Annotated in this window: 103 protein-coding genes, 2 tRNA genes and 1 riboswitch (2 of these 106 cut by a window edge); of the genes, 43 read left to right on the plus strand and 62 right to left on the minus strand. The window is 66.6% G+C overall.

The window, feature by feature from the left end:
- The 3 genes in view from KBY97_RS02665 to KBY97_RS02675 are tightly spaced (at most 9 nt apart) and all read left to right on the plus strand, a layout consistent with a single transcriptional unit that may run on beyond the window.
- On the plus strand, positions 1-111 hold the 3' portion of the coding sequence (locus KBY97_RS02665; protein ID WP_255145139.1) for a glycosyltransferase. It extends 411 nt beyond the left edge of the window; only the last 111 of its 522 coding nucleotides appear in the window; the start codon falls outside the window, past its left edge; the stop codon is at positions 109-111.
- Positions 112-120: 9 nt separating this feature from the next.
- Positions 121-1,146: a sugar transferase gene (locus tag KBY97_RS02670; RefSeq protein ID WP_255145140.1), complete on the plus strand. Its 1,026-nt coding sequence runs from the start codon at positions 121-123 to the stop codon at positions 1,144-1,146.
- A gap of 7 nt (positions 1,147-1,153) precedes the next feature.
- Positions 1,154-1,645 (plus strand): ATP-binding protein, encoded by a 492-nt coding sequence (locus KBY97_RS02675; protein WP_255145141.1) that lies wholly within the window; start codon positions 1,154-1,156, stop codon positions 1,643-1,645.
- A 33-nt stretch (positions 1,646-1,678) separates the two neighbouring features.
- Here KBY97_RS02675 and KBY97_RS02680 read toward each other — a convergent pair whose 3' ends face one another.
- Together KBY97_RS02680 and KBY97_RS02685 are read right to left on the minus strand one after the other, a co-directional pair.
- Complete coding sequence (locus KBY97_RS02680) at positions 1,679-2,065, minus strand: hypothetical protein (protein WP_255145142.1); 387 nt, start codon at positions 2,063-2,065, stop codon at positions 1,679-1,681.
- A gap of 65 nt (positions 2,066-2,130) precedes the next feature.
- Complete coding sequence (locus KBY97_RS02685; protein ID WP_255145143.1) at positions 2,131-3,111, minus strand: GAF domain-containing protein; 981 nt, start codon at positions 3,109-3,111, stop codon at positions 2,131-2,133.
- 221 nt (positions 3,112-3,332) lie between these two features.
- Here KBY97_RS02685 and KBY97_RS02690 point away from each other — a divergent pair, with 221 nt between their 5' ends.
- From KBY97_RS02690 to murF, 4 genes are read left to right on the plus strand one after another with little or no spacing between them, the layout of a single operon-like run.
- Positions 3,333-3,857 (plus strand): L,D-transpeptidase, encoded by a 525-nt coding sequence (locus KBY97_RS02690; RefSeq protein ID WP_399217184.1) that lies wholly within the window; start codon positions 3,333-3,335, stop codon positions 3,855-3,857.
- 42 nt (positions 3,858-3,899) lie between these two features.
- Positions 3,900-5,444, plus strand: coding sequence for a glycogen synthase GlgA (gene glgA / locus KBY97_RS02695; RefSeq protein ID WP_255145144.1), 1,545 nt, complete (start codon positions 3,900-3,902; stop codon positions 5,442-5,444).
- A 47-nt stretch (positions 5,445-5,491) separates the two neighbouring features.
- Positions 5,492-6,301 carry a hypothetical protein gene (locus KBY97_RS02700; RefSeq protein ID WP_255145145.1) on the plus strand — a complete coding sequence of 270 codons (810 nt, stop codon included), beginning with the start codon at positions 5,492-5,494 and terminating at the stop codon, positions 6,299-6,301.
- Positions 6,302-6,305: 4 nt separating this feature from the next.
- Positions 6,306-7,817 carry a UDP-N-acetylmuramoyl-tripeptide--D-alanyl-D-alanine ligase gene (murF, locus tag KBY97_RS02705; RefSeq protein WP_255145146.1) on the plus strand — a complete coding sequence of 504 codons (1,512 nt, stop codon included), beginning with the start codon at positions 6,306-6,308 and terminating at the stop codon, positions 7,815-7,817.
- Here the strand turns inward: murF and glmU are convergent.
- From glmU to upp, 3 genes are all read right to left on the minus strand, one after another.
- Positions 7,781-9,160, minus strand: a complete 1,380-nt coding sequence (glmU, locus tag KBY97_RS02710; protein WP_255145147.1) for a bifunctional UDP-N-acetylglucosamine diphosphorylase/glucosamine-1-phosphate N-acetyltransferase GlmU — start codon at positions 9,158-9,160, stop codon at positions 7,781-7,783. The two genes, murF and glmU, sit on opposite strands and share 37 nt — an antisense overlap.
- 61 nt (positions 9,161-9,221) lie before the next feature.
- Positions 9,222-10,559, minus strand: coding sequence for a 3-phosphoshikimate 1-carboxyvinyltransferase (aroA, locus tag KBY97_RS02715; RefSeq protein ID WP_255145148.1), 1,338 nt, complete (start codon positions 10,557-10,559; stop codon positions 9,222-9,224).
- Positions 10,560-10,673: 114 nt separating this feature from the next.
- Positions 10,674-11,342 carry a uracil phosphoribosyltransferase gene (upp, locus tag KBY97_RS02720; RefSeq protein ID WP_255145149.1) on the minus strand — a complete coding sequence of 223 codons (669 nt, stop codon included), beginning with the start codon at positions 11,340-11,342 and terminating at the stop codon, positions 10,674-10,676.
- A 93-nt stretch (positions 11,343-11,435) separates the two neighbouring features.
- On the opposite strand from upp, the gene KBY97_RS02725 reads away from it, so the two are divergent.
- From KBY97_RS02725 to purQ, 5 genes are all read left to right on the plus strand, one after another.
- Positions 11,436-11,924, plus strand: coding sequence for a pentapeptide repeat-containing protein (locus KBY97_RS02725; RefSeq protein ID WP_399217185.1), 489 nt, complete (start codon positions 11,436-11,438; stop codon positions 11,922-11,924).
- A riboswitch (cobalamin riboswitch) is annotated at positions 11,918-12,074 on the plus strand. Its footprint overlaps the gene before it by 7 nt.
- A 126-nt stretch (positions 12,075-12,200) precedes the next feature.
- Complete coding sequence (locus tag KBY97_RS02730) at positions 12,201-12,770, plus strand: HupE/UreJ family protein (RefSeq protein ID WP_255145150.1); 570 nt, start codon at positions 12,201-12,203, stop codon at positions 12,768-12,770.
- 13 nt (positions 12,771-12,783) lie between these two features.
- On the plus strand, positions 12,784-13,968 hold the full coding sequence (locus tag KBY97_RS02735) for a GTP-binding protein (protein WP_255145151.1): 1,185 nt from the start codon (positions 12,784-12,786) through the stop codon (positions 13,966-13,968).
- A gap of 482 nt (positions 13,969-14,450) precedes the next feature.
- The gene (purS, locus tag KBY97_RS02740; RefSeq protein ID WP_255145261.1) at positions 14,451-14,723 is read left to right on the plus strand and encodes a phosphoribosylformylglycinamidine synthase subunit PurS; all 273 of its coding nucleotides are present in this window, start codon (positions 14,451-14,453) and stop codon (positions 14,721-14,723) included.
- Positions 14,720-15,373: a phosphoribosylformylglycinamidine synthase subunit PurQ gene (gene purQ / locus KBY97_RS02745; RefSeq protein WP_255145152.1), complete on the plus strand. Its 654-nt coding sequence runs from the start codon at positions 14,720-14,722 to the stop codon at positions 15,371-15,373. Before purS ends, purQ begins: the two co-directional genes overlap by 4 nt.
- A gap of 10 nt (positions 15,374-15,383) precedes the next feature.
- Here purQ and KBY97_RS02750 read toward each other — a convergent pair whose 3' ends face one another.
- The gene (locus KBY97_RS02750; protein WP_255145153.1) at positions 15,384-15,986 is read right to left on the minus strand and encodes a peroxiredoxin; all 603 of its coding nucleotides are present in this window, start codon (positions 15,984-15,986) and stop codon (positions 15,384-15,386) included.
- A gap of 529 nt (positions 15,987-16,515) precedes the next feature.
- On the opposite strand from KBY97_RS02750, the gene KBY97_RS02755 reads away from it, so the two are divergent.
- Positions 16,516-16,794 (plus strand): hypothetical protein, encoded by a 279-nt coding sequence (locus KBY97_RS02755; RefSeq protein ID WP_255145154.1) that lies wholly within the window; start codon positions 16,516-16,518, stop codon positions 16,792-16,794.
- A gap of 247 nt (positions 16,795-17,041) precedes the next feature.
- Here the strand turns inward: KBY97_RS02755 and KBY97_RS02760 are convergent.
- The 6 genes from KBY97_RS02760 to psb32 form a co-directional block, all read right to left on the minus strand.
- Positions 17,042-17,115, minus strand: a tRNA-Met gene (locus KBY97_RS02760).
- Between the two features lie 54 nt (positions 17,116-17,169).
- On the minus strand, positions 17,170-18,219 hold the full coding sequence (locus KBY97_RS02765; protein ID WP_255145155.1) for a M23 family metallopeptidase: 1,050 nt from the start codon (positions 18,217-18,219) through the stop codon (positions 17,170-17,172).
- Between the two features lie 142 nt (positions 18,220-18,361).
- Complete coding sequence (locus KBY97_RS02770; RefSeq protein ID WP_255145156.1) at positions 18,362-18,859, minus strand: tRNA (cytidine(34)-2'-O)-methyltransferase; 498 nt, start codon at positions 18,857-18,859, stop codon at positions 18,362-18,364.
- A gap of 3 nt (positions 18,860-18,862) precedes the next feature.
- Positions 18,863-19,417, minus strand: coding sequence for a bifunctional adenosylcobinamide kinase/adenosylcobinamide-phosphate guanylyltransferase (gene cobU / locus KBY97_RS02775; protein ID WP_255145157.1), 555 nt, complete (start codon positions 19,415-19,417; stop codon positions 18,863-18,865).
- Positions 19,404-20,546, minus strand: a complete 1,143-nt coding sequence (gene pxcA / locus KBY97_RS02780) for a proton extrusion protein PcxA (RefSeq protein ID WP_255145158.1) — start codon at positions 20,544-20,546, stop codon at positions 19,404-19,406. Before pxcA ends, cobU begins: the two co-directional genes overlap by 14 nt.
- A 6-nt stretch (positions 20,547-20,552) precedes the next feature.
- A complete protein-coding gene (gene psb32, locus KBY97_RS02785; RefSeq protein WP_255145159.1) occupies positions 20,553-21,215 on the minus strand; it encodes a photosystem II repair protein Psb32 in 663 nt (220 codons plus the stop codon).
- A 104-nt stretch (positions 21,216-21,319) separates the two neighbouring features.
- On the opposite strand from psb32, the gene KBY97_RS02790 reads away from it, so the two are divergent.
- Positions 21,320-21,982 carry a cofactor assembly of complex C subunit B gene (locus tag KBY97_RS02790; protein WP_255145160.1) on the plus strand — a complete coding sequence of 221 codons (663 nt, stop codon included), beginning with the start codon at positions 21,320-21,322 and terminating at the stop codon, positions 21,980-21,982.
- Here KBY97_RS02790 and lptC read toward each other — a convergent pair.
- Positions 21,924-23,069: an LPS export ABC transporter periplasmic protein LptC gene (gene lptC / locus KBY97_RS02795; protein ID WP_255145161.1), complete on the minus strand. Its 1,146-nt coding sequence runs from the start codon at positions 23,067-23,069 to the stop codon at positions 21,924-21,926. The genes KBY97_RS02790 and lptC overlap by 59 nt on opposite strands.
- Positions 23,066-24,652, minus strand: a complete 1,587-nt coding sequence (gene metG / locus KBY97_RS02800; protein ID WP_255145162.1) for a methionine--tRNA ligase — start codon at positions 24,650-24,652, stop codon at positions 23,066-23,068. Before metG ends, lptC begins: the two co-directional genes overlap by 4 nt.
- A gap of 204 nt (positions 24,653-24,856) precedes the next feature.
- Between metG and KBY97_RS02805 the strand changes: the two genes are divergently transcribed.
- Positions 24,857-26,665, plus strand: coding sequence for an FAD-dependent oxidoreductase (locus KBY97_RS02805; RefSeq protein WP_255145163.1), 1,809 nt, complete (start codon positions 24,857-24,859; stop codon positions 26,663-26,665).
- 63 nt (positions 26,666-26,728) lie between these two features.
- Here the strand turns inward: KBY97_RS02805 and KBY97_RS02810 are convergent, their stop codons facing one another.
- The 3 genes from KBY97_RS02810 to rpmG form a co-directional block, all read right to left on the minus strand.
- Entirely contained in the window at positions 26,729-28,798 is a 2,070-nt protein-coding gene (locus KBY97_RS02810; RefSeq protein WP_255145262.1) for a ribonuclease catalytic domain-containing protein, read from the minus strand.
- Positions 28,799-28,808: 10 nt separating this feature from the next.
- Positions 28,809-29,030, minus strand: coding sequence for a 30S ribosomal protein S18 (rpsR, locus tag KBY97_RS02815; protein ID WP_094512863.1), 222 nt, complete (start codon positions 29,028-29,030; stop codon positions 28,809-28,811).
- Between the two features lie 76 nt (positions 29,031-29,106).
- On the minus strand, positions 29,107-29,301 hold the full coding sequence (rpmG, locus tag KBY97_RS02820; protein ID WP_094512862.1) for a 50S ribosomal protein L33: 195 nt from the start codon (positions 29,299-29,301) through the stop codon (positions 29,107-29,109).
- A 109-nt stretch (positions 29,302-29,410) separates the two neighbouring features.
- On the opposite strand from rpmG, the gene pheT reads away from it, so the two are divergent.
- On the plus strand, positions 29,411-31,909 hold the full coding sequence (pheT, locus tag KBY97_RS02825) for a phenylalanine--tRNA ligase subunit beta (protein WP_255145164.1): 2,499 nt from the start codon (positions 29,411-29,413) through the stop codon (positions 31,907-31,909).
- A 21-nt stretch (positions 31,910-31,930) separates the two neighbouring features.
- On the opposite strand, the gene rlmD is transcribed toward pheT, so the two are convergent.
- Positions 31,931-33,319 (minus strand): 23S rRNA (uracil(1939)-C(5))-methyltransferase RlmD, encoded by a 1,389-nt coding sequence (gene rlmD, locus KBY97_RS02830; RefSeq protein WP_255145165.1) that lies wholly within the window; start codon positions 33,317-33,319, stop codon positions 31,931-31,933.
- Between the two features lie 135 nt (positions 33,320-33,454).
- Between rlmD and apcD the strand changes: the two genes are divergently transcribed.
- Positions 33,455-33,949, plus strand: coding sequence for an allophycocyanin subunit alpha-B (gene apcD / locus KBY97_RS02835; RefSeq protein WP_255145166.1), 495 nt, complete (start codon positions 33,455-33,457; stop codon positions 33,947-33,949).
- 1 nt (position 33,950) lies between these two features.
- On the opposite strand, the gene KBY97_RS02840 is transcribed toward apcD, so the two are convergent.
- From KBY97_RS02840 to KBY97_RS02850, 3 genes are all read right to left on the minus strand, one after another.
- Complete coding sequence (locus KBY97_RS02840) at positions 33,951-34,493, minus strand: DUF3122 domain-containing protein (RefSeq protein ID WP_255145167.1); 543 nt, start codon at positions 34,491-34,493, stop codon at positions 33,951-33,953.
- A gap of 1,747 nt (positions 34,494-36,240) precedes the next feature.
- Entirely contained in the window at positions 36,241-36,822 is a 582-nt protein-coding gene (locus tag KBY97_RS02845; RefSeq protein WP_255145168.1) for a J domain-containing protein, read from the minus strand.
- 590 nt (positions 36,823-37,412) lie between these two features.
- The gene (locus KBY97_RS02850; RefSeq protein WP_255145169.1) at positions 37,413-39,041 is read right to left on the minus strand and encodes a DUF3370 family protein; all 1,629 of its coding nucleotides are present in this window, start codon (positions 39,039-39,041) and stop codon (positions 37,413-37,415) included.
- Positions 39,042-39,266: 225 nt separating this feature from the next.
- Between KBY97_RS02850 and KBY97_RS02855 the strand changes: the two genes are divergently transcribed.
- On the plus strand, positions 39,267-39,461 hold the full coding sequence (locus tag KBY97_RS02855) for a sigma factor SigF (protein WP_255145170.1): 195 nt from the start codon (positions 39,267-39,269) through the stop codon (positions 39,459-39,461).
- Here the strand turns inward: KBY97_RS02855 and KBY97_RS02860 are convergent.
- From KBY97_RS02860 to KBY97_RS02875, 4 genes are all read right to left on the minus strand, one after another.
- Positions 39,409-40,329 carry a sigma-70 family RNA polymerase sigma factor gene (locus tag KBY97_RS02860; RefSeq protein ID WP_255145171.1) on the minus strand — a complete coding sequence of 307 codons (921 nt, stop codon included), beginning with the start codon at positions 40,327-40,329 and terminating at the stop codon, positions 39,409-39,411. The two genes, KBY97_RS02855 and KBY97_RS02860, sit on opposite strands and share 53 nt — an antisense overlap.
- A 151-nt stretch (positions 40,330-40,480) precedes the next feature.
- Positions 40,481-41,446, minus strand: coding sequence for an ATP adenylyltransferase (locus KBY97_RS02865; RefSeq protein WP_315857134.1), 966 nt, complete (start codon positions 41,444-41,446; stop codon positions 40,481-40,483).
- A gap of 19 nt (positions 41,447-41,465) precedes the next feature.
- A complete protein-coding gene (locus KBY97_RS02870; RefSeq protein WP_255145172.1) occupies positions 41,466-42,503 on the minus strand; it encodes a SpoIID/LytB domain-containing protein in 1,038 nt (345 codons plus the stop codon).
- Positions 42,504-42,704: 201 nt separating this feature from the next.
- A complete protein-coding gene (locus tag KBY97_RS02875; protein ID WP_255145173.1) occupies positions 42,705-43,622 on the minus strand; it encodes an NAD(P)H-dependent glycerol-3-phosphate dehydrogenase in 918 nt (305 codons plus the stop codon).
- 43 nt (positions 43,623-43,665) lie between these two features.
- On the opposite strand from KBY97_RS02875, the gene KBY97_RS02880 reads away from it, so the two are divergent.
- Positions 43,666-44,436 (plus strand): SDR family NAD(P)-dependent oxidoreductase, encoded by a 771-nt coding sequence (locus tag KBY97_RS02880; RefSeq protein ID WP_255145174.1) that lies wholly within the window; start codon positions 43,666-43,668, stop codon positions 44,434-44,436.
- Between the two features lie 89 nt (positions 44,437-44,525).
- Here the strand turns inward: KBY97_RS02880 and KBY97_RS02885 are convergent, their stop codons facing one another.
- Positions 44,526-44,918 (minus strand): DUF2237 family protein, encoded by a 393-nt coding sequence (locus tag KBY97_RS02885; protein WP_255145175.1) that lies wholly within the window; start codon positions 44,916-44,918, stop codon positions 44,526-44,528.
- A gap of 156 nt (positions 44,919-45,074) precedes the next feature.
- On the opposite strand from KBY97_RS02885, the gene KBY97_RS02890 reads away from it, so the two are divergent.
- Entirely contained in the window at positions 45,075-45,296 is a 222-nt protein-coding gene (locus tag KBY97_RS02890; protein WP_255145176.1) for a hypothetical protein, read from the plus strand.
- Between the two features lie 97 nt (positions 45,297-45,393).
- Here the strand turns inward: KBY97_RS02890 and KBY97_RS02895 are convergent, their stop codons facing one another.
- The 3 genes from KBY97_RS02895 to KBY97_RS02905 all read right to left on the minus strand — a co-directional run bounded on the left by KBY97_RS02895 (position 45,394) and on the right by KBY97_RS02905 (position 50,364).
- Positions 45,394-45,666 carry a DUF4090 family protein gene (locus KBY97_RS02895; RefSeq protein WP_094512849.1) on the minus strand — a complete coding sequence of 91 codons (273 nt, stop codon included), beginning with the start codon at positions 45,664-45,666 and terminating at the stop codon, positions 45,394-45,396.
- 88 nt (positions 45,667-45,754) lie between these two features.
- Positions 45,755-49,399, minus strand: coding sequence for a methionine synthase (gene metH, locus KBY97_RS02900; RefSeq protein WP_255145177.1), 3,645 nt, complete (start codon positions 49,397-49,399; stop codon positions 45,755-45,757).
- A 47-nt stretch (positions 49,400-49,446) separates the two neighbouring features.
- Positions 49,447-50,364, minus strand: coding sequence for a branched-chain amino acid transaminase (locus tag KBY97_RS02905; protein ID WP_255145178.1), 918 nt, complete (start codon positions 50,362-50,364; stop codon positions 49,447-49,449).
- Between the two features lie 77 nt (positions 50,365-50,441).
- Here KBY97_RS02905 and cobN point away from each other — a divergent pair, with 77 nt between their 5' ends.
- Positions 50,442-54,320, plus strand: a complete 3,879-nt coding sequence (cobN, locus tag KBY97_RS02910) for a cobaltochelatase subunit CobN (RefSeq protein WP_255145179.1) — start codon at positions 50,442-50,444, stop codon at positions 54,318-54,320.
- A gap of 110 nt (positions 54,321-54,430) precedes the next feature.
- Here cobN and KBY97_RS02915 read toward each other — a convergent pair whose 3' ends face one another.
- The 6 genes from KBY97_RS02915 to KBY97_RS02940 are packed head-to-tail and all read right to left on the minus strand — an operon-like array spanning position 54,431 to position 60,421.
- A complete protein-coding gene (locus tag KBY97_RS02915; RefSeq protein ID WP_255145180.1) occupies positions 54,431-54,973 on the minus strand; it encodes a hypothetical protein in 543 nt (180 codons plus the stop codon).
- A 29-nt stretch (positions 54,974-55,002) separates the two neighbouring features.
- Complete coding sequence (locus tag KBY97_RS02920; RefSeq protein ID WP_255145181.1) at positions 55,003-55,701, minus strand: PHP domain-containing protein; 699 nt, start codon at positions 55,699-55,701, stop codon at positions 55,003-55,005.
- The gene (gene hemJ / locus KBY97_RS02925; RefSeq protein WP_255145263.1) at positions 55,646-56,227 is read right to left on the minus strand and encodes a protoporphyrinogen oxidase HemJ; all 582 of its coding nucleotides are present in this window, start codon (positions 56,225-56,227) and stop codon (positions 55,646-55,648) included. The genes KBY97_RS02920 and hemJ overlap by 56 nt, the downstream gene beginning before the upstream one ends.
- 36 nt (positions 56,228-56,263) lie before the next feature.
- A complete protein-coding gene (locus KBY97_RS02930) occupies positions 56,264-57,847 on the minus strand; it encodes a cryptochrome/photolyase family protein (protein ID WP_255145182.1) in 1,584 nt (527 codons plus the stop codon).
- A gap of 14 nt (positions 57,848-57,861) precedes the next feature.
- Positions 57,862-59,877, minus strand: a complete 2,016-nt coding sequence (uvrC, locus tag KBY97_RS02935) for an excinuclease ABC subunit UvrC (RefSeq protein WP_255145183.1) — start codon at positions 59,875-59,877, stop codon at positions 57,862-57,864.
- A 25-nt stretch (positions 59,878-59,902) separates the two neighbouring features.
- Positions 59,903-60,421 carry a flavin reductase family protein gene (locus tag KBY97_RS02940; protein ID WP_255145184.1) on the minus strand — a complete coding sequence of 173 codons (519 nt, stop codon included), beginning with the start codon at positions 60,419-60,421 and terminating at the stop codon, positions 59,903-59,905.
- Between the two features lie 121 nt (positions 60,422-60,542).
- On the opposite strand from KBY97_RS02940, the gene coaD reads away from it, so the two are divergent.
- Together coaD and KBY97_RS02950 are read left to right on the plus strand one after the other, a co-directional pair.
- Entirely contained in the window at positions 60,543-61,034 is a 492-nt protein-coding gene (gene coaD / locus KBY97_RS02945) for a pantetheine-phosphate adenylyltransferase (protein ID WP_255145185.1), read from the plus strand.
- 1 nt (position 61,035) lies between these two features.
- Positions 61,036-61,983, plus strand: a complete 948-nt coding sequence (locus KBY97_RS02950) for a hypothetical protein (protein WP_255145186.1) — start codon at positions 61,036-61,038, stop codon at positions 61,981-61,983.
- Here the strand turns inward: KBY97_RS02950 and dacB are convergent.
- From dacB to dapF, 4 genes are all read right to left on the minus strand, one after another.
- On the minus strand, positions 61,958-63,229 hold the full coding sequence (dacB, locus tag KBY97_RS02955; protein WP_255145187.1) for a D-alanyl-D-alanine carboxypeptidase/D-alanyl-D-alanine-endopeptidase: 1,272 nt from the start codon (positions 63,227-63,229) through the stop codon (positions 61,958-61,960). The two genes, KBY97_RS02950 and dacB, sit on opposite strands and share 26 nt — an antisense overlap.
- A gap of 1 nt (position 63,230) precedes the next feature.
- Positions 63,231-63,758, minus strand: a complete 528-nt coding sequence (locus KBY97_RS02960) for a DUF4330 domain-containing protein (RefSeq protein WP_255145188.1) — start codon at positions 63,756-63,758, stop codon at positions 63,231-63,233.
- 145 nt (positions 63,759-63,903) lie between these two features.
- Positions 63,904-64,659: a DUF1995 family protein gene (locus KBY97_RS02965; protein ID WP_255145189.1), complete on the minus strand. Its 756-nt coding sequence runs from the start codon at positions 64,657-64,659 to the stop codon at positions 63,904-63,906.
- A gap of 40 nt (positions 64,660-64,699) precedes the next feature.
- Positions 64,700-65,884 (minus strand): diaminopimelate epimerase, encoded by a 1,185-nt coding sequence (gene dapF / locus KBY97_RS02970; RefSeq protein WP_255145190.1) that lies wholly within the window; start codon positions 65,882-65,884, stop codon positions 64,700-64,702.
- A gap of 32 nt (positions 65,885-65,916) precedes the next feature.
- On the opposite strand from dapF, the gene KBY97_RS02975 reads away from it, so the two are divergent.
- Together KBY97_RS02975 and leuS are read left to right on the plus strand one after the other, a co-directional pair.
- Entirely contained in the window at positions 65,917-66,138 is a 222-nt protein-coding gene (locus KBY97_RS02975) for an Hfq-related RNA-binding protein (protein WP_255145191.1), read from the plus strand.
- Between the two features lie 138 nt (positions 66,139-66,276).
- Complete coding sequence (gene leuS / locus KBY97_RS02980) at positions 66,277-68,949, plus strand: leucine--tRNA ligase (protein WP_255145264.1); 2,673 nt, start codon at positions 66,277-66,279, stop codon at positions 68,947-68,949.
- 34 nt (positions 68,950-68,983) lie between these two features.
- Here the strand turns inward: leuS and fghA are convergent, their stop codons facing one another.
- From fghA to KBY97_RS02995, 3 genes are all read right to left on the minus strand, one after another.
- Positions 68,984-69,838 carry an S-formylglutathione hydrolase gene (fghA, locus tag KBY97_RS02985; RefSeq protein WP_255145192.1) on the minus strand — a complete coding sequence of 285 codons (855 nt, stop codon included), beginning with the start codon at positions 69,836-69,838 and terminating at the stop codon, positions 68,984-68,986.
- A 158-nt stretch (positions 69,839-69,996) separates the two neighbouring features.
- The gene (locus tag KBY97_RS02990) at positions 69,997-71,115 is read right to left on the minus strand and encodes an S-(hydroxymethyl)glutathione dehydrogenase/class III alcohol dehydrogenase (RefSeq protein WP_261356247.1); all 1,119 of its coding nucleotides are present in this window, start codon (positions 71,113-71,115) and stop codon (positions 69,997-69,999) included.
- A gap of 45 nt (positions 71,116-71,160) precedes the next feature.
- Positions 71,161-72,762, minus strand: a complete 1,602-nt coding sequence (locus KBY97_RS02995) for a glucose-6-phosphate isomerase (protein WP_255145193.1) — start codon at positions 72,760-72,762, stop codon at positions 71,161-71,163.
- Positions 72,763-73,135: 373 nt separating this feature from the next.
- Here KBY97_RS02995 and KBY97_RS03000 point away from each other — a divergent pair, with 373 nt between their 5' ends.
- Positions 73,136-73,831: a helicase DnaB gene (locus KBY97_RS03000; protein WP_255145266.1), complete on the plus strand. Its 696-nt coding sequence runs from the start codon at positions 73,136-73,138 to the stop codon at positions 73,829-73,831.
- A gap of 112 nt (positions 73,832-73,943) precedes the next feature.
- Here the strand turns inward: KBY97_RS03000 and KBY97_RS03005 are convergent, their stop codons facing one another.
- From KBY97_RS03005 to KBY97_RS03015, 3 genes are read right to left on the minus strand one after another with little or no spacing between them, the layout of a single operon-like run.
- Positions 73,944-74,879, minus strand: coding sequence for an N-acetylmuramoyl-L-alanine amidase (locus KBY97_RS03005; protein WP_255145194.1), 936 nt, complete (start codon positions 74,877-74,879; stop codon positions 73,944-73,946).
- Positions 74,873-76,615, minus strand: coding sequence for a M61 family metallopeptidase (locus tag KBY97_RS03010; RefSeq protein WP_255145195.1), 1,743 nt, complete (start codon positions 76,613-76,615; stop codon positions 74,873-74,875). The genes KBY97_RS03005 and KBY97_RS03010 overlap by 7 nt, the downstream gene beginning before the upstream one ends.
- Positions 76,615-76,956: a DUF1257 domain-containing protein gene (locus tag KBY97_RS03015; RefSeq protein WP_255145196.1), complete on the minus strand. Its 342-nt coding sequence runs from the start codon at positions 76,954-76,956 to the stop codon at positions 76,615-76,617. The genes KBY97_RS03010 and KBY97_RS03015 overlap by 1 nt, the downstream gene beginning before the upstream one ends.
- A 7-nt stretch (positions 76,957-76,963) precedes the next feature.
- Between KBY97_RS03015 and purN the strand changes: the two genes are divergently transcribed.
- Complete coding sequence (gene purN / locus KBY97_RS03020; RefSeq protein ID WP_255145197.1) at positions 76,964-77,674, plus strand: phosphoribosylglycinamide formyltransferase; 711 nt, start codon at positions 76,964-76,966, stop codon at positions 77,672-77,674.
- 7 nt (positions 77,675-77,681) lie between these two features.
- Here the strand turns inward: purN and argC are convergent, their stop codons facing one another.
- A complete protein-coding gene (gene argC / locus KBY97_RS03025) occupies positions 77,682-78,758 on the minus strand; it encodes an N-acetyl-gamma-glutamyl-phosphate reductase (protein ID WP_255145198.1) in 1,077 nt (358 codons plus the stop codon).
- A gap of 247 nt (positions 78,759-79,005) precedes the next feature.
- Here argC and ribBA point away from each other — a divergent pair, with 247 nt between their 5' ends.
- Positions 79,006-80,598 carry a bifunctional 3,4-dihydroxy-2-butanone-4-phosphate synthase/GTP cyclohydrolase II gene (gene ribBA / locus KBY97_RS03030; protein ID WP_399217189.1) on the plus strand — a complete coding sequence of 531 codons (1,593 nt, stop codon included), beginning with the start codon at positions 79,006-79,008 and terminating at the stop codon, positions 80,596-80,598.
- Positions 80,599-80,686: 88 nt separating this feature from the next.
- On the opposite strand, the gene KBY97_RS03035 is transcribed toward ribBA, so the two are convergent.
- Positions 80,687-81,127, minus strand: a complete 441-nt coding sequence (locus KBY97_RS03035; RefSeq protein ID WP_255145199.1) for a peptidylprolyl isomerase — start codon at positions 81,125-81,127, stop codon at positions 80,687-80,689.
- A gap of 90 nt (positions 81,128-81,217) precedes the next feature.
- Between KBY97_RS03035 and KBY97_RS03040 the strand changes: the two genes are divergently transcribed.
- The gene (locus tag KBY97_RS03040; RefSeq protein ID WP_255145200.1) at positions 81,218-82,162 is read left to right on the plus strand and encodes an S-methyl-5'-thioadenosine phosphorylase; all 945 of its coding nucleotides are present in this window, start codon (positions 81,218-81,220) and stop codon (positions 82,160-82,162) included.
- A gap of 64 nt (positions 82,163-82,226) precedes the next feature.
- Here the strand turns inward: KBY97_RS03040 and murQ are convergent, their stop codons facing one another.
- The 4 genes from murQ to dnaK all read right to left on the minus strand — a co-directional run bounded on the left by murQ (position 82,227) and on the right by dnaK (position 86,865).
- The gene (murQ, locus tag KBY97_RS03045) at positions 82,227-83,150 is read right to left on the minus strand and encodes an N-acetylmuramic acid 6-phosphate etherase (protein WP_255145201.1); all 924 of its coding nucleotides are present in this window, start codon (positions 83,148-83,150) and stop codon (positions 82,227-82,229) included.
- Between the two features lie 20 nt (positions 83,151-83,170).
- Positions 83,171-83,623, minus strand: coding sequence for a DUF3110 domain-containing protein (locus KBY97_RS03050; RefSeq protein ID WP_255145268.1), 453 nt, complete (start codon positions 83,621-83,623; stop codon positions 83,171-83,173).
- Positions 83,624-83,686: 63 nt separating this feature from the next.
- Complete coding sequence (locus tag KBY97_RS03055; protein WP_255145202.1) at positions 83,687-84,709, minus strand: DnaJ domain-containing protein; 1,023 nt, start codon at positions 84,707-84,709, stop codon at positions 83,687-83,689.
- Positions 84,710-84,714: 5 nt separating this feature from the next.
- Positions 84,715-86,865 (minus strand): molecular chaperone DnaK, encoded by a 2,151-nt coding sequence (gene dnaK, locus KBY97_RS03060; protein ID WP_255145203.1) that lies wholly within the window; start codon positions 86,863-86,865, stop codon positions 84,715-84,717.
- A 212-nt stretch (positions 86,866-87,077) separates the two neighbouring features.
- Between dnaK and pstC the strand changes: the two genes are divergently transcribed.
- The 3 genes from pstC to pstB all read left to right on the plus strand — a co-directional run bounded on the left by pstC (position 87,078) and on the right by pstB (position 89,801).
- Positions 87,078-88,031: a phosphate ABC transporter permease subunit PstC gene (gene pstC, locus KBY97_RS03065; RefSeq protein WP_255145204.1), complete on the plus strand. Its 954-nt coding sequence runs from the start codon at positions 87,078-87,080 to the stop codon at positions 88,029-88,031.
- Positions 88,032-88,038: 7 nt separating this feature from the next.
- Positions 88,039-88,929 carry a phosphate ABC transporter permease PstA gene (gene pstA / locus KBY97_RS03070; RefSeq protein WP_255145205.1) on the plus strand — a complete coding sequence of 297 codons (891 nt, stop codon included), beginning with the start codon at positions 88,039-88,041 and terminating at the stop codon, positions 88,927-88,929.
- Between the two features lie 62 nt (positions 88,930-88,991).
- The gene (gene pstB / locus KBY97_RS03075) at positions 88,992-89,801 is read left to right on the plus strand and encodes a phosphate ABC transporter ATP-binding protein PstB (protein WP_255145206.1); all 810 of its coding nucleotides are present in this window, start codon (positions 88,992-88,994) and stop codon (positions 89,799-89,801) included.
- Positions 89,802-89,965: 164 nt separating this feature from the next.
- Here pstB and KBY97_RS03080 read toward each other — a convergent pair.
- Positions 89,966-90,052 (minus strand) — tRNA-Ser (locus KBY97_RS03080).
- 61 nt (positions 90,053-90,113) lie between these two features.
- Between KBY97_RS03080 and KBY97_RS03085 the strand changes: the two genes are divergently transcribed.
- The 6 genes from KBY97_RS03085 to KBY97_RS03110 are packed head-to-tail and all read left to right on the plus strand — an operon-like array spanning position 90,114 to position 94,256.
- Positions 90,114-90,482, plus strand: a complete 369-nt coding sequence (locus KBY97_RS03085) for a 2Fe-2S iron-sulfur cluster-binding protein (RefSeq protein ID WP_255145207.1) — start codon at positions 90,114-90,116, stop codon at positions 90,480-90,482.
- A 24-nt stretch (positions 90,483-90,506) separates the two neighbouring features.
- Positions 90,507-91,409 carry an inositol monophosphatase family protein gene (locus KBY97_RS03090; protein WP_255145208.1) on the plus strand — a complete coding sequence of 301 codons (903 nt, stop codon included), beginning with the start codon at positions 90,507-90,509 and terminating at the stop codon, positions 91,407-91,409.
- 58 nt (positions 91,410-91,467) lie between these two features.
- Positions 91,468-92,655, plus strand: coding sequence for an ATP phosphoribosyltransferase regulatory subunit (locus tag KBY97_RS03095; protein ID WP_255145209.1), 1,188 nt, complete (start codon positions 91,468-91,470; stop codon positions 92,653-92,655).
- Positions 92,656-92,712: 57 nt separating this feature from the next.
- Positions 92,713-92,937, plus strand: coding sequence for a ferredoxin family protein (locus KBY97_RS03100; RefSeq protein ID WP_255145210.1), 225 nt, complete (start codon positions 92,713-92,715; stop codon positions 92,935-92,937).
- Position 92,938: 1 nt separating this feature from the next.
- Complete coding sequence (locus KBY97_RS03105; protein WP_255145211.1) at positions 92,939-93,535, plus strand: cytochrome b/b6 domain-containing protein; 597 nt, start codon at positions 92,939-92,941, stop codon at positions 93,533-93,535.
- 7 nt (positions 93,536-93,542) lie between these two features.
- A complete protein-coding gene (locus KBY97_RS03110) occupies positions 93,543-94,256 on the plus strand; it encodes a molybdopterin-dependent oxidoreductase (protein ID WP_255145212.1) in 714 nt (237 codons plus the stop codon).
- Between the two features lie 14 nt (positions 94,257-94,270).
- Here the strand turns inward: KBY97_RS03110 and KBY97_RS03115 are convergent, their stop codons facing one another.
- The 3 genes from KBY97_RS03115 to KBY97_RS03125 all read right to left on the minus strand — a co-directional run bounded on the left by KBY97_RS03115 (position 94,271) and on the right by KBY97_RS03125 (position 98,906).
- Positions 94,271-95,971: a SulP family inorganic anion transporter gene (locus KBY97_RS03115; protein ID WP_255145213.1), complete on the minus strand. Its 1,701-nt coding sequence runs from the start codon at positions 95,969-95,971 to the stop codon at positions 94,271-94,273.
- A gap of 83 nt (positions 95,972-96,054) precedes the next feature.
- Positions 96,055-97,611 carry a SulP family inorganic anion transporter gene (locus KBY97_RS03120; protein ID WP_255145214.1) on the minus strand — a complete coding sequence of 519 codons (1,557 nt, stop codon included), beginning with the start codon at positions 97,609-97,611 and terminating at the stop codon, positions 96,055-96,057.
- A gap of 746 nt (positions 97,612-98,357) precedes the next feature.
- Positions 98,358-98,906, minus strand: coding sequence for a hypothetical protein (locus tag KBY97_RS03125; RefSeq protein WP_255145215.1), 549 nt, complete (start codon positions 98,904-98,906; stop codon positions 98,358-98,360).
- Positions 98,907-98,980: 74 nt separating this feature from the next.
- On the opposite strand from KBY97_RS03125, the gene KBY97_RS03130 reads away from it, so the two are divergent.
- A complete protein-coding gene (locus tag KBY97_RS03130; protein WP_255145216.1) occupies positions 98,981-99,142 on the plus strand; it encodes a hypothetical protein in 162 nt (53 codons plus the stop codon).
- A gap of 436 nt (positions 99,143-99,578) precedes the next feature.
- Here the strand turns inward: KBY97_RS03130 and KBY97_RS03135 are convergent, their stop codons facing one another.
- The 5 genes from KBY97_RS03135 to KBY97_RS03150 all read right to left on the minus strand — a co-directional run bounded on the left by KBY97_RS03135 (position 99,579) and on the right by KBY97_RS03150 (position 106,050).
- A complete protein-coding gene (locus KBY97_RS03135; protein WP_255145217.1) occupies positions 99,579-100,829 on the minus strand; it encodes a glycosyltransferase in 1,251 nt (416 codons plus the stop codon).
- Positions 100,830-101,009: 180 nt separating this feature from the next.
- Positions 101,010-101,432, minus strand: coding sequence for a DUF4440 domain-containing protein (locus tag KBY97_RS14790; RefSeq protein WP_399217170.1), 423 nt, complete (start codon positions 101,430-101,432; stop codon positions 101,010-101,012).
- Positions 101,433-101,470: 38 nt separating this feature from the next.
- The gene (locus tag KBY97_RS03140) at positions 101,471-102,574 is read right to left on the minus strand and encodes an ABC transporter substrate-binding protein (RefSeq protein WP_255145218.1); all 1,104 of its coding nucleotides are present in this window, start codon (positions 102,572-102,574) and stop codon (positions 101,471-101,473) included.
- Positions 102,575-102,782: 208 nt separating this feature from the next.
- Positions 102,783-104,900, minus strand: a complete 2,118-nt coding sequence (locus tag KBY97_RS03145; protein ID WP_255145219.1) for a glycogen debranching N-terminal domain-containing protein — start codon at positions 104,898-104,900, stop codon at positions 102,783-102,785.
- Entirely contained in the window at positions 104,893-106,050 is a 1,158-nt protein-coding gene (locus KBY97_RS03150; RefSeq protein WP_255145220.1) for a glycosyltransferase family 4 protein, read from the minus strand. Before KBY97_RS03150 ends, KBY97_RS03145 begins: the two co-directional genes overlap by 8 nt.
- A 271-nt stretch (positions 106,051-106,321) precedes the next feature.
- Here KBY97_RS03150 and KBY97_RS03155 point away from each other — a divergent pair, with 271 nt between their 5' ends.
- Positions 106,322-106,840: a GNAT family N-acetyltransferase gene (locus KBY97_RS03155; protein WP_255145221.1), complete on the plus strand. Its 519-nt coding sequence runs from the start codon at positions 106,322-106,324 to the stop codon at positions 106,838-106,840.
- Here KBY97_RS03155 and KBY97_RS03160 read toward each other — a convergent pair.
- Both KBY97_RS03160 and rppA read right to left on the minus strand, forming a co-directional pair.
- Positions 106,797-107,669, minus strand: a complete 873-nt coding sequence (locus tag KBY97_RS03160; RefSeq protein WP_255145222.1) for a cell wall metabolism sensor histidine kinase WalK — start codon at positions 107,667-107,669, stop codon at positions 106,797-106,799. The genes KBY97_RS03155 and KBY97_RS03160 overlap by 44 nt on opposite strands.
- Positions 107,670-108,270: 601 nt before the next feature.
- The gene (gene rppA / locus KBY97_RS03165; protein WP_255145269.1) at positions 108,271-108,963 is read right to left on the minus strand and encodes a two-component system response regulator RppA; all 693 of its coding nucleotides are present in this window, start codon (positions 108,961-108,963) and stop codon (positions 108,271-108,273) included.
- 125 nt (positions 108,964-109,088) lie between these two features.
- On the opposite strand from rppA, the gene KBY97_RS03170 reads away from it, so the two are divergent.
- The 3 genes from KBY97_RS03170 to KBY97_RS03180 all read left to right on the plus strand — a co-directional run.
- Positions 109,089-109,655 (plus strand): hypothetical protein, encoded by a 567-nt coding sequence (locus KBY97_RS03170; RefSeq protein ID WP_255145223.1) that lies wholly within the window; start codon positions 109,089-109,091, stop codon positions 109,653-109,655.
- A gap of 110 nt (positions 109,656-109,765) precedes the next feature.
- Positions 109,766-112,885, plus strand: a complete 3,120-nt coding sequence (locus KBY97_RS03175) for an efflux RND transporter permease subunit (protein ID WP_255145224.1) — start codon at positions 109,766-109,768, stop codon at positions 112,883-112,885.
- 4 nt (positions 112,886-112,889) lie between these two features.
- Positions 112,890-113,091, plus strand: the 5' end (the start) of a protein-coding gene (locus tag KBY97_RS03180; protein WP_255145225.1) for a DMT family transporter. It continues 917 nt past the right edge of the window; only the first 202 of its 1,119 coding nucleotides appear in the window; its start codon is at positions 112,890-112,892; its stop codon lies off the right edge, out of view.

Below are 113,091 nucleotides of genomic sequence, written 5' to 3' on the forward strand. Positions count from 1 at the left end.
TCCGACCTCTCCCAGGCTTCCGCTGCCCTGCTGTGCCGCCGGCTGGAGGAACGGTTCGGTGCGATGGCTGGCCAGTCCCGCTGCCTGCCCGCCTCCCCTCTCGCCAGTTAAGCCCCAGAGATGTCTTCCTCCTCCCCTGCAGCCGCCACACCACCACCGCCTGAGCCGGAGGAGTTCGTGCTCACCCGACACCAGGGCCGTCTGCTGATTCAGCTGCCGCCCCGGCTCACGGTGGCCGAAGCGGTACGGTTCCGGGAAGGCTTCAGCCACTGGCTGGACCACCCGTCGCCACCGGCTGCGGTGATCCTCGATTTCGGCCGCACCTCGCTGATCGACAGCAGTGGCATCGGCGCCCTGGTGAGCACCCTCAAAACCGCCCGCAGCCGCTCGATTCCGCTACGGGCCTGGAGCGTGAACCGGCAGGTGAGCCTGGCGCTCACCATGACCGGCCTGGACGGGGTGCTGGCGTTGATGCCCCACACAGAAGGGGTGTCACCCCATCCGGGGCACAAGGAGGATCAGCGCCCGCCGCTCACCCATCCCTCGGTGCGTTGCCCCTGGAAACGCCTGTTGGATGTGGTCGGCGCGCTGGTGGGCCTGGCGATCACGGCGGTGCTGCTGGTGCCTATCGCGGTGGCGATCCGGCTCGACAGCCCAGGCCCGATCCTGTTCAGCCAGGTGCGTTGCGGCTGGATGGGCCGTCACTTCCGCATCTGGAAGTTCCGCTCGATGGTGCCCAACGCCGAGCTGCTCAAGGGACAGGTGGCCAACCAGGCCGAGGGGGCCTTCTTCAAGAACGCCAACGATCCGCGCATCACCCGCGTCGGCCGAATCCTGCGCAAGACCAGCCTCGATGAACTGCCCCAGTTCTGGAATGTGCTTTGGGGCGACATGAGCCTGATCGGCACCCGCCCTGCCACCCCCGATGAAGTGAACCAGTACGCCGTGCCCAACTGGCAGCGTTTTGATGTCAAACCCGGCCTGAGCGGCGAGTGGCAGGTGAGCGGCCGCTCCTTGATCCGCCAGTTCGAGGATGTGATCCAGCTTGACCTGCGCTATCAGAGGAATTGGTCGTTCGTCTACGACCTCAAGCTGATCGTTCGCACAGTATTGGTGATCTTCAACCGCAACAGCGGCGCCTCCTGAACCACCGATGGCGCCGTCTTTTCCTTGTTACAGCGCACACCTGCCCCTGGCCAGCAGCCTGACGGCGGTGGAGCAGCTGCTGGGCTGGTTTGAGGGGTGCCGCAGCGCGGCCCCAGGGGCGGCCCAGCTGCCCGAGAGGATGTGGCTGGAAGCCCAGATGGCCCTTGTCGAAGGCTTCACCAATGCGGTGCGCCATGCCCATCAGGGGCTGGAGCCGGCACCCGCCGTGCAGCTTGAGCTGGAGCTGAGCCCCGCGGGTCTGGAGCTGCGCATCACCGATGCCGGCGCCCCCTTTGATCTGACGGCGGCCTGGGAGCGGCTGGCGGCGGAACTGGCCGCCCAGGCCGACGACCCGCTGGAACGTGAAGCCCACTGGGGCCTGATTCTGCTGCTCAAGCTTCAGCAGGAGCGCGGCTGGCAGATCGACTACTGCCCCTGCGAGCACGGCGGCAACGTGCTGCGCTTGCAGCACAGCTTCGAAGCGGTTGCGCTTTGCTGATTGCTGCAGCCGAGAGCCTGCAGCAGCCACGGCTCAGAAAAACATCTCGAAGCGCTCCGGATGGCACCAGGCTGGATGTAGCCACGACCAGCGGGTCCAGATCGAGAGGTAGTAGTTGGTGCCACCCGGTCCCTGCCCCCATCCGTTGCCGAGCAGTTTGCCCCAGCGAATCGGCGGCTGAGCAGCGCTGCATTCACCGCTGCCAGCCCCTGGCAAGGCGCCGGCCCTGCGGCCGTTGCCGTACAGGATCTCCCGACCGCGGTAGGCGAAGCGGGGTTCGATCGGGCCGCCAACCGCCTGCCCTTCCAGGCGGAACCACACCTTCTTGCTCCTGTTGAACAGCCAGAAGGACCAGGAACAGAGCGGCGCAGGCCTGTCGTTGCAGTAGGTGTAGGCCAAACCTTGGCGCGATTGGAGCATGCTCGCGGGGAGCCGGCGCAGCAAAGGCCCATCATCCCCGCCACTGGCCCCCCCTGATTGCCGGCTCAGCTCCTGGTGGGAGCCTGCCCGCTGCCACCGCTCCGTGCCAGGAACAGGCTGTTTTCTCCGCGGATCAACAGCTCCACGATGTTGGTGTCTTCTGGCAGCAGGCACGAAATCGCGCAGCGCAGCGGCCGCTGCGGGGCCGTGCAAACCGCCGAGCTCGCCAAGCGGGCTTGCAGGTCGCCGCAAACTTGGCGAGCCCGCTCCGCATTGGCGTCCACGAGCAGCAGCGAAAACTGATCGCTGCCCACCCGGCCCAGCAGGTCGGCGGCGGTGGTGGTGGCCCGCAGGTCCTCCCCCAGCCCGATCAACAACCGCTCGACCGCGTCCTGGCCGGCGCTCTTGGCGGCGGACTCCAGATGGGGAGCTGCCACCGACACCAGCGCCAGCGACGTGTCCGTGCGGCGGGCCCGCTCAAACTCCTTGCCGGCCAGAAACAGAAACGGGGCCCGGTGGAACAGCCCCGTGAGCAGGCAATGGGAAGACATCTCCCGCAAGGCCACTTCGCGGGTCACCTGGGCGGCGAGCAACTGAAGCAGATGCAGTTGCTGATCACTGAGGTTGCCAGGTTGGCGGTCGATCACGCAGAGCGTGCCGAGCGGTTGGCCATTGGGGGCCAACAGGGGCATGCCGGCATAGAAACGGATCGACGGGTCCCCAAGCACAAGCGGGTTGGTGCTGAAGCGCGGATCGAGCGAGGCATCAGGCACCACCAGCGGCTCCCGCCCGGCGACGGCGTGGGCGCAGAAGGCCAGCTCCCTTGGGGTTTCCAGCGCGTCAAGGCCCTGCCGCGACAGAAACCGTTGCCGGTGCTGATCCACCAGCGAAATCAGGGCGATCGGTTTGTCCAGAATGGCGGCAGCCAGTTCAGTGATGCGATCGAGATGCTCATCGGCGGGCTTGTCGAGCAGCAATACCCTCTCCAGCGTTCTCAGGCGCTCCTCTTCGTCGGCGGGGAGTGGATAATCGGGAAACGGTGCCATCCACGAATCGTACGAAGTGGCTCCGCCACCGCTGGAGTCGCGCCCGAGACGTCATGGTCGCCGCTTTGATCAACCACGACAGAAGGGCACGCGCCGTGGTTGGCGTTGTGACCTCCATGGGGCTTGACCAAGACAGACAAAAGGCACTCCCGCTGCCACTGGTGAGGGGTCGATGCCGCGTCTCCCAGGGTCAGTCCTGGTGGCGCACCAACGCCCGGTCGCTGACGGCCGCCGCATTGGTGCTGGCGGCCACGCCTCCGGCCCTGGCGGCCCCGCTGGCGGGGGTGCCCGCGGCCCTGGTGCAGCGGCCCGATCGCCATCTGGTGCTGCAACGCCGCCAGCGGCGCCTGCTGGTGCTGGAGGCAGGCGAGCTGATCCGCACCTACCCGGTGGCGGTGGGGATGCCCGGCTGGGACACGCCGGTGGGACGCTTCGAGGTGCTCAACATGCAGGTGAATCCGGTGTGGGAGCACCCGGCCAAAGGCACCCGCATCGGTCCGGGGCCCGCCAACCCGCTCGGCAGCCGCTGGATCGGTTTCCAGAAGGATTGCTCAGGTCGCCGCGGTGTCAGTGGCGATCAGGTGCTGGATCTGCAGGGCTGCTTGATGACCGGCTTTCACGGCACCCCGCACCGCTGGACCGTGGGCCGGGCCGTGTCCCACGGCTGCGTGCGTCTGCACGACGAAAGCGTGCAGGAGTTGTATGGGCTGGTGCAGGTGGGCACCTCGGTCACGGTCCTGCCCTGAGGGAGCCCCCGTAGAGTTCGGCCCTGCCGATCGGGTCTTCAGATGCGTGTGCTGTTCGCCGCCGCCGAATGTGCTCCGATGGTGAAGGTGGGTGGCATGGGGGATGTGGTGGGTTCGCTTCCCCCAGCCCTTGCTGCACTCGGCCACGACGTGCGTTTGATTCTTCCCGGTTACGGCCGGCTGTGGAGCCAGCTGTCGATTCCCAGTGAACCGATCTGGCGGGGCTGGGCGATGGGCACGGATTTCGCGGTCTACGCCACCTCTCACCCCACCAATGGCCTGCCTCTTTATTTGGTGGGGCATCCGGTGTTCGATCCGGAGCGCATCTATGGCGGCGACGACGAGGACTGGCGCTTCACCTTCTTCGCCAATGCGATATCTGAGTTCGCCTGGAACCACTGGAAGCCCGATGTTCTGCATTGCCATGACTGGCACACCGGCATGATCCCGGTGTGGATGCATCAGGACCCGGAGATCAGCACGGTCTTCACCATCCACAACCTGCGCTATCAGGGCCCCTGGCGCTGGAAACTCGACCGCATGACCTGGTGCCCCTGGTACATGCAGGGGGATCACACGATGGCGGCGGCCTTGCTTTACGCCGATCGGGTGAATGCGGTGTCCCCTACCTACGCGATGGAGATCTGCACGCCCGAATACGGAGAGCGCCTCGATGGCCTGCTCAATTACATCAGCGGCAAGCTGCGCGGCATTCTCAATGGCATTGACATCGCCGACTGGAATCCCGCCACCGACAAGACCCTGCCTGCCACCTTCAGCGCTGACGACCTGGCACCGCGGGCGACCAACAAGCGGATGCTGCAGGAACGCATGGGCCTGCGGGTCGACCCTGACACCTATGTGATGGGCATGGTGAGCCGGCTGGTGGATCAGAAGGGGGTGGACCTTCTCCTGCAGGTGGCTGATCGCGTGCTCGCCTACACCGACAGCCAGATCGTGGTGCTGGGCACCGGCGATCGCAACTACGAGGCGGGGTTGTGGCAGATGGCCCTGGCCCATCCCGGCCGGTTCGCGGTGTTCCTCACCTACGACGACGCCCTCTCCCGTCTGATCTATGCCGGCGCCGATGCCTTCCTGATGCCCAGCCGCTTCGAGCCCTGCGGCATCAGCCAGCTGTTGGCGATGCGCTACGGCTGTATTCCGGTGGTGCGCAAGGTGGGCGGCCTGGTCGACACCGTGCCGGCCCATGTGCCAGCCACTCATACCGGCACCGGCTTTTGCTTCGATCGCTATGAGGCGATCGATTTCTACACGGCGATCGTGCGCTCATGGGAGGCCTACCGGCACACCGCCAGCTGGCAGGACCTGCAGCAGCGGGCCATGCGCGTTGACCACAGCTGGACCCGCTCCGCCCTGGCCTACGACGCGATGTACCGGGAAGTGAAGGGCGTCAAGGAGCCCTCGCCGAACCGCGAGGCGGTGGAGCAGTTCTCGCTGGGCCAGAAGGCCGATCCGGCGTTGGCAGATGGTGCGGAGCCCCCGGAGCCCCCGGAAGACGCGCCCCGGCCCAGCCCGGTGGTGTCACGCAACCCGTTCTCGGTATTGCTGCGGCGTGGCAACAGCTGAGCAGGCTGTGTTGCCCTGATCCGCCTGCCCCCTCCTGAGCCTGGCCCATGACGGACCCGGAACCCGGCCGCTCCCCACTCCCGGCGCTCTACAGCAGCCCCTGGAGTGCCCTTGGCCGTGACCTGCGCGCCGTGCTCGCCAGCCTGCGGCTGAAGGCCCAGGAGTTGTGGCGGCGCAACCGGCAGGCTGATCTGATCGTGCCCGGCTTCTGGCCGCGGTCGCTGGCGCCGTTCTTCTGGCCGGCGTTGCTGCTGCTGGCGTTGCTGGGGTTGCTGGGTTTTACGGGCGGTGTGGGGCTGTTGCGTGGCCGTTCGGTGCCCCTGGTGTCCCCGGCGATGCCGCTCAAGCCCCTCGGCGAAATCCCCGGTGAGCCTTCCGGGCTTCAGCGCTCCCCGGCCCGGGATTCCCTGAGCTTCAGGAGTTCTGATTCCGCCGATCCTGAGCCGTCTGGAGAGCTTCGAGGGATGTCACCGGGATCGCCCGCACCGAGCGCATCTCCTTCACCCCCATCGCTTCCCGCTCCATCGCTTTCCACACCGCCGGAGCCAGCCCCGCCCGAACCCACGCCACCGGCGATCGAGCCCCTGCTGCAGCTGTTGGCTGACCAGGATCCGCAGCAGCTGATCCGGGCCGCCCGCCCCCATCCCGCCAGCGGCACCCTGGAGTTGGAACTGGCCGCCGCCGCCGATCGGCTCAGCGCCCAGGAGCGCCAGCTGCAGGCGAACCTCTGGCTGGAGCGGGCCCGCGCCCTCGGCTACGACAGCCTGGAACTCACCGATGGCGACGGCCTGCTGTTGGGCCGCCCTGCCTGGGTGGGAGGGGGCATGATCCTTCTCGATCACCAGGCTGGGAGCTGAGCGGATGCGGCTGGAGCAACTCGTGGCGCTCTGGGGCGACCCCATCGGTGGGGCTCTCGATCCCGCCCTGCCGCTGCCCCGGGTCTGCACCGACAGCCGGGCCCTGCAACCGGGCGATCTGTTTGTGCCGCTCACGGGCGAATTGCACGACGGCCATCGGTTTCTGGCCCAGGCGGCTGAAGCCGGCGCCCTGGCCGCCCTGATCGACCGCACCCGCGCAGCGGAGCGGCCCGCTGCCCTGCCCGCCTGGCCGGTGGACGACACCCAGCTGGCCTACCAGCAGCTGGCGCGGGCTTGGCGCGAGCAACTGGCGGCACCGGTGATCGCCGTGACCGGCTCCGCCGGCAAGACCACCACCCGCGAACTGGTGCGCGCCGTTCTGGCTCCCCTGGGGCCGGTGCTGGCCACCAGCGGCAATGAGAACAACGATGTGGGCGTGCCGCTCACCCTGCTCAAAGCCCGCTCCAGCGATGCGGCCGTGGTGGTGGAGATGGGCATGCGCGGTCTGGGAGAAATCGAGCGGCTCTCCCGCTGCGCGCGGCCCGATGTGGTGGTGATCACCAACATCGGCACGGCCCACATCGGCCGGCTCGGCAGCCGTGAGGCCATTGCCCAGGCCAAGTGCGAGATCACGGCTGCCCTCAGCCCCGCCGGCCTGGTGGTGATTCCCGCTGGCGATCCCCTGCTCGAGCAGGCCCTGGGCGCCGTGTGGAGCGGCCGGGTGCGGCGCGTGGCGCTCATCGGCGATGCCGCCGCTGATGTTGTCCATGGTTCTGGCGATGCCGCCGTCCTGCTCGGCCAGATCGAAGGAGATCCCGGCGCAGCCGACGGCGCCTGGCTGAAGCTGCTTGCCGGCCCTGGAATTGCTGAAGGCGCTGCCGCTCTTGCTCCTGTTGCTTCAGCTGAGGGGGCTTCCACTGGCGAGGCTGCCGCTTTGCCTGCGGCGTTTCGGGTGCCCCTGCCGCTTCCCGGGCGCCACAACGCCCGCAACCTGCTGCTTGCCCTGGCAGTGGCCCTTGAGCTCGGTGTGCGGACCGACCAGCTGCAGGCCCTGCAGGTGGAGGTGCCCGGTGGTCGCAGCCGCCGGCTGCAGATCGGCGCCGTGCAGGTACTCGACGAGACCTACAACGCCTCCCCCGAAGCGGTGCTGGCGGCCCTCGATCTGCTGGCGGCCCAGCCAGGGCGTCGCTTTGCTGCCCTGGGCACGATGCTGGAGCTGGGCGAGCAGAGCGAGGCGCTGCACCGCGCCGTGGCACGCCGTGCCGCCGACCTGCAGCTCGATGGGCTGGTGATCGTGGATGGCGGTGCCACTGGCGCGGCCATGCAGGAGGAGGCCTGCGCTTTGCCGCGGCTGGCCCGTGTACACAGCCCAGCCGAGGCAGCCGAGGCGTTGTTGCTCTGGCTGCAACCGGGCGATCAGCTGTTGCTCAAGGCCAGCCGCGGCGTGGCCCTGGAACGGGCGATCCCGTTGCTGGCCGCTCAGCTGGCCGGTGCCGCCGGCGTGGTGCCGGTCTGAGGCCCCGACCAGTTCTCGCGCACCAGCTGACGGGCCCGGCCCAGGGCCAGCGCGCCAGTAGGCACATCGCGGGTCAGGGTTGATCCCGCCCCCACGGTGACCCTCTCTCCCAGTCGGATCGGGGCCACCAGCACGGAATTGGCGCCGGTCTTGCTGCCGGCGCCGATCACGGTGCGGTGCTTGCGCACGCCGTCGTAGTTGGCGGTGATGGTGCCGGCTCCCACATTCACGTTCTCGCCCAGCTCCGCATCACCGATGTAGCTGAGGTGGTTCACCTTGCAGCCGGCGCCCAGTTTGCTCTGCTTGATCTCCACGAAATTGCCCACCCGGCAGCCCGCGGCCAGCTCGGCGCCCGGCCGCAGCTGGGCGTAGGGCCCGATGGCGCAGCCATCCGCCACGCTGGCCTCGCGCACCACCGAGAGCAGCACCTCCACCCCGTTGCCGAGCGTGGCGTTCTCCAGCAGGGAGCCCGGCCCGAGCCGGCAGCCATCGCCGATCCGGCAGGCGCCGCGCAGGTGCGTCTGCGGCTCCACCACCACGTCCCGGCCGAAGTGGGTGGCGTCGCTGAGGGTGCAGCTGGCTGGATCGATGAAGGTGACGCCCTCCGCCATCCAGTGCCTCCGCAGGCGCTCCTGCAGCACCTGCTCGCACTGGGCCAGCTGCAGGCGGTCGTTGATGCCGTTGGTCTCGGCGCTGTCCTCCACCTCCAGGTGCAGAGCGGAGCCGAGCAGGGCCACGGTGTCGGTGAGGTAGAGCTCGCCCTGGTCGTTGTCGCTGCGCAGCAGGGGCAGCACCGCCGCCAGGCGGCTCCAGTCGAAGCAGTAGATGCCAGCGTTAACCAGCGGGTTGTCACGCTGGGCGGCGTTGCAGTCGCGGTGCTCCACGATTGCGCTCACGCGGCCTTCTTCGTCTGCGAACACTCGGCCGTAGCCGCTCGGATCTTCCAGACGGGCGGTCAGCAGGGTCACGGCGGTGCCGCCGCGCCGGTGGGTGTCGAGCAGCTGGCGCAAGGTTTCCGGACGCAGCAGTGGCACATCTCCGTTGAGCACCAGCAACTCGCCCTTGAAGCCCTGCAGCGGCTCCAGCAGCTGCTGCACCGCATGGCCGGTGCCGTTCTGCGGCTGCTGCAGAACGAACTCCAGCCCGTGGTGGGCCGCCAGCGACGCCTCCACCCGTTCGGCCTGATGACCCACGATCAGCAGGCGCCGATCGGGCTGAAGGCTGTCGCAGCAGCGGAGCACCCGCTCCACCAGGGTGGCGCCGGCCAGCGGCTGCAGCACCTTGGGCAGGTCACTGCGCATGCGGGTTCCCTTTCCGGCGGCCAGAACGGCAACGGCAAGCATGCGTGGGGCGGCGATTGGCGGGAATCTACCGGCGCCCTTGCAGCCCACTCGGTGTCGGGCCTCAGGCCTGCAGGCGTGCCAGATCGTCCCAGAAGCCGGGGTACGACACCGCCGCCGCCTCGCTGCGGTGCAGCTGCGTGGGGCCGCTGGCCACCTGGGCCGCCACCGCCAGGCTCATCGCCACCCGGTGGTCGGTTTCGCTGTCCACCTCGGCGCCATGCAGGTCCACCCCGCCGGTGATGTCCAACCCGTCGGGGTGTTCCGCCAGCTGCGCCCCCATTGCGCCCAGCTGACGACACATCACGGCGAGCCGATCGGTTTCCTTCACGCGCAGCTCCGCCGCCTCGCGGATCCGGCTGGTGCCTTCGGCCCGGCAGGCGGCCACCACCAGCACGGGGATTTCATCCACCAGGCGAGGAATGAGCTCGCCGCTGATGTCGAAGGCCTGCAACGGCCCGTAGCGCACCCGCAGATCTCCCACCGGTTCGCCCGCCACCAGGCGCTGCTCCAGCCGCTCGATGCGGGCGCCCATGGCTTCGAGCACCTCCAGCACCCCGGTGCGGGTGGGGTTGAGGCCCACGTTGCGCACGGTCAGGTCGGCGCCTGGGGTGATCGCCCCGGCCACCAGCCAGAAGGCCGCTGAGCTGATGTCGCCCGGCACCTCCACCGCCTGACCCACCAGCTCATGGCCGGGGGTCAGGCGCACGTGCCGGCCGGCATCGCCGCTGATCTCGATGTCGGCGCCGAAGCCCCGCAGCATCCGCTCGCTGTGGTCGCGGGAACGGGCCGGCTCGATCACGGTGGTGGGGCCGGCGGCCGTGAGGCCCGCCAGCAGGATCGCGGACTTCACCTGGGCCGAGGCGATCGGCGTGCCGATCACCGCCCCATGCAACGCGGTTCCCTGAATCGAGAGTGGTGCCAGCTTGCCGCCGGCGCGGCCGCGGATCTGGGCGCCCATAGCGGCCAAGGGTTCCGCCACCCGGCCCATCGGCCGCTGGCGCAGCGACGCATCGCCATTGACCACGAAGTGGCAGCCGCTGCGGCCCGCCAGCAGCCCCATGATCAGCCGCATCGTGGTGCCGGAATTGCCGCAATCCAATACATCGTTGGGTTCCCGCAGGCCCTCAAGGCCCACCCCCTGCACGATCACCGGCTGTCCAGCCGCGATCGGGCTGATCGTCACCCCCATGGCGCGCAGGCAGGCGGCGGTGCTGAGCGGATCCTCCGCCGGCAGCAGGCCGTCGATGCGGGTTTCGCCGGTGGCGATCGCCCCGAACAGCAGCGCGCGGTGGGAGATCGATTTGTCGCCCGGTACCTGGACCGATCCGCTCAAGCTGCGCAAGCCCTCCTGCCCGAGGAGGCGTGCCGGGGGCGGTGAAACGGCGACAGCCAGGCCCATGCCAGGGGAACAATGGCCCGTGAGCCTAGGTCTGGGCCAGGGCCGCAAAGGCTGGGCCCGGGAGCAACGGCTGGGCGTGTCAGAGCAGGGTTGGAGTCGCCGGCGCTGCCGCGATCAGGGAATGGCCGCCGAGGGGGTGCCGAACAGGCGGTCACCGGCATCGCCGAGGCCCGGCACGATGCGGCAGGCCCCGTCGAGTTCAGCGTCGATGCAGGCGGTGTAGAGGGTCAGGTTTGGAAACCGCTCCCCCAGGGTCTTGAGGCCGGGGCTCGCCGCCAGGGCTGTGATCACCCGCAGGCGATCCCCCTCCACCCCCTTGGCCTGCAGCCGCTCCAGCACCTGAATCAGGCTGCCGGCGGTGGCCACCATCGGATCGAACACCAGCACCCCCACCTGGGGGCCGATCGTGTCGGGCAGGGCGTCGTAGTACCACTCGGCTGTGGCATCGGTTTCATTGCGGCGCAGGCCCACGTGGGCCACCCGGGCCGTGGGCAGCACGGCCTGGGCCCCTTGCCAGAGCCCCAGGCCCGCCCGCAGGATCGGCACGGCCAGCAGGGGCACGCTGCTGTCCACCACGGTGCCTTCGGTGCTGGCCAGCGGCGTCTGCACCGTCACCCGCTGATGGGGCAGCCAGTCGCGCACGGCTTCGTAGGTGAGCCAGCGGCCCAGCTCGGCCATGGCGCTGGTGAACAGCGGTGGGGGGGTGTCCTGATCACGCAGCAGGGTCAACCAGTGACCGATCAGGGGATGGGGCGGCACCACCACCCGCAGGGACATGCTCATCTCGATCGCGACGCGGCCGTGGCTGCCATAACTTGAGGGCCCACGGTACGTGTGTTCTTGCCCCCCTTCACTCGCCCCGGGTGGCTCACTCCCCTGCTGGCCCTGCTGGTGGTCACGGTTGCCTGTCTGGGCCTGGTGGGCCCCGTGGCGCCGGCCCTGGCGATCACAGCACCCGAACTGCGCGGCCAGCGGGCGCTGAAGGATCTGCAGCCCGACATGCACGGCCGCAACCTGCAGCAGCAGGAGTTTCTGAAGGCGGCGATGCAGGGCTTCGATCTCAGCGACACCAACCTGCGCGGCGCTGTGTTCAATTCCAGTGATCTGCAGGGCAGCGATCTCAGCGGTGCCGACCTTGAAGATGCCGTGGCCTTTGCCACCCGCTTCGATAACGCCGACCTCAGCGGGGCGGTGCTGCGCAACGCCATGCTCATGCAGAGCCGTTTCAGTGGGGCCACGATCGAGGGAGCTGATTTCAGCGATGCGGTGCTTGATATGACCCAGCAGAAAGCCCTCTGCGCCCGAGCCTCCGGCATCAATCCCCGCACCGGCGTCAGCACGGTGGAAAGCCTGGGCTGCCGGTAGATTGACGCACCGGTTCCAGGGGACCCATCCCATGGAGGCAAGGGGGAAAGTTCGGTGCAATTCCGGCGCTGTCCCGCAACTGTGAAGACCTTCCCGCGAGTTTTCGCGGCATGGCCAGTCAGAACACCCGCCGGCGTTTCACCCCATCCAGTTCCGGCGAGGACCGGTCGAATCATGTTTCTTCAATCCCGGGCTGCTGGCCCAGGCCGTCGTGCGGCCCAGCCAGCCAGCCCTCTGCTGTTTTCTGGCGCCCTTCATCTCGCGCCACTCCTGTTCGTGCCCCCGCTGCTCGTGCCCCTGCTGGCCACCCCTGCAGCTGCCCACCACCTGATGGAAACCTTCGCCCTGAAGGAGGGCCCGTTGGCGGGCCTGTTCAGCGGCATCGGCCATCCGTTGCTGGGTCCGGATCACCTGCTGTTCCTGCTCGCGCTCGGCCTGGTGGGCCTGGTGCAGCGCCTGCGCTGGGTGATCTCTCTGCTGGCCGTGGGGCTTATCGCCACCGGCCTTGGCCTGCTGCTGCCCAACCTGCCCGGCGCCGAAGCGCTGGTGGCGTTATCGCTGGTGGTGGTGGGGCTGGTGGTGATCCAACGGCTGCCTGTCTGGACCCTGCTGCCCGCTTTCGCCCTGCACGGCTATGTGCTCAGTGATGCCGTGAGCGGCTGGCAGGCCGCGTCCGTGGCCTGGTATTTGCTGGGCCTGCTGATCAGCCAGGGGGCGCTGCTGTGCCTGGCGCTCACGTTGGTACAGCGCTGGCGCGCGGGCCTTGCTCCGGCGCGGCTGATGCTGGCGGCCGGTGTGCTGATCGGCGTGGGCTCCACGTTCGCATGGTCTGCGTTGGTGCCCTGAGATGACACCCTCCATGCAACGTCGTCTGCCCGTCACCGTGGTGACGGGCTTCCTCGGCGCGGGCAAAACCACCTTGCTGCGCCATCTGCTCACCACCAGCGGCCTGCGCCTGGCGGTGCTGGTCAATGAATTCGGCGAAGTGGGCATCGACGGTGACCTGTTGCGCAGCTGCGGCTTCTGCCCTGAGGAAGAGCTGGAGGGCCGGCTGGTGGAACTCGCCAACGGCTGCCTCTGCTGCACCGTTCAGGACGATTTCCTGCCGACGATGCAGAAGCTGCTGGCGTCCGCCGATCGCCTCGACGGCATCGTGGTGGAAACCAGTGGCCTGGCCCTGCCCGAGCCCCTGGTGCAGGCCTTCCAGTGGCCCGACATCCGCACCCGTACCCGCGTCAACGGTGTGGTGACGGTGGTGGATGGCGAAGCGCTGGCCGGCGGCAGTGTGGTGGCCGACCCCAGTGCGCTGGAGCGGCAGCGGGCCGCCGACCCCAGCCTCGATCACCTCTCCGACCTGGAGGAGTTGTTCGACGACCAGCTGCGGGCGGCCGATCTGGTGCTGGTGAGCCGCGCCGACCGCCTCACGCCCGCAGACCTGGACCGGGTGCGCGAACGCCTTCAGGCTGTCTGCCGGCCCGGTGCCCAGGTGCTGCCGATGCAGCGTGGCCAGGTGCCGCCGGAGCTGCTGCTCGGCCTGGATCGCCCGGCTGGCGCGAACAGCCATCACCCCCAAAGAGAAACCTCCCACGACCATCAAGACGACCACGACCACGATCACGACCATCAAGACGACCACGATCACGATCATCACGATCACCACGACCACGGCCATCACGACCACACCCACGTGCCCATGCAGTCGGTGGCGATCCAGCTCGATGGGTCCTTCGACCGCGAAGCCCTCGAAGCCACCCTCCTGGAGCAGATCCAAGTCCAGGCCCTGTTGCGGCTCAAGGGTTGGCTGCTTCAGCCCGGCAAACGGCGTCCCCTGCAGATCCAGGCAGTGGGCCCACGGCTCGACTGCTGGTACGAAGATCACAGCGATCGGCTGGCCGCCCCCACAGCCACGGACAAAGGCTCCCCCCGGAGCCCCAGCGTCGGGCGGCTTGAACTGGTGGCGCTGGGGCTGCGCGTCGACCGCAGCTTGTTATTGCAGGCGCTGGAAAGCAGTCGCCTGAGGGAGGCCAGCGCCAGCCGCGTCTGAGCGGGCCCGCCGCCGGTTTCAGTCCAGGGGGGTCCCCCTGGGCGCAGATGCCATCCCAGCAGAGGGCCTGATCCTCGTTCCAGCGCGCATTCACCACCTTCCAGATCCCAGCCGGGCGCTGCATTTCCACCACCCCCTTGCCGTCGTGGCGGAAGCTCAGCTGCGTGTTGTCGAAGCGCAGCTTCCACCGCTCGCCCACTGATTCCACTGTCATCACGCAGGGACGCCAGGGACCATCGGCAAGCCGGCAGCGCAGGGGCACCCGCTGCACCTGGGCCAGGGCAGGAGCCAGCAGCGTGGTGCCCGCCCACGCGATCCACAGCGCCACCAGCCCGGCCCGGGCCAGCCGGGCGCCCAGGCAGGGTTGGCAGGCGCCTGTCGCTTGCATCGCTCCGACCGTTGACCACTGTCTTGAAGATGCTTCGGCGTCGGCCGTGGGGGGGAAGCTGCCTGCCAAGATTTAACAAATGACGTTCCCGCCGGTGCCCCGCTTTCAAGCCCGTGTGCTGGTCTCCCTGAGACCATCGGTTCTCGATCCGGCAGGAGAAGCCACCAGAGCTGCCGCGCAGCGGCTCGGCGTTGATGGCATCACGCGCCTGCGCATCGGCAAGGCGATGGAGGTGGAACTCGAAGCGCCGGATCTCGACGCCGCCCGTAGCCAGATCGAGCGGCTCAGTGATCGCCTGCTGGCCAATCCGGTGATCGAGAACTGGTGCCTCGAACAGCTCAAGCCCGCGGAGGATGCCGGGTCATGACGATCGGCGTGGTGGTGTTTCCCGGCTCGAACTGCGACCGGGATGTGCGTTGGGCTGCGGAAGGATGCCTCGGCATCCCCACCCGATTCCTCTGGCATGAGGAGCGCAGCCTGGAGGGCATCGATGCGGTGGTGTTGCCCGGCGGGTTCAGCTACGGCGACTATCTCCGTTGTGGCGCCATTGCCCATGTCTCGCCGATGCTGAGCGAGGTGGCCGCCTTCGCGGCGCGTGGCGGCCCGGTGCTGGGCATCTGCAACGGCTTCCAGATACTCACTGAAATGGGCCTGCTGCCCGGTGCGCTGACCCGCAACCGCCAGCTGCATTTCCTCTGTGAAGCCGCTCCGCTCACGGTGCATCCAGGCGCCTGCCAGTGGCTGCGCCACTACGGCGAAGGCGAGCCGATCAGCCTGCCGATCGCCCACGGCGAGGGTTGCTTCCAGGCCGATGCCGACACCCTGGCGGCTCTCGAGGGGGAAGGCCGGGTGGTGCTGCGCTACGCCGCCAACCCCAACGGTTCGGTGGGCGATGTGGCCGGGCTCTGCAACGCTCAGGGCAACGTGTTGGGCCTGATGCCCCACCCGGAGCGGGCCTGCGACCCGATCACCGGCGGCACCGACGGCAGCCGCTTGCTGGCCTCGCTGCTGAGCTGACCGCTGAGGCTTAGCCGTGGGCGGCGAAGTACTCCTTGCTGCCCACGGGGTCGGGCTTCATGGTCGGCGCGCCTGGCGTCCAGTTGGCGGGGCAGACCTCCCCAGGGTGCCCTTGCACGTGTTGGAAGGCCTTGAGCACCCGCAGGGTTTCCTCCACGCTGCGGCCCACCGAGAGGTTGTTGATGGTGGCGTGCTGCACGATCCCGTCTGGATCAATCAGAAACAGGCCCCGCAACGCCACACCGGTTTCCTCGTCGAGCACGCCGTAGGCGCTGGCGATCTCTTTCTTGAGGTCGGCCACCAGTGGATAGGCGATTTCGCCGACCCCACCGTCCTGGCGGGAGGTCTGGATCCAGGCCAGATGGCTGAACTGGCTGTCCACCGATACGCCCAGCACCTCAGCGCCGAGCGCAGCGAAGTCTGCATGGCGATCACTGAAGGCCGTCACTTCCGTAGGGCAGACGAAGGTGAAATCGAGCGGATAGAAGAACAGCACCACGTAACGGCCGCGGTACTGGGAGAGCCGGATCTTGGTGAAGTCCTGATCCGCCACTGCGGTGGCGGTGAACTCCGGCGCCCGTTGCCCCACGCGCAGGGAGGCGTTGACGGTCATGGCGGGAAGGAGTTGCGGGGTGGGGAGTCGGGGCAGGCTCGGGATGCCGGGACTGCCCCGTGATGCCGGCAGCAGAGTGGGGCAGATGCGCGGAGGGGAAGAGCCCTGTCGTCCAAGCGTGCCCTAACACTGTATTCAGCCCTGCCAGTGTGCAGCGGCGCAGGCGAGAAGCGGTTCAAATGCGAAGCGGGCCAGTGGCACTGGCGCGGCACTGGGTGCGGGCCAGTCAACGACCAGCCCCCTCCGCGAATCGAGCCTGAACAGCCCGCCGGTCTGGGCGGTAAGAACCACGGCGCCACGCGGTTGAGAACAGCCTCACAGGCCACGACGACAGCAAGTGAAGACGTTTTGTCTTGTTTCCCGGCTTGTCTGCTGAAACGGGATCGTTGGCGCGGTAAGCCAGTGAAGTGGCAGGCTGGTTGTCATCTCCTTTCACCAGCCCCGAACTCCCACCTGGCGTGCACCGCTCGCCGGTTGTCTGCTCCATCCCTTTTTCCCTTTTCCGTCCCCTTTCTCTTTCCCTGTCCTGATGTCCTGGGATCCTGTCCTGCTCCGCAAATACAACGCCACCGGCCATTTCCGCCTGCTCAGCCAGTTGCGCAGCGAAATCGTCTCCCATCCCATTCAGCGTCCCCAAGCCGATGCCACCCCGGCCCGCCGTGGCCGTGGGTCGTCGTCCTCATCAAGGCGCTCTGGCGGGCGCGGCGGCGCCACCGAGGGTGGGGGCAGCGCGTCGGATTACGGCCATGCTGCTGCTAATTCATCACCCAGTTTTCGTGAGCGCCTCAACGCCATCGAAATGCGCTGAGGTCTGAAGCGGCCACAGGGCTCAGTTCAAGCTCGCGCCCTCTCACCGAAGTGGCCACGGACGGGGAAGCGAGCGGCGCCAAAGGCTGAAAGGTCCCCCCCCCCCAAGCCCTAGGGCTGAAAAGGCTCAGAATCAATATCAGATCCACAGATCAGATCCACACACAGATCAAATCCGCAGATGAAATCTGCAGATTTGAGTTACCTACTCAGATCAAGAGTGGGATGTGATCCGATTTCAGGGGAAATGGCTCGGGGGAGACTTGAACTCCCGACCTTGGGGTTATGAATCCCACGCTCTAACCAGCTGAGCTACCGAGCCCTATGGCAAGAGCTTAAACGACGGCCCTGCGCCCTCCTTGAGTCCTGCCCCGCCTCAGGCGCGGCCGGGGAGGAACTGCAGGGGATTGACAGCACCCCGGCCGGGGGGATGAATCTCGAAGTGGAGGTGTGGTCCGGTGCTGCGTCCGGTGCTGCCCATCGAGCTGATCACGGTGCCCTGGCCCACCACCTGCCCCACTCTCACCATCAGCCTGCTGTTGTGGGCGTAAAGCGATTTGCTGCCGTCGTTGTGTTGGATCTCCACCAGGTAGCCGTAGCCGCCGTCGTGCCAGCCGGCAAACACCACCTGGCCGGAACGGGCTGCCACGATCGGCGTGCCGACGTTGTTGGCGATGTCGACACCTTTGTGCATGCGTCCCCAGCGCCAGCCGAAGCCGGAGGTGAATACTCCCTTGCTGGGCCAGATCCAGGTGGTGTCGCCACGGCTTGGAGTTGGCTCCACTTCGGGGCGCTCACCAAAAGAGGGGAGATCCGGCCAGCTGAGTCCGCCACTACCCACGGGATTGAGCCCGAGCACCATCCGGCTGCGGCCGGGGGCGGAACGGGCCAGACGCACCTGGGTGCCGGCCACTAGCCGGGCGGCCTCAAGACCGGGATTGAGCCGCAGCAACTCCCCAATGGTGAGGTTGTAGCGCTTGGCCAGCTTGATCATGTTGTCGCCGAAGCGCACCACCCCAGTGGATTCCAGCGGTGGCAGCTCGGAGAGCGGCGCGGCGCGGCGAATCTGTTCGGGATCGAGGGCGGCCACGCTGCGGGCCCGCTTGGCGTCCCGCCCGGGGATCACCAGCCAGTCGCCCTGGCTGAACTTGTGGTCTTCGTTGACATCGTTCATGCGGGCCAGGGGCGTTTCCTGGATGCGCAACTGCTGGGCGAGCTCGTCAAGGCTCACGTCCGCGCGCACCTGGATCCACACCCTGTCGCTCGTCTTGGGAAGTGAAGCGAGCTGGAGCGCTGTGGGCTCGGCCGTCAGGCCCAGAGCATCCCCGAAGCCGCCAGACAGCTCCTCAAGCCCATTAGAGCGGGAGTCGGCGATGCCAGGGATGGCCGCAGCAGCCACCAGAGAGAGAACCGGTAAGGCTCCCATCAGAGGCAGGATCAGTTGCGAAGGCTTCATGCAGATTCACCCATTGGACAAAACCCGGTGGAGAAGCCGCCATCCCCCGGGTCGCGCCGAGAGTAGCGGCCTGAACTCCTTTAGACAACCTGAAGACCGCAGCGATGCTGATTTAAGCCTCCTTGGCAGGGCTGGAGATCCCTCTCCCCAACTGGCGAATGGCCTCAAACAACACCACGGCGGCGGCCACCGAAAGGTTCAGGCTGCGCACCCCGCCGCCGCTGCGCACCGAGCCCGGCATCGGCACGGTGAGGCGGGCATCGGCGGCGGCCAGCAGCTCCGGTGGCAGACCGCTCGATTCGCGCCCATGCAGCAGCCAGTCGTCGTCCTGGAAGGCGAAGGAGGTGTAGGGCTGGTCCACCTGGCTGCTGAAGGCCACCAGGCGGCCGCCACGGCTGCGGCGGTGCTGCTCGAAGCTGATCAGGTCGGCGTGGCAGCGCAGCTGCACCCAGGGCCAGTAATCCAGGCCCGCCCGCTTCAGCTGTCGGTCGTCGATCTGGAAGCCCAGCGGTTCGATCAGATGCAACTCGCAGCCGGTGGCCGCGCAGGTGCGCGCCACATTGCCGGTGTTCGGCGGGATCTCCGGCTCAAACAGCACCACGCGCGGCATGGCTCAGAGCTCCGGCACCGGCCTGCTCAGTCGCAGCAGGTCGATCGCCCGCCCGTGCACCACCAGCCAGGCCTCACTGCAGCGGGGCAGCAGCCGTTGCTGAAGCGCCCCGAGCCGATCGCGGAAGCGCCCGCCGATCGCCGTGGGGGGCACCACACCCCAGCCGGTCTCCTCTGCCACGATCAGCGCGGGAGAGGAGCAATGCTGCAAGGCCGACAGCAGCTGTTCCTGTTCCTGCTCCCAGGCGCTGGTGTCCAGCTCAAGGTGGTGCGCCAGCCAGGTGCCGAGCGAGTCGATCAGTAGCAGCCGCTCAGCGGGGGCCTGCTCCAGTGCGGCACTGAGCTCCCCTTCCACCTCCCAGGTGGTCCAGTCGGCCGGTCGTCGACGGCGGTGCAGGGCCAGCCGCTCGCTCCAGCTGGCATCGTCCTCGAGGCGGGGGCCGGTGGCCACATAGGTGACAGGCCGACCCGAGCGCAGGGCCAGGTGCTCGGCCCAGCGGCTCTTGCCGCTCCGGCTGGGGCCGGTCACCAGAGTGAGCATGGCGTCAGCCTCCGCCATTCATGTTGCGCAGTGTGGCCACCGAAGATGGAGACACGCGGTTCAGATAGCGGAAGATCCAATACTTGAAGATGGTGGCGAGAATCACCGGGAAGGTGGCGATAAAGAGCATCACAAAGTTCTCCCGCACTGGTAGTCCCAGATGGTTGGCAACACCACCGAGCAGCACAGTCCAGCCTTCAGGGCTGTGGAAGCCCACGAAGATGTCGGTGAAAAGAATAATCGCGAAGGCCTTGGCACTGTCGCTCAGTCCATACACCTGTTCGTCGAGAAAACCGCGCAGCATGCGGATGTCTTCGCGGGCCAGCAGGCACACCAAACCGAAGCTGATCAGCCCGAAGGCATCCGACAGCACGTTCTTGATGGCCAGGGTGCTCTGGTCATCGGCTTCCTCCTTGAGCTCGACCGCGCGACTGGCCAGGGCCTTGTGCATCGTCGCCGGATCGGGCAGGTCCTGGCCCTTGAGCAGGGCATCGAACTCCAGCTCCGCCTTGTACACGCGCAACTTCTCCACAGCCGCTTCTTCAAGCTGGGGCTTGGGGTAGGTGAGGAAGGGCACGTCGGGCGCGAAGCGATCGACCAGCGGCGAAATCACGAAGGTGCGGCTGGCCTGCTGCATCAGCAGCGGCACCAGCACCAGCAGCAGCAGGATGCGCAGCGACACCAGCGTGGAATCTCGGCGGCGGCGAAAGCCGGCCACCACGGTGGCCTCCGCCTGAGGATCCAGCTGTCGCTTCACCCTCTCCATCAGCCCCATCAGGCTGCGGGGCAACAACTCCGGCGAGCGGGTGAGAGTGGAGACGGGCTTGCGGTTGGAGTAGCGCCCCTCCACCGTTTCGATCAGCTGGAACTGGCGCAGCTCCTGGTGATCGAGCTCATGACGGCGAGGTTGGAGTTCCTCCACCACCTGCCGGCACAGCTCCAGGGAACTGCGAAACCGCCGCATCATCTGCGCCTGAACCGACGCCGGCATGCTCAGCTCGAGTTCCGGCCGGACTGGCCGGTCGTTGAAGTATTCGAGCTCGATGTTCTGGATCAGCAGAGCCGCTTCATAGGCGCGCTCCAGGTTGCTGCGCAGGTCCTTGGTGCGGGCCTTCCCGAAGGTTCCCATCCAGTCGGTCAGGCCCATGGGTGCTCAGCGGGAGAAAACCCACCAGGTGAGCATCGGCACCACGGTGCCCACTGCAAGCAACACGATGATCCAGGTGAAACCGTTGCTCGAGGCGGTTTCCTCCTTGGTGGGGATGTTCGATTCCACCGGCACGATCACCTGCTCCAGCGGGGGGCCCGGGTCTTCGCCGCCGGCCAGCACCGCAGTGAGGCGATCAAGGGCGTCGAGCGAAGCCTGGCGGTAGCGGGATCCCAGCCGCATCGGAATCGCCATGGTGCGATCGGCTGTATTGCGCAGCAGGGATTCCGGCAGCTGATCGAGCAGGGTGTCGCTGGCCACCACGGCGGCCATATTCGTCTGCGAATCGATCAACAGGATCAGCTGGGCGGAGTCGTCGCTGGAAGCGGTGGCCCAGCGATCCAGCAGCTGTTGACCGAGGGCCTCAAGATCAAGGCCGTAGTCGAGGCGCTGCACTGTGACCAGGCGCGCCTCGATGTGATCGGCCTGCAGCTCCTTGAGCCGGCGCTCCAGCTCCACCGCGCTGGCTCTGCTGAACAGCTCGGCGGGATCGATCAGGTGCTGCTGGGGCACAGCCGGGTAGGCGCTGGCTCCGACGGCCCAGGCCTCCGCCACAGGCAGGAACTGGAGCAGCAGCACGGCGACGGCAGCCAGTAGACGCAGCGGCAAGCGCAAAGACCGGACCTCACAAATGTCCTGGTCAGTCTGCCGCCCGCGGGCCCTGCTGTCGCGCCCTTGTGTGTCAGCGTTCGTATTCCCACCGCCGGAATCCCATGGCCGGTCTTCCGCCACCGGCGCGCCTCTGTCTGGCTGCCGGGGTGCTCGGCTTGCTCCTCTGTCTGCTCAATCAGCTCACCGCGCCCGACCTCTCTCCCGCTCTGGAGCGGGCGGCCGTGCTGGCCAGCCTGATGGCCGTGGGGCTGATGCTGGTGGCCGTGCTGTGGACGCGGGCCCTGCCGGCGGCACCGGAGCGGGTGGAGCTACCGGGGGAGCAGGGGCTGGAGCTCGATGGGGCCCTCGCTCCAATGGCCCGGCGGGAACTCGCCTGGGGCAGCCACATGCTGCTCACCGCCACCCCGGCCGCCAGCGTGGTTTTGCTCTGGAACGGTCGGGTGGTGCTGCGCCGCGGTGTGCTGGCGGCTGAACCCTTCCTGCCGGGCCCCATCTGCGAGCGGGCCCGGCGTACGGAGCGCTGCGTGTCGCTGGTGGACCTGCGCCTCTATCCCGGCCGCGAGGAGTTCACTGGGCTGCCAGCGGGCACGCCTGCCGTGATCGTGCAACCCATTGATCAGCACGGCTGGCTGCTGGTGGGGGGCTGGTCGCCGCGGTGCTTCAGCCGCGCCGATGAGCTGTGGGTGGAGGGCTGGGCCCGCAAACTCAGAACGACACTGGAGGACGCTTCCGCGGCGTGCCCTGCGCCGGGGGCGGCACCGTGAGCTCGGTGAACACCCGCCCGCCCGGAGTGACGAACTCCACCGTGCCGTCCTTGCCGACCTGGCCGCTCAAGGCGGCACTACGGGTGATCTGCCGGTTTGCCTGGCGCTCCAGCCGCACCTCCCCTTCTGCCTGCACCACCTTCGAGGTCCAGTTCCACTGACAGGTGTTGGCCTGCAACCATTCGCCGGGCTGGCGCAGGTCGCAGCCAGCGGGGATGAAGGCTGTGGTGTTCGCCAGATTCGTCTCCAGGGCCTGGCCGCGCACATGGAGCTGATCGAAGCGGCCCGTGAACGGTTCGGCGCTGGAGATCCTTTCCCCTTCCAGGTCCCAGCGGGTGCGCCCTGCCGCGATCTCCGTCTTGGCAGCGGGGTCGACGAACTGCACCGGCGCAATGCCATAAAACACCTGCTCGCGGGTGTTGCCTTCCAGTGCCGATGCGGTGAGGCGTTGGTCGGGCTTGCCGGCTTGCTGGCGCAGGGCCAGCACCGGTCCGGCCGCCTTCAGCACGCCGGTCGGTGGATACCAGTCGGCTTCGCGGGTGAGCAGGTTCAGCCCTGGCTGCAGCAGGCGGGGAGATCCGCGCAGCTCCAGCTTGTCTTCGGCGATCAGGAAGCGGGCGCGGTCCGCCGTGAGGCGGCTGGAGCGGTCGGTGGCCACCGGCCGGCCGGTGATCTCGATCAGGGAGCGGCCAGGCGTCCAGCGAACGCGATCGCCGGTGATTGTGGCTCCCTGGGGGCCGATCACCACGATGCTCACCTTTCCCTCCAGTTGGATCACCTCGCCGTCGTTGATCACGGTGCCGCTGGTGGCTTCGATCCGGTAACGCGGTTTGCCGGCTGCAAAAATCACACCGCGCGGTTGCTTGGCGGTGGCCACGCGACGTTGCAGGTCGTAGCGGGCTTCAGGGCTCAACAGCTCCCAGCTGGGGCGGCCTTTGGAATCCTGCTGGCGCAGGTTGAGCGCCCGGAACACGAACGGCTGAGGCTTGGCTGGTGTCTTGGTGGTGCGCGTACAACCGATCAACGGCGCTGCCATCAACACCAGCAGCAACACGCCGCCGCGGCGCAGGGGGGACGGCGAGATCAAAGGGTTTCCTCCAGTTCAAGGCGGGCCATCACCGGAGCCGGTTCGGGCAGGGGCGTGCCCGCCACCAGGCCTCCCCAACACAACCGTTCGCTCCAGGGCGCGCTTGCAAGGGTGCCGCTGGCAGCCTGCTCGGGCACGCCGCTGGCCAAGGGAGCCTGCGCCAGCTGCGCCAGCATGCGCTCGGCCAGATCGGGCAGCAGCGGGGCGATCAGCAGCGCCACGATCCGGGCGGCCTCCAGCACGGCGTAGAGATCATCCGCCACCTGCTCCACTCCCTCCTGACGCTTCATGCGGCTCCAGGGGGCTTGCTCGTTGAGATAGCCGTTGGCGGCCACGGCCAGCTGCAGGGCCGCCTCCGCACCCGCACGAAAATCGAGCCGTTCCAGTGCCGCCAGCACCCTCTGAGTGGCGTCCGCGCTCGCCAGGGCCAACGGATGCTGATCGGTGACGGCGCTGCTCACCGGCGGCACGGCCTCGGCGAACCAGCGCCGTGCCATCGAGGACGTGCGGTTGAGCAGGTTGCCGATCGTGTTGGCCAGGTCGTTGTTGACCAGGTCGGTGAAGCGCTGCTGCTGAAAGTCGCCGTCGTCGCCGAAGCCGATGTCCCGCAGCAGATACCAGCGCACCGCATCGGGCCCGCAGCGCTCCAGCAGGGTGGCGGGGTCGAGCACGTTGCCCAGCGACTTGCCCATCTTCTGCCCTTCGCGGGTGAGAAAGCCGTGGCCGAACACCCGCTCCGGCAGCGGCAGGCCGGCCGACAGCAACATCGCCGGCCAGTAGACGGCATGAAAACGCAGGATGTCCTTGCCGATCACATGCACTGACGCCGGCCAGCCCCGCTCGCTCAGCAGCTCGAGATCGGGCGCATCGCCTGGTTCCAGCAGGGCGGTGAGGTAGCCGAGCAGTGCGTCGAACCACACATAGAAGGTCTGCGGTTCGTGGCCCGGCACCGGCAGGCCCCAGGGCACATTCAGGCGGGAGATCGAGAAATCGCGCAGGCCCTGCTGCACGAAGTTCTCCACTTCCTTCTGGCGGCCGGGTGGCGAGATGAAGCCTGGGCGGCGGATCAGCTCCTCGATCGGCTGCTGATAGCGCGAGAGCCGGAAGAAGAGGTTGATCTCGTCGCGCCACTCCAGCGGGCGGTGGTGAATGCCGCAGTTGGGGGCATCGGCGCCGGCGGCCTCCTCCTTGAATTCCTCGCAGGCCACGCAATACCAGCCCTGCTGGCGTCCCTCCACCACGTCGCCCGCGGCCTCGACCCGCCTGAAGAACTGGTGTACCAGCTGGCGGTGGCGTGGATCGGTGGTGCGGATGAAGCGGTCGTTGCTGATCTCCCAGGCCTGCCACAGCTCCCGGTACTGGGCGCTGACGCGGTCGCAATGGGCCTGGGGGGTGAGCCCGGCCTGCTCGGCGGTGCGCTGGATCTTCAGGCCATGCTCGTCGCAGCCGGTGATGAAGACCACCCGTTCCCCCTTCAAGCGCTGGAAGCGGGCCAGGGCGTCACAGGCCAGGGTGGTGTAAGCGCTGCCGAGGTGCGGCTTGTCGTTGACGTAGTAGAGGGGGGTGGTGAGCGTGTAGGTCATTCGGCGGGGATCAAGGGCTCGCTGGCCCGCCAAAGCGGCCCTGCGCCGGCGACGGATCCTACCGAGCGCCTCCTGGCACGGCGTTTCGGCACGTGGCCCCTCCACAACACCTTGAACGCACTCTGACAACCTTTCCCCACCACCTGCTGCGCCGCCGATGGCCCTGCTTCTGCGTGACTGCCTCTCGCTGAACGGTTGCTCCTGATGGGCGCCACTGAGGAACGGGCCCAGGTGGTGATCTGGGGGGGTGGCAGCGGCGGTGTGGCGGCGGCGCTACAGGCAGCCCGTGCCGGCGCCGACACCCTGCTGCTCACCCCCGGCGGCTGGCTGGGGGGAATGGTGAGCGCCGCCGGGGTTTGCGCGCCCGATGGCAATGAGCTCTCCCCCTGGCAGACGGGCCTCTGGGGGGCGCTGCTGCGGGCGTTGCAACAGGCGGAAACCGAAGGGCTCGATCACAACTGGGTGAGTTGCTTCGGCTGGCGGCCGGCCACGGCCGAGGGGATCCTGCGGGGCTGGGTGGCGGTAGAACCGCGGCTCCGCTGGTGGCCGTGCTGCCTGCTGCGCGGGGTGCGGCGCCAGGGCCGGCGGGTCACCGCCGTGGAAGTCGAGCGGCAGCAGCAATCCCTGCAGATCGCTCTGGACGTGCTGATCGATGGCAGCGACCGGGGAGATCTGCTGCCCCTGGCGGCGGTGCCGTTCCGCTGCGGCTGGGAGCCCCGCGAGCAGTGGGGGGAACCCAGCGCACCCCTGCAGCAACAGCTGGACCAAGACCCCTTTTTCCAGCGACAGCCGGTGCAGTCACCCACCTGGGTGGTGCTGGGCCAGCTCGGCGATGGCGCCTGCCCCACCGGCCGGCCGCCGGCCCCTCCCTTTGAGCGCTCCACGGAAGCCCACGGGCTGTGGCGCACGCTCACCTATGGCCGGCTGCCGGGCGGGCTGGTGATGCTGAACTGGCCCTTGCACGGCAACGACTGGCACGACGGCCTGGGGCGTGCCTTCAGCGATGAGCCCCAGCAGCAGCTGGCGCTGCAGGCGGAGATGCGCGCGCACAGCACGGCGTTTGCGGCAGCCCTGGGCGAAGCCAGTGACGGCTGGTTGCAGGCGGCGGCGGTCTTCCCGGAGGCGCCGGCTGCGGCGTTGCTCGAGGGCTCCTCGGCCCTGGCCCTGATGCCTTACTGGCGCGAGGGCCGCCGCCTGCACGGTCTGGCCACCGTCACCGAGGGGGATCTGCTGCCCCAGGTCTGCGCCGCTGGGGCCCCCGAGGCCCGCCTGGCCCCACTGGCCGCCGGCCGAGACGGGACGATCAACGCCATCGCCGTGGGCAATTACCCCAACGATCACCACTACCCCGGCCCCGATTGGCCGCTGGCCCCGAAGAGCTGTCGCTGGGGCGGGCGCTGGAGCGGCACCCCCTTCACGATTCCCTACGGCGCGCTGGTGTGCGCCGACCTCGACAACCTGCTGGCTGCCGACAAATCCTTCAGCACCAGTCACATGGCCAACGGCGCCACCCGGCTGCAGCCGCTGATTCTCAACATCGGCCAGGCGGCGGGGGCAGCCGCCGCTCTCTGCGTGGCCCACGCTCTGCTGCCGGCCGAGCTGCCGGTGCGAGCTCTGCAGGAGGCCCTGATCAACGACCCGCTCGCTCCCGCCGGGCCGCTGCCCCTGTGGGACACCCCCTGGCACCACCCCGAATGGCGCCAGCGCCAGCACGCGGCGCTGGCTGCGCCCGAACGCCTGTCGCTGGGCGGCGAGCTGCTCGGCGTCGCGCCGCCGGATCCCGGTGTTGCCCCGGCGGAGCCCCATGAACGCCTGTTCCAGGGGCTGCTGCAGAGCGATGGCAGTGGCGGCTTTCTGCTGGACACCGCCGAGCGCCGCTGGCCCGTGATCACGCTGGAGCCCGGTCTGCACCACTGGCTGGCTGCTATCGAGCGGCCGCGTCCGGTGCAACTGATCGGCTGCGCCAATCCCTGGGGGCCCTGGCTGCGGCTGTCGCGCCTGGCCGCAGGCTGAAACGGGAGCTGTCATTGAGGCCAAAGCGAACGCTGAGGCCAGAGCCAACGTTGCCAGAGCGTTTCAGCGCGCTTCCAGGCGCAGCAGATCAGACAGCGAATCCACCATCTGCACCTGCACGGCCAGGAGGGTGCCGGGTTCTGCCGCGGCGGGGCAGCGGGCGGCCACGTCCAGCGCCAGCGCTTCGAGATGCACCAGGCCCAGCCGGTCCTGCTCCCGCAGCCAGCGCAGGAACACCCCCTCCAAGCGCTCGTCGGGGTGCTGCTCAAACCACACCTGCTGCCAGTGGCGCTGGTCTTCGCGGCTGATCTGCACCCCTTCCCGCAGGGCCGGATCGAGTTGATCGAGCAGGGCGCCCAGCTCAGCTCCGTCCAGGGGCGGCAGCTGTTGCTGATGGGCCGCCAACTGGCGTTGCACCAGCAGATCTGCGTAGCGCCGGATCGGAGAGGTGGCCTGCACGTAGGCGCTGAGCCCGAGGCTGAAGTGGTGGCTGGGCTGCACGCCGGTGACGCCCCGCGTCAGGCAGCGGCGCAGGGCCATGTGCCGCACCGGACCTGGGGGCAGGGCCTCCAGCTGGGCGGCGGGTGGCAGTTCGGCGCTGGGCTGGCCCCGGTAGGGCAAGGCCAGACCCTCGCCCACGCCATAGGCGGCGATCACGGCGCCATTGAGAATCATCGCTTCGGCCACCAGCGCCCGGGCCGGGGTCGGGTCGGTGATTTCCACGGTTGTCTGGCCGCCCACCGCGCGGATGCGTCCCTCCGGTTGCTCCATCTGCAGCGCGCCCTGGGCCACGCGCCAACGGCGACGCCGCTCCAACAGGGCGTCGATGCTGGCCAGATCCGGCTCCTCCTTCGGGGCCAGCTCGATCAGGGCATCGCCGTCGGCGTAGGAGAGGCGATAGGTGGGCAGCACCCAGCTGCGCACGATCTCGACGGCAGCCACCGCCCCATCGGCGTCCAGCTCGATCGCCGTGCTCCAGGCGGGGCAGCGCTGGCCCTGCCGCAGGCTGAAGGGGCCGGTGGCCAGCGGAAACGGAAACATCGGCACCACCCGGTCGGCCAGGTACAGGCTGGAAGCTCGGCGCCGTGCCTCCAGATCCAGGGGCGATTCCGCCGGCACCAGCCGCCCGGGATCGGCGATGTGCACCCAAAGACGCTGACGGCCTTCGGCCAGCTGCTCAAGGGAGAGGGCGTCGTCGATCTCCTGGGTGTCGGGATCATCGAGGGTGTAGGTGCGCAGGCCGGTGAGGTCGCGGCGCTCGTCGTCGCCCGGTTGGGGAGCAGCGGCGGCGGCGATCAACCGCTCGGCTTCGGCCAGCAGCTCGGGCGCGAAACCCTGGTCCCACACCGTGCGCTGCAGCGAGGGCAGCCCGTGGGGCTCCCACTGGCCCAGATCCACCAGCAGGCGACGCACCGCCCCCGGCTCCGCACTGCAGTGGGCGCTGTGCAGCGCCTGGCGCAGGGCCACTGGCAAGGGCGTGGTGGTATCCCCTGCAGCCAGAGTCAGCAGGTGGTCGAGTTGAGCCCGGGCCTGGGCGTCAAGGCTGCTCGGATCGAGCGGCTGGCGTTGCTGCAGCAAGGACTGCCAGTGTTGCTCACGCAACCGAGCCAGGCGTTCGAGGTGCCGCTCGCGGCGCAGCTGGCGCAGATCCCGCAGCGTGCGGGGCTGAACCGCGCCGTGGCGCCAGCGAAAAAAGTGCTGCTCCGGCTGCTGGAGGGCCAGCCAACAGGCCGCTCGGGCCGCTGGCGCGTCGGCAGGCGCCACCAGAGCCACGAGCTCCTCCAGTGGCATCACCCCAGGAACCCCGGCAGCAGCCCCTCCCGAAGGGGACGCTGCTGCTGGCGCCGACGGCTCAGTGAGCAGCAACCAGGCGGCTGCCAGATCGCGGCAGGAGGGTTGGTGATGCTGTAGCACCGCTGCCGTGAGCCCCCAGGGGGGAGCCAGCAGAGAAGCAGGCGGGTCAAAGGCGCCAGGCAAGGATGCCAGGGCGTCAAGCTCCCGCAGCGGCACCAGTTGGCGCCTGGCCTCAAACCCGACCCGCAGGGCGGCTTTGCTGCCCGACAGGGTGTCGATCACGGCAAGCTCAGGCCCCCGGGAGCCGTTCAGACCGACCAGGTCGCCGGGCTGAAACACCAAGGGAAACTCAGCCTTCGGGGTTCACGAAGGGAAGCAGCGCCAGGATGCGGGCACGCTTCACGGAGTTGGTGAGGTCGCGCTGCTGCTGGGCGGTGAGCCCAGTGAGCCGGCGCGGCAGGATCTTGCCGCGTTCGGTGATGAACTTCTTGAGCAGATCGACGTCTTTGTAGTCGATCGGATCGCCGGGCTTGATCGGTGAAAGACGCTTCTTGAAGAAGGAGCTGGACATGGGGAAGGGCAGAAAGGAAGAAGACGTGGGGAGAGCAAAAGCGGGAGGGCTGGCGGTAATGACCGCGAGCCCTCACTCACTTGATCTCCTTGTGGTTCGTGCTCTTGTTGCAGTGAGGGCAGAACTTCTTCAATTCGAGCCGTTCGGTGGTGTTGCGGCGGTTCTTCTGGGTGGTGTAACGAGACACACCAGGAGACCGCTTGGCGGGGTTGGACCGGCATTCGGTGCACTCAAGAGTGATCACGAGCCGGACGCCCTTGTTCTTTGCCATGGAAGGACGTGCGCCGCTGAAGCGAGGCGAGCTGACAGCTAAACAACATACTCTCCGGCCTGCACCGGGCCGGTCATTAGGATCTCGGCGACTGGACGCCGTGGATTCGATGCAGGTCTCGCTCCAATGGCTGCGGGAGCTGGTGGCCAGCTCCATCACCGCCGCCGAATTGGCCGAGCGTCTATCGATGGCCGGCTTTGAAGTCGAGGCGATCGAGGATCTCGCCGCCCGCGCCGCTGGCGTGGTGGTGGGCTATGTGGAGGAACGCACGCCCCATCCCAACGCCGACAAACTGAGCATCTGCCGGGTCCGTGTCGCGGCAGGTGCTGGCGACGACCTGCTGCAGATTGTCTGCGGCGCCCCCAATGTGCGAGCCGGAATCCATGTGCCCGTGGCTCTGGTGGGCGCGCACCTGCCGGCGGTGGATCTCACCATCAAGCCGGCCGAGCTGCGCGGTGTGGCCAGCAGCGGCATGATCTGCTCGCTGCGGGAACTGGGCCTGCCAGAGAGCAGCGATGGCATCGCCATGCTCGACGATCTGCTGAGCGACGTGCCGCCGCTTGGCACTCCGGTGGGACCCAGCCTCGGTCTGGACGACCAGGTGCTGGAGCTGGCGATCACGGCCAACCGACCCGATGGCCTCTCGATGCAGGGCATCGCCCGCGAGGTGGCGGCCCTCACCGGCGCACCACTCACGCTCACTGCGGCGGCTCCGGAGGTGCCCGCCGTGCCGTTGCCGGTGGCAGCCGCTGACGGCGCCGCGATCGAGGCCGGTGGGCTCTACAGCCTCACCGCCATCACCGGCGTGCAGGTCGCGCCCTCACCGGAGTGGCTGCAGCAACGGCTGGAGCGGGCCGGCTTGCGGGCGATCAACAACGTGGTCGATGTCACCAATTTGGTGATGCTGGAATTCGGGCAGCCGCTGCATGCCTTCGACAGCGAGCGGCTGGTCCTGCTGGGCCCGCCTGGCACCGCCACCGCCGATCCCGGCGCCATCGGTGTGCGTCAGGCAGGGGATGGCGAGGCCTTTGAGGCGCTCGATGGCGGCAGCTACCTCCTGAGCCCGGAAGCCCTGCTGATCACCTACGCCAACCGGCCAGTGGCCCTGGCGGGGGTGATCGGTGGAAGCAACGCGTCGGTGCACCCCGGCACCGGCGCCATCTGGCTGGAAGCGGCCGTGTTTGCGCCCCAGGCGGTGCGCCGTAGCGCCCGCAGCGTGGGCCTGCGCACCGACGCCAGCCTTCGCTTCGAGAAGGGCCTGCCCCGCGAGGTCACCCTGGCGGCGGCCGATCGTGCCGCTGCTTTGTTGGTGGAACTGGCCGGCGGGGAGATCCAGGGACGCTGGCTGCACCAGGTGCCCGTGGATCCCCGCCCACCGCTGGCCTTGCGCCGCGATGCCTTGCACCAACTGCTGGGTCCGGTGCTCGTTGATGGTGTGGCGGACGACCTGGCCGATGCACGGATCACGGCCACCCTGGAGGCCCTGGGCTGCCGGCTGGAGGAGTGCGAGGCGGGCTGGTGGGTCACTGTGCCGCCGTCGCGGGCGATGGATCTGCAGCGGGAAGTGGACCTGATCGAGGAGGTGGCCCGCCTGGTGGGCTACGACCACTTCGCCAGCCACCTGCCGGATCCGATCTGCCCTGGTGGCCTGGAGCCCGCCCAGAAGGCCGAGCGCCTGTTGCGCCGCGGCCTCAGTGCTACCGGATTGCAAGAATGCTGCTCGTTGTCGCTTGGGCCGGCCCACGCACCGGTGAGCGGTGACAGCGGGCAGGCGGGCGCCGAGCGGGTGGCACTGGCCAATCCGCTGCTTGCGGAATACGGCCACCTGCGCGATTCCCTGATCGATGACCTGCTGCTGGCGGCACGCCGCAACCTGCAGGCCTCCCAGCCGGGCTTCTGGGCCTTTGAGATCGGCCATGTGTTCCGTACCGCTGGCGATGCCGCGGTCACCGACGTGATCAGCGAGGCGAAGCTGGCGGGGGTGATCTGCGGCGAACGGCGCTCCGAGCTGTGGAGCAGCGCTGGCAAGACCCGGCCGCTCGGGTACTACGAGGCGCGCGGCGTGTTGCAGCAGGCCCTCGGCCAGCTGTCCGTGGGCTGCGACGACCGCCCCTTGCAGGGCCATCCGCTGCTGCACCCCGGCCGTGCGGCGGAGCTGGTGCTTGAAGGCCGGGCGCTGGGCTGGTTTGGCCAGCTGCACCCGGCCCAGGCCGAAGCCCTCGACCTGCCGGAAGCGACCCATGTGTTCGAGCTGATGTTGCAGCCGTTGCTGGGCGCGGCCACCCGCAGCAACCGCTGGCAACCCAGCTTCAGCCCCTATCCCACCGTGCCCGCCTCCGAACGCGACCTGGCCGTGGTGATCCCTGCCAGTGTCACGGCCGCCCAGCTGCTCACGGTGATGCGCAAGGCAGGCCGGCCCCTGCTGGAGTCGGCGGAGCTGATCGACCGCTACGCCGGCAGCCAGGTGGCGGAGGGCGCCGCCAGCCAGGCTTTCCGCCTGCGCTATCGCGATGCGCGCCGAACACTCACCGAAGCGGAGGTGGAGCAGGCCCATGCGGCCGTCCGACAGGCCGTCGAGAAGCAGTTCGGCGCCCAGCTGCGTGCCTGACGCTGAGCGCTGGGCCTGTCTTCAGCTGACGGCCAGCACCGCCAGAGCTTCCACGTGGCTGGTCTGGGGGAAGAAGTCGATCGGTTGCACGCTCAGCAGCTTCAGCCCGCTCTCCTGGGTGAGCCGGGCCAGGTCACGGGCGAGTGTGGCCGGATTGCAGCTGAGATAGGCCACACGCTGGGGCGGGCAGGCGCTGATCACGGCCGCGACGTGCCCGGGAAGGCCCTTACGCGGTGGATCGAGCAGCAATCCATCCGCCTCCGGCAGCAGTTCCACCAGCGCTTCAGCCACATCGGCGCTCTCCACGGTGAAACCGTTGAGGCCGTTGAGTGCCGCGTTCAGCCGGGCCTGCTCCACGCTGGGCAGGTGCAGCTCCAACCCCCGCACACTCGCTCCGGCGCCCGCCAGGGGGAGGCCGAAGGTGCCGATGCCGCAGTAGGCCTCCACCACTGAGCGTCCGGCGCGTGCATCCAGCGCGTCCACCAGCAGTGGCACGACCCGTTCGGCCTGAGGAGTGTGCACCTGGAAGAAGGTGTCTGGGGCGATGCGCAGCTCGTGCCCGCAGAATCGTTCGCTCAGCCAGCCCCGGCCGGCGATCACTTCGGTGCGCGGCCCCATCAAGGTGTTCGTGGGCAGGGGCTGGAGGTTCAGGCACACGCCCACCAGCTCAGGCCAGCGCTCCATCCATGCGTCCGCCCGCTCACTCAGCCCGGGCAACTGGCTGTGGCTGCTGATCAGGGTCACCAGTACTTCGCCGCTGTGATGCCCGACGCGCAGGCCCAGGTGGCGAAGACCACCGCCTTCGCTCAGGTCCGCGTCGACGGGCCAGCCACTGGCTTCCAGCTCCTGCTTCAGCGGCGCAATCAGGCGGTCGATGCGCCCATCGAGCACCGGGCAGCGGTTCATGTTGACGATCTTGTGGCTGCCACTGCGGTAGAAGCCCGCCCGCAGGGTGCCGTCGGGCCTGCGCTCGAGCGGAATCACGGCCCGGTTGCGATACGCGAGCGGCTCCGCCGCCGCCAGGATCGGCTCCACCGCCAGGGAAAAGCCGCCGATCCGCTGCAGGGCCTGCTGGACCAGATCCTGTTTCCAGCGCGCCTGGGCATCGTCGGCCAGATGTTGAACGCTGCAGCCACCGCAGCGCTCGGCCAGGATGCAGGGCGGGCGTCGGCGTTCCGCCGCTGTGTTGTGCCGCTCGATCAGCTCGGCCACCACGTGACCTTTCGCCTGGTAGGTCACGCGGGCCGTCACGGCCTCACCGGGCAGCGCCTGAGGCACGAACACCACCACACCCCGGTCGCCGGCCGCTGCTGTGGCCGCGCCCCAGCGCCCAACGCCCTCGCCGAGGTGGTTCAAGCCGGTGATGCTCAGCTTCAGTTCTGTGCCGGAGGGGGGCAAGAGTTGGGCCATCCAAAGACCTGCGACACAACGGGCAGCCCCTGACCCTAAAGGCCACCCCGGATGCAAAGGGCCGTTACACAAAGGCACCTACGGCCGTCGCCAGGGTCTGTTCTCGGTAAGATCGGACCCAGCGTGGTGCATTCGATGAGCGTCGTCCGGGACCTGATCCTGCAAGCCGATGATCAGTTGCGCTACCCCAGCGGCGGTGAATTGCGCTCCATGGCCGATTTCCTCTCCGGGGGAAACCAGCGCATTCGTGTCGCCCGCGTGCTCACGGAAAACGAGAAGAAAATCGTCAACGAGGCGGCTCGGCAGCTGTTTCTGCGCAAACCGGAATACGTGGCCCAAGGGGGCAACGCTTACGGCCAGCGCCAGCGGGCCCAGTGCCTGCGTGATTTCAGCTGGTATCTCCGCTTAGTCACCTACGGCGTGCTGGCCGGCAGCACCGAAAAGATCCAGGACATCGGCCTGATCGGTGCCCGCGAGATGTACAACAGCCTGGGCGTGCCCATGGCCGGCATGGTCGAAGGCATGCGCACCCTCAAAGATGCCTCCCTGTCCCTGCTTGCCACCGAAGATGCCGCCATGGCCGGTCCCTACTTCGACTTCCTGATCCAGGGCATGCAAACTCCCGGGTGAATCAGGTGTCTGTGCAGGCGTCTGCCAGTGAGTGGAGCGACTGAACCTGGCCGGGGGCGAGATCAAAGCTGAGATCTCCTTCGGATTTGGGCACCACGATCACCAGACTGAGGCCATCTGCAGGGATCGGATCCAGGCAACCGGCATCAAACTGGGACGACCCCACGGGAATCACACCCCTTGGCGACGTGAGAAGTTCCTCGCTGCGGTTGGATAGCTGCCAGGCTTGGCTTTTACCATCACTGAGCACCAAAGGGCGCAGGTGGTTCAGCTGCAGGCCCCCTGATTCCGCATTCAGGCGCAACCGCAGGCCAGCAGGGCTGTTGATGTCGGAGCGCTCAAACAGCATGGCGCCCAGGCGGTGGCCTCTGCCGTCATCAAGATTCCAGTTGCCGGGTTGCTCAGCCGCCATGGCAGGTGATGGAGAGACGATGGGTGCAATGAACAAAAGTGCCAATGCAACCATCCAGGCTCCTCGCTTTGCTATTGCTGCAGACCACGGGAGGATCTCTGCAATACGTGATAAAACAGCGGAAACTTTCATGGGCCGATGCATCGCTGATGGACTTCTTCAACCTATTCAATTGCACAAAGGTGGCCACGGCGGATATCCTCCGTGACTGCAGGCACCGAAACTTGCTAGACCAACTGCGCCGTCCACAAGGCGCAGATGATTCCAAAAGCGCCTGTTTCCTGGATTGCCAAACCGCTCTCAGCGGGAGGGAATGCACCTGCTGTGACGCTGCTGAGAATCTGGCAGCACGGTCTTGAGGGACTTGACCAAGCCTCTCGCCATGCTCGGATTAGACCCAGTTCGAGTCTAGGTGTGAGCCCCATGCTGGACGGCTTTGCAACCTTGCTGTCGCCGTCGTTGGCGCCCTTGGGCGCAGAGCCGCTGGCGAGTAAGCCACTGCGAAGACCATCAGGCGCGGTGAAACATGCCCGCCATACCCTTTGCCCCGCAGCGGTTCAAGTTCTGTATCACCCACCCCTGATGCGCGCATGAAGGATCCAGTCGCAGGAACAGCTCTCAGGCCTGACCTGTCGCTGCACGCTTCAGTGCCCACCTCAGTGATCTGCCTCAGTGATCTGCCTCAGTGATCCACCTCAGTGATCCACCTCAGTGATCTGCCTCAAGTGCCCGACTTGACTGCGGCAACGTGAACGCCACCTCGCGTTTGCCTCGTCTGATGCGATCTGCCACTTCTGGGGCGAGCCACTGGCTGCAGACCATGTTGCGCAGCGGGCAGGGACTCACGTGCGTTCACTCCTGGACGCATGGCTGGACTCGTTAATCCAGCCTGGGACAACAATCGGCCCACATCTACCGTGGAAGACACATAGTAGGTCTTGCGCGTCCTATCCGAGACTGAAGACTGGTCTAACTACGCGACCCAGTGGCAAGTTCTGAGACCTTGATTTTCTCGTGATTTTGTCTGTCGCGCTGGAGTCATGCTTTGGTTGCGTTGGTTGCTTTGCTTGCGTTGGTTGCTCGTCGGGTCTGTCGATATGGAGGGTGGAGTGATCAGTGATCAGGCATGGGGAGTGTGCTGTTTCGGTGTAGTCGGGGACGCTCCGATGGCCTGGCTCACCTGTGAAGAGTTTGGCGGTGAGACTGTGGGGAGACGTGCAGCGAGGACAAAGTGCACTGAAGGGAGATGAGGCCAAGCCGCGTGATGCCAAGCCCAATCGGGTGAATCCAAGCCAAGGGGATGAACCAATACAGGTCAACTTTCGGCAGGAACCGCTTCTGCTTCCCCCATCCAGCGGCCACCCCGGATGCCCCACCTGGCCGGCGCCCCTCTACCGCTTGCTATGTCTGCGTACCTGTGTCCAAAGCAGGTACGCGTATCAGTTCTGGCATTCACTGGCCCTTTCCTGACTGGCTACTGGGCTGATCCTGTGCCCCTGTCCAGCAGTTGGACAACGCAGTTGCTGGCCAATGGACAAGGTGCTTGGTGTCCATTGATGGATTTGGTCCTTGGCAGATGAACAGGGCTGGCGGCGGCCAGGAGACATGGCAATCAATGGGCGCAGGCGAGCAGGGCCAGCCCAGCGACGACGTCGCGCGTACCCCTATTGAGACTTGGACCTAGACACTGTCTGCGTCTCATCTGGGATGTGTGAGTGGCTGGGTCGGGTTGAGCCGCGTGTGATGGAATCAAGCAACTCCTCCTCCCCTTCTCCTCTTTCACATCCGGCTTCTCCTTCTTCTCTTTCCTCTCCTGTTCCACTTCATCACCCTTCCCCACCCGGAACTTCAGCATTCCAAGTCGAGACAGCGTGGGTGTTCAAGCGGATTTGCGGTAAAGCTCCTTGAGCAATTGGTAGGCCTCGTTGAGTCGGCGCATCGTGTCGGCGCTGCCGCCGGAATCGGGGTGGTGCAATTGCGCCTGTTCCCGGTAGGCCTCGCGGATCCTTTTCAGCGTGAGCCGCTCCCCGGCGACGAAGGGAATCTCCAGCACCTTCAGGGCTCCCTGCAGCGTCATGGTGTGCTCCAGGGTCTGGAAAGAGGTGCCCTGACGGCGGCGGCGGAAGCGGTGCACGAACCGCCGGATCAAGGTGGGCAGACGTATGCACAGCGTTGCGGTGCTGAACGGATCTTCCAGCAGCCCAGCTGCCACCATTACGCGCTCAAAGCTGGGCGGGCCGGCCGGCCAGCTCGGCGCGCATTCCAAAATCCAGTGTTCAAGCGCCGACCAGGTGAAGGGGCGTCCCTCCGCCTGGTCGGACTGGGGCCAGATGTCCTGCCCGAGCCACACCATTGCCGCTTCCAACACCGCCTCATTGGCGGTCGTGCCGTAAAGGTTGACCCAGTGGTCGGTGGCGGCATTCAAGGCAGTACTGAGCTCCCGCTCAGAGATTCCTGGCACGGGATCGCTGGGCCGCTCTGTCGTCTTGGAGCGTGGATGGAGGCTCTGCCGCAGCCGTGCAGATTTCTGTTGCACGAATCCTGGTAGATCAATCCCTGCTCCCATGCCACCGGCATTCACAGCGCCTGTGCTGCTGCCCCCCCGCCCTGATCGAGGAGGCAGGGGAGGGATGGAGCCAGCCGCACTGAAAAGAGCTCGGGCCTGCCGCTGCCCGGCTGGGGTGATCTCGTCTGCGTCAGATGAAACTTGAATTGGGTCTAGCAGCGGGTCTGAGTCAACTCCAGTGAGACAGTCTTCTCCTGTTAGCACGAGTTGGGTACTTTCCCCGCGCGATACCAGAACCAGTGCACCACGCTCGTGCAGCTCCTCACTCTCTTGATCGTCAGAGCCCGCGTCATCGGGGTCCTGCTCGGAGGCGTCCGGCAGCAACAACTCGAGCAGGCGTTCCATCGCCTGCCCATGGGTCGAAAAGCCCCATTCCCGCTGGAGTTGTTTGAACTGCGCGATCCGCTCGACCGGCAGTGTCATCGACAGAGTCTTGCGCTCCTTCTTTACCGGCTCAGCCACGTCGGAACCGATGGGAAGTGGACCTAGCGACCCATCATCTCCCTGAGGAACCGTTGCTGGGCGTCGGCTGCTTCCCGATAGCGTCCCAACAGCACGGTCTGAGTGCCCTCATTGGAGGATTCACCAGGGGCTTGGTTGAGCAACGGCAAGGGAATGGCGGGCAAGGGGCGGATCCAGGCCGGCACCAGGGTGGGTAGGAATCTCGGGGCAGCGACCGGTCTCGGAGGCAACGGTGCGGGACGCCCAGCAGGGGCGGGTGGTGGCGTGGTGGCGGTCCGCCCTGCAGGAGGACGAGCCGGGGCTGGAGCAGCCACGGTGGGGGGAGCTTTTGGTGCAGCCTGTTGGCGGGCTGCTTCTGCGGCGGCGGCGCGGGCGAGGGCGATGCGTTCTTCCCGTTCCCTGAGCTGGGCCAGCTGGTAGCTGGGCACCACGCTCAGCAGATGGCCAGGCGTGGCATCTGCCGGATACACCATGCTCACCCGCACAGGGTTGTTGGCGCCAGGGACGAGGTTCAACGTGGCCAATGAGAGGCTTTCGCCCGAGCGCAGGCCCACGTGCACGTCGTTGTATCCCTCCTTGGTTCGAATTCCGATCGAGCCGCGGAAGGCCGTGAACTGGCGGCCATTCGCAGTGGGATGGCTCATCACCAGCTCGTAGGGCCCGTTGCCTTTGAGATTCAGGTCTACATCGAAGCGCACACCATAGGTGCCAACGTTGTCGAGGGAGGAATCGACCATGCGGCTGGCCAGCGGATTCACCTGAACTTCGCGTGTGCCGAATGTGTGCCGGTTCGTACTGGTGAATGGCACATGCAAGGAGCCCGTGTTCAGATCATGCACAAGGCTCGCCTGATACTCATCGCCGATCGCCACACCACCGACCCGTGAGAACACCTGGCCGTAGTGGATCTTGGAGAGCATCTTCAGATAAATCCTGCCAGGAGCGAGCATGCCGTGATCCAGCACGGCAAACAGATCCGCATCCGTTTGAGGATCCTCCGCGGCCACCACGGCCATCTGGAAGGGGCCGTCACTGCGGCCCCTCAGCAGGCCGTTGGCGATGCCACGTGCTGGCAAGCGGGTATGAAACAGCACCCGGCGGCTGTAGGGCGGGATCACCAGGTTGTTTGGCATCTTGGGATCCAGCTCCCCCCGCAACATGATCACGGAGGTGGCATCGCCGGGCCCTGTGTTCCAAGGACGGCGGCCGAGCGGCTTCACCCCCATCAGGTGATTGCCCTGATAAGGCGCTTCAAAGCTGTTGCGAATGGCGCCGCGCTCCATCTCCAAGGTGACCGGCCGCGAGCCCGGATTGATCACGATCGTGGCAATCGTCAGCTTGCCGCGCACGTAGCGCCCGCCGAGCCGGCTGGCGTTTTCTGGAAAATACTTGTGGTGGACGTGGAGCCCAAAATCACCGTTGAAGGTGTAAGCGGCGTTATTGAGGGATTGGCGCGTTTCGGTGGCGATCGCCCGGCCCGGCGCTGTGTTCACCAGGATCCCCGGGCCGAACACCTCCTCCGGCTGGTTGGAGTGCAGCACCGGCACGGTGTTGAAGGTGCCGTTGAGCGGACGGGCCGACTGGCCGGCCATCAACGCCACATAGGCGTGGGCGGCAGGCGCCTGCAGCACAAGCGTGCCGGCGATCACCATCAGGCAGGGGCGAAGAAACCTTGTGGGAATCATGGGTCCCATGTGATTGATCGGGCGAGGGGACAACGGCAAAACGGGGGCGGTCTGGGGTGGACGTGTTGGGCGAGTGTTCCGTGCCTGCCTTCGGTTTGGGCGATTGGACACCCAATTCACCAAGGGCTGGGTCAGGGGACGCATGGGCACCAGAGCACTGGCTAGAACCTTCAGGCACTGTGAAATTTTCCCATGTTCCCCCCCTTTGGCTGTTACGGATCCAGCAGTGGTGATGCAGAGGCGATGCGCCGCCGGCATCAGGAGCACAAGATGCGCATGCTGACCTATTGGCGCGACGGGGTGGAGCGTCAGCTCGCGGCCGTGAATGCGGCGATCAGCACCCTCGAGAAGCAGATGCAGCGCGATGGGGCCCAGCTGGCGGAATGACCTGCTGCACGCCGCGGTCGAGTTCTTGCCGCAGGCGCTCCAACCCCTTGTGCAGGGCCCTGTGAACCGTCATTGGGCTGAGCTGAAGCCGGCGGGCTGCCTCCCGCAGGCTCTGGCCTTCCAGCACCACCTGCTCCACCACCTGGCGTTGCCGGCTCTCCAGCCGCGGCAGCAGGGCCATCGCCTCAGCGGCTCCGCCATCACCGCCGCCATCACCGCCGCTGACGTCGTCGGCCGCCATTCCCTCCATTGAGGCTTCGAGCGGGGCCAGGCGGCGCAGCTGCTCCAGACGTTCGAAGGTGCACCACTGGGCCACCGAGAGCTGCAGGCCACAGCGCAGCTCCGCATCGCTCGGGCTTTGCCCGAAGCGGGTTTGCCAGCTACGGCTGAACTGCCGCACCCGGTCTTGGAGTTCCTGTTGCCGCCGCGGCAGCCGGATGACCGGGGCCTGATCCCGCAGATAATGGAGGATCGCCCCCCGGACGTGCTGGCGAGCAAACGCCGAGAAGGGCGTTCCGGTGGAGGCGTCGAAGCGCTCGGCGGCGCGGATCAGGCCCATCAGACCCACCTGGATCAGATCATCCGCTCCTTCCCGGCAAAGGGCGGCGTAGTGAAGCGCGATCGGCCGCACCAGCGCCCTGTAGGTCTCCACTCGCTGGTTGCGCTGCCGCACAGTGGCGCTGGCCTTTCCGTTGCTTCTGGGCGTTGTCGTCTGGGCGTGGGCCCCCCCGGTGGTCTGGGAGCTGCCCCTGCTGGCCGCCAGTTTTGAAGGTTGGCGGGTTGCCGGAGCGTCGCTGGGAGGGGTCTTGCTGGGGTGGGCGGTAGGTGCGGTGGTGGCGTGCCGGGCGGCCAGAGGGGAGCAGGTCATGGACAGGAAAGACGAATGAAAAGGAAGCTGTAAGGAGAACCACCGGAATGTCCCGCCGGCTCCTTTTCCAGAAAGATCCCTGGTCGCCACCTTCTGCAACCGAGCTTTCACTGAACTTTTTCGAAGGGGCGCCAGCACGGCAGCGTGTTCGTCAGCCGCCAAGGCCGCCGCTCGAGGGCGTCGCAGGGCCCTGATCTCCTTGCCCCAGAGCTTTGCTCATGTGTCCTTCGGGGGGATCTGCTGCGGACTCCACTCCTGGCTCCACTCCTGGCTCCACGGCCGGGTCCACGGCGGGGTACGCGGCGGGGTACGCGGCCGGCGTCACAGCCGGTGCCACGGCGCTGAGCAGCTCCCACGGTCCATGACGGTTCAGCCACGCCAGATCCGACCGCTCGGTGAGCAGCAGGTAGCCGGCGAAGCCGAGGGCATTGAGGCTGAAGCCGGCGGCATGTTCCCGGCTTCGCAGGATCGTGAGAAACCAGGACGCCGTGAACAGCAGGTTGTAGGGCTGGCTGGGCTCGCCTCCTGCTGCCGGATCACCGAGCCCGAGCTCCAGTGCATGGCGCCTGTAGAGCGCCGCCAGGTCGGCGGACTCGACCCCAGCGGGACGGCGGCTGAGCCGGTAGCGCCACGGCCAGGACGGCTCCTCTGCCTGAAGCTGGGCGCGTAGGGCTGGCTCCAGCGGGCAGTTGGGTTCGCCGCGATGGCGCGGCAATAGCTGCAGATGCCGGTGGGGCTGGCTGGCGCCGGCACGCCCGCTGCTGTTGAAGAACCACAGGCCTGTGGTGTCCGCATCGACATGGGCCACCGCTTGCCAGTCGGACGCTCCCAGCCAGCCGCTCTGGGGCGCCCAGTCCTGGGTGATCAGCAGCAGGTGGCCGGCTTGCACCGGGTATTTGTTGAGAATCACCGCATGGCTGCTCGCCAGCCGTTCCACCTCCAGTTGCTGCTCCCAGGGGAGGAAGGGGTTGGGCCGGGGGCCGCCGCTGCGCAGGTGGCGGGGCACCGGAGTTTGCAGCTGGCGGAGCTGGAATGGTGCCCAGTTCCCCGGCGGCAGCACCTTGGTGACGAGCGGCACCAGGGCACCGCGTTCGCGGGCGGCCTGGCTTTGCTGCAAGGCCGTTCGCCAAAGGCGCTCAGTTCGCTCCACCGATCTGCAGGCGTGCCAGCGAGGCCCCACGGTAGTAGTGGCCGAGGATCTCGTTGTACTTCCGGCCCGCCAGCGCCAGCTGCTGGGCGCCTTCCTGGCTCATGCTGGCCCCCAGATGCCCATGGGCTTCCAGCGTGATCTGGCTGTTGGCCGCGTACAGGCTTTCCACAATTCCGCCCTGGTAGCTGAGGATCAGGCCACTGGTGCGGGCGGCCGCTTCGGTGGTGCGGCCGTTCACCGTGGTGAGGCCCCGGTAGGCCTGCCAACGGGTGGTATCGCCCAGGTGCCAGAACTTGTGGGCGGGCCGGGCCATGTGGGCCAGGGCATAGGAGCGTGCCGCCACGGCCTGCGCCTTGAGAGCCTCCATCGACCAGGACGTGGGCATTTCTGCCCCGACCACTGAGGCGATGTAGGCCTCCAGCGGCAGGTGGTTGATCGGTGTGATGCCACCGCGCTCTGCCAGCAGCCGCAGGCGGCCGCTGTAGGGCTGGCCGTTCACCAGCAACGCCTCCCCGGGGGTTGTATCAAGCCAGAGATCGTTGGAGCCGGCACCGGCGCTGAAGTCGACGGGGCTGCGGGCTTGGCCCTGGGCCAGCACCTGCCCGGAGCCATTGCGCAGCCACCAGGGACCGGTGGCCGAAAAGCTGGGCTGGCCCGCCTGCCGCAGCAGGGCCACCCTCACCTCCAGGGGAACGGGTCTGCCGACGGCCGGCTCCACCAGGGAGGCGGGAGCATCCGGCAGCACGGCCGGGGTGGGGGGCTGTTGGGCACGGCGCGCTTCGATCGCCCGCAGGCGGCTGTCCTGGCTGGCCGGCTCGGTGGCTTCGCCTGTGGTGCTCGCCGGCAGTAGAGCCTCCATCACTTGAGCATCGAGCGCGGGCGTGGATGGGCTGAACGACTGGGCGTAGAAGCCAATGCCCAGGGCCACGACGCTCAAGGGGGTGGTGAGCAGCAAGGTGGTGCGGCGTTGGGGGGTAAGGGCCTGCTTCACACGCCGGCCGAGCCTCCCGATGCCGTGTTTCAACGGGCGCAGGCCACGTGTGCTCTGCGCCACCGGCCGCTTCCCTGCGGGCCAGTTCACAGCCGTTTCCCTCTGCTCACAACCGTTGCTCTCCATTCGGTGGAGCGATCATGGCCGACAACAGCCGTAACCTTCGGTTGTTGCGCCGACCTGGCCTGTGGCTGGTGTGGCCCGAAGCCGTGTCCTGGCGTGCTGCCCCCCGGCTCACGCCCATTCCTGGCGCAGGTCGCGCTCCATCAGCGCCCGGACGGCTTCCTGGGGGGTGATGCGCTGCTGCTGCAGACCCACCACCTGCTCACAGATCGGCAGGTGCAGGGCATGGCGGCGGGCCAGCACCAAGGCCGCTTCGGCCGTGGCGGGCCCCTCCACCGTGGCGCCGATGCGGCCGAAGGCCGCTGCTGCGGAGGAGCCTTCGGCCAGATACAACCCGAATCGGTAGTTGCGGCTCAGGGGGCTGTTGGCAGTGGCCAGCAGGTCTCCCAGGCCGGCCAGACCGTAAAGAGTGGCGGGATCGCCTCCCAGCAGCTGGCTGAGCCGCCCCATTTCGGCCAGTCCGCGGGTGAGCAGAGACGCCTTGGCGTTGGCCCCCAGGCCGAGACCATCACAGATGCCGGCCGCCACTGCCATCACGTTCTTGAGAGCGCCGGCCAGTTCGGTGCCGATCGGATCGGCGTTGGTGTAGAGCCGCAACCGCTGGCTGCTCAGTTGGCGTTGCAGCTCGCTGGCCAGCTCTTTGCGGCTGGAGGCCAGCACGCTCGCCGCCGGCAGTCCCTGATCCAGCTCGGCCGCCAGGTTGGGGCCGCTCAGCACCAGGCAGGCCAACGACGGAATGGCCTGCTGCCATAGCTGACTGGCTGTGCAGTGCTGCTGGAGGTCGATGCCCTTGCTGCAGCTCACCAGGGGCACCGCCGCGGGCCAGCAGTTGCTCAGGCGCTGGGCCAATGCCGGCACGCCGGCCATGGCCACGGCTGAGAGCACCAGGTCTTGTTCCTGGAGCATGACGGCGGGATCGCTGCCGTGGGAGCGCGACCAGACCGCCAGCCCGTGGCCCTGCTGACGCAGCACGCTGGCCAGGGTGCGCCCCCAGGCCCCTTGCCCCAGAACGCCGATCCTCAGTGCCATCGCGCCATCATGCGACATCCCCTCCTCTGCTTCGGCCCAGGTGTTGTCCCCGCTCGCGACCAGGCCGCCCCTCAGCAGCTGGAGCGGCCACGCCTTGGTGGTGGGTGCCGGCGGCATCGGCCGGGCGCTGCTGCAGGCCCTCGCTGAGCGGGCCCCCGGCCTGAGCCTGTGGGGCGCCAGCCGCCGCGGCTGGCCTGCCCGGCCAGGGGAGCTGGAACTGGGCGCGCGCGCCCTGCAACTCGACCTCTGCGATGACGGCAGCCTGAACGCTGCTGCCGCCAGCCTGCAGGCGCAGGCCGGCACGCTGCGCCTGGTGATCAACACCGCCGGCCTGTTGCACGACGGGGCCGCCCTTCAGCCGGAAAAGCGGCTCAGCCAGCTGAACCGCGCCGCGCTCGAGCGGCTGTTTGCGGTGAATGCTTACGGCCCGATCCTGCTGGCCCAGGCCCTGGAGCCGCTGTTGCCGGCCACGGCGCCGGCGCTGTTCGCAAGCCTGTCGGCACGGGTGGGCAGCATCGGCGACAATGGCCTCGGGGGCTGGTACGGCTACCGCAGTGCCAAGGCCGCCCAGAACCAGCTGCTGCGTTGCCTGGCGCTGGAGTGGCGCCGCCGCCGTCCGCTCGTCACCGTGACCCTGCTGCATCCCGGCACCACGGCCACCGAACTCTCGGCCCCCTTCAGCAGCGGCGTGCCGCCGCAGCGCCTGTTCAGCCCCGAGCGGGCCGCCCAGCACCTGCTGGACGTGCTTGAGCTGCAGGGGCCGGAGCAGAGCGGCAGCTTTCTGGCCTGGGACGGCAGCCCGATTCCGTGGTGAAAGCGGAGTGTGACCAGGAGGCCCGAAGGTGGTATGGAGGGCGGTGGCGCGGGTTGTGGTGCGGCCGGTGCTGTCCACCCGCCTCACCTTCAGCCCACATGGGCCAGTTCCCGCAGCAGCTCGATGGGGATCACCTCAAGGGCGGAGGCTTCTGTGGCCTCCAAGCGCACCGGTGGTGCCACGCCGTCCTGGTAGGCCTCCAGCCAGCGGGCGGCGCAGATGCACCAGTGGTTGCCGGGCACCAGTCCGGGAAATCCGTAGGCCGGCACTGGTGTGGAGAGGTCGTTGCCGCGGGAGCGGCTGTAGCGCAGGAAGACATCGTTCACCACGCAGCAGACGCTGTGGCGTCCCGTGTCGCTGCTGTCGGTGCGGCAGAAGCCATCGCGGTACCAACCGGTGAGCGGTGTGCATCCGCAGATCTCAAGCGTCTCACCGAGCACATTGCGGGCCACCACTGGGGCTGTAGAAGAACTCGGTTCCACGTTTCAAGCTGAAATCGCCCCCGAAGTCTGCAGGACCAATGGCGGGAATGGCCCCGGGTGGTTGACGGAATTGGGGGGGCAGGCGTTAAAGGTCATTGTGCAGTGGTGCTGGAAGGCTCCCTTCTGCCGCCCTTACGCCTTGCGATACCCCCCTTCATGAGCTGGGATTTCACCGAAGATGCTGCCTTCATGGCGCTGCTTGACGCCTTCAAGGAAAGCGGTGAAAGCTCCGCGATGGAGTTTCTTGCCCACGGCGAAGGCGCCTTCCATTTCCAGGAGCTCACCCAGAACGCCGCCGGTGAGGGAATCGACCTGAGCGATTCGACCGATCTTCAGGCCTTCCAACAAGAGGTGATCGACACCCTCGAAGACCTCTGATCCGGGCACCGCACTGAAATGTTGGGCCTGCGTCCAGGTTTCTGTGTTCAGGTCTCAGGGGCAGGTGCCCCCTCTCCCCGAGGCAAATCCAGTTTCTTCAGCCGTAGAAGAAGGCGATTTCCTTGTCCTTGAGGCCGTCCCAGCCGGCGGCCTTGAGCCGGGCATCGAGGCTGGCCTGGTCGAAATGTTTCGCCCCGGTTTTCACCACCCGGTTACGCATCGATTTCTTCACACCGCTGCGGGCCCGCTGGGCCTCCAGCGCCATCACCTCGCGGTAAAGGCTCAGCATCTCCGCCGGAATCGGCGAGCCGTCGAGGTCGAGTCCAGCGGCGATGGCCGCATCCACTCCGTCAGGTCCGGCAATGGCCATGGCATCAGTGCAAGAGAGCGACCCCAGCCTGCCACCGCCTCCAGCCTGCCAATCCACCGGCTTGCCAACGCCCTGGGACTGACTGTCCTCAGGCGCTGAAGTAGCGGGCCTGGCTATGCAGGGCCACCAGGGCGGTGGTGCTCTGCTCGGGCTCCAGCTGGTCGCTGGCATCCATGCTCAGGCCGATGCGCTCCGCTCCCAGCCACTGCAACTGGGGACGGGAATCGCCCACGTTCGGGCAGGCGGGGTAGCCGAAGGAGTAGCGGCTGCCGCGATAGCGCTGGGCGAGCACATCGCGCAGGGCGCTGGGCTCTTCGGCGCTAAAGCCCAGTTCGCGGCGGATGCGCGCATGGGTCCACTCGGCCAGCGCTTCGGCCATCTGCACCCCAAGGCCATGGAAATAGAGGTAGTCGGTGTAGCGATCGGCGCTGAAGAGCTCGCGCGCAAAGCCTGTGGCCCTCTCCCCCATCGTGACGGCCTGCATCGGCAGGACGTCGGTTGGGCGCCCGTCGTGGAGGTCGCGGTAGAAATCAGCGACGCAGTAGCGGTTGCCGCCGCGCTGGCGCGGCAGCTCAAAGCGGCCCAGTTCCCGCTCGGGGGCGCCTGGATCAAACACCACCAGCGCGTTGCCGTGCCGGCCGCACGGGAAGTAGCCGTAGGCCACCCGCGGGGTGAGCAAGTGCTCCTCAAGGCAGCGCTGCATCCAGTGCTGCAGCACCGGTTCCGCCTTGGCCGCCAGCATCTGCTCGTAGTCGTCACGGCTCTGTTGCTGCGTCTTGCGCAACTGCCACTGGCCGGCGAACAGGGCATTGCGATCCAGATAGCCGAACACCTCAGCCAGCGGAATCGCCTGCCCATCGAGCACGCAACTGCCGAGGAACGGTGGCTGAATGGCGGGCTCCTCTGGTACCGCCTCGGAGCGATGGTCGTTGGGCGGCGCCGCTGCTGCGGATCCGGGAGCTGTTGCTGCCCCATCTGGGCTGATGGGGGCTGCGGTCGTGTCTTCATCGGCGCTGTCTTCGGCGCGTTCCAGGCCAAGTCCGGGTGGAATCTCGCCGCTGAAGCCTTCTGTATCGCTCCAGTTGTTGTGCTTTTTCGCCTCCACCAGCGCATCCATGAAACGCAGATCAGCGAAGGCATCGCGGCCGTAGATCACCTGGCCCCGGTAGACCGCTCGGCAATCCTTGTTCACGAATCGGGGCGTCAACGCCGCTCCACCAAGAATCACCGGCACTTGAATCCCCGCCTCATTGAAGGCCTGCAGATTGTCTTTCATGAAGGCGGTGGACTTCACCAGCAGGCCACTCATGGCGATGCAATCGGCCTGGTGCAGCTGCTGGGCTTCGATGATCGCTTCCACCGACTGTTTGATGCCCAGATTCACCACCTCATAGCCATTATTGGTGAGGATGATGTCCACCAGATTCTTGCCGATATCATGGACATCACCTTTCACGGTGGCGATCAGAAACTTGGCTTTAGCAGAACTCTCGCCCTCCATTCGTTCCATGTAGGGCTCAAGAAACGCCACGGCGAACTTCATCGTTTCAGCGCTCTGCAACACGAAGGGCAGCTGCATCTGGCCGGAGCCGAACAGTTCACCCACCACCTTCATGCCATCCAGCAGAAACGTGTTGATGATCTGCAGCGGCGGGTACTGGGCGAGGGCTTCGTTCAGTGACGCCTCCAGGCCGATGCGCTCCCCATCGATGATGTGCTGGGTGAGGCGCTTCTCCACTTCCAGATCCGCCAGCTGCGGCCCCGCATCCCGTGCTTCGCGGGCACTCACTCCCTCAAACAGGGTGCTGAGCGTTGTGAGCGGGTCGTAGGTGCAGACATCGCCATCGAAACGGCGCGCATCGGCAATCAGATCACGGCACACCTGTTGGTGGTCTTCGCTGATTTTGATCAGGGGCAGAATCTTGGCTGGGCTGATGATTGCCGCATCCATGCCTGCCACGCAGCATTCATGCAAGAACACGGAGTTGAGTGTGATCCGCGCTGCTGGTGACAGCCCAAAACTGATGTTGCTCACCCCCAGCACCACGTGCACACCCGGTAGGTCGGTGCGGATGCGGCGGATCGCCTCCACTGTGGCGGCCCCATTGAGGCGATCTTCCTCAATGCCAGTGGAGATCGGCAGTGCCAGGGGGTCGTAGAAGATTTCGTGGGCAGGGATGCCGAATTCCAGGGCATCGCGATAGGCACGTTGAGCGATGGCGAACTTGCGATCGGCGGTGCGCGCCATCCCCTCTTCATCAATGGTGCCGATCACCACGGCAGCGCCGTACCGGCGGGCCAGTTCGAGCACCTTGAAGAAGCGCTCATCGCCATCTTCGTAGTTGGTGGAGTTGAGCAGACATTTCCCGCCTGCCACCTTCAGGCCGGCTTCCATCTTCTGCCACTCGGTGGAATCGAGCATCAGCGGCAGGTTCACGTTTGTGACCAGCCGGCTGACCAGCTCATGCATGTCGCGTTCACCGTCGCGGCCCACATAATCGACGTTGACATCAAGCACATGGGCGTTTTCCTTCACCTGCCCCCGTGCCACGGCCACCAGTCCGTCCCAGTCTTCGGCGTTGAGCAGGTCACGCACCTTGCGGGAGCCGCTGGCATTGAGCCGCTCGCCGATGATCAGGAAGGAGTTGTCCTGGTGGTAAGGGGTGACGCCATAAATCGAGGCGGCGGCAGGTTCGTACTGGAAGGCTGGCCGCTCCAGCCGTTGCTCCGGCCGGCGCACGGCGCGCTGGCGTGGCTGCAGATCGGCACTGAGTTCCGAGAGGGCGGCGATGTGGGCGGGGGTGGTGCCGCAGCAGCCACCGATCACCTGCACACCAAGATCATTGACGAAGTGCATCAGCTGCAGCTTCAGTTCCAGCGGCGTCAACCGGTAGTGGGCCACACCGCCCACGTTTTCGGGCAGTCCGGCGTTGGGAATACAACTCACCACGAACGGGCTGTGTTCGCTCAGGTAGCGAATGTGCTCCTTCATCTGCTCAGGCCCGGTGGCGCAGTTGAGGCCGAGCACATCGATCGGGAACGGCTCCAGGATTGACACCACCGCGGCGATGTCGGAGCCCACAAGCATGGTTCCGGTGGTTTCCATCGTGACCGACACCATCAGCGGCCGGCGCTGCCCGGTGGCGTTGAAGGCCGCTTCGATGCCCTGGAGGGCGGCCTTGATCTGCAGCACGTCCTGGCAGGTTTCCACGATCAGCAGGTCCACGTCGCCGGCGATCAGGCCTTCCGCCTGCTCCCGGAAGGCGTCGCGCATCGTGTCGAAGCCGATGTGCCCGAGCGTGGGCAACTTGGTGGTGGGCCCCATCGAGCCGGCCACGAAACGGGGCTTGGCGGGGCTGCTGTATTCAGCGGCGCAGGCGCGGGCCAGTTCTGCTGCCCGCTTGTTGATCGCGAAGGCCTGGTCTTCCAGGCCGTATTCGGCCAGCACGATCGAGGCGGCACCGAAGGTATCGGTTTCGATCACATCGCAGCCGGCTTCCAGGAACTGGCGGTGCACGGCCTGCACCGCATCCGGTCGGGTGAACACCAACTGCTCGTTGCAACCCTCCAGGGCCGCGCCACCGAAGTCGGCGGCGCTGAGATCCATCTGCTGGAGCGAGGTGCCGGTGGCGCCGTCAAACACCAGCACCGGCCGCTCAGGTGCGTGGAGACGCTCCAGAAACCCCATGCGCTGGGTCGCTGGCGCCCCTGCCTGCTGCACCACTGCCGTCATCGATTACGCGCTCAAGGCCAGTTCCCACTGTAGGAAGTGCCGCTGGCTCACCCCTTGAGCGGCACCCGGGTCACCCAGTGCTCGTAGGCGGGATCGCGGCCCTCGGTGATCGCGGTGAGGGCGCTGCGCAGCTTCTCCATGATCGGCCGCGGTCCGCTCAGATCGGTGGTTTCCACGCGGCGCACCGGTGTGACCCGGGCGGCGGTGCCACTGAGGAACACCTCGTCGGCGACGAACAGCTCCGTTTTGTCGACCGCGCGCTCCAGGGTGGGGATGCCCATGTCCCGCGCCAGCTCAAGAATGCTGGCGCGGGTGATCCCCTCGAGGATGTCCTGGTCGACCCCGGGGGTGATCAGCACGCCATCGCGCACCATGAACAGGTTCATGCCGCTGGCCTCGCTCACCTTGCCGCGGCTGTTGAGCAGCAGGGCTTCGTCGAAGCCGCTCTTCACCGCTTCTGTCTTGGCCAGGGAGCTGGTGATGTAGGCGCCGCTGATCTTGCCGCGCAGGGGGAGGGAGCGGTCTTCCTGGCGGCACCAGCTGCTGATGCGGCAGCTCACCCCATCGGGGGAGAGGTAATCCCCGAGTTCGATGCCGTAGATGAGGAAATCGGTTTCGATGTCGTGGAGGCGGGGCGCGATGCCAAGGTCGCTGGTGTAGACGAACGGCCGCAGATAGATCGGTGTGGTGGGCCGGTTCGCCTGCAGGAACTGGTGAATCGCATCGAGGACCGTGGCCTCCGGGAGCTCGGCCAACAACAGCCGCGCGCTCTGGGAGAGGCGGCGCGTGTGCCGGTCGGCGCGGAACAACAGGATCTCGTTGGGGTCGGCCGGGTTGGGCAGGGCCCGCATGCCGCCGAAGGCGCCGGTGCCGTAATGCAGGGCATGGGTGGCCACCGAAATCGTGGCTTCACCGAAGGGAACACAGCGGCCGCCGAACCAGGCGTAAGGAAGTAACTTCTGCATGCGGAAGCGCGTGGTGAGGCGGCGCCGGCGGCGTTCGCTGGTGCGATCTTCTCACCGCCGGGGCCGAAGATGGCGTGATGCACCGTCTTGCCGCCGTCCCTGGCCTGCCCTCTGGCCTTGAGGACTCCCCCTTCGTGGAGCAGGATTCCACGCCGTTGCTGGTGCTCAGCAGTTCAGACACCGATCTGCAGACCCTGGCGGCCGCCCTCGCGCAGCAGCCCGAGGCGGCGCCGGTGCGAGGCCTGAATCTGGCGGCGCTGGCCGCCCCGGCGGTGCTGGATCATTACATCGCCACCAGCCTGTCCACCACGCGCGTGGTGCTTGTGCGTCTGCTCGGTGGACGCGGCCACTGGAGTTATGGGCTTGAGCAGTTACGCGCCTGGGCGGACCGCCAACCGGGGCGCCAGCTGATCGTGGCGGCCGGCACAGCCGATGAGGAGCTCGAACTGGCCAGCACCGGCAACACGCCGGTGGAACTGGCCGTGGCGATCAGCCGCTGCCTGCGAGAGGGGGGTGCTGACAACCTGCGCCGCGTGCTCGACAGCCTGGAGGCGCTTGCCGCCGGCCAGCCCGCGCCAGCGCCGGTGCCCCTGCCCCTGGCCGATCCCCTTCCCCACGACTGGCGCGCCGAACCGGGGGAGCGGGTGGGGGTGATCCTCTATCGCGCCCTGCTGCAGGCCGGCGACGATCAGTTGGCCACCGCCCTCCTTCAGGCCCTGCGCGGCCAGGGGCTCTGCCCGCGGGCGCTGTGGGTGAGTGGCCTGCGTGATCCCGCTGTGCAGCAGGGGGTGGCCGACCTGCTGGCCAGGGAGGCGGTGCAGGGGGTGCTGTGCACCACCTCCTTCGCCTCGGTGCAGTTCGAAGAGGCGGGTATGGGGGCCCCGCTCTGGGACCGCCTCAACGTGCCGGTGATTCAGCTGCTCTGCAGCACCCGCAGCCGTGAGCAATGGGCCGCCAGCAGCATCGGGCTCGGCCCCCTTGACCTCAGCCTGCAGGTGGCTCTGCCTGAGCTCGATGGGCGGATCACCAGCCGGGTCGGTGCGTTCAAGGAGCTGGAGCGGGCCGATGCCTCGCTCTCGGCGGCGCTGATGCACTACCAGCCGGATCCGGAACGGCTCGATTGGATCGCCCGCCTGCTGGCGGCCTGGGTGGAGCTGCGCCGCACCCCGGTGGGCCAGCGCCGTGTGGCCCTGGTGCTGGCCAATTACCCCACCCGCAACAGCCGCCTGGCCAATGGTGTGGGGCTTGACACCCCCGCCAGCGCCGCGGCCATGCTGCGCTGGCTGGCGGAAGCCGGCTACGACCTGGGCGCCGCGTCCGCGGGTTTTCCTACCGAGCTGCCCGCGGTGCTGAGCGCCGGCTTGCCCGCCGACGGGGATGCCCTGATCCAGCAGTTGCTGGCCGGACGCACCAACGACCCGGAGAGTCAGCACCGGCCGCCGCTCGATCACCTGCCCCTGGCGACTTACCTCGCCTGGTATCAGGAGTTGCCGGCGGCGGGCAGGGCGGTGCTGGAGGCCCGTTGGGGGCCGCCCGCTGCCGATGAGGGCCTGGAGCAGGGGCCGGCGGGTGCCGGCTTCCCGATCCGTGGCCTGCGTTTCGGCGCCGTGGCCGTGCTGGTGCAGCCGGAGCGGGGCTACGGCCGCGACCCCAGCCTCAGCTACCACTCCCCCGATCTGCCCCCCACCCACGCCTACCTGGCCCAGTACCTATGGCTGCGGCAGGTGGCCGCCAGCCAGGTGGTGGTTCACGTGGGCAAGCACGGCAACCTGGAATGGCTGCCTGGCAAGGGGCTCGGCCTCTCCGACCAGTGCTTCCCCGAATGGGCCCTGGGGCCCATGCCCCACCTCTATCCGTTCATCGTCAACGATCCAGGCGAAGGCTCCCAGGCCAAACGCCGTGCCCAGGCGGTGATCCTCGATCACCTCACCCCACCGCTCGATCGGGCCGGGTTGTACGGCCCCTTGCAGGAGCTTGAAACCCTGCTGGATGAGTACTGGGAGGCCCGTCAACTGGGCAGCGAGCGCGTCGCTCCGTTGCGGGAGCGGCTGGCTGAGCTGCTCGCCTCCCTGGAGCTGCCTGCGTTCAGCACCGCTGGTGACGCCGCCTCTGCCGAGGCCGCCGATGCGCTCGAGGCGCGCCTCGATGGCGCCGATGGCTATCTGTGTGAACTGAAGGAGGCCCAGATCCGCACGGGCCTGCATGTGTTCGGCCACCTGCCCGAACCCCAGCCCCTGCTGGAGCTGCTGCTGTGTCTGGCGCGGCCGCCCCTGGCCGAGGGCCCTGGTCTCACCCAGGCGCTGGCCGCCGATCTGCAGCTGGAGCTCGATCCGTGGGCTGATGCGGAGGAGGCCCCGCTCAGCGCAGCGGATCGCCAACGCCTGCTGGCGGCCCTGGCCAGCGCACCGGCCAACGGCCCCGCCCCCGCCTCCGCCCCCGCCTCCGTCGAGACCGCGCTGCGCTGCTGCGGCGATGCCGTGGCCCTGCTGGAAGCCCTTGCGCTCGAACTGCTGAGGCCGCTCCTGCTGCCCACCGGCGCACCAGCCGCTGCTCCTGTACTTGCGCCGATCCCTGCGGCAGGAGATGGAAAAGTGGCTGTGGAGCTGACTGCCGCGGTGGGGCAAACCACCCAGGCCGTGCTGGAGCGTGTGCGGCGCCAGCTGCTGCCGCGCCTGCTGGCCTGCGCCAGCGCGGAGCGCCAGGCCTTGTTGCGGGGCCTGGCCGGGGAACGCATCGCCGCCGGGCCCTCCGGCGCCCCCACCCGCGGCCGCCCTGATGTGCTGCCCACCGGCCGAAACTTCTACAGCGTGGATCTGCGCGGCCTGCCCAGCGAAGCCGCCTGGGACCTGGGGCGCCGCAGCGCCGCCCTGCTGCTGGAGGCCCACCTGCAGCAGGAGGGGGACGACCTGCGCCACCTGGCCCTGTCGGTGTGGGGCACCGCCACGATGCGCAACGGCGGCGAGGACATCGCCCAGGCCCTGGCGCTGATGGGGGTGCGGCCGGTGTGGGACGGGCCGACCCGCCGCATGGTGGATCTGGAGGTGATCCCGCTCAGCCTGCTGCAACGGCCACGGGTGGATGTGACGTTGCGCATCTCCGGGCTGTTTCGCGATGCCTTCCCGCAGCTGGTCGACTGGATGAACCAGGCCAGCCGGCGGGTCGCGGCCCTGGAGGAAGACGCCTGGCACAACCCACTGGCGGCCCATTCTCGGCAGGACGGGCACAGCGGCCGGGTGTATGGCTCAGCGCCGGGGGCTTACGGGGCCGGCCTCCAGGGCTTGATCGACAGCGGCCAATGGGAGCAGCGCGCCGATCTTGGTGAGGCCTTTCTCAACTGGAGCGGCTGGCGCTACGACGCCAGCGGTGACGGACGCTGTGAGGCCAGCCCTGACCGCGCTGGGCTGGAGCAGCGGTTGCGGCAGGTGGAGGTGGTGCTCCACAACAAGGACAACCGCGAGCACGACCTGCTGGATTCCGACGATTACTACCAGTTCCAGGGCGGCCTCAGCGCCGCCAGCGAACGGCTGCGCGGCAGCGCTCCGGCCCTCTGGTTCGCCGATCATTCGCGCCACCAGCGGCCGCGCGTGCACCGGCTGGAGCAGGAGCTCGACAAGGTGCTCCGCTCACGGGTGCTGAACCCACGCTGGATTCAGGGCATGCTCGCCCATGGCTACAAAGGTGGATTCGAGCTTGCCGCCAGCCTCGATTATCTGTTCGCCTACGACGCCAGCACGGGCCGGGTGCCGGATTGGAGCTATGGCGCCATCTGCCGCCAGTGGCTGCAAGACGAGAACGTGCTGCAGGCCCTGCGTCAGTCGAATCCGTGGGCGCTGCGCGATATGGCCGAGCGGTTGCTGGAGGCGGCCAACAGGGGGCTCTGGGAGGGCGCAGACCCTGCCCAGCTGGAGCATCTGAAGGGACTGGTGATCGGCAGTGAGGGCTTGATCGAAACCTGAACAATCGATCTGCGGCCACTCAAATCGAACCAAGCCCCGTGCGGCCGTTCAAGTGTGAACAGGCGCTCAGGGGCCACGCATCTGGCCCCGTGCGGCCGTTCAGCCCCGGATCAGGTGTTGAGATCGCGGGCCATCGCCTTGAACGGGTCGATATCGCCAGGCTTGGCCTGCTGCTGGGTGATCTGGGGCTGGGAGGCGCCGGTGGCATCGGCCTTGCGGCCTGCAGGGCTGCCGCCGGGAGAATTGACGGCCACTGCCGCGCCCTTGAGCCGCTGACCCAGTTCGGCGGCGGTGAGGCGAGCCGCGAAGGTTTTCTTCACCGGCTTGGGCACGCCACCGGTGAGGCTGGTGTTGGTTTCAGGGGCTGAGTTCACCGGCAGGCCGCTGGTGGCTTTCTCCAGCCGCGCTGACATCGAATCGACGTCCTGCACCATTTCTTTCTCACCCGGGTTGTCGGCATTGCCGGGGAAGGTGCGGCGGATCTTGTTGGAGCGCCGCATGTACTCCACGTTGCCCATGGAGCTGGAGGTGTCGGGGTCGAGGAAGAACGTCTGTTCGCCTTGCTTGGCGGCGGGCTTCTGAGGTTTGGCCGGCTTGGAGGAGAAGCCGCTGTCCTTGGCACCGATGTTCAACAGACGACCAAAGAGACCCATGGTGAGGGAACGGAAACCTGTGGCAAACCCTAGCGGCCTGACAAGGCCAGTCCATGGGTATCGGTACCACAACTTCTCAGTAGCCCCAGGCCCTGCAGCTGGCTGGCGATCGTGTCGCACACCAGGGGGGTGGGCTGCCAGCGGTTCGACATGTCGTAGTCGTAGAAGGCTTCGGCTCCATCGAAGCCGAGCTGCGCCGCGGCGGCGATCAGCTGCTGGTGGGGGCGCCGGTAGCGGGCCGGATGGGCCAGCAAGGCCAGGCCGCCGGCGGCATGGATCGCCTGCCGCACCTTGCTGGCCCGCAGCCCTGGCCCCACCACCGCATGGCCCCGCACGTAAGGCGCCAGAGCCGGGTGGTGCAGCTCAAAGCCCAGGGCCAGCACATGAACAAGGCAGCCTTCCAGCAGGCAGCTGATCTCCACCCCGCTCCACAGCTGCGGCACCCGCTGCCCTCGCCGCTGGCGCTCCTCCAGGTGCGCCCGGGCCGGTTGGTAGGCCGCGATGCTGTGGTGATCGGTGACGGCGAAGTGCTCGAGCCCCATCGCTATCGCCTGGTCAGCCAAAGCGTGCGGTTCAAGGCTGCCGTCACTGCACTGGGTGTGGCAGTGGAAGTTGAGCCGGGTGGGGCAGCTCTGCGCGTCCACCGCCGCCAGCACCTGCACGAGGGGGTGGTCAGCCGGCACCTGCGATCGCCTCCTGTTCGGAACGCAGCCGCCGCCAGCGGGCATAAAACTGGATCGAGGCCGCCATCGCCACCACCAGGGCCACCAGGAACCAGGTGGCCGCTCCGGTGGGGAACTGGGCCTTGAACACCACCAGCATCACCACCAGCACCAGCATCAAGGTGGGTAGCTCATTGAGTGCCCGCAGCTGGCGGCCGCTCCAGCGGCAGGTGCCCGCCTTGAGTTGGCCCATGAGGCGGTAGCAGAACCAGTGGTACACAAGCAGAGCCAGCACCACGGCCAGCTTGGCGTGCATCCAGCTCTGTTTCAGCCAGATCGGCTGCACCAGAAGAAGCCCCACCGCCATCGTCACCGCCACCACCATGCCGGGCGTGGTGATGATGTTGGCCAGTCGGCGCTCCATCAGCTCGTACTGGCTGTGGAAAGCAGCGCGCAGGGGCTCCTCCAGCGCCTCGGCTTCCACGTGATAGATGAACAGGCGCACCAGATAGAAGAGCCCGGCGAACCACACCACCACACCCACGATGTGGAGGGTCTTGAACCAGAGGTAGGCCTCGGGGGGCAGGGCCAGGGCCGGCATCGGCAGGAAAGGGATCGCCCGTTCAAGTTAGGCGGCACCGGCGGGGCCCGATCCGGCGGCCAGCTCCAGGTGGGCGGCGGCGGCGGCGGCAATCGCCTGCCGCTCCTCGGTGGGGAGGCGATCGAGCTGGGCGATCACCAGGGCCATGCGGGGATTGCCGCGCAGCAAGGCCTCGTGGCGATCCAGGAAGTTCCAGTACAGGGTGGTGAAGGGGCAGGCCGCCGGCCCCGTGCGCTGGGCCGGATCGAAGCGGCAGCCTTTGCAGTAGTTGCTCATGCGGGCGATGTAGCGGCCGCTGGCGGCGTAGGGCTTGCTGGCCAGCAGGCCGCCATCGGCGAACACGCCCATGCCCAGCACGTTGGTCTGCATCACCCAGTCGTGGCCGTCGATGAACAGGCGGTGGAACCAGGCGGTGAGGGCCTGGGGATCAAGCCCCGCCAGCAGCCCGTAGTTGGCCAGCACCATCAGCCGCTGGATGTGATGGGCGTAACCAGTGAGCGCCAGTTCGCCCAGCACCTGATCGAGGCAGGCCATGCCGCTGCCGCCCAGCTGCTCGAACCAGAGGGGAAGGGGCTGGGTGTGGCCGAAGTGGTTGCGCTCGCCGTAGCCCTCGCCGAACCAGTGGTAGAGGCCGTGCATGTATTCGCGCCAGCCGAGCAGCTGCCGGATCACCCCCTCCAGGCTGGCGAGCGGCACCGCTTGCTCCGCGCTGCTCGCCGAGGCCGTTCCTGCCGCCTCCAGCTGGCGGATCACCTCCAGTGGCTCCAGCAGGCCCAGGTTCAGATAGGGGCTGAGCAGGGCATGCCAGAGGGTGGGCTGGCCGCTCACCATCGCGTCTTGATAGGGGCCAAAGCCGGCCAGGCGGGTGGCCACGAAGTGATCGACCACCTGCAGCGCCTGCTCACGGCTCACCGCCCAGTGGAACGGCTCCAGCGCTCCGGGCAACGGCGCCTCACCGGCGGCGGCACGCTCGGCATCGAGCCGTCGCACTTTCTCGATCACCGCCAAGGTGATCGCATCGGGTGTGAACTGGAGCGGAGCCGGTCCCTTCAGTCCCTGGCGTGGCGGTTTCCGGTTGTCCTTGTCGAAATTCCACTGCTGGCCGCGCGGTTCCCCCTCCTCCATCAGCACGCCGAAGCGGCGGCGCCCCTCCCGGTAAAAGAGCTCCATGCGCAGCTGCTTGTAGCGGCCCGCCCAGGCGGCGAACGCCTGCCGGCTCCAGAGGAAGTGGTTGGAGGGCAGCCATTCGAGCCGCACGCCGGTGCGCCCGCCCAGATCGAGCTGTTCGATCGCCCGCCGGAAAGGGCGATCCGCCGGCTCCATCAGCCGCAGGGTGGTGATGCCGTGGGTCCGGATCCAGTCGATCAAAGTGTCACCGAATTCCTCCGCCTCCAGCAGGTCCACCTGCCAGCCGAGCGCCTGCAGCTCGGCGCTGAAGTGCCGCATGGCGCTCCACACCAGCACCAGCTTCTGGCGGTGGTAGCGGCGGCGGACCACTACACCGCTGCTTTCGATCAGCACCACCCGCGCCTGGCCGGGGGCGCTGCTGGCCAGGGCAGCCTGCTGCGCGTGCAGCTGGTCGCCCAGCACCCAGATTCCAATCCCAGCCACCGCTTGCCTCCTGCTTAGGGCACCAGGGCGATGCCGGGCTCACGATCGGCGGCGGTCACCTGGTTGCCCGGATCGGGGACGTCCTGGTCGGACCCGGGGCCATCGTGCTCAGCTTCGGGGTGGAAGTAGCTCCAGATCTGCTGGGCCAGGGCGGGGCCCACACCGGGTGCGGCGGCGATCTGGGGCGGGCTGGCCAGCTGGATCGCATCGATGGAGCGGAAGTGCCCCAGCAGCTCCTTCACCCGCTTGGGTCCCAGCCCCGGGATGTCGCTCAGGCGTGAGCGCTTCATCCGCTCCCCCCGCTGCTGGCGGTGGAAACTCACGGCGAAACGGTGCGCTTCATCACGCAGACGCCGCAGCAACACCACGCCGAGCTGGTCGGGTTCGCTCTCCAGCGGCTGGCTGGTGCCGGGCAGGAACACCTCCTCCCGCTGCTTCGCCAGGGAGCACACCACCAGGTCTTCGTGCAGGTTGAGCTCCCGCAGCGCTTCCATCACCGCCGAGAGCTGCCCCTTGCCGCCATCGATCATCACCACATCGGGCCAGTCGTTGAGGCCGCCGGTATGGAGGGCGGTGCCGGCGGCCTTGCGCAGTGCCACCAGATCGGCCCCTTCCGCCTTTGCCTGGGCCCAGCGGCGGAAACGGCGGCGCATGATCTCGGCCATGGCCATGAAGTCGTCGGAGTGGCCGGAGCGGATGCTGCTGCTCTGTATGCGGTATTTGCGGTAGTGCTGCTTGGCGGGCAGCCCATCCACGAACACCACCTGGGAGGCCACGGCATCGCTGCCCTGGATGTGGCTGATGTCGTAGCCCTCCACCCGACGCGGCGGCTGGGGCAGATCCAGCAGTTGAGCGAGGTCTTCGGTGGCGAGCTGGTGTTGTTCGGCGCTGCGCTGGGCCCGGCCCAGCTCGAACGCCGCATTGCGTTCCACCAGATCGATCAGATCGGCCTTCTGCTGGCGCTGTGGGTGCTGCAGCCGCACCTTGCGGCCCCGCCGTTCGCTCAGCCAGTCTTCCACCAGGCCCTGCTGCGGCAAGCGGTGTTGCACCAGCACCTCCGGGGGAATCTCCACCGGCTCCACCTGGCTGTAGTGCTCTTCCAGCACCCGTTGCAGGATCGCGCCGGGGCTGGCCACCGTGGCATCAGCGGTGTAGCCGAGCCGCCCCACCAGCTTGCCGGCCCGCATCTGAAACAGCTGCACGGCGGCCACGCGCGCATCGGCCGCGAGCGCCAGTACATCCCTCGACACCGACGCATCGGGCAGGGCCATTTTCTGGTCAGCGGTGAGTTGCTCGAGCCCCTGCATCTGATCGCGCACCCGGGCCGCCGCCTCGAAATCCTCCCGTTCGGCATACCGCTCCATCTGGGCACGCAGCAGCACGAGCAGTTCGTCGCTGCGGCCCTGAAACACCATCGCCACCTTGCGCAGGGTGTGCTGATAGGCCTCGGGGCTGATCTTTTCCTGGCACACGCCGGGGCAGCGGCCGATCGCGAAGTTCAAGCAGGTGCGATCCCTGTAGAGGGGCTGCGGGCGCTGGCGCAGTGGAAACACCCGCTTCACCAGAAACAGGGTGCGGCGCAGCAGACCCACATCCACATAGGGCCCGTAGAAGCGATCGAGCGGACTGCGCAGCCGGCGGCGGCGGGTGATGAAGATGCGCGGGTAGGCCTCGCTCCAGGTGATGCAGAGATAGGGGTATTTCTTGTCGTCCTTGAGCAGCACGTTGAAGTGCGGCTGGTGGTTCTTGATCAGGTTGGATTCCAGCGCCAGCGCCTCGGCTTCGCTGTCGGTGACGATGAATTCGATCTCCGCCACCTGTCGCACCATCAGGCTGATGCGAGGGCTGAGGTCGTGGGAATCACGGAAGTAGCTGCGCACACGGCTGCGCAGGCTCTTCGATTTGCCGATGTAGAGGATGCGGTCGTCGAGGTCGCGCAGCAGATAGCAACCCGGCTCAGGCGGCAGCTCCTTCAGCCGCTGCTCCAGGCGGGCCTGATCCTTCAGCAGCGGCTGCAGCGTGGCCCCCATGCCCTGTGCTCCCGCGACAGGCGGCTCAGCCGCCGTATTGCCAGCCGGTGGCGGACAGCTCCAATGCGGCGCCATCGCGGTGCAGCTGGGCCGATTTCACCTCCCCCACGAACACGGTGTGATCGCCATGGGCCACCTGGCCCACCACGGCGCATTCCACGGCGCCGAGGGCATCGTCGAGCACTGGCAGTCCCAGGGGGCCGAGGGTGAAGGGGGCCGCATCGAAGCGGCCGCCGATGCCCTTCTGGGGCTTGAAGAACACCGCCGCCAGGTCTTTCTGCTCGGATGAGAGCACGTTGAGCGAGAAGCGGCCCGTGCGGCTGATGATGCCGTTGCTGGTGGAGTCGGCGCGCACGGCCATCACCACCAGCGGCGGATCGAAGGATCCCTGGGTGACCCAGCTGGCGGTGAAGCCGTTGACGTCGTCCCCTTCGGCCACGCCGCAGATGAACACGCCATGGGGGATCTTGCGCAGCAGGGTTTTCTTGGCGGCGCTGTCGAGCACGGGGGCCGCGGCGCCGTCGACGTTGAGATCCACAGCCATGGCCTGGTTCTTGGAAGTGATGCCAACTCTAGGCAGGCCGGAGGGGGGGGACCGTCTGCGGCCTCAGCCTCCATAGGATCCCCCCGCCGCCCTCGCTGCCGGGCCCCTGCCCCCCGCTCCCATGAAGGCCCTCTACCCCGGCAGCTTCGACCCGATCACCCTCGGCCACCTCGACCTGATCGAGCGCAGCAGCCGCCTGTTCGAGGAGGTGCTGGTGGCGGTGCTACAGAACCCTGGTAAGCAGCCCAGCTTTTCGCTCGAGCAGCGGCTGGCGCAGATTCGCCGCGCCACGTCCCATCTCAGCAACGTGGAGGTGAGCAGCTTCGATGGCCTCACGGTGGAGTTCGCGCGCCGCACCGGCACCGGCGTGATCCTGCGCGGGCTGCGGGCGATGAGCGATTTTGAATTTGAGCTGCAGATCGCCCACACGAATCTCAGCCTGGCTCCGGAGGTGGAAACGCTGTTTCTGGCCACTGCCGTTCCCCACAGCTTCCTCAGCAGCAGCGTGGTGAAGGAGGTGGCGCGCTTCGGTGGGGAGGTGCGTCACCTCGTGCCCAGCGGAGTGGCAGAGGAACTCGCCAGGCTCTTTAATCAGACATACCCGCCCCGATGAGATGACCGAGAATCGGATCAGCGTGCTGGAACAACTCGAGCAGCTTGAGGAGATCGTGCTCGACGGCACGCGCATTCCCTTCAGCGGCGGCCGGCTGGTGAATGAGCAGGACGCCATCGAGGTGATGGAGGCTGTGCGTGAGGCGCTGCCGCCGGAGTTGGAGCAGGCCCAGGAGCTCCTGGCGCAGCGCGACACCTTCATTGCCAAGGCCCGCCAGCAGGCGGAAGAAATCATGGTGCAGGCCCGCCGCGAGCGGGAGCAGCTGATCAACGCGGCCTCGGTCCGGCAGGAAGCGGAGCAGCAGGGCGCGCAGATCCGGGAGCACACCCGCCAGCAGTGCGAGCAGATGCAGCTGGCCACCCGTCAGCAAGTGGCTCAGGCGGAACAGGAGCACCAGAGCCGCCTGGCCCAGATGGAGCAGCAGTTCGGCGCCCGCCGCCAGCAGCTGGAGCAGGAAGCGATCCAACGCCGCCAGCAGCTCGACGCCGAATTCACTGAGCTCAAGCGGCAGCTGGGCGACCAGCACGAACGCAGCCGTCAGCAGAGCCTGCAGGAGATTGAGCAGATCCGTCAGGAGGGGTTGCGCATCCAGCGCGAAAGCCAGGCGGAAGCCGAACGGCTGCACACCGATGCGCTGCAGTTCCGTCAGCAGACCCAGCAGCAGTGTGAACAGCTGATCACCCGCACCCGGCAGGAAGCAGGGGCGGTGCAGGAAGGGGCCAACCGTTATGCCGAGCAGGTGCTGAGCGAGCTGGAAACACGGCTCGGCGAACTCAACAAGGTGGTGCATGCCGGCCGCCGCGAACTGGGCCGGCTGCAAACCGGCGAGACCTTGACGGCCAGCGGCGGCGCCCCAGTCACCGACGAGCCCGAAGCCAAGGAGGCTGCCCTCAGCAGCCGCGCCCGCCGCGCCGCCTCTCGCCTCAGGCAGGTGGCTGGCAGAGGCTGACGATCTGCACATCGCGCAGCACCCGGCCGATCGTGGTGTTCGGTGCGCCGGCACCATTGGAGATCAGGCTCACGTACCTGGGTCCATCGCTGGTCTCAAGGACGCCGCTGATCGAGCGCACACCCGTCAAGGTGCCGGTTTTGGCGTGCAGTTTGCCGTCAAGGCTCGTGCCCTTGTAAAGGTTCCGAAGCGTGCCCCGCCGCCCTGCCACCGCCATCGAGGCGATGTAGTTGGCGCCGTAAGGGTGCTGGGCCATGCGCAACAGCAGGCTGGCGATCAGGCGGGAGGTGAGCCGGTCGCCGCGGTCGAGGCCACTGCCGCCCATCACCACCACACCTGCGGTGGGCAGCCCCTGGGCCCGCAGCCACTGCAGGGCCGCCTGCCGGCTCTGTGGCAACGACCAGGTGCCGCTGGCCTGCCTCAGCAACACTTCGGCGGTGAAGTTGTGGCTTTCGGAGTTCGCCAGGCTGAGCAGGTTGTGCATCGGCGCCGAGAGTTCCTCATGCAGCAGCACCGAGTCTTCCGGCAACGGCGCCAGGGAGGACACCATCGCCAGCTGCACGTTGCGGCCCCCCTGGGTGGTCAGGGTGCGGGTGAGCAGGCGCTGCAGGCGGCCAGGCGGATTGGCCACGGCCATGTCAATCGCGTTGCTGGTGACGGCCAGCCGGGTGATCGGCGCCCCGTAGGCATAAGCGCGATCCTCCGGATGCCAGCCCTGGGGCCACCAGGCCTGGGGCGGCTCCTCGGCCAGCTCCAGCCGCACCGTGGTGCCCGGCAGGCCGGGGCCACCCCCTGACCCCATGGCCAGGTGGGCGAAGCGCTGCAGCTGGGGCAGATCGAGATCGGGATCGCCCTCACCGGTCAAGCGCAGGGTGCCGTCGGGCAGGCGCCAGAGACGGGTGGTGAGGCGGTAGTCGGGGCCCAGCCGGTCGAGGGCGAAGGCGGAGCTGACCAGCTTCTGGTTGGAGGCCGGCACGCGCGGCCGCAGGCCGTTCACATCGGCCAGCAGGCGGCCGTTGCCATCGGCCACGGTGACGCTCCACACACCGATCTCGGGGCCGAGCTGGGCACGCACCCGTTGCTGCAGGGCCGGGCAGCTCACCTGGTTCTGCAGCTGGGGCAGCCCGACGGCCGGCGGGGCCTGCGGCAGGCTCGCCATCGGCAGGGCGATGGCCGGCGTGCAGGTGGCCAGAGCCAGCCCGAGGCTGAATCCGATGCGGCTGAGTGTCTGAGGGGAACGGGTCATGTCAGCTGGCTCCGAGTTTCAGGCCCGACACCGTGCCGCCGATGCGGAAGTCACGGCCTTCCAGTTCCACCGGGGCGCCGATCTTGAGGTTCTGGTTGCCGAACACCACGCCGCCGCTGGTCTTGCGGCCTTTGCCCTCCAGCACGAAGCGTGCATCGAGCGAACTGAACACGGCCTGGTTCGGGTCAAGGGCAGTCACCACCCGTCCGTCGGGCTGGACCGCCACCAGGCGGCGCTGCAACGGCACCAGCTCCTGCAGCTTCACCGTGCCGTGGGGCTGGTTGCGGATCACGATGCTCACCTCGCCGTCGTCGCGGATCGAGCGGATCAGGGCCTGGGGATCCGCCACTGAGGCCCCTCGCACATCCACCATCACCGTGACCGGCTGCATGGCCCCGGTGGCTTCGGCCACCGCACCGCTCAGTTTCGGGCTCCAGACCACACCGGCCAGGGCCATCAGCACGGCAGCCGCCGCTCCGACGTCCACCAGGCTCCAGGAGCGGCGGGTGGCTTGGGGCTCGGCGGCCATGGCGCAATGTTCAGACACGCAAGCTTAAGGAGCCTGGCCAGGGGCCACCAGGGGGGGGCAGCCTCTGATTTGCACACCCGCACCGGCGAGGAACGTCCATTGCCACAGCGGTCCGGAACGTCCATGGCCGCGCGGGCGTGGAACGTCAGTTGCGCAGGCTGCCGAGAAAGCGATCGAGGGCCTGCAGACCGCCTGTCACCGTGGCCGCCTGGCCGGGGCTGAGTGATTCCGCCACCTGCTCCGCATCGGGCTTCTGCTCGAACGTCTCCTCCAGGCGGTGGCCATCGGGGTCGTTGCGGTAGAGCTCCCACGGGCCCGGGAAACAGCGGCGCAGGGCTCCTTCCGGCAGGGGCAGCAAGGCGTAGGCACTGCGCCAGGTAGAAAGAAAGCCGCGCCGCCGCTCCCGCGCCACGCTGCCGATGCCTACGGCCGCATCTTCAAGGCTGCCGTTGAGCAGCACCACGCCGCCGCGATGGTTCAGGCAGAGGCGCTCGACGGCGTCGTAATCGGAGGGGCCGGGCGCCACCAGGACCAGCAGCGGCGGGTCGGATGCGCCTTCACCCTGCGGTTCACTGGCAGGGCTCTGCGCGTCATTGGAAGCATCGGCCGGCGTGCTGGCTGCAGCGTTCAGCCGTTCCTGGTCCTTCAGGCTGCCGGTGCGGGCGGCCAGGTCGGGGGCATCGCGCTGGGCCAGGGCTGTGGCACCCGCATCGGGAAACACCAGCCGGAACTGCCGCTCCTGCCCCTGCAGGGCCTGGCCGAGCCGCAGCACCAACGGCAGCAGGCGCAGCCCTTCAAAGCGGAATTCCAGCGTCCAGCGCCCTGAGGCGCTGTCCGCCAGGGCGGCGAGCAAGCCCTCCATGGCCTGGGCTTCGGCGCTGAGCAGATCGGAGGGAAGCACGCTGGATCGGTGGCGGGCGCGCCGACCCTACTCAGGCCACTCAGCCCTCCCGTTCGAGCCGCTGCCGTGTGCGCGCCTCCAGGGAGTTGCTGGCCAGGGTCACCAGATCATCCAGTGAGCGGCTGTTGAGCAAGGCGTCCACCCTGGCCCGCAGCGCCGCATTGGGACAATCATCGGGCTGCTGGCAGCCGTTGGTGCATTCCACGGCGCAGTTGACGGTCGGATCAGCAACGGCCGCCGGCAGATCGTCTGCGGCGCCCACAGAAGTGGCGTTGTCGCTGGGGGCAATGCTGGCGTTGGGCTCAATGCTGCCGCTGCGTTCTTCGGGTGCATCGGCTGGTTGGCTGGCGCCCGGCGGGAGGTCACCGAACAGCTCCGGTGCCAGCACGCCATCGAACACCGGCTCCGCCGGACCGCTCATGAACAGGTGGTCCGAGCTGGTGTCCCAGTCGATCCAGAGCGTGCCGCCGGGCAGATCAACGCGGGCCGAGCGTTCGCACAGGCCCAGGCGGTGGCTGGCCACCAGCGTGGCGCAGGCGCCGGTGCCGCAGGCGAGGGTGGGCCCGGCGCCCCGCTCCCAGACCCGCATCACCAGGTGGCTGGGGCTGAGCGCCTCCACGAAGTGCACGTTGGTGCGGGCGGGGAAGGCCGGGTGGCGCTCCAGCAGCGGGCCGAGCCGTTCGAGATCGACCTCCTGCACCGCCGCCACCGGCAGCACCACATGGGGATTGCCCATGCCGGCGGCGGCCACCGCGAAGCTTTCGCCCGCCACGCTCAGTTCCCCCTGGGGCAGGCCGGACGGACCGATCTCCAGGGTGGTGGGCACCTGCTCCGGCACCAGGAACGGCGTGCCCATGTCGACGCGCACGGAACCATCGGCCAGCAGCTCCGGCACGATCAGGCCGGCGAGGGTTTCCACCATCCAGCGGCGGCCCGGCGCATCCCCGTCGCTGTCGGCCAGGAAACGGGCCAGGCAACGGATGCCGTTGCCGCACATCTCGGGCTCGGTGCCATCGGCGTTGAAGATGCGCATGCGCAGTTCGCCGTCCTGTTCGGGCGGGAGCGCCAGGATCACCCCGTCTCCGCCCACGCCGAAGCGGCGGTCGCAAAGCAAGCTCACCCGTTCGGGGGTGAGATCGAAGCAGAAATCAGCGGTGGTCGCGTTGCGCCCGTCGAGCAACAGAAAATCGTTGCCCAATCCCTGATACTTGCTGAACGCCAGCATTTCCTTGTCCCGGCAGGCCTGCTTCCGATCTTATGGAGATCACCACCCTCGACCCCAGCCTCCCGGGCGTACGGCAGTTGCAGCAATGGATCCGCGGACGCAACCCGTTGGAGCTGCTGCTGGTGGATTCCGTGCAGGTCACCGGCACGCTGCTCTGGCAAGACCCGGAGTTCCTGGCGCTGCGCGGTGAGAACGACGCTGACCCGGTTCTGATCAACCGCCGCATGGTGGTGTCGATCCGCACCACCTCCTGAGCCGGAAACGGCTGTGGCACGATCGGGCGTGAGAGTGAACGGCTGAACCCAGCGGCCGCCGCCAAGTCCGTCGTGCCCGAGAAGCTCGTGTCCGAGAAGGTCATCGCCGAGACCGGCTCCACCGTTGAGCCCCCTGCAGTGGAGCCCCCTGGAGCCGCGTCCGGCCGCGCTGATGCTCCAGAGGCGAGCCGTTACCAGCCCGCCGCGATCGAGAGCCGCTGGCAGGCGCGCTGGCAGGCCGAGGGGCTGGATGCCACGCCGGAACCCAGTCCGCAGGCTGCCGGCGACACCACGGCAACGGACCAGACCTTCTACGCCCTCTCGATGTTCCCCTATCCCTCGGGGAACCTGCACATGGGCCATGTGCGCAACTACGTGATCACCGATGTGATCGCCCGCGTGCAGCGCCAGCGGGGCCGCAAGGTGCTGCATCCGATGGGCTGGGATGCCTTCGGCCTGCCGGCCGAGAACGCCGCGATCGAACGGGGCATCGACCCCGGCGACTGGACCGATCGCAACATCGCCCAGATGCGTCAGCAGTTGCAACGCCTCGGCCTGTCGATCGACTGGAGCCGCGAGCTGGCCACCTGCCACACCGATTACTACCGCTGGACCCAGTGGTTGTTTCTGCAGTTCCTCGATGCTGGCCTGGCCTACCGCAAGGAGGCCACCGTCAACTGGGATCCGGTCGATCAGACCGTGCTCGCCAATGAGCAGGTGGACGGGGACGGCCGTTCCTGGCGTTCCGGCGCGCGGGTGGAGAAGCGGCAGCTGCGGCAGTGGTTTCTGCGCATCACCGCCTACGCCGATGCCCTGCTCGACGACCTGCCGAAGCTGCAGGGCTGGCCGGAGCGGGTGCGCACGATGCAGGCCAACTGGATCGGCCGCTCGGTGGGGGCCGAGCTGGAGTTTCCGGTGCTGGCGCCGGACGGCACCGGCCAGGACACCACCATCACCGTGTTCACCACCCGTCCGGACACGGTCTACGGGGTGAGTTACCTGGTGCTGGCGCCAGAGCATCCCCTGGTGGCCACACTCACGGCGCCCGAGCAGCAGGACGCGGTGCGTGCCTTCTGTGAGCGGGTGGGGCTGCAGAGCGAGCAGGAGCGGCTGGCCGACGACCGGCCCAAGCGGGGGGTGCTACTCGGCCGCTCGGTGCGCCACCCGTTCACCGGAGAGGCGATTCCACTCTGGATCGCCGATTACGTGCTCGCCGATTACGGCACCGGAGCGGTGATGGGTGTACCGGCCCATGACCCGCGCGATTTCGTCTTCGCCCGCCAGTACGAACTGCCGGTGCGGCGGGTGATCGTGCCGGAGGGCGCCGATGAACACGACTGGGACGGCACCGCCTGGACCGAGCCCGGTGTGCTGATCCATTCCGGGCCGTTTGACGGACAGCCGTCGGGGCAGGCGAAAGCGGCGATCGTGGCCCACGCGGAAGCGCAGGGCTGGGGCCGCGCCCGCGTGCAATTCCGGCTGCGGGATTGGCTGATCTCTCGGCAGCGCTACTGGGGCTGCCCGATTCCGGTGGTGCACTGCGACCATTGCGGCGTGGTGCCGGTGCCGGCCGAGCAGTTGCCGGTGGAGCTGCCCCGTGGCGTGGCCTTCAGCGGCAAGGGGGCGTCGCCGCTGGCCCAGCTGCACGACTGGGTCAACGTGGACTGCCCCAGCTGCGGCCGCCCCGCCCGGCGGGAGACCGACACGATGGACACCTTCATGTGTTCCTCGTGGTATTTCCTGCGCTTCAGTGATCCCCACAACGAGGCACTGCCGTTCGCCAAGGCGACCGCCGATCAGTGGCTGCCGGTGAACCAGTACGTGGGTGGGATCGAGCACGCGATTCTGCACCTGCTCTATTCCCGCTTCTTCACCAAGGTGCTGCGTGACCGGGGCCTGCTCAGCTTTGATGAGCCGTTCCAGCGCCTGCTCACCCAGGGCATGGTGCAGAGCCTCACCTACAAAAATCCCCACACCGGCAAATACATCGCTCCAGCCGACGTGGCGGATGCCAATGATCCCCGCGATCCGATCAATGGCGAGCGGCTGGACGTGTTCTTCGAGAAAATGTCGAAGTCGAAGCACAACGGCGTGGATCCTGCCGCCGTGATCGATCGCTACGGCGCCGACACCGCCCGCATGTTCATCCTGTTCAAAGCGCCGCCGGAAAAGGATCTGGAATGGGACGCCGCCGATGTGGAAGGTCAGTTCCGCTTTCTGCAGCGGGTGTGGCGGCAGGTGCAGGGCGCCCGCAGCCGGGGCGTGTCGATGGCGGCCCCAGCCCAGCGCGAGCTGCTGGTCGCCGTGGCGAAGGCGTCTGGGAGCGACCGGGAACTGCGCCGCTGCGTGCATGCGGCGATCGCCGCGATCAGCGATGACCTCGCCGATGGCCGCTACCAGTTCAACACCGCCGTTTCGGAGCTGATGAAGCTCAGCAATGCCATCGGCAGCCACCTGGAGGCCGCTTCTGCGGCGGTGGCCGAAGAGGCGGTGCGCACCCTGCTGGTGCTGCTGGCTCCCTTCGCCCCTCACCTGGCCGAAGAATTGTGGGAGCAGCTTGGCGGCGCCGGCAGTGTGCACCGTCAGCGCTGGCCCGAACTGGATCCGGCCGCCCTGGCGCAGGACACCATCGCCCTGGTGATTCAGGTGAAAGGGAAGGTGCGGGGCAGCCTTGATGTGCCCGCTGACGCTGATGCCGCGACCCTGGAGCGCCTGGCCCTCGACAGTGACATCGCCCGCAAGTGGCTCGACGGCCAAGCGCCCCGGCGCGTGATCGTGGTGCCCGGCAAGCTCGTGAACCTGGTGCCCTGAACCTTGCTTCCCTGCGCCCTTGCCCAATGGCTGTTCAGGCCAGCAGGGCGGCGGCGTGGTGGCGCAGGTGGTCGTCGATGAAGCTGGCGATGAAGAAGTAGCTGTGGTCGTAGCCGGGCTGCAGGCGCAGCTCCAGGGGGTGGACGGCGGCGGCAGCGGCGGTGCGCAGCTGATCGGGTTGGAGCTGTTCGTCGAGGAACGGGTCGGCGCTGCCCTGATCCACCAGCAGTGGCAAACGTTCGGACGCCTGGGCGATCAGGCTGCAGGCATCCCAGGCGGCCCAGCTGCGGCGATCAGGCCCCAGGTACCCACTGAAGGCCTTCTCCCCCCAGGGACAGGCGCTGGGGTGGGCGATGGGCGCGAACGCCGACACCGAGCGGTAGCGGCCCGGGTTGCGCAGGGCGCACACCAGGGCTCCGTGGCCCCCCATCGAGTGGCCGCTCACCCCGCGCCGCCCGTTGAGCGGCAGGGCGCTCTCCAGCAAGGCGGGGAGTTCTGCCACCACGTAGTCGTGCATGCGGTAGTGGGTGGCCCAGGGGGCTTCGCTGGCATTCAGGTAGAACCCCGCTCCCAGGCCGAAATCCCAGGCGCCGTCGGGGTCGCCCGGCACGTCTTCGCCCCGGGGGCTGGTGTCGGGGGCCACCAGGGCCAGGCCCAGGGCGGCTGCCAGTCGCTGGGCGCCCGCCTTCTGCGCCATGGTCTCGTCGGTGCAGGTGAGCCCCGAGAGCCAGTAAAGAGCAGGCACCCGGGCGCCGGCGAGCGCCTGCGGGGGCAGAAAGACCGACACATGCATGCTGCACCCCAGCACGCTGGAACGATGGCGGTAGCGGCGTTGGGCGCCACCGAAGCACCGGCTTTCACTGATGGCTTCGAGAAGGAAGTCGCTCACGTGCTGAAACGCCGCAGAAGGGTAGGAATCGTTGCTGGGTCTGGACATGTGCCCGACCAGGGGCTGGATGGTGTTCCCGAGCAGGGGTCAAGGTGGACTGTGCTTGGACCTGGTCAGGCCCGAGCGGCAGAACAGGCTCATGGCGCTCTCCCGTTGGCTCAACTGGCGAAATCAATCACCGTGCGGATGCTGGTGCCTGCATGCATCAGATCGAAGGCTTCGTTGATGCGGTCCAGCCCCATGGTGTGGGTGATGAAGGTGTCGAGCGGGATCTCGCCCCGCTGGAAGCGCTCCACATAGCCGGGCAATTCGGTGCGGCCGCGCACGCCGCCGAAGGCTGACCCCCGCCACACCCTGCCGGTGACGAGCTGGAACGGACGGGTGGAGATCTCCTGGCCGGCGCCCGCCACACCGATGATCGTGGATTCCGCCCAGCCTTTGTGGCAACACTCCAGGGCGGCGCGCATCACCGCCACGTTGCCGATGCACTCGAAGGAATAATCCACGCCGCCATCGGTGCGCTCGATCACCACCTCCTGAATCGGGGTGGCGCTGTCTTTCGGGTTGATGCACTCGGTGGCACCCAGCTGGCGGGCGATCGCGAACTTGTCGGGATTGGTGTCGATGCCGATGATCCGTGCGGCCCCGGCCATCACCGCGCCGATCACCACCGCCAGACCGATGCCGCCGAGGCCGAACACCGCCACCGTGCTGCCCGCTTCCACCTTGGCGGTGTTTAGCACCGCGCCGATGCCGGTGGTCACGCCGCAGCCCAGCAGGCACACCTTGTCGAGCGGGGCCTCACGGCTGATCTTGGCCAGCGCAATCTCCGGCACCACCGTGTATTCCGAGAAGGTGGAGGTGCCCATGTAGTGGTAGATCGGCTTGCCGTCCTTGGAAAACCTGCTGGTTCCATCAGGCATCAGGCCCCGCCCCTGGGTGCCACGGATCGCCTGGCAGAGGTTGGTCTTGCCGGACAGGCAGAAGCTGCAACTGCGGCATTCCGGCGTGTAGAGCGGGATCACGTGGTCCCCCACCGCCAGGGAGCTCACCTCCGGACCTACCGCTTCCACCACACCGGCGCCCTCGTGACCCAGCACGGCGGGAAAAATCCCTTCCGGATCGCTGCCGGAGAGGGTGAAGGCATCGGTGTGGCACACGCCTGTGGCCACGATCCGCACCAGCACCTCGCCCGCCTGGGGCGGCGCCACGGCGATCGTGGTGATCTCCAGGGGCTGACCGGCCGCCCAGGCCACCGCGGCACGTGAACGGATCATGGACTGCCCCCCGAAAGCAGCCATCCTGCCTCCAGAGCCAATGGCTCAGGAAAGGCGAAACACCAGGGAGGAGGGGGTGCCCCAATCGCCGCTGGCCACATAGCCGCGGGGATTGCCGCAGAGGTGGCGCAGGATCCAGAACAACGGCTCGGGGCTGTCGATGCCGAGCTGGAGCTGCAGGCTGGCCAGATCCTGGGACTTGCCATCGGCCAGCACCGCCTCCAGCCGGCTTTGCAGGTCAAGGATCACGGCGGCCGCCTTCTTGCCCGCCTCCACGCCAGGCTGGTCGTAGGCGTTGATGTTCACCAGCTCTGCGTAGAGCCCCACCGCCCGCTCGAACAACGCCACCAGGGCGCCGAGCAGGCGGGCATCGAAGCGCCGCATGCTGAGCGTGATGCTCTGCCGTCCCCCTTCCGAGAGAGCGGCGCGGGTGCCCTGCAGGAAGCCGTCCAGGTAGTCGCCCGGATGGTCCCCATGCAGGGGCGGCACGTCGCTGGGGTCTTCGAGCACTTCGATAAATGTGACGAAAAAGTTGTCGATGCCGTCACGCAGTTGCTGCACGTAGGCGTGCTGGTCGGTGGAGCCCTTGTTGCCGTACACGGCGATGCCCTGGTGGGCGGGTTCACCGTCGCGGTCGAGCCGTTTTCCCAGCGACTCCATCACCAGCTGCTGCAGGTAGCGGCTGAACACCTCCAGTCGGTCGCGGTAAGGCAACACCACCATGTCCCGGTGGCCTTTGCCGTTGCCGGCCACGTGCCAGGCCGCCGCCATCAGGGCCGCCGGATTGGCGGTGAGCTCGGGCACCCGGGTGGCCACATCCATCTCGGCGGCACCGGCCAGGAAGCCGCGCAGATCCGCGTTGATCAAGGCGGCCGGCAGCAAGCCCACGGCGCTGGTGATGCTGGTGCGGCCGCCGACCCAATCGAACATGTCGAAGCGGCGCAGCCAGCGCTCCTCCACCGCCAGCCGGTCGAGCTGGCTGCCGGTCATCGTGACCGCCACTGCCTGATCGGCCCAGCTGCCGCCCAGCGCCTCCAGCCGGGCCCGCGCCTGCTCCATGCCCAGCCGCGGCTCCGGCGTGCCGCCCGATTTGCTCACCACCACCATCAAGGTGGTGCGCAGCCGCTCGCCAAGGCCAGCCAGGGTGCGGCTGAACCCCTGCGGATCGACGTTGTCGAAGAAATGAAAGGGCAGGCCCTGCCCCTGCTGTTCCAGCGCCCGCAGGATCAGCAGCGGCCCAAGGCCGGAGCCGCCGATGCCGATCCACAGCACATCGGTGAAGGGTGTCAGGCCCGGCGTTTGGACCTCGCCGGAGAGCACCTGTTGGGCGAAGGCTTCAATGCCGTCGATTTCCTGGCGGATGTGGGTGCCGATGGCTGGCTCAGGCGCCAGCTGTGGAGCACGCAACCAGTAGTGGCCCACCTGGCGCCCTTCATCCGGGTTGGCAATGGCGCCCGCCTCCAGCGCCTCCATGGCCTTGAACGCGGCGGTGAAGGCGGGGGTCAGAGCCTCGAGATGCTGGGGGGTCACCGCCATGCGGCTCACATCCAGCCACATCCCCAGCCCTTCGTGGTGCCAGAGCAGCGAACAGAACCGTTGCCACTGTTCCGCCGAAGCCTGGGGCTTGAAGTCTGGAAACGTCGTCATGCGCCCTGGTGGAAGTGACAGGTTCTGGCGATGAACCTATCGGTGGAATCGCCCGTAGAACCGTGACAGGGCCGATCGCCGTGAGCCGGAACACCCGTGAGGCGGATTTGTATGGACGGCCACACAAACGGCCCAAGCGTTGGGAGGAGCAAGACAACGCCAGTAGAGTTATATTTCACAATTCATTCCAAAACCCGGTTTGAAGGCTGCCGTGAAGCTACGCGTTCCGCTTGGCGCCCTTCGCACACCGGCGTTGCTGCGAGCCTCCAGCTGGGTTTTCGCCCTGGGCCTGCTCAACGGGCTGGTGTCCACGGTGCGGCATCCGGATGCGCCGTCGGTAGCTCTGTTGGTGGAGCCCGGTCTCAACACCAGCATTGGAGCCCCGAACAGCAAGCCCGCCAAGCTCGCGGTCAACGGACTACGCCCCAATCCGGTCGATTTCACCCCCGAAGAGCTGCGCGAGTTGCAGCGCCGCTTCGGGGTGCATGGGCCCCAGCCGAAGCTGGCCCAGCTGCTCACCCATGGCATGGATCAGCTCACACCGCTGCGGGCCAACACCTTCAGCCGCATCGAGGAGCTGAAGCCGGTGATCGTGAGCGAGTCACGGCGGCTTGGTGTGAACCCGATGCTGGTAGCCGCCGTGCTGTTTGATGAGATTCAACGGGCGAAACCGGGCGAAGATCTGCCGATGGCCGCCGATTCCGGCCTGTTCAAGACGCACGGCCCCGCTCAGCTGGGGGTTGATGAATTCGTGCATCAGGGGCTGCTGAGCCCGGATGCCAGTCCGGAGGAGCGGGCCGCCGCGCGGCGGGAGCTGCTCATCCCCGAGCGCAACGTGCAGTTGCTGGTGGGCAAGTTCCACCGCCTCTCCACGCTGCTGGGCTTCCCCTCGAACCGCATCCTGGAAGCCAGCGCCGGGCCGCGCGATGCCAAGGCGCTCGCCACCTTGGCCTATCTGCACAACGGCAAGCTGGATTATCCGGCGCGCATCCTCAGCTACATGCAGGATCCTGCCCTCCACGCCCTCATCTACAGCGAGCGCCGGCCCCAGTTTTCACCGCTGATCTGAGCCGTTTCCAGCTCTTCAGGAGGCGTTCGACAGCCAGTTGCCCCGAGCCGGTGGCCTCCAGTCAGTGACATCTAGCGGATGGCTCTGCTGCCAGCTCCGCTGGCCACAGGTTTCAGCTGGCCTTGCAGAGCATGCCGAGTGCCGCGAGCCGCGTCTGCAACTCCGGCCAGAGGAAGCTGCGGGGATCGGCCCTCTCCCCACCGAGGTCCACATAGCGGTGCGTGGTGATGTTCTGGGGTGGGATCTGGAAGCGCCGCATCCAGTCGGTCAGCACCACCGCCAGGGCGTCGTACTGGGCGGCGCTGTAGCCGCTGTGCTGGGCATCGGCATCTTCCCCATCCAGCGGCGTTTCAAGGCTCAGGTGCAGGGCGAAATTGTTCACCGATCCGCCCACATTCGGGTTGGTCATCACCCACTGGCCGTTGAAGGCGGAGTTGCCGGCGCCGAAGGCGCGATAGGCGGGATCGAGCGTCTGCACCACCTGCCCGTCCTCGCCGATCATCAGGTGGTAGCTCACCTGGTCTTCATCGCGGGGGTGGGGGGTGAGGAAGGTCTGCACCGCCGATTGCATGCCGTAGACCGTTTCGTGCAGCACCACCACGCGGGGGGTGGGATTCACTGGGTTGCCGAAGGCATCGCTGCGGAAGCGGCTGCCGTAGTTGGTGGGATCAATGGTGAGGCGCTGCATCCCTGTTGGCAGAGCGGCCACCATCGCTTCCAGGCGGCGGCTCAGTTGTGGATCGGCCGTGCACTGGCGGCGCAGGGGGCTCACCCAGCGGTCGTGCGCCGGTGGAGCTGGAGCGGGGCGGGCCTTGGGAGCCACGGTGGTGGCGGGGGCTGAAGGGCCGGCGCGGGGCGATCCCACCTGCTCGAGCAGTTCCAGCAAGGAGGGGGTCTGGCTGGAGGGGTTGCTGGCAGAGATCTCACGGCCCACCCAGCCCAGCCCGCCCAGACCCAGTACAGCTGCAGCAGCCAGAGCCAGCGCGCCGCCCCGCTCGGGTGCAAGCTGGCGGGCGCGCACCACCAGGGTGCGGACGTGGTTCAACACGGAACCACCTGCAGCCATTGCTCGCGCAGGGCCAGCGCCGCCGCTGAACAGCCGGGATCGACCTGCAGGCTCCAGCTCTTCACTGCCGGCGTGGTGGGCTGCAGGGTGAGGGCGCGCAGCTTGCCGTGACGCCCGATCGTGAGGGTGTGCTTGTGGCCTTCCTGCAGCCGTTGGCTGAGATCGCCGGGCTTGCGCAGCCGCCAGCCATCCAGGGCGATCAGCTCATCGCCCACGCACAGGCCCGCCGCTTCCGCCGGGCTGTGGCGTGCCACCTTCTGGGCGCTCAGGCCCGATGCGGACGCCGCGCTGAGCAGACCGGTGGCTGGAGCGCTGTCCGGGTGCGGCATCAGCACAAGGCCCACGCTGCCGAGCGCTTCGTGCAGGGGCGGATCCTCCAGCCCATCGAGCCAGGCCGGCAGCTGATCGCGCAACGCGGGCAGCTGGGCGCCGAAGGCGTCGATCAGATCGACCTCGCTGTAGCCCCGTCGCCAACGGCCGCGCGTCTGCCACAGCTCGCGCAGCACCACCGCCAGAGACGACCCAGCCCGGCGCAGACGCAGATCCAGCACAAGGGCCATCACGGCACCTTTGAGGTAATAGCTGATCTGATTGTCCCCGCTGTAGGCGTCTTGCCGGTAGAGCTTCACCCAGGCTTCCTGGCTGCTCTGGCGCAGGGTCTGGCCCAGCAGGCGGCCGGGGGTGAGCAGGTAGCGGCTGATCTCAGCGCCGAGGTCGTCCAGCAGGCCGGCGTCGGTGCCGATGCCAGCCAGCCGCGGCAGGAACTGGTCGTAGTAGCTGGTTACCCCCTCGGCGAACCAGAGGCTGGGCACGACTGTGGGGCGGTCGTAGTCGATCGGGGTGAGCTCCGCCGGCCGCAGCCGCCGCACGTTCCACTGGTGCAGGTATTCATGGCCCACCAGCTGGAGAAACCTGCGGTAGCCGCCAGGCTTGGCCAGCTCCTCCACGCCGTACTGCAGCACGGTGGCGTTGTCGTGCTCAAGGCCACCGAAGCCGCGCTCCAGCAGGTGCAGCACAAACAGGTACGAGGGAGCGGCCGGAGCCGCTTCACCCATCAGCCGGCAGCAGGCGGAGCAAACAGCGGCCACGTCGTCAAGCAGCTGCGGGTGGCGCTCCAGCAGCGGATCGGGGTTTCCCCCCACCGCCGACCAGCACACCCAACGGTGCGGCACCCCGTGGACCACGAACCCATGCCAGCGGTGCGGTCCCGCCTCCACCGGGGTATCCACCAGCTGGTCGAAGCTGTCGGCGATCCAGCGATGTTCGCTGGGCCCGTTGAGAAACGGCAGCGGCACGAACGGCTGCCAGCCATCGGGCAACAGCAGCTGCAGGTGGTGGGGCGCCCAGCGCGCCCCGTTCACCTGCAGGGCCAGGGCCGCCAGGGCCAGGCTGGCGTGGTCGTCGTCGAGGTGGCAGGTGCGCACCGTGAGCTCGGTGGCCATGGCGGCGTAGTGCACCTCCACTGGCAGCAAGTGCTCGAGCTGGGCGGTCCACACCGATGGCTCACGCCTCACCAGCGGCACTGCCTCCCCAGCTTGAAGCAGCTCCAGGTTCTGCAACTGGCGCACGTAATCGCGCTGCAGGTAGGAGCCTGGCGTCCACACCGGCAGCCGCAGCTCCATCGCCTGGTGGGTGGGGGTGAAGCGAAGCCGACAACGGATCAGATGCTGGCGAGATGCCGTCAGATCCAGTGTGAGCTCCACCGGATCCAAGGGCATCAGCCGGCGAGGTGAACGTGAGCCTGGGGCAGCTCGCGCAGCGCCTGGGCGACGGCGACGCGGGCGGCGTAGCTGCGGGTGACCGCCGCCAGGAACCGCTGCACATCGAGGGAGCGGCTGAGACGCTGCAGATCCCCCACCACGGCCAGGGAGCCGTCGCGCTGGCGCTGCCAGCCCAGCTGGTCGCCGGCGAGGTGCACCTTCACAGCCACCGGCACCTGCTCGTCGCTGAAGCCCTGAAGCACCCCACCGAACTGCGGACTCGCACCGAGTTCCTCAAGGGTGACGACCAAGTGATCGAGATCGCTCACGACCGTTGGCAGGATGGAAAGGTGGGACATGAACCCGATGCCTGCTGCGGCAGACCATAGCGACGAGAACGCCGGCATCCAGTGGCCGTTGCCACAGCCCTGGCCGGCTGCGCACCCGCCGCTGCGGCTGGGGGTGATGGCCTCTGGCCACGGCTCGAACTTTGAAGCGCTGGTGGCCAGCTGCCGCCACGGCGCCCTCAACGCCAGCGCGGAGGTGCTGGTGGTGAACATGCCGGGCTGCGGGGCGATCGAGCGGGCGGAGCGGCTGGGGGTTCCCTGGCGCCTGCTCGATCACCGCCGGTTCAGCAGCCGCGAAGCGCTCGATGGCGCCCTGATCGAGGTCTTTGCGCAGGCGCGGGTGGATGTGGTGGTGATGGCCGGCTGGATGCGGATCGTCACCCCGGTGCTGATCGAGGCCTTTCCGCAGCGCCTCGTCAACATCCACCCCTCCTTGCTGCCGAGTTTCCGTGGCGTGGATGCGATCGGCCAGGCGCTGGCCGCGGGGGTGACCCTGGCGGGCTGCAGCGCCCACCTGGTGACCGCCGAAGTGGATGGGGGGCCGATCCTGGTCCAGGCCGCGGTGCCGGTGTGCCCCGGCGACGACCACGCCCGCCTGGCGGCCCGCATCCAGCAGCAGGAGCACCGCATCCTGCCGCTGGCGGTGGCACTGGCCGCCGAGCGGCTGGCACTGGCCGCTCGGCAGTCGTGCTGTCCTAACGATCTGCCAACGGCTGGGCTTCAGGGATAAACGGTCGTCATGGATAGAAGGGCAGCAGCGGCAGGCCGGTGCAGGCGGGCAACCCCGCCAGCAGGTTGAGGCACTGCACCCCCTGTCCGGCCTGGCCCTTCACCAGGTTGTCGATGGCGCACATCACGATCAGCTGGCTGGTGCGCGGGTCGACCTGCACCGACAGCAGGGCGCGGTTGGTTTGCTTCACCCACTTGGTGGAGGGGTAGGTGCCCACGGGCAGCACCTCCACGCAGGGGCTCTGGCGGTAGGCGGCCTGCAGCAGGGTGGTGCAATCGGCGGCGGTGAGGCCGGGATCCCGCAGGCGGCCGTAGACGGTGGCCAGCAGACCACGCACCATCGGCATCAGGTGGGGGGTGAACTGCAGCCGGATCGGTTGCCCGGCCGCGCGGCTGGCCGATTCCTCAATTTCACTGGTGTGGCGATGCCCCACCACGCCATAGGGGGCCACCGCTTCGCCGGCCTCGGCCAGCAGCAGGTTCTCCTTGGCGGCCCTGCCACCTCCGGAGGTGCCCGTTTTGGCATCAATGATGATCCCGCTGGTTTCAATCAGGCCCTGGCTGAGGAACGGCATCAGTGCCAACAGGCTGGCCGTGGGGAAACAGCCGGGGGCCGCCACCAGCCGGGCACCGGCAATCGCGTCCCGCTCCCACTCCACCAGGCCGTACACCGCTTCTTCGCACAGGGCGTCGTCGTGGCGCGGATGCTCCTGGGCTTCGGCCGCATACACGCTTTTCCACTGGCTCAAGGAGCGGTAGCGGTAGTCGGCGGAGAGATCCACCACCTTCACCCCGCGGGCCAGCAGATCGGGCACCAGGCGCGATGCCAGGCCATTCGGCAGGCTCAGCACCGCCAGATCCGCCTCGGCGGCGATCGCGTCGGGTTCAGGCACGCGCACCACCAGATCCCTGGCCAGCGGCAGAAAGGGCGTGATCGCATTCCAGCGCTTGCCGGCACTGCGTTCTCCCCCCAGAAAGGTCACCTCCAGGTGGGGATGGTCGTGCAGCAGCCTCAGGCTCTGCAGACCGCCATAGCCACTGGCGCCGATCACGGCCACGCGCCGGGCTGGTTCTATCGGAGCCATGCGGTAGCAATTGGGAGGGGAAAGCGTACTGGTCGTCCTGTGATCTCTCCACGGAGCGCAGGTGCGCTGGTGGAGAATGAACGTTGATGGTTCCCGTCCCCTGGCTCTCCGTTCCGGCCCGCTCCACGATCTCAGCAGCGTTGAGGCGTCATCGCCAGCGGCGCAGGTGGGAGGCGGCGATGCTGCAGAACCGTCCATCCGGTTTGATCCCGTGGCGGATGCCTTGGCGGCGATTCGCAACGGCGAAATGGTGGTGGTGGTGGATGACGAAAACCGCGAAAATGAAGGTGATCTGATCTGCGCGGCCCAGTTCGCCACCCCGGAGCAGATCAACTTCATGGCCACCGAAGCCCGGGGCCTGATCTGCCTGGCGATGGAAGGGGAGCGCCTCGATGCGCTCGAACTGCCGCTGATGGTGGATCGCAACACCGACAGCAACCAGACCGCCTTCACCGTGAGCGTGGATGCGGGCCCCGAAAACGGTGTGTCCACCGGCATCTCCGCCGACGATCGGGCCCGCACCATTCAGGTGGCGATTCATCCCCAGAGCCGGCCCCACGATCTACGCCGGCCGGGTCACATTTTCCCCTTGCGCGCCAAGCGTGGCGGCGTGCTCAAGCGCGCCGGTCACACGGAGGCGGCGGTGGATCTTTCACGCCTGGCGGGCCTCTATCCCGCCGGCGTGATCTGCGAGATCCAGAATCCCGATGGCTCGATGGCCCGCCTGCCCCAACTGCAGACGTATGCGCGCCAGCACGGATTGCGGCTGATCAGCATCGCCGATCTGATCAGCTATCGCCTCACCACCGAACGGTTCGTGCGGCGCCAGGCGGAAGCCTTGATGCCCAGCGCCTTCGGCAGCTTCCGGGCGATCGGCTATCGCAACGAACACGACGGCAGTGAACACGTGGCGATTGTGAAGGGCAACCCGGAACGCTCCACCGGCTCGGTGTTGGTGCGGGTGCACTCCGAATGCCTCACCGGCGATGCCTTCGGTTCCCTCCGCTGCGACTGCCGCCCCCAGCTGGAAGCCGCCCTGCGCATGATCGAGGACGCCGGCGAAGGGATCGTGGTGTATCTGCGCCAGGAAGGGCGCGGCATCGGCCTGATCAACAAGCTCAAGGCCTACAGCCTGCAGGATGGCGGCCTCGACACCGTGGAGGCCAATGAGCGCCTCGGCTTCCCCGCCGACCTGCGCAATTACGGCGTGGGCGCCCAGATTCTCAGTGATCTGGGGGTGAAGCGGCTGCGCCTGATCACCAACAACCCGCGCAAGATCGCCGGGCTGGGCGGCTACGGCCTGCAGGTCGACGACCGCGTGCCGCTGGAGATGGATGCGGGCCTGCACAACGCCGCCTACCTGAGCACCAAGCGCCTGAAGCTGGGGCACCTGCTGATGCAGCCCCCGGGCGTCGAGCCTCCCCAGCCCACCACCCTCGGCCTCACCGCGGTGCTGGCCTGGCAAGGCAGCGGCAACGATCCGGCCCGCACCGAAGCGGAACACTGGCCCCAGCTGCGCGCCTGGGCCCAGCAGCGCAGCCTCGACCTGCGGCGTGAGGAGCACCCCCGGCTGCTGGCCCTGCTGCAGCAACCGGAGTTGGCCCTGTTGCTGGCCTCCACCGACGGCCATGCGCTTGGCCGCGGCGACCTCACAGCTTTGCTGGGCCTGCTGGCCGAGTGGGCCGGCAGCAGGGCGATCACCCTGCTGCTCACCCCCGACGCCCAGCGCAGCAGCCACCCCAGCGCCACACTGGAGCCGGAGCTGCGCCCGCTGCTGGAGCTGCGCCAGGACGGCCCCACCCTGCCCCGCCAACCCGGTTCACTGCTGCGCTGGCAGTGAGCTGCGGCAGTGAGCTGAGGCAGGGAACCGGATCGACCAGGCCGCGCCGTTGGGTCGCGGACTGGCCGACCCGGCCAGAGAGAGGCATTCAAGCCAGGATCGTCAGCTTGTTGATTTTGGTGCCCTTGCGGATGGCCAGCACCACATCCACGTTCGAGGCCTGGCCGAACACAGTGTGAACCCCATCGAGGTGGGGCTGGGCGTCGTGGCAGAGGAAGAACTGGCTGCCGCCGGTGTTCTTGCCGGCGTGGGCCATCGACAGGGTGCCGGCCTGGTGCTTCCGGCTGTTGATCTCACAGGGGATCTTGTAGCCGGGGCCGCCGGTGCCCGCCGCACCCGCCGCGCCAGGACGGGTGTTGGGGCAACCGCCCTGGGCCATGAAGCCGTCGATCACACGATGGAACGCCAGGCCGTCGTAGAAGCCGGCTTCGGCCAGCTTCACGAAGTTGGCCACCGTTGCGGGAGCATCAACGTCGAACAGCTCGAGTTCCACGGTGCCGGCATCGGTTTCCATCTGGGCTTTGGTCACGGCAGGCTTGGGAAAAACGGACTTTATCCAATCTCAGGTAGAACAGAGCCCCACCCTTCGCTCGGGGATCACCCCCTCACCCCTGACCTCATGAGTGCCACCGCTCCCGCTTCCAACGGTTCCGGTCACGATCTGTCCGGCGCCCGGCTCGGCATCCTCGGTGGCAGCGGCCTCTATGCCATGGAGGGCCTGGAGGATGTGCGGGAGCTCTCGCTCGACACCCCCTTCGGTGCCCCCTCGGACAGCCTGCGGCTGGGCCGGCTCGGCGGCCTGGAGGTGGTGTTCCTGGCGCGCCATGGCCGTCACCACAGCCTGACCCCCACCGAAGTGCCCTACCGGGCCAACATCTGGGCCCTGCGTTCCCTTGGTGTGCGCTGGATCCTCTCCTGCTCAGCGGTCGGGTCGCTGCAGGAGCCGTTGCGCCCGCTCGACATGCTGGTGCCCGATCAGTTCATCGATCGCACCCACCAACGGCCGCTCAGCTTCTTCGGCAACGGCGCCGTGGCCCATGTGGGCATTGCCGATCCCTTCTGCCGCAGCCTCAGCCGCCTGCTGGCTGATGTGGCCGACAGCCTCATGCCGGCCGGCCGCCAACTGCACCGCAGCGGCACGTATCTCTGCATGGAAGGTCCGGCCTTTTCCACCCGCGCTGAATCCAACCTCTATCGCAGCTGGGGCTGTTCGGTGATCGGCATGACCAACCACAGCGAGGCCCGTCTGGCGCGGGAGGCGGAAATCGCCTACGCCACCTTGGCCATGGTCACCGACTACGACTGCTGGCACAGCGACCATGCCTCGGTGAGCGTGGAGCTGGTGATCCAGAACCTGCACGCCAATGCGCAGCTGGCGCAACAGGTGGTGAAGGTGGCAGCCGAGCGCATCGCCGCCCAGCGCCCCGCCAGCAGCGCCCACAGCGCCCTGCGCAATGCCCTGATGACGCCAAAGGAGCGGGTGCCGGCTGAGACGCGGGAAAAGCTCGACCTGCTCACCGCCCCCTACTGGGGCCCCTTCGAACCCGCCGAAACGCCCGCGTAGCCACGCCATCGCGAAGCCGTACTCAAGGCCGTAACCAACCCACCCGGCTGCCGCCCCACGGCGCTCAGTGGCTGAGCTGGGCACCGAGGGCAGCAAGGGCGCGCCGCAGATGGCCGCCGGCCGCATCCAGGGCCGCCGCCGCGGCGGCGGCATCCAGATCCGTGGCCGCCATCAGCAGGGCCCGCTTCACCGATCCGCCCGCCGCCTCCAGCAGTTGCATGCCGCGGGGCCGCTCCACCCCAGCCAGATCCCGCAGGATGCGCAGGGCCCGGTCTTCCAGCTTGCTGTTGGTGACCGCCACATCCACCATGCGGTTGCCGTGCACCTTGCCCAGCTTCACCATCACGCCGGTGGAGAGGATATTGAGCGCCATCTTGGTGGCGGTGCCGGCCTTGAGCCGGGTGGAGCCGGTCACCAGTTCAGGGCCGGTGAGCAGGCGGATGTCGATGTCGCAGGGCATCGGCGCCTGCGACGTGGGCACGCAGGCCATGCCGATCGTGAGGGCGCCGAGACCGCCCGCATGGCGGAGAGCACCGTGCACATAGGGAGTGGTGCCGCCGGCGGCGATCCCCACCAGGGCATCGGCGCTGCAGAAGCCCCTTGCCTCCAGATCGGCCTGGCCGGCTTCGGCCCGGTCTTCCAGCCCTTCGGAGCTGCGCAGGAGGGCCGGCGCCCCCCCGGCGAGCACGCCTTGCACAAGCTCGGGTGGGCTGCAGAAGGTGGGGGGGCACTCGGCGGCATCGAGCACGCCCAGGCGACCGGAGGTGCCGGCACCCAGGTAGAACAGCCGTCCGCCTGAACGCAACCGGGCCACGATCGCGTCGGTGGCGGCGCTGAGCGCTGGTGCTGCCGCCGCCACCGCTAGCTGCGAGCAGCGCTCCTCTTCGCAGAACAGTTCAACGATCGCGCGGGTTTCCAGTTGATCCAGCGCGGCACTGGCGGGGTTGGGCTGTTCGGTGAGCAGGTGACCGCGGTCGTTGGTGGCCACCGGGAAAGCTGAGGCCTGGCTCACAGCAACCCTTCCAGCCGGCGACGGAAGGCTTCCAGTTCATCGCTGGCTGCTGAGGCTTCGCCGTCGGGCCCGCCATCATCGGTGGACACCAGGCCAGCGGTGGCTTCTGTGGCACCGCTCGGCTCGCTGTTGTCGTCGTTCCAGCTGCTCACGTCCATGTTGCGTTCGGGCGGCGAGATCCACAGCCGCTCTTCTGGCGACTGGGGTAGGAAGCCGCTGGGCACAAAGCGCGCCTCGTAGCCGGCCTGGGCGCAGAACAGCTCCATTTCCTCCCGCTCCAGCGGCTCCACCGAGGGCAGCGGGAAATCCTGAGCCTCCAGCAAGCCTGCGTAGCGCTCCGCGTCGTCGGGGTCTTCGAACAGCAGCACCACCGTGTGGCCGCCGAGTTCGAGCGAATGGATGCCTTCGTTGTCCGTGCCGGCGTCGAACAGCAACACATGGACCGTCATTGAGCGCTCCAACGCCATGGCGCCAGTGTCTCACCCCGCGCCAGTGGCCGGCTGTGGCATCGGTCAGTCCCCATCTGCTTCCGCCTCGGCCTGTTCGGCCAGTTGTTCCAGCCGCCGGTAGAGCGATGCTTCGGCGTCGTTGAGCTGCTCTGGCACCACGATCCTGATCTCCACCAGCTGGTCGCCGCGTTGGCCCAGGTGGGCGAGCCCCCTGCCGCGCAGCCGCAGCAGACGCCCGCTGGAGGATCCAGGCGGCACGGTGAGCTGCACATCGCCCTGCAGGGTGGGGACCACCGCCCGGCAGCCGAGCGCTGCGGCAGGCGGGAAGAGATCCAGGGTGTAAAGCACGCGCAGGCCATCGATGCGCAGCCCCTCCGCAGTGCGCACCCGCAGCTGGATGAAGTGATCGGCGCCCCCAGGCGCCACGCCGGCCAGCCGCAGGCGCCAGCCATCCCCGGCCAGGGGCGGGGTCCAGAGCTCCACCACGGTGCCGTCGGGCAGCGCCAGCTCCAGCCGTTCCCCGGCCAGGGCCTGCTCCGGGGTGAGCTCCACGCTGGATTCCAGGTCCGCGCTGGCCTGCACCGGTGGTGGCGACGCCGGCGCCTGGGTCACCCGCCCGCCACTGCGTTCACGGCCACGGGAGGCAGGTGCTGCGGCGTCAGCGTCAAACGGTTCCGTCGGTTCTGCACCGGCGAAATCCTGGGGATCGTCATCCGTCCCCCTGTTGCCGTCTGGGGAAGGCACCGTGGTGCGACCGAACAGGGCCTCCAGGTACTCCTCAAAAGGGGGAAACCCGCTGGCGAAGCGGTCACGGCTGCCACTCTGCGGGCCGCCGGCCTCTTGCCCCCGCTCCCAGGCCTGTCGCCGTTTGGAGTCGCTGAGCACCGCATAGGCCTCGTTGACCCGCTTGAAGCGTTCTTCGGCAACGGGATCGTTGCCATTGAGATCGGGGTGCCAACGGCGCGCCTGCTGCCGGAACGCCCGTTTGAGCGCAGCGGCGTCGGCACCGGGTTCAAGCCCGAGGGTCGACCAGTGATCAATGGCCGTCGTGGGGGTAGCCGCCGTGGGGGTGGCGCTGCGGGTCACCGGGGTCAGTCCTCCGACCAGGGGTCGTCAGCCGTTGACCGCAGCCGGCGGGAGGGCCGGGTGGGCCGCTCGTCGTCATCGAAGCTGGCGGCGGGGGCGGCGCCGTAGTCCTGCGGTCTGTAGCTCGGCGGGCCATAGGCGGGTGGGTCAAAGCCGGGGGGGCCGTAGGGCGCCGCCGCGTTGTAGGCGTTGCGACTCAACGGTGCGGGGTCCCAGGCTTCCCGGCGGGAGCGGTCGCGGCCGCCGGGCCGGTCCCAGTCGTCATCGTCGTCGGCGAACAGGTCATCCTTGAGGGAGCCGAGCGTGTTCTTGAGCCCCTGCAATGGGCCCGACTCGCTCTTGCGTTCGCTCACCAGCCGCCGGTTGAGCCCGTAAAGGGCTTCCTGCAACTGGCTCACGGCCAGATCCAGCTCCACGGGATCGTCGCCTCCCACCAGCATCTGCACGTCGCGGAGAGCCATCTCCACCGAACGCTGCTGTCGTTCCGCCCCATAGGGGCCCAGCTCCAATGCCGCATCCCGCAGCCGCCGTTCGGCCTGGGCCACCAGCGTCTGGGCGCGGTTGCGGCGATCGACCTCAGCGCGCTTGCGCCGGTCATCCACCGCCTTGCGCTCCGCCTCTTCCAGCAGGGCGTTGATCTCGTCTTCGCTCAGGTTCGATCCCCCCTGGATGCTCACGCTCTGCTGCCGTCCGGTGGTGCGGTCGGTGGCCGACACCTGCAGCAGCCCGTTGGCGTCAATGTCGAAGGACACCTGCACCTGGGGTACGCCGCGCGGGGCGGGCGGGATGCCCGAGAGGCGGAAGCGCCCCAGGGATTTGTTATCGGCCGCCATCTGCCGCTCCCCCTGCACCACGTGCACCTCCACCGCCGACTGGTTGGCCTCCGACGTGCTGAACACATCGGAGCGGCGCACCGGAATGGCGGTGTTGCGTGGAATCAGCACCTTCATGACGCCGCCGATCGTCTCCAGCCCCAGAGACAGGGGGGTGACATCGTTGAGCATCAGGTCGCGCAGTTCACCGGTGAGGATGCCGGCCTGCACGGCCGCGCCGATGGCGACCACCTCATCGGGGTTCACCGACTGGCAGGGCTCGCGGGGAATGAGCGTGCGCACCATGTCCTGCACCATCGGCATGCGGGAGGAGCCGCCCACCAGCACCACGTCGTCGATCTCTTCGGCGGCCATGCCCGCATCCCGCAGAGCGCGCTGCACCGGGCGCAGCAGTCGGTCGAGCAGATCGGGGCAGAGCGCTTCGAACTGGCGGCGCTCCAGCACCACCTCGATGTGCAGGGGACCTTCCGGGCCGGTGGCGATGAACGGCAGCGAGACGGGCGTGCTCGCCACGCCGGAGAGCTCCTGTTTGGCCTTCTCCGCCGCCTCGGTGAGCCGTTGCAAGGCCTGCCGATCACGGCGCAGGTCGATGCCGTGGCTGGTCAGGAAGCCATCGGCGAGCCAGTCGACGATGCGGCGGTCCCAGTCGTTGCCGCCCAGCTGGGTGTCGCCGCTGGTGGATTTGACGTCGAAGACCCCGTTGGCGATGCGCAGCAGCGAGACGTCGAAGGTGCCGCCGCCGAGGTCGAACACCAGCACCCGTTTCACCAGGCTGCGGTCGAAGCCATAGGCCAGGGCCGCCGCCGTGGGCTCGTTGAGGATGCGTTCAACCGTGAGTCCCGCCAGGCGGCCGGCATCGCGGGTGGCCTGGCGCTGGGCATCGTTGAAATAAGCGGGAACGGTGATCACCGCCGCTTCCACCGGTTCGCCAAGATAAGTGGCGGCGTCATCCACCAACTTGCGCAGGATGCAGGCCAGCAGTTCCTCAGGGGCGTATTCCCGCTCGGTGGCGGGGCAGACCGCCCGCACATTGCCCTGATCGTTCGCCCGCACCGTGTAGGGCACCGCCAGGCTGTCGTCGTCGAGCTCGTCCCAGCTGCGGCCGACGAACCGCTTGAGATTGGCGAAGGTGTTGCGGGGATTCAGCACCAGCTGGCGCCGGGCCGGCTGGCCCACCAGCAGCTCCTGGTCGCGGTTGAAGCCCACCACCGACGGGGTGGTGCGTGTGCCCTCCGCATTGGCGATCACCTGGGGGCGGCCGCCCTCCAGAACCGCCACCACCGAATTGGTGGTGCCCAGATCGATGCCGACGATCCGACCCATTGAGCCTCAAACTGAAGCCCCAAACTACCGGCTTCCCTGTCGCGCGGCCGCTGCAGTGCCCCCGCTGCCGCCGCTGTCCCCTGCTGCGACCAGCCCAGCCCGGCTCGGTCGTTAACGACTTCTTAGTGGAAATTATCTGCTGCTCTCAACTAGTTTTTGGCTGGATGCTGAAGCATTGATTTGAACCGACCGTCCTCCCGCGCACACGATCAATGACATCCGCGCCCCCGGAAGATCTATTCACGCTACGGCGCAGACCGGCATCCGATCGTCTGGTTGACGGTGGTTTTCGTAACCTAACCATCGTACTGGCTTCGTTCGTTGCCATCACCCTGCTGGCGATTTTCATCACAGTGTTCCAGGGAGCAAGGGAGGCGATGCGTGAGTTTGGCCTCACCTTCATCACCACCTCCAACTGGAACCCTGTTGATAACGAATACGGAGCGTTCACGGCGATCTACGGCACGTTGGTGTCTTCGATCATGGCCCTGGTGATCGCTGTTCCGCTCGGAGTCGGCACGGCGATCTTCATCACGGAAAATCTGATTCCCCTGCGCTGGCGCGAGGTGATCGGGGTGATGGTGGAGCTGCTGGCGGCCATCCCGTCGGTGGTGCTCGGCTTGTGGGCCATCTTCGTGATGGAACCCTTCATCAGGCCGTTCCTGCAGTTTCTCTACGACGCGCTCGGCTGGTTGCCGTTTTTCAACTCTCCTCCCCAGGGACCTGGGATGGCACCGGCGATCATCATCCTGGTGGTGATGGTGCTGCCGATCATCACCTCGATCTCCCGCGATGCCCTCAACCAGGTGCCCAACGAGTTGCGTCAGGGTGCCTACGGCGTGGGCAGCACCCGGTGGGTGGCGATCCTGAGTGTGATCCTGCCGGCGGCCGTGTCTTCGATCGTGGGAGGCGTGATGCTTTCCCTCGGCCGTGCCATGGGTGAAACGATGGCCGTCACGATGATCATCGGCAACTCCAACAACTTCAGCTTTTCACTCCTGGCGCCTGGAAACACCATCGCTTCGATGTTGGCCAACCAGTTCGGCGAGGCGGATGGCGTACAGGTGTCAGCCCTCCTGTACGCAGCTGTGATCCTGATGGTTCTCACCTTCTCGGTGAACATTGCCGCTCAGTGGATCATCAAGAAACTCAGCCTCAAATACTGAACACCCCATGACCACCACATTTCCGGCTTCTTCGAAGTCGCTCCATTTCAATCCTTCCCTGAAGCGGAACCGGCTGGATCAGTTCCTCACCGGCCTTGCCGGGGTGTTCAGCACCATTGCGGTGCTTCCCCTGATCCTGGTGCTTCTCTACGTGCTGATCCAAGGGGGCCGCCTCATCAGCATCGGCCTGTTCACGCAGCTGCCACCGGCACCGGGCCTGGATGGTGGTGGCATCGGCAACGCCTTGATCGGAACGGTCGTCGTCACATTGATTGCCTCAATGATTGCCATCCCGGTGGGTGTGGGCGGCGGGGTATATCTTGCTGAATATTCCTCGGGCGGTTGGTTCGCCCAGTTCATCCGCGTCGGCAACGACATCCTGGCTGGGGTGCCTTCGATCATTGCCGGCATCTTCGTGTATGGCGCGATCGTGGCCACAAGGGTGTTCTTCGGTCAGTCCTACACCGCGGCGGCTGGTGGTCTGGCGTTGGCGGTGCTGATGCTTCCCACCGTGATCAAAACCACGGACGAAGGGCTGAAGCTGGTGCCACGCGAGCTCACCTGGGGTGCGATCGGCGTGGGCGCCTCCAAATTTGTCACCGTCACCCGCATCACCCTGCCCAGCGCCTTCACGCCGATTGCCACCGGCGTGGTGCTGGCCATTGCCCGGGCTGCCGGTGAAACCGCACCACTGATCTTCACGGCCCTGTTCTCTCCCTTCTGGCCGGAAGGTCTGTTCAATCCGATCGCCACCATGTCGGTGTTGATCTTCAACTTTGCGATCATGCCTTTCGAACCTCAGAACGAACTGGCCTGGGCCGCTTCGTTCGTGTTGGTGGTCATGATCCTCGCCGCCAACCTCTTTGCCCGCTGGTTGCGCCGTTTTGCCTCCAAATAAGCCACTCCCGGCCTTGCCTTGAGTCCCCAACCATCGCCTTCGAACCTCACACCCCCGATCCCATGACCTCGACCACGCAAGCGACTCCGGCCACGAACACCTGCCTGGCGCTGGAAAACGTCTCGATCAGCTACGGCAGCTTTGAGGCTGTGCGGAATGTCCACATGGACATCCCGGCCGGCAAGGTGACCGCCTTCATCGGACCCTCGGGTTGCGGCAAGTCGACCGTGCTGCGGGCCCTGAACCGCATGAACGACCTGATCGAGGGCTGCTCGCTGAAGGGGCGCGTGGTGTTTGATGCCCAGAACATCTACGCCAAGGAAGTGGACCCGGTGGAGGTGCGCCGCCGCATCGGCATGGTGTTCCAGAAGCCCAACCCGTTCCCGAAATCGATCTACGAAAACATCGCCTTCGGTGCCCGGATCAACGGCTACAAGGGCGACATGGATGAACTGGTGGAGCGCTCGCTGCGCAAGGCCTTCATCTGGGACGAAACCAAGGACAAGCTCAAGGAGAGCGGCAATGCTCTTTCCGGCGGTCAGCAGCAGCGCCTCTGCATCGCCCGCGCGATTGCGGTGGAGCCTGAAGTGATCCTGATGGACGAGCCCTGCTCAGCGCTTGACCCGATCTCGACGTTGAAGATCGAAGAGCTGATGCACGAACTCAAGAAAACCTTCTCGATCGTGATCGTGACCCACAACATGCAGCAGGCGGTGCGGGTTTCTGACCAAACCGCCTTCTTCAACGCTGAAGCTGTGGAAGGCGGTAGCGGCAAGGTGGGGTATCTGGTGGAGTTCAACGAAACCGAGCGCATCTTCAATGCACCGGTGCAGCAAGCTACCCAGGACTATGTGACCGGCCGCTTCGGCTGATCACTGTTGTGCTGTTTTCCCTTGGCGCCTGGCAGCCCGCTGCCTGCGTCAAGGGATTGCTGGTGTCAAAGTGATTGCTGTGGCCAAAGGCATTGTTGTCGTCAATTCCTTTCGCCCCAGCACAAAAAAAGACCGGCTTGAAGGCCGGTCTTTGTGTAACTGGACGGAGAGGGAGGGATTCGAACCCTCGATAGAGTTGCCCCTATACAGCATTTCCAGTGCTGCGCCTTCGACCACTCGGCCACCTCTCCAGGGGCTGTCATGGGGCAGGTGGCAATGTAGCAGCAGGCCGTTTGTGGTTCCCGTCAGACGATGACCAAGCGCTTTCCGATCACGGTGCACTGGCGCCAGCAGAACAGGGTGATCCGGCTGGATGTGCCGGAAGGGGAATACGTGCTGCGCAGCTTCGAGCAGCAGGGCCAGCCACTGCCGTTCAGTTGCCGCAATGGCTGCTGCACCGCCTGTGCTGTGCGCGTGCTGTCAGGGGAGATCGATCATCGCGAAGCGCTTGGCCTTTCGCAGGAACTGCGCAAGCGTGGCTACGGCCTGCTGTGCGTTGCCCGCGCCATCGGCCCGCTGGAGGTGGAAACCCAGGAGGAAGATGAGGTCTACGACCTGCAGTTCGGCCGTCACTTCGGCCGTGGCCAGATTCGCCCCGGCCTGCCGATCGAAGAGGAGTGACCCCCCAACCGTGACCCCCTAGCCATGACCATCAGCCTCCAGCCACCGGCGGCCGGCCTTCCCTGCCTTTCATACCAGGCGCTCCAAGCCTCCGGCCTCAGCGCCGCGGATCTGGTGCATCTGGCCGGGGTGGCGCGCCGTGCGGCCGCTGCCGGTGGCGCTGAGCTCACCCGCCATTTCGGCAAGCTGCGGCAAATCCGGGAGAAAGGGCGCGCTGGTGATCTGGTCACCGAGGCCGATCTCGCCGCCGAACAGGCGGTGCTGGCGGTGCTGGCGGCCGAAAGTGCCGGTGTGGCGGTGCTGGCTGAGGAAAGCGGTCGCAGTGCCACCCGATCCGATCTCGAGTGGTGCGTTGATCCGCTTGATGGCACCACCAACTTCGCCCACTCCTTCCCGCTGTTTGCCACCTCGGTGGGTCTCACCTGGCGCGGTCTGCCGCTGCTGGGGGCGATCGAGGTGCCGGCCCTGAAGGAGCACTACTGGGCCGCGCCTGGCCTGGGGGCCTGGTGCAACGACCAGGCGATCCAGGTCAGCGGCTGCACCGAGCTCTCCGCTTCCCTGCTGGTCACTGGCTTCGCCTATGACCGCACCACCCAGCCCGACACCAACTACACCGAGTTCTGCTGGTTCACCCATCGCACCCATGGGGTGCGGCGCGGCGGAGCCGCCGCCGTGGACCTGGCGTTTGTGGCCGCCGGCCGGCTCGACGGCTATTGGGAGCGCGGCCTTTCCCCCTGGGATCTGGCCGCTGGGGTGGTGCTGGTGGAGCAGGCAGGCGGGATTGTGAGCGCCTACGACGGCACGCCGCTGGTGCTCGCCGATGGACGGCTGATCGCCACCACTCCCGCGCTGCACGGTGCCCTGATGGATGGCCTGGCCCAGTGCCGGCCGCTGCCAGGTGCCCTGTTCGGCGCCCCCGAGCTCTGAGCGGGCCCCACGCCGCTCCATAGGATCCAGCCGCTCCCCCTCACTTCCTCGTTGTTCCATGGCCCTGCAACCTGCCGCCGGCGCCAGGGATCTCAATCCCGTCCAGGTGGGCGGCAACCGCCGCCTGCGCGAACGCCTGGCCGAGGTGTACCGGCTCTGGGGGTACGAGGAGGTGGCCCCTCCGTCGGTGGAACGGCTTGACACGCTGCAGGCCGGCGGTGGCATCGCTGACCAGGACGTGGTGCGCCTGGCGGCGGAGGAGCCGCTGGGGTTGCGGCCTGAATTCACTGCCTCGATCGCCCGGGCGGCCTCCACCCGCATGGCCTCGCGCCCCCGGCCCCTGCGTCTCTGGGCGGAGGGGCCCACCTTCCGCGCCTTCATGGGGGATGCGGGCGGGCAACGCATCAGCGAGCAGTTGCAGAGCGGTGTGGAGCTGCTGGGGGTTTCCACCGCAGCTGCCGATGTGGAGCTGATCCGCCTGCTGCTGGCCTGCACCGAAACGATCGGGCTGGAGCCCTGCCACGAGCCCCAGTTGCTGGTGGGTCACCACGGCCTGCTCAGTGCCCTGCTGCAGCGCTTGCCCGACCAGCACCGCACCGCCTGCCGACGCGCCCTCACCGGCTTCGACCCCCTCGCGCTGGCCGCCATCCCGCTGGAGCAGGCAGAGCAGGCGCAGCTTCAGGCGCTGCTGCGCCTGCGCGGCGCACCGGCCCGGGTGCTGATGGAGCTGGAGCAGCACCTGGGGGCCAGCCCGCTGCTGACGGAGCTGGCCACCACGCTCGAGTTGGTGCGTCCGGCGGCCGAGCGCCTGGGGGTGCAACTGCAGCTGGATCCCAGTTTTCAGCCCCACTTCGACCTCTACGACGGCATCGTGCTGAAGCTGGTGTGCCGCGGCGCGGCGGCACCGGTGGATGTGGCCAGCGGCGGCCGCTACGACGCCCTGGTGGGGCGCTTCTGCACCGACGCGGCCCTGGCTGCCGGTGTGGGCTTCGCCTTTTCGATCGAAGACATCCGCGAGCTGCTCAGCGGCAACGCTGGCAGCAAGGACACGGGCCGGTTGGTGGAGCGCCCATTGCTGGTGGCGTATGGCCAACCCGACGGCCTCGCTGCTGCATTGGAGCGGCTTGGTGGACTCCACGCCCAGGGCCGGGCCGCTGAACTGCATCCGGAGCCGATCGGATCGCAGCGGGAGGCTGAGGCGGTGGCCTTCAGTCGTGACAGCCAAGGCCTGGAGTGGCTCGGCTGAGACGGAACCGGGGGAGCCACATTTCTAGGATCGTCCCACGCCCGCGTCCGTTCGTCCATGGCCCACTCGATCCTCACCGACGTCTGCGAAGGCGTGGCCGATTGCGTGGATGCCTGCCCGGTGGCCTGCATCAAGCCAGGCAGCGGGGCCAATCGCAAAGGCACCTCCTTTTATTGGATCGAGTTCGACACCTGCATCGACTGCGGCATCTGCCTGCAGGTCTGCCCGGTGGAGGGGGCGATCGTGCCGGAGGAACGGCCGGCTGAGCAACGGCGCAGCTGAGATGACGGCCTCCCGACGCCACCATCCGCTCTGGACGCGGGCCTTCCATGCGTTCAACGTGGTGGTGTTGCTGGTGATGGCTGCCAGTGGCCTGCAGATTTACAACGCCAATCCCGTGTTCGGCGGCCAGGGCGGCCCCACCGTGCCGGAGCTGTTCACCTTGGGGGGTTGGCTGGCCGGCGGCCGTGACTGGCATTTTGGCTTCATGGGTCTGTATGCTTCGAACCTCGGCCTCTGGATCGCCTTGCTGATCCAGAGGCGCCGCGACCGGCTGGCACACAGCGGCGACCTGGCCACGCTGAATGCCAGTTCGAATCTGGCCAAGCGAAGGGTGGCGAGCCACCGGGTGGTTTACACCCTGATGCTGATCCTGCTGGCCTTCGGTCTGATCACGGGGCTGGCCATGTATAAGCCTGCCCAGTTCTGGTGGCTCTCAGGATTGTTCAGCTTCGGGGAACTGTTCGGTGCCACCAGCTGGCACACCCTGCGTGTGTTCCACCTGGCCACGATTCCGGCCATTGCCCTGCTCACCGTGGTCCATCTCGCCCTCTCCTGGCGGATTGGTGGATGGCTGTTATGGCGATCCATCCTTGCCTGATCGCAGCTTGCCACGTCAGCCCCCCTGGTTGAACCGCCGTCAGTTCCTCGGCCTGGCTTATAGCAGCGGATCTTCGTTGCTGCTGGGCGGCTGTGCCCTCAATCGCTTCAGTGAGGGGGTGGGAAATGCCACCCAACCGCTCAATGAGCGGATCGAAGCCTTGCTGCAGGGAAAGGGCAAGGTGCCGGAGTTTCGCCGCGATCAGGTGGATCCGGGGGCGCTGCTGGTGAACAGCTTCAACGGTATGCCGCGGCTGGACCCCGCCCGTTACCGGCTGCGGGTGGAAGGGCTGGTGCGCCAGCCGCTGCAACTGAACCTGGCCGATCTGGCCGCTCTGCCCCAGCAGGAGATCACAATCCGCCATGTGTGCGTGGAGGGCTGGGCGGCGATCGTGAACTGGTCGGGGGTGCGCCTCGCCGATGTGCTGGCGCTGGCGGGGTTCTCCAGCCTGGGCGGCTACCTGGCGATCGAATCCGCCGATCAGTTCTTCACCACCTGGGACATCACCTCGGCTCTGCACCCCCAGACCCTGCTGGCCACCGGCATGAACGGTGCGCCGCTGCCGGTGGTGAACGGAGCCCCCGTGCGCCTCGCCTCACCGATCAAGCTGGGCTACAAGCTCAGCAAATGGGTCACGGGGCTGGAGGTGATCCCATCGCTTGACTCCCTGCGGCGCGGCACCTGGGAAGACAACGGCTACGAGTGGTTTGCCGGGCTTTAGCAGAGCTGAACTGCTCAGCGCAATGACGCTACGGCATGCATCAAGGCTTGATGGCGGGTGAGCTCGGTGTGATCTTCAGGCAGTTTGTCGAACAGCTTGAATGTTTCGAGCCGCTTGCGGGTGGTGCCTTGTGCGCCCACCACATAAACGTTGCGGCCGGCCTCAATGGCCTCTTCCACCGCGTTTTCGATCGCCAGGGCGGCGGTGATGCCGAGGTGAAACACTTCCGAAACATCAAAGATCACCGCATCGCATTCACCGATGGCGTTGTGCTCGCGGTTGATCGCCTTGGCCACCCCGAAGATCATGGCGCCATTGAGCTGGAAGAGCAGCACGCGGCCCTTGGCCTGATCCAACAGCTGGCGCTCGTGGTCGGTGAGGTCGGCGGCCAGATCATCGGCTTCGTTGCCGGTGCTGATCATTTGCACGGCTTTGGTCTGCATGCGGCTCATCTTGTCGATGGTGAGGATGTTGGCGATGAAGATGCCAACGCCCACCGCCACCATCAGATCCACCAGCACGGTGAGGGCGATCACCACGTAGGTGATGAAGGCACCCTTGCGGGAAAGCTGCGGCACTCGCCTGAGGAATCCCCAGTCGACGATGTCGATGCCCACCTTGAACACAATGGCGGCCAGCACTGCCAACGGAATCTCTGAGGCCAGCCCCGTGCCCGCCAGAATGATCACCGCCAGAATCACGGCCCGGAACACGCCGGAGAGGCCCGTGCGTCCCCCGGCCTGGATGTTCACCACCGTGGCGGTGGTGGCACCGGAGCCAGGCAGGGCGCCGAGCAGACCGGCCACGATGTTGGCCACCCCCTGGCCCACAAGTTCCTTGTCGGATTTGTGCTCCGTGCGCGTGAGGCTGTCAGACACCAGGCAGGTGAGCAGGCAATCAATGGAGCCGAGCATGCCCAGCAATGCCGCATTGATCACCACCAGCTGCGCCAGATCAGGCGTGAGCGCCGGCAGTGTGAACACCGGCAAACCACTGGGGATCTCGCCGATCCGCCGCAATTCCACCCCTTGAAAGGCCACCAAGGAAAGGCCGGTGCCCACGATCAGCGCAAACAGCTGGGTGGGAATCACCCGCTTGATCCGCGCTGGTGTGAACCACAGCACCAGCAGGGTGATTACCGCCAATAGCGATTCCATCGGTTGGATGCCGCGCAGCAGTTGCGGCAGGGCCTGCAGAGTGCCGAGCACACTGCCCGGTGGTGGGGCCTGGCCCAGCAGGGGGCCGATCTGCAACACGATCAGGATCGTGCCGATGCCGCTCATGAAGCCAGAGATCACCGTGTAGGGCATCTGGGTGATGAAGCGGCCCAGCTTCAGCACCCCATAGAGGATCTGAAACACCCCCGAGAGCATCACCACCGTGAAGGCGATGGCCAGCGCCTGCGCGGGGCTGTCGGCGCGCGTGGTCAAGGTGGCGAGCACGGCGGTGAACACCACCGTCATCGGTCCGGTGGGTTCTGAGATCAGCGATGGCGTGCCACCGAACACGGCGGTGATCAGACCGATGATGGCTGCGGACCACAGGCCAGCCGCAGCGCCGGCACCGGACGCCACCCCAAAGGCCAACGCCATCGGCAAAGCGATCACCGCGGCGGTGAGACCCCCGAAGAAATCACCACGGATGTTGTTGAGACCGATGTGGTTGAAGAGGCGCCCGCTTGACTTGGTCTTGCGTGTTGCGGGAGACGGAGTCATGGGAAAGACAACAACAAGGGATCAATGACACGGGGCTGAGCCAAGGAGCGCTTCGGCGCCGACAGGTTTGACAAGGCAGGTGCCTATGGCACAGCGGAATGGATTGGATCCGGGAGTTTGCAACTGGCGCCGATCACGAAGTCAGGTGTGTCGCTGATGCGACCGAACAGATCAAGGCTTTCCTTGTTGAGGTTGATCAGCTCCACCATCGAACCTGCTTGCTGGAGTTTTCGGATCACCTGATCGAGAACGCGCATGCCTGTCTGGTCCCAGACATGGGCCGCCTGCATGTCGATGGTGATGCGGGCGTGATGGCGATGGGGTTTGAAGCTGGCAAGGAAATACACCGTGCTGACGAAGAACAACTGGCCGCACACCGAGTAATACAGATGGTCGTCGTCGAGCAGGGTGGAGGTCACCGAGATCACCTTGGCCACTTTGCGGCTGAACAGAATGCCCGCTAAGGCCACACCTACCAGCACGGCAATGGCCAGGTTGCGGGTCACCACCGCCAGCACCAGGGTGAGGAGCATCACGGCGGTGTCGCTTTTAGGGATCACGTCTGCTTTGAGAAACGATTCCCAGTTCACTGTGCTCACCGCCACCATGATCATCACCGCCACCAAGGCGGCCATCGGGATACGGGCCAGCCAGGTGCTGAGCGAGATCACCAGGATCAACAGTCCCACGCCGGCTGTGAGAGTGGAGAGGCGATATCGCCCGCCTGATTCCAGATTGATCACCGATTGGCCGATCATGCCGGCGCCGGCCATGCCGCCGAACAACCCTGCAATGATGTTGGCGACGCCCTGGGCCCGAGCCTCAGCTTCATAGTCAGCGTCTTCATCAAGGCTGTCTTCCACCACGTTGGCGGTGAGAAACGACTGCAACAACCCCACAAACGAAATGGCCAGCGCGGTAGGCAGGATGATGCCCCAGGTATCCCACGCGCCAAACACCGGCGGGATCTGAAAGGTTGGCCAACTGCTGGGCAATTGCCCGAGATCTCCCACCCGTGGGATCGGCAGCTGCCACCATTCCGCCAGCCCGCTGATCACCAGGATCGCCACCAAGGTCGAAGGCACCAGCCGAGTGAGGCGTGGCAGCAGGTAGATGATGAGCAAGCCCAGCACCACCAGCCCCCACACCCAAGGCCATTGGATGCTCTGGCCGGAGGCCGCCAGGCTGGGAATCACTTCATCGCCATCTCGGCCGATGCCCAGCTGCGGCCATTGCGCCAGAAAGATCAGCACACCGATCGCATTGACGAAGCCCAGGGTGACGGCCCTGGGCACGAACCGCATCTGCTGGGCCAGACGCAGATACCCCCAGAGGATCTGAAGGGCGCCGGCAAGAATGGAAGCGGCCAACAAATAGCTGAGGCCGTGGGATTGCACCAGTCCCCCCATCAGCAGGGCCACGCCCGCAGTGCAGGCCGACACCATGCCGGGGCGACCGCCCAGCAGGGCCACAATGATCAGAATCACGATGGAGCCGAACAAGCCCACCTTCGGGTCAACCCCGGCCACGATCGAGAAGGCGATGGCCTCGGGAATGATGCCGAGGGCTACCACGATGCCGGCCAGGAGCTCCTGGGAGATGGCGCGGCGGTCAGGAATCAGGGACCAGCTTTGTGGCATGGGAATTGTCTTCAAGGGGGAGAGGTGGTGATAGAGCGGTGAGCCCATTCGGCGGGCAACTGGCCAACGTCCGCTCCTTTAACTGGCGGAGAGCCACCGCTGTGAAGGAAGACGCAGCCGTCAAAAGCCGTCGTTGAAGCCAACGGCGCGTGCTGTGGCCGACAGCCATCATCCGGAGCAATGGCTCAACCCACCGGCCCGGAGCTTTGGCCAATGCAAAGAAACAGGATGCATTCCCTGATCCAGCCCAGCTCTCAAAGCCAGCCAGGCTTCCGTTTCACGTTACGGGGGAGTGGTCATCATTTGCCGAACTTAGCAGCGTGTATGGCCTGCATCCTGCGGCAGGCACGCTGTGGTGTCTCCTGGTGTGCGTCTCAGAACCGTTTGTGAGCTACACCACCCACTGGTGATTCCGCTTTGAGTTGCCAGGCTCAGCGAGTCTGCCGGCGTATCCAGACGGACTGGCTCATGGGGCCAATGGCGACCTGCTGTTGGCGTTCGCCGCTTGATGGTTATTGATGCGGTGATGGCGGCATCATCGGGACAACCTGGCTGATCGAGCTGATCGTGATGATCAAGTTGATCAAGCTGATCGAGCTAACCCGCACGACTGGTTTTGCAGAAAGACCATCGATCTTGGCTAATGAGAGGCATTGGAGGCGCTTATGTGCTGAGCGGCCCGGGTTTCGGTCCCTTGCAGTGGGTGCGTACCAGATGCTGAAGACGTTCGTCCTTTGCACTTGGCATTATCCCTTGCAATAGTGATCCAGCAGCTTGATGGCCCATGGCGGGTTCGTACCTACGGTGAATGCCTCCAGTTCAATCACTCTGGTTGCCACATGATTGCCGTACAAGGGCGAGTTGAGTCGTTCTCTGAACGTTGCTACTGGATAAACTTTGATTCTCATGGGCTCGCTATTCTGGCCAAGACCACCTGCCCGGCAGGATTGTGCAACATGAGCAGCCTCATGAGCCATGATTTCAGCCAACACCAGGCTTCCCATCAGCACGGCTGAACGCTTGATTCTGATTTCACCCACCCCTGGATCCCATACTCCAGCTGCTCCCTCCGTGACATTGCTACTCATCAGGATGCGCACTCCCTTGGCCTGAAGGCGAGCAATTAGTTTCCGGGTCGTTCGATTGACAGATGGCTGAACCACCTCGCGATCCCCGGTGATTGCCATGTCGATCAAGACCTCAATGTGTGCCGGTGTTTTGATTTCGAATGAGTTTGCTGTCGACACGCTGTAGCGAGCAAGCCAGTGGTGAATCACTCTGGGGTTTGCACCCATAAAAAGATAGGATCCAAGTAACCCAGCCACGCCCATCCAGGCCACAAGCGTTTGCAGCGAAGGCTTCCTTCTCCATGGCACTGCAGACGACTGATGGTGCCGGACTTGGTTCCGGTTTGGCCTTCGTTGCTGATGCTTCATCGGCGCTCCGCAAACTGCACAAACACACCGCCCACCTAGGCTTCTGTCATATCGAACGGATCGACTATGACAGTTTAGACATTGTTGGGCCATGAACTGGGAAGCTCTTGGGGCATTCTATCGAGTTGCTATGAGAGTAGACACAGTTCTGGAGTGTTCAGTGAAACTGATGAACCACTGCAAGCCTTGCCGTTTGTTCTACCCACTGGTGTACGGGAGCACCTTATCTGAAAACCAGTCCCCTCAAGCACCTCTAAATCACAATTGGCCGGGATTCTTAGACTGGTGGCGGCCCCAGCCATACGACTGGATTGAGCGATGCCACTATCATCCACTCCAGAAGTGAGATCAGCTCACGCCTAACCCTCAGCGCCAAACCGTTGCTGGGCGAGACGATCCACGTCTGTCCGCATCAATCGTGGCTGCCTGAACCGAGCGGTGTCGATTGATCTGTTCTGCGGCCACCTCGTCGGCTGGAAGCTGGACCAGTGGATGAACGCAAGCGTGATGCTCGAGTCCTTAGAACGGCCATCAAGCCATTGCCCCGTGGGGATGGCGCCCAGCCGCCAGCGCATCCACCAAGGCGAGTTGTTGGGGCAGACATACGGTGGCGAGGTCATAGCGGTCCAGAATCGTTTGGCGGGCGGCACTGCTGATGGATCCGAGGCTCTCGGGATGGGCCAGCACGCTGGCAATCGTTTCAGCCATCGCTTGCCCATCAAAAAAGTCGACAAGCAGCCCATTGCGGCCAGACACAATCACTTCCTGCACGGGCGCGGTAGCGGAGCCGATCACCACTGCACCACAAGCCATCGCCTCTAGCAGACTCCAGCTCAGCACAAAGGGGTATGTGAGATAGACATGGCAGGTGCAGACACGAAATAACTCATGCAAGACCGCATGGGGCACCCGTCCAACAAAGTGAACTCTGGAGTGGTCGATTCTGCCGCCAAGCTCCTGGAGCAACAGTTGCTTCCAGGACGTCCCAACCGGTGGTGGTGCGCCATAGCTCACTCCTTCTCCGCCCACAATCACCACCCTGGCTTGAGGACGCAGCTTCTGAAGCAACGGCAGCATTCGCAGAAAGGAGTGAATGCCTCGGTATGGCTCCAGGTTGCGTGCTACGAAGCTGACAACCTCATCACCAGGCCGCAGGGTGAGCCCTGCGCTCTGAAGGCGAATCTCTGCTCCCTGCCTTGGAGACACCTGTTCTGTATCGATGCCTTCATGGATCACGCTGATGCGTTTGCGGTAGAAGGAGGGAGCAGTGCTGGCCTGCCACTCGGTAGGCGCGAGGCCCCAATCGAGGTCTTCCAGAGCCAACAACTGGGGAGCTCGACGCAGCCGCAGGCGTGCCTGCGACTGCCAGGTCGTTTGCGATATTTCTTGGTCAAAGCCGACATCAGCTCCTTCAAGTTGATAAATAAACTCCACTTGGTGCAGCACTGGCACACCTGGCAGAACATCTTTGATGACAAGCAGCTCACCCCAGCCTGGGTGGCCAATCACCAGATCCACGCCGAGTCCCTTTGCCTTCAGTGACTCGATCTGAGCCGCTACAGCCTCAGCGCGCAGCGCCTTGGTCTGGAGGTCGGCCACCCAACCGTGGCAAGGAGGCACTCCAGCCGCCGGCATTGCGTTGTAACGGTGCAGCTCCACACCCTCTAGCGCCTGTGACGTGGGGCCACCAATCGCCATGACGTGGTCGCCGCGGGCCACCATTGCAGCCGCCAGATAGCGGTACTGTCCTGGAAAGTTCTGGTGCACAAACAGGCAGTTCATCTGCTAGGGAACAGAGTGTCGGTTATCTTGGTGTTCATGATAGAGGCCGATTTTACTCAGCAGATGCAGGCTTGATCTGAGCGATCTTGCCTGCCCTATGCAGTTGGCCTTTGTCAAATCATTTCCGGTGCTGATGTTTGCAACACCCAAGGAGACACTCCTCACTGTCTTAAGACGGACTCAAGCTAACCATCCTTCAGCTGCCGGAGTTCCCTGGTGATAACGAAGTTGCCAGCCGCTTGCCGACTGAATCCAAAGGGATGATCGGAGTGTGTGCCGTGTAAGAGAGCAATCTGGCGCGACCTGCGCGGAGCGGAAGCTGAGCAATGCCACGCCGGAGCTCAGTTCATCCACTATGAAGGCGTCGGAGCGCACCGCTGGTGGTGCATCCAGGACAGCCAGATAGTTGATGATCGTGTCCCTTGTGTAGGCACATCCAGAGCGGCCTACTTCATGAAAGTGGGGATGGAGCAACTGCTCCAAGCGTCCCCGGCTGCAGTGGACTCCTGGATGATGCAATTCAAGTTCGAGGGCTTGGAGCTGACTCAGTAATTCGCTCATGGCATTCATGCACCCACCAGACAGTATGCACCGACCAGCCATGATCCAGCCATCGACTCGACTCCCGTCATCACCAGCGCTCAGCGCCGCGGCGTGGAGCCGAGTTCGGTGGCTTGCTGGCGCAAGGTGCTCACCAACCCGCTGCGCTTGTACTGGCTGATTGACTGGTCAATCCGCTCCGCAGTGGCCACTGGCAGGCGGGGGGAATAGGCAAAGGCCTGTGATTCAGGCCGAATCCCCTGCAATGCCAAGCTTGGCACCAGCCCTTTCACCTCAGCGTGGAGCTGGAGATAACTCAACTGCAGGTTGTCTCCTAGCAGCGCATCGATGCGCCGTTCCATGAGCAGATCCAGCCCTGCTCGAATGTTTGTTACTGGCACGATGGTGATCGCCGCGTCATTGCTGTCAGTGTTCAGTTCATTCAGTAACCCTTCGCTGACCGTGCCTTGGCGTGCTCCGACCCGCAATCCGCGCAGATCCTCTTCCGAGCGGATGCCACCGCTGGCGGTTCCTTGCACTTCCCGTGCCACGTTCACCGTGAGGTAGCCCACCAGCAACGACGCTGACACGATCCGCACCATGTAAGCCATCAGCACCACACCATTCCCCCGGGTGGTAGCAACGAGCGTGTTGCTGCCAGGGCCGGTGGCCAGCACCTGGAACACCTTGCTGAAGACCCGCAAGCGCCCGCCGCTGAGGGTCTGGGGCTGCTGGGCGTAATCCTCCACCCGCCAGGTGAGCAGAGACAGCACTCCAATGGCCAAGAGATAACCTCCCAGGAGTTGCAGCAGAGTGGGTGTCAACAAGGCGCCCAGAAAAGATCGCCCGAGATCTAGGCGGCTTTGCACCACCATCACGGCCAGCCCATCCTCCTGAAAGGGAAGACTGAAGCGGTAACGCTCCAGGCGGTCCGGCGACACATTGATGCAGCCCACAGCCACATCCAGACGTCCATCACGGCTGGCCTCCAGCATCTCCCGCACCGATGGCCACTCCGACACCACATAGGGCAGTTGCTCCCGTGTGGCGATTCGGTTCCAGAGATCGACGGCCAGACCCCGCCAGGCACCGGCATCTCTGTAGCTGCAGGGTGGTGCCCCATCCACCACACCCACCCGTAACACCGGCTTCACTGCGGCGGCTGGCAGGGCAGCCGCGACAGCCAGCCACAGGGCGGTGGCCACGCTCGTCAAAGCGCCCCCGGGGTTCAGGCGGATGCCGAAGACGCGCTGTCTTGCCATCGCCGCATTATGCCAAGCCCTTACGAACCCTCAGCCCTGGCCCTTGTTGGTGTCTGGATCGATGATGTGGAAGCCGCGCTGGCTGTGGCGCTGTACTGAGTCTGAGCGTACGTTTGCTGTACTCAGACCTGAATCATGCTGACAGGCACGCTCATTTCATGACCAGCACATCCACCCCTGGTGTACGGCTGCGCACCAGCACGCCCACGTCGTGTTCGCTGCGGTGGAACTGAAGATTGATCTCCTCATCTCCCAGCCGCAACCCGTTCACATCGAGCAGGTTGAGGCCTTTTGGCAGACAGGGATTGCGCAGGCGCACCTGCACCCTCCGGCTACCCGCTTCCCGCTCAATTGACATGCCGGTGACCGCCTCCAACAGGCCGAACACACTGGCGCTGGCCCAGGCCTGGGGACTGCAGGCCACCGGGTAGAAGGTGGGCCCCTCCTCATCACGCCGCGAGAAGCCGCAGAACAGTTCCGGCAACCGAAACATCGGCACGGCGCTGGCGGTTTCAAACAGGCCGGTGAGAATCTGCAACGCTTCTGAGCGGTGGCCGTAGCGAGCCAAGCCCATGCCAATCAGGGCGTTGTCATGGGGCCACACCGAACCGTTGTGGTAGCTCATCGGGTTGTACCGGCTCTCCCGTTCATCCAATGTGCGCACTCCCCAGCCGTTGAAACTGGTGGGCGCCATCAATTGGCGCGCAATCGCTGCGGCCGCTTCAGGTGTGGCGATGCCGGTCCAGAGGCAATGGCCGGCATTCGAGGCCCGCACCTTGCAGGGCTGGCTGTCCCCATCAAGGGCGAGCGCATAGGAATCGATTGCCGGTGTCCAGAAGGCGGCATGAAAACGACGGCGCAGCCCAGCTGCCTCCTCGCGCAGGGCTTCGGCCTCACTGGCCCGACCGAGGCACTGGAGGATTGAAGCGAACGCACGGCGCGCCCCGTAGGCGTAGGCCTGCACTTCACAGAGGGCAATTGAGCCTTCCGCCAGCTGTCCGTTGGCGTGGTGGATGGAATCGTCGGAATCTTTCCAGCCCTGGTTGCTCAGGCCCCCATCGGCGGTGCGTAGACACCGGAGAAAGCCATCGCTGCTGCTGGCTTCGGCTCTGTGGATCCAGGCCATGGCCGCCTCAAGCTCGGGCAGCAGCCCAGCGATGAAATCGCGATCATCGCTACGGCACAGATAGTCCCCCGCCAGCATCAGAAAGAGCGGTGTGGAATCCACGGCTCCGTAATACCTGGAGAACGGCACCTCACCCAGCGCTGCCATTTCACCCAGCCGTGATTCGTGCAGGATCTTGCCGGGTTCTTCATCGTGAGATCGATCCACCACCACGGCCTGGCGCCGTGCCAGATACCCCAGCACCCCCCGCGCCAATCGCGGTTCCAGCATCAGCATCTGGCGGGCCGTGATCAGGCCATCCCGCCCGAACGGGCAGCTGAACCAGGGAACGCCGGCATAGGGATACAGGCCGTCTTCCACCTGGCTGGCCAGCAGGTGCACATCCGAGAACGAGCGCAGCAGCCAGCTGTTGAAGGCCGGGTTGTCGCTCACCACGGAGGCCGCACGGCGCCGTGCATCCCGGAAGCGTTGGATCGTGGCGGACATCGCCGCGTTGTAGTGCTCCTCCGCTCCCAGTGGTTCAGCGGCGGGATGGAAATCCAGCACCAGAAACAGCCGGCAGGTTTGCCTGGGCTCCAGCGTGAGTACCAGGCCGATGTCTTCAGCATTGACGTCCTGCACCGGATCGCTCATGCGCAGCAGCGTGATCCGATCCTCGCCATCAAGGCCCCTGTAGAGCAGTTCCAGCGCCCCGTCGCTGCCACGCCGCACCGTGCGCCCACGCTGGGGACGCTGATACCCCCGCACTTCGAAGATGTCGCAGAAATCTGCATCCAGCCGCAGGGTCAGGGGCATCTGAACGGGGCGGCCTTCATAACTGGTGAAGCAGAATTGCTGCAGGCAAGCCGTGGCTGTGAGCACAGTGGTGCGCTCCAGATGGATGCTCATCGCCGCCGATCCAGCGTTGGGCCCGTTGTTGTTGGTGAGATGGCTCACCAGCACGCCCATGGCACCCAGCTCCGTGGAGCTCAGCACCATCGGCGATTCATTCCACAGCAACACCTGCAGCCGGCTGATGTGGCGGGTGCCGCGGTGGAAGATGCCGGCATCGTGCTGAAGTTCAGGGCAGATCTCGCCGCGTGAATCCAGTACTGCGAAGGTTTCCTCGTTCTTGAGAACGAAGGGGGGGAGGGGTTCAGGCATGCACTGATGTGCGATGGGCAGGACTGTGGCTGCGGCGTGCCTGGATCAGGTGCCGGTACAGCTGCTCATAATCTTCCGCCTGGCGACCCACTGAAAAGCACACCTCGAAATGGCTGCGAACCCGCGAACGATCCAGCTGCTTCACTTGACGCACCGCAGCAATCGCCTCCTCAAGCGTCTCCACCAGGAAACCATTCACCCCCTCACGGATGATTTCGGGAGTGGAGCCGTTGCGCCAGGCGATCACCGGAGTGCCACAGGCATTGGCCTCAATCATCACCAGGCCGAAGGGTTCAGGCCAGTCGATCGGAAACAGCAGGGCTAACGCGTTGCCGAGCAGATTCTGCTTGCCGGCATCGTCCACTTCTCCCACAAACTCCACCAGCGGATTGTTGAGCAGCAGCGGTTCAATTTGGGCGTGATAGTAGGGAGCATCGACAGGATCAATCTTGGCGGCCACCTTCAATGGCAGACCCACCGCTGTGGCGATCGCAATGGCGCGATCCAGCCGCTTCTCCGGCGAGACCCGGCCGACGAAGACCAAGTAGGGCTGTGGATTGGCTTCGTAGTGATACAGATCAGTGGGGAGGCCGTGATAAACGGTGCCAAGCCAGTTGGCAGCAGGCACAGGCAGACGCTGGGTTTCGGAAATTGAGACCAACGGCACCTGATCAAAGTGGTCGTACAGCGTCCTCTGTTCGGACGCATGCAAGGGACCGTGGATGGTGCTCAGATGGGGGACGCCCAACATTTCTGCGACCGGAAAATGGTAATGGCCGTTGTGGAAATGAAGTACATCAATGCTATCGAGTTGAGCGATCACATGGTCCAGCTGGATCATGTCGTGCACAGTTGGATCGCCCTTTGCCCCACCCAGCCGCAGCGCTTCGGGCACGCAGGGGCATAACTGCGCGCTGGTCAGTGAGTCACCACTGGCAAAAAGCACCACTTCATGGCCGCGCCTCACCAATTCTTCCGTGAGATAATGTACAACTCTTTCGGTACCTCCGTAACCAATCGGTGGCACTCTTTCGTGAAGTGTTGAAATCTGTGCAATTCGCATATTCGTGCCTGCATCCTTCGGTGATCCGCTCGTGTACAGCTTTCGACGTATTTCAAAGCCAACAGCATTGCAGCAGAACTGCTGCATCCATACGTTTGCACCCCCACACGGCAGTGCTGAACGCTGCCTGGCCCAAGGTTTTCCTGTTGACGGCAGGTGTGCCGATTCGGGGTTTGTCTCGGGATGCACACTGGACGCCCACTGGTGGCCTGTTCACAGCTGCGCCGACCTTCAACCCAGCTGACCTGCTTGCGTTCAGTGCTCCATTCCGCTGATGGTGGGTTTCGAATCCACGCGCGCGGACACGTTGTCCATGCTGGTGATGATCCAGTAAAATGACATCAGGCATGGCACCCAGATGATCATCATTCGCCCGTATGAGGCTTCAGACTGGCCCGCCTTGTTCACCCTGCTGAGAGCCACCTTTGCAGGTGGAGACACCTACGTTTATCCGCCCGACATCAGCGAAGCTGACGCCCATCAGGCCTGGATTGACATCCCAATGGCGACGCTGCTGGCGGTTTCAGATGCCGGAGACATCCTCGGCACCTACTTCATCAGGCCGAATCAGCCGGGGCTTGGCTCTCACGTCTGCAATTGTGGGTACATGGTGGCCGAGGCTGCCGCGGGCCAAGGTGTGGCCACGGCCCTGTGTGAGCACTCTCAGCGGTTCGCCGTTGAGATGGGCTTTCGTGCCATGCAGTACAACTTTGTGGTTTCCACCAACCACCGCGCGGTGCGTCTCTGGCAGCATCTGGGGTATGCCATCGTTGGTCGCTTGCCCGGCGCGTTTCTGCACAGCACCCTCGGTTATGTGGATGCGTTTGTGATGTTCAAGCAGCTGGTGTTGGAGCCTGCAGCGGTGGATCCGCTCTGAACGAGCCACTGCCCGCGGCAGGCAGCTTCACCGTGAACGCACTGCCGCTGCCCAGCTTTGATGCCACTGAGATCTGCCCGTGATGGCGCCGCACGATTGCTGCCACGATCGATAGCCCCAGGCCGGTGCCGCCCCGCTGGCGAGAGCGGCCGGGGTCGCTCCGGAAGAAGCGATCGAAGATGCGTTGCTGATCGGCCGTGCTGATGCCGGTGCCGCTGTCTTCCACCTGCAGCACCACCTGGTGCCGTTCGCGCCGCAGGCTCACTGAAATTGTTCCGCCCGGTGGCGTGTAGTGCACCGCGTTCAGCAGCAGGTTTGAGACAAGCCGGTAGAGATCCCTTTCTCTTCCGTGCACCATGATGGCGGCCTCGTTGTTGGTGACCAGCTGCACGGTCACGCCAGCGGCGGTTGCCACCTCAGCGGTTTCCTCAATCAGGTCAGAGGCGATCTGGGTGATGTCACACGCCTGCAGGGCCGCTGCCAGCTCTGGCGCTTCAAGCTGGGCGAGCAGCAGCAGGTCGGTGATCAGGCGATTCAACCGTTGCCCCTGGCCCCACACCACGGCGAGCATGTCGTTTCCAGCCTTCTGCTCCTCAGGAGCGACCCTTCTGTGGGCCTCCACCACTGCCAGCAGGTTGGCCACAGGGGCGCGCAGTTCATGGGCGGCATCGGCGCTGAATTGCTCCTGCTGCCGGTAGGCCTTCAGCAGCGGCTGCATCGCCAGGCCGGAGAGCCACCAACTCGCCAGTCCAGCCACAAGCAGCGCCACCAGCACGATCGTCTGCGCCGCCCACCAGAGCCGTTCGGCTTCAGCATCCAGCCCGCGCAAGCTGCGACCAATCTGCAGATACCCCAATCCAGCTCCGTCAGTTCCGCTGTCTGTGCGCCTGGCTGCGATCCTGCTTGCGTGCCTGGCTGCGCACTTGGTGGTGCTGGCGCGTGGGAGCGGTGCAGGTGGATCGAATACTGCAGAAAGCGCTCACCAACCTGCTCAGCCAGCACCGTCCAAACGGGGCCCGGACCTGCCGCCGTGGTCCGGGGGGAACCGGGGGAATGGGCGATGAGCCTGCCCTGCCGGTTAAGCAGGCGCAGGTAGAAGCGCTCTGGATCGGCGATGCTCACCGCATGGCGCGGCAGCAGCGCTGATGGCAGCGGGCAGGGATCCCCCACCAGGCACAGCCCGGGCAGGATGGTAAGGAGTTGGACCGAAGGACGGGCTTCTGCCGGGAGCAGTGGCTTGAGGCTGTCGTGCAGCGTGCCGCCCAGTGTTTCCACCTCGCTCTTGATTGCTGACCAGTGGGCACGCATGAGCAGGCCAGACATCCCGTAGCCGGCGCCATACAGGATCGCTCCGATCACCACCAGATAGGCCGCTGCCAGCCGCAGGCGGCTCAGGCGAATGGCAGCAGGCCTCGTCATCAGCCAGCTGCCTACGGTTCCGGCTCAAAGCGATATCCCTGGGAGGGCACCGTTTCGATCGGATTGGTGAGCCCGTGGCTGGCGAGCTTGCGCCGCAGCAGCCGCACCTGAGCGGCCACCACATTGCTGATCGGATCTTCATTCAGCGACCAGAGCTGGGCGCGCAGGCGTGATCCCGGAATGATCTCGCCGGGATGCTCCATGAAATAGGCCAGCAACTGACGTTCCTTGGCAGACAACAGGACCCGGGTGGTTGTCTGGGGCGCCCCCACGCTCAGCCAACCTTCGGCGGGATCGAGGGCATAGCAGCCGGCAATCAGCACCGGATCGCGGTAGTTGGGCTGACGCCGCTGCAAAGCCCGGATCCGGGCCAGCAGCTCCTCCATCGCAAATGGTTTGCTGAGGTAATCGTCGGCGCCGGCATCGAGGCCCTGCACCCGGTGTTTCGTTTCGGCCAGGGCCGTGAGCATCAACACCGGCAGGGTGAGCCCCGCTCCGCTCAGGCGCCGGCAGAGCTCCAGGCCCGACAGACCCGGCAGCATCCAATCGATGATCGCCAGGTTGTAGGTGGCCAGCTCGCTGCGCAGCAGGCTCCAAGCGCCGGCGCCTTCGGCCACGTGATCCACCACATGCTGCTCGGCCTTGAGCACCGCCTGGATCGCCCCGGCCAGCTCGGTTTCATCCTCCACCAGCAGGAGGCGCAGGGGCATGGCGCTCACAGGGGCGGATGGGGTGGATCCTAGGGAGCACCGCTGGTTTCACCTGTTTTTCATCCCCCCTGCGGCATTCTCGGCAGAGTCTTGTCCTGCCCTGCGGCAGCCACATCACCATGCGCGCGTTTCTGCTGGCCGCTGGCCTCAGCCTTGGAGCCCTGGCCGCCGGGAGCCTTCAGCCGGCTCTGGCGCATGTGGGCCATGGCGATGAGTTTCAGCAGCAGGGAGACGTGCGCCAGGTGCCGGTCAATGGGGAGATCGATGCCCTGCTGGGCATCACCACGGCTCCTGCCACTACCGCCGGCGGGGTGGTGTCGATTCCTGTGGCTGCGGTGGTGAAAGCCGATGGCAAGTCGCTGGTGTTCGTGAAGTACGGCACCACCTACGACCCGGTGTTCATCAAGACCGGCTCCAGCAGCGGTGACCAGATTGAAGTGAGCGAAGGCGTGACGGCTGGAGAAGAGGTGGTGATTCAAGGGGGCCTCTCCCTTTATGCCGAGTCGAAGAAGAGCGAGGGCGCCGCCGCTGACGAGCCGCCTGCCACGGCAAGCAGCGCTCCGCCTGCCCCCGCGTCTACCCCAGCTGCGGGGAGCCCCAGCCCGCTGGTGATCGGGGCGGCGACGCTGGCGGTGGCGGTTGTGCTGGGCGGGGTGGTGGCCACGCGACGCGGCCACAAGCACTGATTGCTGCACTGACTCATCCCTCTACTGACGGATCGCTGTAAGGCGTTCCGTACTGATCGCTGCACGGCGTTCTGCGGAGTGACCGCTTTGCCCATCCTCTGCTTGCTTCCATGCTCAATCGCCTGCTGAATCAAACGCTGCGCACCGCGATTGCCAGGCGCTGGCTGGTGGTGGTGGCTGTGCTCTTGATCGCTCTCTGGGGCCTGTCGATCCTCAGCCGCATGCCGCTGGATGTGTTTCCCCCGTTCGCTCCACCCCAGGTGGATGTGCAGACCACAGCCGATGGCCTGGCACCAGAAGAGGTGGAGCAGCGCATCACCGTGCCGATCGAATCGGCGGTGAACGGCCTGCCGGGGGTGGAAACGGTGCGCTCCTCCTCGAAGGTGGGGCTGTCAATGGTGCAGGTGGTGTTTGCGCAGAACGCCGACATCAACCGGGCCCGTCAATCGGTGGCGGAACGACTGCAGCAGATCACGGCGGAGCTGCCCGCCACTGCCAGCGCCCCGGCCATCTCGCCGCTGGTGTCGCCGTTGGGCACGATCCTGCAGTTCGCCTTCACCTTGAAGGGCGGCGGCCCGACCACGCCGCTGGAACTGCGCCGGATCGTTGCCACCACCTTCAACCACCAGATCCTGGCGGTGCCGGGTGTGTCCCAGGTGACCCTCTACGGCGGTGAGGAAGCCCAGCAGCAGATCCAGATCGATCCCCAGCAACTGCAGGCCCGCCAGGTGTCGCTACAGGCCGTGGCTGAGGCGGCCGCAGCGGCAAGTGCCAGTGCCCCCGGCGGCTTTCTGATCGCGGGCGGGCAGGAGCAGCTGATCCGCGCCGATGGCCAGGCGCGTAGCCGCGAGGAGCTCTCCGATTCGGTGGTGATGGATCGCAACGGACAACCGCTGCGGCTTGGTGATGTGGCCGGCGTGCGGCTTGCTGGCGCCCTCAAGCGCGGCGATGGCAGCTTCAACGGCAAGCCGGCGGCGGTGTTGATGATCAACAAGCAGCCCGACATCGACACGCCAAAGGTGACGCGTGAGGTGGAGGAGCGCATCGCGGCTCTGAGCAAGACCCTCCCGGGTGACATTCAGCTGACGCGCACCTTCCGCCAGGCCAGTTTCATTGAAACGGCGATCAGCAATGTGAGCCGGTCGCTGCTCGAAGGCATCGCGATTGTTGCGCTGGTGATGGTGCTGTTTCTGATGAACTGGCGCACCGCCGTGATCACCCTCAGTGCCATCCCCCTCTCGTTGCTGATCGGCCTGATGCTGATGCGCGCCTTTGGGCTGGAGATCAACACCATGACCCTCGGTGGGCTGGTGGTGGCGATCGGCTCGGTGGTGGACGATTCAATCGTGGACATGGAGAACTGCTACAGCGGACTGCGCCGCAATCAGCTGGCTGACCAGCCCAAGAATCCACTTCAGGTGGTGTACGAAACCTCGGTGGAGGTGCGCCAACCTGTGATTCTCTCCACCGTCATCATTGTGGTGGTATTTGCGCCGATCTTCAGCCTCACGGGAGTGGAAGGGCGGATCTTCGCGCCGATGGGGCTGGCCTATCTGCTGTCGATCACGGCCTCCACCCTGGTGGCGCTCACCCTTTCGCCTGCGCTCTGCGGGATTCTGCTGGCGCATACGCGGCTGCCTGCCGAGAACACCTGGATCGCCAATTGGGCTGAGCGGGCTTACCGGCCCCTGCTGGAGAAGGCGCTGATCTCCCCCAAACGCCTGCTGGCCGTGGCACTGGCCGTTGTGGTGGGGGCCTGCGCCATACTGCCCAGCCTCGCTCGGGTCTTCCTGCCGGAGTTCCGCGAGAAATCGCTGGTGAACTCGATGGTGCTCTACCCCGGCGTGTCCCTGGAGATGACCAACCGCGCCGGTGTGGCGCTGTCCAACACCCTGAAGGCCAACCCGCTGTTCGCGTGGGTGCAGGTGCGGGCGGGGCGGGCCCCCGGCGATGCCGATGGCGCTGGGGTGAACCTGGCCCATGTGGATGTGGAACTGAGCGATCAGGCGATGCAGGATCGCCCTGCCGCGATCGCCGAACTTCGCGCCGCCTTCCTGAAGCTGCCCGGGGTGGCCCCTAACATCGGTGGCTTCATCTCCCACCGCATGGATGAGGTGCTCTCGGGGGTGCGCAGCGCGATTGCGATCAAGATCTACGGGCCCGATCTGGCGGAGTTGCGCAGGATCGGCGAGCAGGTGCGCGACGCGATCGAGCCGATCGAGGGGGTGGTGGATCTGCAGCTCGAACCCCAGTTGCCGATCCAGCAGGTGCAGATTGTTTTCGATCGCAAGGCTGCCACCGCCAACGGGCTCACGATGCAGCAGCTCGCTGTTGCAGTGGAGATTGCCCTCAACGGCAAGACGGTGGGCCAGGTGGTGAGCAACGGCACCGATCGCACCGATGTGGTGGTGATGTTGCCCGAGCAATCCCGCAACAGCCTCGATGCCCTGCGGGCCATTCCGATCGCCACCCCCGCCGGCACCATGCTGCCGCTGGGGTCCCTCGCCCGGATCGACAATGGCCTGGGCGCCAATGTGGTGAACCGGGAGGATGTGTCCCGCTTGATCGTGGTGTCCGCCAATGTGAGCGGCCGGCCGCTGGGCACGGTGGTGGGAGACATCCAGAACACCATCAACAACACGATCCAACTGCCATCTGGGTACCTGATCCGCTATGGCGGGCAGTTCGAATCGGAAGAGCGGGCCACCGCCAATCTGGTGCTTTACAGCGCCCTGGCTGCGGTGGTGATTGCCGTGTTGATGTTCGTGGCTGTGCAATCACTGCCGGCCACGATCGCCATCCTGATCAATCTGCCCCTGGCCCTTGTTGGGGGCCTGGTGGCGATCCTGCTCACCGGTGGTGTGCTTTCGGTGGCCTCCCTGATTGGATTCATCACCCTGTTCGGGGTGGCGGTGCGCAACGGCCTGCTGCTGGTGGACAACTACAACCGCCGCCACGCCGAAGGCATGGAGCTCAAGGAGGTGATCCGCGCCGGCAGCCTGCAGCGCCTCAACGCGATCCTGATGACGGCCCTCACCTCCGCCTTGGGCATGTTGCCCCTGGCCCTGGCCGTTGGGGCCGGCAACGAGATCCTGCAACCGCTGGCGATTGTGGTGCTGGGCGGGCTGATCACCTCCACCACCCTCACCCTGCTGGTGCTGCCGGCTCTCTATGCCGCGTTCGGCGGTTGGTTGCTGCCTCGCCTCAACCCAGCCGTGAGCAAGGCATGACGTGATGGGGAGCCATTGGGCCACGCTGATCAGCCCCAATCCCCAGCGGCAAGGGTTGATCGCAGGCCTGCTGGCTGCGTTGTTCTTCGGGCTCAGCGCTCCGTTGATCAGCGTGGTGAGCGGAGCAGGTTCGCCGCTGATTATCGCCGCACTGCTTTATGCCGGAGCCGCCTTCGCATTGCTGGTGGTGCGGGGATTCGTGTGCG

This window comes from Synechococcus sp. ATX 2A4 (genome assembly GCF_024346375.1).
GTDB lineage: Bacteria > Cyanobacteriota > Cyanobacteriia > PCC-6307 > Cyanobiaceae > MW101C3.

Coding starts and splice junctions, on each gene's coding strand:
- KBY97_RS02915 (WP_255145180.1), bottom strand. CDS start 54,973: ATGGGTCTCTTTGGTCGTCTGTTGAACATCGGTGCCAAGGACAGCGGC.
- KBY97_RS03125 (WP_255145215.1), bottom strand. CDS start 98,906: ATGGGTGCAAACCCCAGAGTGATTCACCACTGGCTTGCTCGCTACAGC.
- KBY97_RS03150 (WP_255145220.1), bottom strand. CDS start 106,050: ATGCAGCAGTTCTGCTGCAATGCTGTTGGCTTTGAAATACGTCGAAAG.
- KBY97_RS03095 (WP_255145209.1), top strand. CDS start 91,468: ATGGCCCTGCAACCTGCCGCCGGCGCCAGGGATCTCAATCCCGTCCAG.
- KBY97_RS03145 (WP_255145219.1), bottom strand. CDS start 104,900: ATGCCTGAACCCCTCCCCCCCTTCGTTCTCAAGAACGAGGAAACCTTC.
- KBY97_RS02750 (WP_255145153.1), bottom strand. CDS start 15,986: ATGACCGTCAACGCCTCCCTGCGCGTGGGGCAACGGGCGCCGGAGTTC.
- KBY97_RS02790 (WP_255145160.1), top strand. CDS start 21,320: ATGGCCGGTCTTCCGCCACCGGCGCGCCTCTGTCTGGCTGCCGGGGTG.
- KBY97_RS03040 (WP_255145200.1), top strand. CDS start 81,218: ATGAGTGCCACCGCTCCCGCTTCCAACGGTTCCGGTCACGATCTGTCC.
- purN (WP_255145197.1), top strand. CDS start 76,964: ATGCCTGCTGCGGCAGACCATAGCGACGAGAACGCCGGCATCCAGTGG.
- pstB (WP_255145206.1), top strand. CDS start 88,992: ATGACCTCGACCACGCAAGCGACTCCGGCCACGAACACCTGCCTGGCG.
- murF (WP_255145146.1), top strand. CDS start 6,306: ATGCGGCTGGAGCAACTCGTGGCGCTCTGGGGCGACCCCATCGGTGGG.
- argC (WP_255145198.1), bottom strand. CDS start 78,758: ATGGCTCCGATAGAACCAGCCCGGCGCGTGGCCGTGATCGGCGCCAGT.
- KBY97_RS02855 (WP_255145170.1), top strand. CDS start 39,267: ATGTTCCCCCCCTTTGGCTGTTACGGATCCAGCAGTGGTGATGCAGAG.
- apcD (WP_255145166.1), top strand. CDS start 33,455: ATGAGCGTCGTCCGGGACCTGATCCTGCAAGCCGATGATCAGTTGCGC.
- KBY97_RS02755 (WP_255145154.1), top strand. CDS start 16,516: ATGTCCTGGGATCCTGTCCTGCTCCGCAAATACAACGCCACCGGCCAT.
- KBY97_RS02875 (WP_255145173.1), bottom strand. CDS start 43,622: ATGGCACTGAGGATCGGCGTTCTGGGGCAAGGGGCCTGGGGGCGCACC.
- KBY97_RS03120 (WP_255145214.1), bottom strand. CDS start 97,611: ATGCCACAAAGCTGGTCCCTGATTCCTGACCGCCGCGCCATCTCCCAG.
- rpmG (WP_094512862.1), bottom strand. CDS start 29,301: ATGGCAAAGAACAAGGGCGTCCGGCTCGTGATCACTCTTGAGTGCACC.
- KBY97_RS02700 (WP_255145145.1), top strand. CDS start 5,492: ATGACGGACCCGGAACCCGGCCGCTCCCCACTCCCGGCGCTCTACAGC.
- glgA (WP_255145144.1), top strand. CDS start 3,900: ATGCGTGTGCTGTTCGCCGCCGCCGAATGTGCTCCGATGGTGAAGGTG.
- KBY97_RS02920 (WP_255145181.1), bottom strand. CDS start 55,701: ATGCCCGCTGGCGGCGGCTGCGTTCCGAACAGGAGGCGATCGCAGGTG.
- KBY97_RS02850 (WP_255145169.1), bottom strand. CDS start 39,041: ATGGTGATCGCCGGCACGCTTGTGCTGCAGGCGCCTGCCGCCCACGCC.
- KBY97_RS03135 (WP_255145217.1), bottom strand. CDS start 100,829: ATGAACTGCCTGTTTGTGCACCAGAACTTTCCAGGACAGTACCGCTAT.
- KBY97_RS02675 (WP_255145141.1), top strand. CDS start 1,154: ATGGCGCCGTCTTTTCCTTGTTACAGCGCACACCTGCCCCTGGCCAGC.
- KBY97_RS02680 (WP_255145142.1), bottom strand. CDS start 2,065: ATGCTCCAATCGCGCCAAGGTTTGGCCTACACCTACTGCAACGACAGG.
- KBY97_RS02860 (WP_255145171.1), bottom strand. CDS start 40,329: ATGACCTGCTCCCCTCTGGCCGCCCGGCACGCCACCACCGCACCTACC.
- KBY97_RS03155 (WP_255145221.1), top strand. CDS start 106,322: ATGATCATCATTCGCCCGTATGAGGCTTCAGACTGGCCCGCCTTGTTC.
- aroA (WP_255145148.1), bottom strand. CDS start 10,559: ATGGGCCTGGCTGTCGCCGTTTCACCGCCCCCGGCACGCCTCCTCGGG.
- rlmD (WP_255145165.1), bottom strand. CDS start 33,319: ATGGCCCAACTCTTGCCCCCCTCCGGCACAGAACTGAAGCTGAGCATC.
- KBY97_RS03015 (WP_255145196.1), bottom strand. CDS start 76,956: ATGTCCCACCTTTCCATCCTGCCAACGGTCGTGAGCGATCTCGATCAC.
- KBY97_RS02685 (WP_255145143.1), bottom strand. CDS start 3,111: ATGGCACCGTTTCCCGATTATCCACTCCCCGCCGACGAAGAGGAGCGC.
- dapF (WP_255145190.1), bottom strand. CDS start 65,884: ATGCTGGCGTTCAGCAAGTATCAGGGATTGGGCAACGATTTTCTGTTG.
- metG (WP_255145162.1), bottom strand. CDS start 24,652: ATGACCTACACGCTCACCACCCCCCTCTACTACGTCAACGACAAGCCG.
- KBY97_RS02990 (WP_261356247.1), bottom strand. CDS start 71,115: ATGATCCGTTCACGTGCCGCGGTGGCCTGGGCGGCCGGTCAGCCCCTG.
- KBY97_RS03010 (WP_255145195.1), bottom strand. CDS start 76,615: ATGCCCTTGGATCCGGTGGAGCTCACACTGGATCTGACGGCATCTCGC.
- ribBA (WP_399217189.1), top strand. CDS start 79,006: ATGGTGGTGGTGGTGGATGACGAAAACCGCGAAAATGAAGGTGATCTG.
- glmU (WP_255145147.1), bottom strand. CDS start 9,160: ATGCTTGCCGTTGCCGTTCTGGCCGCCGGAAAGGGAACCCGCATGCGC.
- KBY97_RS02890 (WP_255145176.1), top strand. CDS start 45,075: ATGAGCTGGGATTTCACCGAAGATGCTGCCTTCATGGCGCTGCTTGAC.
- pstA (WP_255145205.1), top strand. CDS start 88,039: ATGACCACCACATTTCCGGCTTCTTCGAAGTCGCTCCATTTCAATCCT.
- dnaK (WP_255145203.1), bottom strand. CDS start 86,865: ATGGGTCGGATCGTCGGCATCGATCTGGGCACCACCAATTCGGTGGTG.
- KBY97_RS03085 (WP_255145207.1), top strand. CDS start 90,114: ATGACCAAGCGCTTTCCGATCACGGTGCACTGGCGCCAGCAGAACAGG.
- KBY97_RS03130 (WP_255145216.1), top strand. CDS start 98,981: ATGGCACTGCAGACGACTGATGGTGCCGGACTTGGTTCCGGTTTGGCC.
- KBY97_RS02895 (WP_094512849.1), bottom strand. CDS start 45,666: ATGGCCATTGCCGGACCTGACGGAGTGGATGCGGCCATCGCCGCTGGA.
- pheT (WP_255145164.1), top strand. CDS start 29,411: ATGCAGGTCTCGCTCCAATGGCTGCGGGAGCTGGTGGCCAGCTCCATC.
- cobN (WP_255145179.1), top strand. CDS start 50,442: ATGCACCGTCTTGCCGCCGTCCCTGGCCTGCCCTCTGGCCTTGAGGAC.
- KBY97_RS02940 (WP_255145184.1), bottom strand. CDS start 60,421: ATGGCTGTGGATCTCAACGTCGACGGCGCCGCGGCCCCCGTGCTCGAC.
- KBY97_RS02770 (WP_255145156.1), bottom strand. CDS start 18,859: ATGCCGCGCGTGGTGCTGTTTGAGCCGGAGATCCCGCCGAACACCGGC.
- KBY97_RS02670 (WP_255145140.1), top strand. CDS start 121: ATGTCTTCCTCCTCCCCTGCAGCCGCCACACCACCACCGCCTGAGCCG.
- KBY97_RS14790 (WP_399217170.1), bottom strand. CDS start 101,432: ATGGCTGGTCGGTGCATACTGTCTGGTGGGTGCATGAATGCCATGAGC.
- KBY97_RS02735 (WP_255145151.1), top strand. CDS start 12,784: ATGCAACGTCGTCTGCCCGTCACCGTGGTGACGGGCTTCCTCGGCGCG.
- KBY97_RS03050 (WP_255145268.1), bottom strand. CDS start 83,623: ATGACGGTCCATGTGTTGCTGTTCGACGCCGGCACGGACAACGAAGGC.
- coaD (WP_255145185.1), top strand. CDS start 60,543: ATGAAGGCCCTCTACCCCGGCAGCTTCGACCCGATCACCCTCGGCCAC.
- KBY97_RS03100 (WP_255145210.1), top strand. CDS start 92,713: ATGGCCCACTCGATCCTCACCGACGTCTGCGAAGGCGTGGCCGATTGC.
- KBY97_RS02905 (WP_255145178.1), bottom strand. CDS start 50,364: ATGCAGAAGTTACTTCCTTACGCCTGGTTCGGCGGCCGCTGTGTTCCC.
- KBY97_RS02975 (WP_255145191.1), top strand. CDS start 65,917: ATGGAGATCACCACCCTCGACCCCAGCCTCCCGGGCGTACGGCAGTTG.
- purQ (WP_255145152.1), top strand. CDS start 14,720: ATGACGATCGGCGTGGTGGTGTTTCCCGGCTCGAACTGCGACCGGGAT.
- upp (WP_255145149.1), bottom strand. CDS start 11,342: ATGAGCATGTCCCTGCGGGTGGTGGTGCCGCCCCATCCCCTGATCGGT.
- KBY97_RS02950 (WP_255145186.1), top strand. CDS start 61,036: ATGACCGAGAATCGGATCAGCGTGCTGGAACAACTCGAGCAGCTTGAG.
- pstC (WP_255145204.1), top strand. CDS start 87,078: ATGACATCCGCGCCCCCGGAAGATCTATTCACGCTACGGCGCAGACCG.
- KBY97_RS03105 (WP_255145211.1), top strand. CDS start 92,939: ATGACGGCCTCCCGACGCCACCATCCGCTCTGGACGCGGGCCTTCCAT.
- KBY97_RS02960 (WP_255145188.1), bottom strand. CDS start 63,758: ATGGCCGCCGAGCCCCAAGCCACCCGCCGCTCCTGGAGCCTGGTGGAC.
- pxcA (WP_255145158.1), bottom strand. CDS start 20,546: ATGGGCCTGACCGACTGGATGGGAACCTTCGGGAAGGCCCGCACCAAG.
- dacB (WP_255145187.1), bottom strand. CDS start 63,229: ATGACCCGTTCCCCTCAGACACTCAGCCGCATCGGATTCAGCCTCGGG.
- KBY97_RS02765 (WP_255145155.1), bottom strand. CDS start 18,219: ATGGGAGCCTTACCGGTTCTCTCTCTGGTGGCTGCTGCGGCCATCCCT.
- uvrC (WP_255145183.1), bottom strand. CDS start 59,877: ATGGGGGCCACGCTGCAGCCGCTGCTGAAGGATCAGGCCCGCCTGGAG.
- KBY97_RS03115 (WP_255145213.1), bottom strand. CDS start 95,971: ATGACTCCGTCTCCCGCAACACGCAAGACCAAGTCAAGCGGGCGCCTC.
- KBY97_RS02995 (WP_255145193.1), bottom strand. CDS start 72,762: ATGACGACGTTTCCAGACTTCAAGCCCCAGGCTTCGGCGGAACAGTGG.
- KBY97_RS03175 (WP_255145224.1), top strand. CDS start 109,766: ATGCTCAATCGCCTGCTGAATCAAACGCTGCGCACCGCGATTGCCAGG.
- cobU (WP_255145157.1), bottom strand. CDS start 19,417: ATGGCGGAGGCTGACGCCATGCTCACTCTGGTGACCGGCCCCAGCCGG.
- KBY97_RS03170 (WP_255145223.1), top strand. CDS start 109,089: ATGCGCGCGTTTCTGCTGGCCGCTGGCCTCAGCCTTGGAGCCCTGGCC.
- KBY97_RS03090 (WP_255145208.1), top strand. CDS start 90,507: ATGACCATCAGCCTCCAGCCACCGGCGGCCGGCCTTCCCTGCCTTTCA.
- metH (WP_255145177.1), bottom strand. CDS start 49,399: ATGACGGCAGTGGTGCAGCAGGCAGGGGCGCCAGCGACCCAGCGCATG.
- KBY97_RS02840 (WP_255145167.1), bottom strand. CDS start 34,493: ATGAAAGTTTCCGCTGTTTTATCACGTATTGCAGAGATCCTCCCGTGG.
- KBY97_RS02805 (WP_255145163.1), top strand. CDS start 24,857: ATGGGCGCCACTGAGGAACGGGCCCAGGTGGTGATCTGGGGGGGTGGC.
- rpsR (WP_094512863.1), bottom strand. CDS start 29,030: ATGTCCAGCTCCTTCTTCAAGAAGCGTCTTTCACCGATCAAGCCCGGC.